The organism is Spongiibacter sp. UBA1325 (assembly GCF_002306875.1).
Taxonomy (GTDB): Bacteria; Pseudomonadota; Gammaproteobacteria; order Pseudomonadales; family Spongiibacteraceae; genus Spongiibacter; species Spongiibacter marinus.
This window is the reverse complement of sequence record NZ_DBTD01000006.1, coordinates 81,944-195,849: the sequence shown is the minus strand read 5'-3', so window position 1 is coordinate 195,849 and position 113,906 is coordinate 81,944. Positions and strand designations below refer to the sequence as shown.

The 113,906-nt window shown below is 56.0% G+C and carries 118 protein-coding genes (1 of these 118 cut by a window edge); 32 read left to right on the top strand and 86 right to left on the bottom strand.

The window, feature by feature from the left end:
- From flhA to flgB, 35 genes are all read right to left on the bottom strand, one after another.
- Positions 1-1,105, bottom strand: partial view of a flagellar biosynthesis protein FlhA gene (flhA, locus tag B3K78_RS06725; RefSeq protein ID WP_204996982.1) — the 5' portion only. Its footprint begins 998 nt before the window's first position; only the first 1,105 of its 2,103 coding nucleotides appear in the window; it begins with the start codon at positions 1,103-1,105; the stop codon falls past the left edge of the window.
- A 32-nt stretch (positions 1,106-1,137) separates the two neighbouring features.
- Positions 1,138-2,262 carry a flagellar biosynthesis protein FlhB gene (flhB, locus tag B3K78_RS06720; protein ID WP_286694827.1) on the bottom strand — a complete coding sequence of 375 codons (1,125 nt, stop codon included), beginning with the start codon at positions 2,260-2,262 and terminating at the stop codon, positions 1,138-1,140.
- A 1-nt stretch (position 2,263) separates the two neighbouring features.
- Positions 2,264-3,040, bottom strand: a complete 777-nt coding sequence (fliR, locus tag B3K78_RS06715; protein WP_286694826.1) for a flagellar biosynthetic protein FliR — start codon at positions 3,038-3,040, stop codon at positions 2,264-2,266.
- Positions 3,041-3,047: 7 nt separating this feature from the next.
- Positions 3,048-3,317 (bottom strand): flagellar biosynthesis protein FliQ, encoded by a 270-nt coding sequence (gene fliQ, locus B3K78_RS06710; protein WP_286694825.1) that lies wholly within the window; start codon positions 3,315-3,317, stop codon positions 3,048-3,050.
- Between the two features lie 7 nt (positions 3,318-3,324).
- Positions 3,325-4,071, bottom strand: coding sequence for a flagellar type III secretion system pore protein FliP (fliP, locus tag B3K78_RS06705; RefSeq protein ID WP_286694824.1), 747 nt, complete (start codon positions 4,069-4,071; stop codon positions 3,325-3,327).
- A complete protein-coding gene (gene fliO / locus B3K78_RS06700) occupies positions 4,061-4,492 on the bottom strand; it encodes a flagellar biosynthetic protein FliO (RefSeq protein WP_286694823.1) in 432 nt (143 codons plus the stop codon). Before fliO ends, fliP begins: the two co-directional genes overlap by 11 nt.
- Positions 4,489-4,758 (bottom strand): flagellar motor switch protein FliN, encoded by a 270-nt coding sequence (gene fliN, locus B3K78_RS06695; protein WP_051170889.1) that lies wholly within the window; start codon positions 4,756-4,758, stop codon positions 4,489-4,491. Before fliN ends, fliO begins: the two co-directional genes overlap by 4 nt.
- A 9-nt stretch (positions 4,759-4,767) precedes the next feature.
- Positions 4,768-5,721 carry a flagellar motor switch protein FliM gene (locus tag B3K78_RS06690; RefSeq protein ID WP_286694822.1) on the bottom strand — a complete coding sequence of 318 codons (954 nt, stop codon included), beginning with the start codon at positions 5,719-5,721 and terminating at the stop codon, positions 4,768-4,770.
- A gap of 10 nt (positions 5,722-5,731) precedes the next feature.
- Positions 5,732-6,184: a flagellar basal body-associated FliL family protein gene (locus B3K78_RS06685; RefSeq protein WP_204996976.1), complete on the bottom strand. Its 453-nt coding sequence runs from the start codon at positions 6,182-6,184 to the stop codon at positions 5,732-5,734.
- A gap of 314 nt (positions 6,185-6,498) precedes the next feature.
- The gene (locus tag B3K78_RS06680) at positions 6,499-7,689 is read right to left on the bottom strand and encodes a flagellar hook-length control protein FliK (RefSeq protein WP_286694821.1); all 1,191 of its coding nucleotides are present in this window, start codon (positions 7,687-7,689) and stop codon (positions 6,499-6,501) included.
- Between the two features lie 241 nt (positions 7,690-7,930).
- Complete coding sequence (gene fliJ / locus B3K78_RS06675) at positions 7,931-8,380, bottom strand: flagellar export protein FliJ (protein ID WP_204996974.1); 450 nt, start codon at positions 8,378-8,380, stop codon at positions 7,931-7,933.
- A 31-nt stretch (positions 8,381-8,411) separates the two neighbouring features.
- Entirely contained in the window at positions 8,412-9,809 is a 1,398-nt protein-coding gene (gene fliI, locus B3K78_RS06670) for a flagellar protein export ATPase FliI (RefSeq protein WP_286694820.1), read from the bottom strand.
- Complete coding sequence (locus B3K78_RS06665; protein WP_286694819.1) at positions 9,790-10,479, bottom strand: FliH/SctL family protein; 690 nt, start codon at positions 10,477-10,479, stop codon at positions 9,790-9,792. Before B3K78_RS06665 ends, fliI begins: the two co-directional genes overlap by 20 nt.
- A 24-nt stretch (positions 10,480-10,503) precedes the next feature.
- Entirely contained in the window at positions 10,504-11,532 is a 1,029-nt protein-coding gene (gene fliG / locus B3K78_RS06660; RefSeq protein ID WP_204996971.1) for a flagellar motor switch protein FliG, read from the bottom strand.
- Positions 11,525-13,150, bottom strand: coding sequence for a flagellar basal-body MS-ring/collar protein FliF (fliF, locus tag B3K78_RS06655; protein ID WP_204996970.1), 1,626 nt, complete (start codon positions 13,148-13,150; stop codon positions 11,525-11,527). The genes fliG and fliF overlap by 8 nt, the downstream gene beginning before the upstream one ends.
- Before the next feature lie 36 nt (positions 13,151-13,186).
- Positions 13,187-13,528 (bottom strand): flagellar hook-basal body complex protein FliE, encoded by a 342-nt coding sequence (gene fliE / locus B3K78_RS06650; RefSeq protein WP_027872879.1) that lies wholly within the window; start codon positions 13,526-13,528, stop codon positions 13,187-13,189.
- Between the two features lie 12 nt (positions 13,529-13,540).
- Positions 13,541-14,491, bottom strand: a complete 951-nt coding sequence (locus tag B3K78_RS06645; RefSeq protein WP_286694818.1) for a sigma-54 interaction domain-containing protein — start codon at positions 14,489-14,491, stop codon at positions 13,541-13,543.
- Positions 14,488-14,664: a hypothetical protein gene (locus tag B3K78_RS06640; protein ID WP_204996968.1), complete on the bottom strand. Its 177-nt coding sequence runs from the start codon at positions 14,662-14,664 to the stop codon at positions 14,488-14,490. The genes B3K78_RS06645 and B3K78_RS06640 overlap by 4 nt, the downstream gene beginning before the upstream one ends.
- Positions 14,665-14,995: 331 nt before the next feature.
- On the bottom strand, positions 14,996-16,054 hold the full coding sequence (locus tag B3K78_RS06635; RefSeq protein ID WP_286694817.1) for a sigma-54 interaction domain-containing protein: 1,059 nt from the start codon (positions 16,052-16,054) through the stop codon (positions 14,996-14,998).
- Between the two features lie 269 nt (positions 16,055-16,323).
- The gene (gene fliT / locus B3K78_RS06630) at positions 16,324-16,680 is read right to left on the bottom strand and encodes a flagellar protein FliT (RefSeq protein WP_286694816.1); all 357 of its coding nucleotides are present in this window, start codon (positions 16,678-16,680) and stop codon (positions 16,324-16,326) included.
- On the bottom strand, positions 16,681-17,112 hold the full coding sequence (gene fliS, locus B3K78_RS06625; RefSeq protein ID WP_286694815.1) for a flagellar export chaperone FliS: 432 nt from the start codon (positions 17,110-17,112) through the stop codon (positions 16,681-16,683).
- A 106-nt stretch (positions 17,113-17,218) separates the two neighbouring features.
- Entirely contained in the window at positions 17,219-18,613 is a 1,395-nt protein-coding gene (gene fliD, locus B3K78_RS06620; protein ID WP_286694814.1) for a flagellar filament capping protein FliD, read from the bottom strand.
- Between the two features lie 134 nt (positions 18,614-18,747).
- Positions 18,748-19,197 carry a flagellar protein FlaG gene (locus tag B3K78_RS06615; RefSeq protein WP_286694813.1) on the bottom strand — a complete coding sequence of 150 codons (450 nt, stop codon included), beginning with the start codon at positions 19,195-19,197 and terminating at the stop codon, positions 18,748-18,750.
- A gap of 127 nt (positions 19,198-19,324) precedes the next feature.
- Positions 19,325-20,830, bottom strand: coding sequence for a flagellin N-terminal helical domain-containing protein (locus B3K78_RS06610; RefSeq protein WP_286694812.1), 1,506 nt, complete (start codon positions 20,828-20,830; stop codon positions 19,325-19,327).
- Between the two features lie 243 nt (positions 20,831-21,073).
- Complete coding sequence (gene flgL, locus B3K78_RS06605; protein WP_286694811.1) at positions 21,074-22,267, bottom strand: flagellar hook-associated protein FlgL; 1,194 nt, start codon at positions 22,265-22,267, stop codon at positions 21,074-21,076.
- A 12-nt stretch (positions 22,268-22,279) separates the two neighbouring features.
- Positions 22,280-24,166: a flagellar hook-associated protein FlgK gene (gene flgK, locus B3K78_RS06600; protein ID WP_286694810.1), complete on the bottom strand. Its 1,887-nt coding sequence runs from the start codon at positions 24,164-24,166 to the stop codon at positions 22,280-22,282.
- 1 nt (position 24,167) lies between these two features.
- Positions 24,168-24,584, bottom strand: coding sequence for a rod-binding protein (locus B3K78_RS06595; RefSeq protein WP_286694809.1), 417 nt, complete (start codon positions 24,582-24,584; stop codon positions 24,168-24,170).
- Entirely contained in the window at positions 24,585-25,703 is a 1,119-nt protein-coding gene (locus tag B3K78_RS06590; protein WP_286694808.1) for a flagellar basal body P-ring protein FlgI, read from the bottom strand. It abuts the gene before it with no gap.
- An 11-nt stretch (positions 25,704-25,714) separates the two neighbouring features.
- A complete protein-coding gene (flgH, locus tag B3K78_RS06585; RefSeq protein WP_286694807.1) occupies positions 25,715-26,398 on the bottom strand; it encodes a flagellar basal body L-ring protein FlgH in 684 nt (227 codons plus the stop codon).
- 12 nt (positions 26,399-26,410) lie between these two features.
- Positions 26,411-27,196, bottom strand: coding sequence for a flagellar basal-body rod protein FlgG (gene flgG, locus B3K78_RS06580; protein ID WP_027872889.1), 786 nt, complete (start codon positions 27,194-27,196; stop codon positions 26,411-26,413).
- 12 nt (positions 27,197-27,208) lie between these two features.
- A complete protein-coding gene (locus tag B3K78_RS06575; protein WP_027872890.1) occupies positions 27,209-27,949 on the bottom strand; it encodes a flagellar basal-body rod protein FlgF in 741 nt (246 codons plus the stop codon).
- Between the two features lie 30 nt (positions 27,950-27,979).
- Positions 27,980-29,197, bottom strand: a complete 1,218-nt coding sequence (gene flgE / locus B3K78_RS06570) for a flagellar hook protein FlgE (protein WP_286694806.1) — start codon at positions 29,195-29,197, stop codon at positions 27,980-27,982.
- Between the two features lie 55 nt (positions 29,198-29,252).
- On the bottom strand, positions 29,253-29,921 hold the full coding sequence (locus B3K78_RS06565; protein WP_286694805.1) for a flagellar hook assembly protein FlgD: 669 nt from the start codon (positions 29,919-29,921) through the stop codon (positions 29,253-29,255).
- Between the two features lie 7 nt (positions 29,922-29,928).
- Entirely contained in the window at positions 29,929-30,330 is a 402-nt protein-coding gene (flgC, locus tag B3K78_RS06560) for a flagellar basal body rod protein FlgC (RefSeq protein WP_286694804.1), read from the bottom strand.
- A gap of 3 nt (positions 30,331-30,333) precedes the next feature.
- A complete protein-coding gene (gene flgB / locus B3K78_RS06555) occupies positions 30,334-30,738 on the bottom strand; it encodes a flagellar basal body rod protein FlgB (protein WP_286694803.1) in 405 nt (134 codons plus the stop codon).
- Positions 30,739-31,066: 328 nt separating this feature from the next.
- Between flgB and flgA the strand changes: the two genes are divergently transcribed.
- The 3 genes from flgA (at position 31,067) to B3K78_RS06540 (ending at position 32,538) form a co-directional block, all read left to right on the top strand.
- Positions 31,067-31,762 carry a flagellar basal body P-ring formation chaperone FlgA gene (flgA, locus tag B3K78_RS06550; RefSeq protein WP_286694802.1) on the top strand — a complete coding sequence of 232 codons (696 nt, stop codon included), beginning with the start codon at positions 31,067-31,069 and terminating at the stop codon, positions 31,760-31,762.
- An 81-nt stretch (positions 31,763-31,843) separates the two neighbouring features.
- Positions 31,844-32,149 carry a flagellar biosynthesis anti-sigma factor FlgM gene (flgM, locus tag B3K78_RS06545; protein ID WP_286694801.1) on the top strand — a complete coding sequence of 102 codons (306 nt, stop codon included), beginning with the start codon at positions 31,844-31,846 and terminating at the stop codon, positions 32,147-32,149.
- Positions 32,146-32,538 (top strand): flagellar protein FlgN, encoded by a 393-nt coding sequence (locus B3K78_RS06540; RefSeq protein WP_286694800.1) that lies wholly within the window; start codon positions 32,146-32,148, stop codon positions 32,536-32,538. Before flgM ends, B3K78_RS06540 begins: the two co-directional genes overlap by 4 nt.
- 47 nt (positions 32,539-32,585) lie before the next feature.
- Here B3K78_RS06540 and dinB read toward each other — a convergent pair whose 3' ends face one another.
- The gene (gene dinB, locus B3K78_RS06535) at positions 32,586-33,650 is read right to left on the bottom strand and encodes a DNA polymerase IV (RefSeq protein ID WP_286695035.1); all 1,065 of its coding nucleotides are present in this window, start codon (positions 33,648-33,650) and stop codon (positions 32,586-32,588) included.
- 138 nt (positions 33,651-33,788) lie between these two features.
- On the opposite strand from dinB, the gene B3K78_RS06530 reads away from it, so the two are divergent.
- Entirely contained in the window at positions 33,789-34,190 is a 402-nt protein-coding gene (locus B3K78_RS06530; RefSeq protein ID WP_286694799.1) for a hypothetical protein, read from the top strand.
- A gap of 7 nt (positions 34,191-34,197) precedes the next feature.
- Here B3K78_RS06530 and B3K78_RS06525 read toward each other — a convergent pair whose 3' ends face one another.
- Positions 34,198-34,503, bottom strand: coding sequence for a DUF1244 domain-containing protein (locus tag B3K78_RS06525; protein WP_445655109.1), 306 nt, complete (start codon positions 34,501-34,503; stop codon positions 34,198-34,200).
- A gap of 105 nt (positions 34,504-34,608) precedes the next feature.
- Here B3K78_RS06525 and B3K78_RS06520 point away from each other — a divergent pair, with 105 nt between their 5' ends.
- On the top strand, positions 34,609-35,187 hold the full coding sequence (locus B3K78_RS06520; RefSeq protein WP_286694798.1) for a hypothetical protein: 579 nt from the start codon (positions 34,609-34,611) through the stop codon (positions 35,185-35,187).
- On the opposite strand, the gene B3K78_RS06515 is transcribed toward B3K78_RS06520, so the two are convergent.
- Both B3K78_RS06515 and B3K78_RS06510 read right to left on the bottom strand, forming a co-directional pair.
- Positions 35,184-36,338 carry a helix-turn-helix transcriptional regulator gene (locus B3K78_RS06515; RefSeq protein WP_204996949.1) on the bottom strand — a complete coding sequence of 385 codons (1,155 nt, stop codon included), beginning with the start codon at positions 36,336-36,338 and terminating at the stop codon, positions 35,184-35,186. The genes B3K78_RS06520 and B3K78_RS06515 overlap by 4 nt on opposite strands.
- A gap of 91 nt (positions 36,339-36,429) precedes the next feature.
- On the bottom strand, positions 36,430-37,218 hold the full coding sequence (locus tag B3K78_RS06510; RefSeq protein ID WP_027872900.1) for an SDR family oxidoreductase: 789 nt from the start codon (positions 37,216-37,218) through the stop codon (positions 36,430-36,432).
- 117 nt (positions 37,219-37,335) lie between these two features.
- Here B3K78_RS06510 and B3K78_RS06505 point away from each other — a divergent pair, with 117 nt between their 5' ends.
- Positions 37,336-38,034, top strand: coding sequence for a hypothetical protein (locus tag B3K78_RS06505; RefSeq protein WP_286694797.1), 699 nt, complete (start codon positions 37,336-37,338; stop codon positions 38,032-38,034).
- Between the two features lie 15 nt (positions 38,035-38,049).
- Here the strand turns inward: B3K78_RS06505 and B3K78_RS06500 are convergent, their stop codons facing one another.
- The 4 genes from B3K78_RS06500 to B3K78_RS06485 form a co-directional block, all read right to left on the bottom strand.
- Positions 38,050-39,603 (bottom strand): ATP-binding protein, encoded by a 1,554-nt coding sequence (locus B3K78_RS06500; protein WP_286694796.1) that lies wholly within the window; start codon positions 39,601-39,603, stop codon positions 38,050-38,052.
- The gene (locus B3K78_RS06495; RefSeq protein WP_286694795.1) at positions 39,603-40,154 is read right to left on the bottom strand and encodes a YfiR family protein; all 552 of its coding nucleotides are present in this window, start codon (positions 40,152-40,154) and stop codon (positions 39,603-39,605) included. The genes B3K78_RS06500 and B3K78_RS06495 overlap by 1 nt, the downstream gene beginning before the upstream one ends.
- On the bottom strand, positions 40,154-42,067 hold the full coding sequence (locus B3K78_RS06490) for a TonB-dependent receptor plug domain-containing protein (protein WP_286694794.1): 1,914 nt from the start codon (positions 42,065-42,067) through the stop codon (positions 40,154-40,156). The genes B3K78_RS06495 and B3K78_RS06490 overlap by 1 nt, the downstream gene beginning before the upstream one ends.
- Positions 42,068-42,173: 106 nt before the next feature.
- Positions 42,174-43,718 carry an acyl-CoA synthetase gene (locus B3K78_RS06485; protein WP_286694793.1) on the bottom strand — a complete coding sequence of 515 codons (1,545 nt, stop codon included), beginning with the start codon at positions 43,716-43,718 and terminating at the stop codon, positions 42,174-42,176.
- Positions 43,719-43,925: 207 nt separating this feature from the next.
- Here B3K78_RS06485 and B3K78_RS06480 point away from each other — a divergent pair, with 207 nt between their 5' ends.
- Complete coding sequence (locus tag B3K78_RS06480; protein ID WP_204996943.1) at positions 43,926-44,729, top strand: acyl-CoA thioesterase; 804 nt, start codon at positions 43,926-43,928, stop codon at positions 44,727-44,729.
- 79 nt (positions 44,730-44,808) lie between these two features.
- Here the strand turns inward: B3K78_RS06480 and B3K78_RS06475 are convergent, their stop codons facing one another.
- The 3 genes from B3K78_RS06475 to B3K78_RS06465 all read right to left on the bottom strand — a co-directional run bounded on the left by B3K78_RS06475 (position 44,809) and on the right by B3K78_RS06465 (position 47,714).
- Positions 44,809-45,249, bottom strand: coding sequence for a hypothetical protein (locus B3K78_RS06475; protein ID WP_204996942.1), 441 nt, complete (start codon positions 45,247-45,249; stop codon positions 44,809-44,811).
- Between the two features lie 89 nt (positions 45,250-45,338).
- On the bottom strand, positions 45,339-46,475 hold the full coding sequence (locus B3K78_RS06470) for an acyl-CoA dehydrogenase family protein (RefSeq protein ID WP_286694792.1): 1,137 nt from the start codon (positions 46,473-46,475) through the stop codon (positions 45,339-45,341).
- A gap of 51 nt (positions 46,476-46,526) precedes the next feature.
- On the bottom strand, positions 46,527-47,714 hold the full coding sequence (locus tag B3K78_RS06465; RefSeq protein WP_204996940.1) for an acyl-CoA dehydrogenase family protein: 1,188 nt from the start codon (positions 47,712-47,714) through the stop codon (positions 46,527-46,529).
- A gap of 248 nt (positions 47,715-47,962) precedes the next feature.
- On the opposite strand from B3K78_RS06465, the gene B3K78_RS06460 reads away from it, so the two are divergent.
- Both B3K78_RS06460 and B3K78_RS06455 read left to right on the top strand, forming a co-directional pair.
- Positions 47,963-48,397 carry a Zn-ribbon domain-containing OB-fold protein gene (locus B3K78_RS06460; RefSeq protein ID WP_286694791.1) on the top strand — a complete coding sequence of 145 codons (435 nt, stop codon included), beginning with the start codon at positions 47,963-47,965 and terminating at the stop codon, positions 48,395-48,397.
- Between the two features lie 28 nt (positions 48,398-48,425).
- A complete protein-coding gene (locus tag B3K78_RS06455) occupies positions 48,426-49,613 on the top strand; it encodes a lipid-transfer protein (RefSeq protein ID WP_204996939.1) in 1,188 nt (395 codons plus the stop codon).
- A gap of 75 nt (positions 49,614-49,688) precedes the next feature.
- On the opposite strand, the gene msrA is transcribed toward B3K78_RS06455, so the two are convergent.
- Positions 49,689-50,330: a peptide-methionine (S)-S-oxide reductase MsrA gene (msrA, locus tag B3K78_RS06450; protein ID WP_286694790.1), complete on the bottom strand. Its 642-nt coding sequence runs from the start codon at positions 50,328-50,330 to the stop codon at positions 49,689-49,691.
- Positions 50,331-50,544: 214 nt separating this feature from the next.
- On the opposite strand from msrA, the gene speD reads away from it, so the two are divergent.
- The 6 genes from speD (at position 50,545) to B3K78_RS06420 (ending at position 58,479) form a co-directional block, all read left to right on the top strand.
- Positions 50,545-51,000, top strand: coding sequence for an adenosylmethionine decarboxylase (gene speD / locus B3K78_RS06445; protein WP_027872911.1), 456 nt, complete (start codon positions 50,545-50,547; stop codon positions 50,998-51,000).
- On the top strand, positions 50,993-51,847 hold the full coding sequence (speE, locus tag B3K78_RS06440; protein WP_286694789.1) for a polyamine aminopropyltransferase: 855 nt from the start codon (positions 50,993-50,995) through the stop codon (positions 51,845-51,847). Before speD ends, speE begins: the two co-directional genes overlap by 8 nt.
- A 155-nt stretch (positions 51,848-52,002) precedes the next feature.
- Entirely contained in the window at positions 52,003-54,267 is a 2,265-nt protein-coding gene (locus B3K78_RS06435) for an Orn/Lys/Arg family decarboxylase (protein WP_286694788.1), read from the top strand.
- A 175-nt stretch (positions 54,268-54,442) separates the two neighbouring features.
- Entirely contained in the window at positions 54,443-54,658 is a 216-nt protein-coding gene (locus tag B3K78_RS06430) for a hypothetical protein (RefSeq protein ID WP_286694787.1), read from the top strand.
- A 96-nt stretch (positions 54,659-54,754) separates the two neighbouring features.
- Positions 54,755-56,737 (top strand): OmpA family protein, encoded by a 1,983-nt coding sequence (locus B3K78_RS06425; protein ID WP_286694786.1) that lies wholly within the window; start codon positions 54,755-54,757, stop codon positions 56,735-56,737.
- A gap of 56 nt (positions 56,738-56,793) precedes the next feature.
- On the top strand, positions 56,794-58,479 hold the full coding sequence (locus tag B3K78_RS06420; protein ID WP_286694785.1) for a ShlB/FhaC/HecB family hemolysin secretion/activation protein: 1,686 nt from the start codon (positions 56,794-56,796) through the stop codon (positions 58,477-58,479).
- A gap of 71 nt (positions 58,480-58,550) precedes the next feature.
- Here the strand turns inward: B3K78_RS06420 and B3K78_RS06415 are convergent, their stop codons facing one another.
- Positions 58,551-59,714 carry a type III PLP-dependent enzyme gene (locus B3K78_RS06415; protein ID WP_286694784.1) on the bottom strand — a complete coding sequence of 388 codons (1,164 nt, stop codon included), beginning with the start codon at positions 59,712-59,714 and terminating at the stop codon, positions 58,551-58,553.
- Between the two features lie 179 nt (positions 59,715-59,893).
- Here B3K78_RS06415 and B3K78_RS06410 point away from each other — a divergent pair, with 179 nt between their 5' ends.
- Positions 59,894-60,076, top strand: a complete 183-nt coding sequence (locus B3K78_RS06410) for a hypothetical protein (RefSeq protein ID WP_204996932.1) — start codon at positions 59,894-59,896, stop codon at positions 60,074-60,076.
- On the opposite strand, the gene B3K78_RS06405 is transcribed toward B3K78_RS06410, so the two are convergent.
- Entirely contained in the window at positions 60,051-60,986 is a 936-nt protein-coding gene (locus tag B3K78_RS06405) for a type II secretion system F family protein (RefSeq protein ID WP_286694783.1), read from the bottom strand. The two genes, B3K78_RS06410 and B3K78_RS06405, sit on opposite strands and share 26 nt — an antisense overlap.
- A gap of 124 nt (positions 60,987-61,110) precedes the next feature.
- On the opposite strand from B3K78_RS06405, the gene B3K78_RS06400 reads away from it, so the two are divergent.
- From B3K78_RS06400 to B3K78_RS06380, 5 genes are all read left to right on the top strand, one after another.
- Positions 61,111-61,596 (top strand): DnaJ domain-containing protein, encoded by a 486-nt coding sequence (locus tag B3K78_RS06400; RefSeq protein ID WP_286694782.1) that lies wholly within the window; start codon positions 61,111-61,113, stop codon positions 61,594-61,596.
- A gap of 168 nt (positions 61,597-61,764) precedes the next feature.
- Positions 61,765-62,049, top strand: coding sequence for a hypothetical protein (locus tag B3K78_RS06395; RefSeq protein WP_204996929.1), 285 nt, complete (start codon positions 61,765-61,767; stop codon positions 62,047-62,049).
- An 84-nt stretch (positions 62,050-62,133) separates the two neighbouring features.
- The gene (gene htpX / locus B3K78_RS06390; protein ID WP_349676115.1) at positions 62,134-63,021 is read left to right on the top strand and encodes a protease HtpX; all 888 of its coding nucleotides are present in this window, start codon (positions 62,134-62,136) and stop codon (positions 63,019-63,021) included.
- A 2-nt stretch (positions 63,022-63,023) separates the two neighbouring features.
- Positions 63,024-63,674 (top strand): class II aldolase/adducin family protein, encoded by a 651-nt coding sequence (locus B3K78_RS06385; protein ID WP_286694781.1) that lies wholly within the window; start codon positions 63,024-63,026, stop codon positions 63,672-63,674.
- A gap of 206 nt (positions 63,675-63,880) precedes the next feature.
- Entirely contained in the window at positions 63,881-64,660 is a 780-nt protein-coding gene (locus tag B3K78_RS06380) for a putative porin (RefSeq protein ID WP_286694780.1), read from the top strand.
- 59 nt (positions 64,661-64,719) lie between these two features.
- Here B3K78_RS06380 and B3K78_RS06375 read toward each other — a convergent pair whose 3' ends face one another.
- Genes B3K78_RS06375 through B3K78_RS06340 form a run of 8 tightly spaced genes read right to left on the bottom strand, consistent with a single transcriptional unit; the run spans position 64,720 to position 73,427 of the window.
- Positions 64,720-65,784, bottom strand: coding sequence for an alkene reductase (locus tag B3K78_RS06375; RefSeq protein ID WP_286694779.1), 1,065 nt, complete (start codon positions 65,782-65,784; stop codon positions 64,720-64,722).
- Entirely contained in the window at positions 65,784-66,404 is a 621-nt protein-coding gene (locus tag B3K78_RS06370) for a nuclear transport factor 2 family protein (RefSeq protein WP_204996924.1), read from the bottom strand. Before B3K78_RS06370 ends, B3K78_RS06375 begins: the two co-directional genes overlap by 1 nt.
- The gene (locus tag B3K78_RS06365; protein ID WP_286694778.1) at positions 66,401-67,186 is read right to left on the bottom strand and encodes an SDR family NAD(P)-dependent oxidoreductase; all 786 of its coding nucleotides are present in this window, start codon (positions 67,184-67,186) and stop codon (positions 66,401-66,403) included. Before B3K78_RS06365 ends, B3K78_RS06370 begins: the two co-directional genes overlap by 4 nt.
- Before the next feature lie 27 nt (positions 67,187-67,213).
- Positions 67,214-68,941 (bottom strand): amidohydrolase, encoded by a 1,728-nt coding sequence (locus B3K78_RS06360; protein WP_286694777.1) that lies wholly within the window; start codon positions 68,939-68,941, stop codon positions 67,214-67,216.
- Between the two features lie 51 nt (positions 68,942-68,992).
- Complete coding sequence (locus tag B3K78_RS06355) at positions 68,993-71,131, bottom strand: oxidoreductase (RefSeq protein WP_286694776.1); 2,139 nt, start codon at positions 71,129-71,131, stop codon at positions 68,993-68,995.
- Positions 71,124-72,140 (bottom strand): Rieske 2Fe-2S domain-containing protein, encoded by a 1,017-nt coding sequence (locus B3K78_RS06350; protein WP_286694775.1) that lies wholly within the window; start codon positions 72,138-72,140, stop codon positions 71,124-71,126. The genes B3K78_RS06355 and B3K78_RS06350 overlap by 8 nt, the downstream gene beginning before the upstream one ends.
- 4 nt (positions 72,141-72,144) lie before the next feature.
- Positions 72,145-72,909, bottom strand: a complete 765-nt coding sequence (locus tag B3K78_RS06345) for an SDR family NAD(P)-dependent oxidoreductase (protein ID WP_286694774.1) — start codon at positions 72,907-72,909, stop codon at positions 72,145-72,147.
- An 11-nt stretch (positions 72,910-72,920) separates the two neighbouring features.
- Complete coding sequence (locus B3K78_RS06340) at positions 72,921-73,427, bottom strand: hypothetical protein (protein WP_286694773.1); 507 nt, start codon at positions 73,425-73,427, stop codon at positions 72,921-72,923.
- A 132-nt stretch (positions 73,428-73,559) separates the two neighbouring features.
- Here B3K78_RS06340 and B3K78_RS06335 point away from each other — a divergent pair, with 132 nt between their 5' ends.
- A complete protein-coding gene (locus B3K78_RS06335; RefSeq protein WP_286694772.1) occupies positions 73,560-74,648 on the top strand; it encodes an AraC family transcriptional regulator in 1,089 nt (362 codons plus the stop codon).
- A 61-nt stretch (positions 74,649-74,709) separates the two neighbouring features.
- Here the strand turns inward: B3K78_RS06335 and B3K78_RS06330 are convergent, their stop codons facing one another.
- The 4 genes from B3K78_RS06330 to B3K78_RS06315 form a co-directional block, all read right to left on the bottom strand.
- The gene (locus B3K78_RS06330; protein ID WP_286694771.1) at positions 74,710-77,238 is read right to left on the bottom strand and encodes a TonB-dependent receptor; all 2,529 of its coding nucleotides are present in this window, start codon (positions 77,236-77,238) and stop codon (positions 74,710-74,712) included.
- A gap of 214 nt (positions 77,239-77,452) precedes the next feature.
- Positions 77,453-78,550: an aromatic ring-hydroxylating dioxygenase subunit alpha gene (locus tag B3K78_RS06325; RefSeq protein WP_286694770.1), complete on the bottom strand. Its 1,098-nt coding sequence runs from the start codon at positions 78,548-78,550 to the stop codon at positions 77,453-77,455.
- A 12-nt stretch (positions 78,551-78,562) separates the two neighbouring features.
- Positions 78,563-79,324 (bottom strand): SDR family oxidoreductase, encoded by a 762-nt coding sequence (locus B3K78_RS06320; protein ID WP_204996916.1) that lies wholly within the window; start codon positions 79,322-79,324, stop codon positions 78,563-78,565.
- Between the two features lie 43 nt (positions 79,325-79,367).
- Entirely contained in the window at positions 79,368-80,129 is a 762-nt protein-coding gene (locus B3K78_RS06315) for an SDR family NAD(P)-dependent oxidoreductase (protein ID WP_286694769.1), read from the bottom strand.
- Positions 80,130-80,373: 244 nt separating this feature from the next.
- Here B3K78_RS06315 and B3K78_RS06310 point away from each other — a divergent pair, with 244 nt between their 5' ends.
- From B3K78_RS06310 to B3K78_RS06300, 3 genes are all read left to right on the top strand, one after another.
- Positions 80,374-81,240 carry a TIGR03619 family F420-dependent LLM class oxidoreductase gene (locus B3K78_RS06310; protein ID WP_286694768.1) on the top strand — a complete coding sequence of 289 codons (867 nt, stop codon included), beginning with the start codon at positions 80,374-80,376 and terminating at the stop codon, positions 81,238-81,240.
- A 178-nt stretch (positions 81,241-81,418) separates the two neighbouring features.
- Positions 81,419-82,084, top strand: a complete 666-nt coding sequence (locus B3K78_RS06305) for a TetR/AcrR family transcriptional regulator (RefSeq protein ID WP_286694767.1) — start codon at positions 81,419-81,421, stop codon at positions 82,082-82,084.
- A gap of 2 nt (positions 82,085-82,086) precedes the next feature.
- Positions 82,087-82,923, top strand: coding sequence for a sterol desaturase family protein (locus tag B3K78_RS06300; protein WP_286694766.1), 837 nt, complete (start codon positions 82,087-82,089; stop codon positions 82,921-82,923).
- On the opposite strand, the gene hrpB is transcribed toward B3K78_RS06300, so the two are convergent.
- Complete coding sequence (gene hrpB, locus B3K78_RS06295; protein WP_286694765.1) at positions 82,920-85,439, bottom strand: ATP-dependent helicase HrpB; 2,520 nt, start codon at positions 85,437-85,439, stop codon at positions 82,920-82,922. The two genes, B3K78_RS06300 and hrpB, sit on opposite strands and share 4 nt — an antisense overlap.
- 46 nt (positions 85,440-85,485) lie before the next feature.
- The gene (locus B3K78_RS06290; protein ID WP_204996910.1) at positions 85,486-86,361 is read right to left on the bottom strand and encodes an alpha/beta fold hydrolase; all 876 of its coding nucleotides are present in this window, start codon (positions 86,359-86,361) and stop codon (positions 85,486-85,488) included.
- Positions 86,362-86,523: 162 nt separating this feature from the next.
- Here B3K78_RS06290 and B3K78_RS06285 point away from each other — a divergent pair, with 162 nt between their 5' ends.
- Complete coding sequence (locus tag B3K78_RS06285; protein WP_286694764.1) at positions 86,524-87,546, top strand: SAM-dependent methyltransferase; 1,023 nt, start codon at positions 86,524-86,526, stop codon at positions 87,544-87,546.
- A gap of 4 nt (positions 87,547-87,550) precedes the next feature.
- On the opposite strand, the gene B3K78_RS06280 is transcribed toward B3K78_RS06285, so the two are convergent.
- Entirely contained in the window at positions 87,551-89,206 is a 1,656-nt protein-coding gene (locus B3K78_RS06280) for an AMP-binding protein (RefSeq protein WP_286694763.1), read from the bottom strand.
- A 129-nt stretch (positions 89,207-89,335) separates the two neighbouring features.
- Between B3K78_RS06280 and B3K78_RS06275 the strand changes: the two genes are divergently transcribed.
- Positions 89,336-90,376 (top strand): AraC family transcriptional regulator, encoded by a 1,041-nt coding sequence (locus tag B3K78_RS06275; protein ID WP_286694762.1) that lies wholly within the window; start codon positions 89,336-89,338, stop codon positions 90,374-90,376.
- On the opposite strand, the gene B3K78_RS06270 is transcribed toward B3K78_RS06275, so the two are convergent.
- Positions 90,373-90,738 carry a MerR family transcriptional regulator gene (locus tag B3K78_RS06270; protein WP_204996906.1) on the bottom strand — a complete coding sequence of 122 codons (366 nt, stop codon included), beginning with the start codon at positions 90,736-90,738 and terminating at the stop codon, positions 90,373-90,375. The genes B3K78_RS06275 and B3K78_RS06270 overlap by 4 nt on opposite strands.
- 81 nt (positions 90,739-90,819) lie before the next feature.
- Here B3K78_RS06270 and B3K78_RS06265 point away from each other — a divergent pair, with 81 nt between their 5' ends.
- Entirely contained in the window at positions 90,820-91,884 is a 1,065-nt protein-coding gene (locus B3K78_RS06265; protein ID WP_286694761.1) for an SDR family oxidoreductase, read from the top strand.
- 42 nt (positions 91,885-91,926) lie between these two features.
- Here B3K78_RS06265 and B3K78_RS06260 read toward each other — a convergent pair whose 3' ends face one another.
- Positions 91,927-92,370, bottom strand: coding sequence for an SRPBCC domain-containing protein (locus B3K78_RS06260; RefSeq protein WP_286694760.1), 444 nt, complete (start codon positions 92,368-92,370; stop codon positions 91,927-91,929).
- Between the two features lie 71 nt (positions 92,371-92,441).
- A complete protein-coding gene (locus B3K78_RS06255) occupies positions 92,442-93,299 on the bottom strand; it encodes a LysR family transcriptional regulator (RefSeq protein WP_286694759.1) in 858 nt (285 codons plus the stop codon).
- Positions 93,300-93,407: 108 nt separating this feature from the next.
- On the opposite strand from B3K78_RS06255, the gene B3K78_RS06250 reads away from it, so the two are divergent.
- On the top strand, positions 93,408-93,908 hold the full coding sequence (locus B3K78_RS06250; protein ID WP_286694758.1) for a lactoylglutathione lyase family protein: 501 nt from the start codon (positions 93,408-93,410) through the stop codon (positions 93,906-93,908).
- A 39-nt stretch (positions 93,909-93,947) separates the two neighbouring features.
- Here the strand turns inward: B3K78_RS06250 and B3K78_RS06245 are convergent, their stop codons facing one another.
- The 10 genes from B3K78_RS06245 to B3K78_RS06200 all read right to left on the bottom strand — a co-directional run bounded on the left by B3K78_RS06245 (position 93,948) and on the right by B3K78_RS06200 (position 101,767).
- Positions 93,948-94,286 carry a DUF2834 domain-containing protein gene (locus B3K78_RS06245; protein ID WP_286694757.1) on the bottom strand — a complete coding sequence of 113 codons (339 nt, stop codon included), beginning with the start codon at positions 94,284-94,286 and terminating at the stop codon, positions 93,948-93,950.
- A 40-nt stretch (positions 94,287-94,326) separates the two neighbouring features.
- A complete protein-coding gene (locus B3K78_RS06240) occupies positions 94,327-94,635 on the bottom strand; it encodes a DUF1330 domain-containing protein (protein WP_204996900.1) in 309 nt (102 codons plus the stop codon).
- A gap of 47 nt (positions 94,636-94,682) precedes the next feature.
- On the bottom strand, positions 94,683-95,063 hold the full coding sequence (locus B3K78_RS06235) for a DUF4345 family protein (protein ID WP_204996899.1): 381 nt from the start codon (positions 95,061-95,063) through the stop codon (positions 94,683-94,685).
- A 647-nt stretch (positions 95,064-95,710) separates the two neighbouring features.
- Positions 95,711-96,121 carry a VOC family protein gene (locus B3K78_RS06230; RefSeq protein WP_286694756.1) on the bottom strand — a complete coding sequence of 137 codons (411 nt, stop codon included), beginning with the start codon at positions 96,119-96,121 and terminating at the stop codon, positions 95,711-95,713.
- 159 nt (positions 96,122-96,280) lie between these two features.
- Positions 96,281-96,484: a hypothetical protein gene (locus B3K78_RS06225; RefSeq protein WP_286694755.1), complete on the bottom strand. Its 204-nt coding sequence runs from the start codon at positions 96,482-96,484 to the stop codon at positions 96,281-96,283.
- A gap of 1,040 nt (positions 96,485-97,524) precedes the next feature.
- Positions 97,525-97,884: a hypothetical protein gene (locus tag B3K78_RS06220; RefSeq protein ID WP_286694754.1), complete on the bottom strand. Its 360-nt coding sequence runs from the start codon at positions 97,882-97,884 to the stop codon at positions 97,525-97,527.
- Between the two features lie 82 nt (positions 97,885-97,966).
- Positions 97,967-98,257, bottom strand: a complete 291-nt coding sequence (locus tag B3K78_RS06215; protein WP_286694753.1) for a hypothetical protein — start codon at positions 98,255-98,257, stop codon at positions 97,967-97,969.
- 362 nt (positions 98,258-98,619) lie between these two features.
- The gene (locus tag B3K78_RS06210) at positions 98,620-99,798 is read right to left on the bottom strand and encodes a thiolase family protein (RefSeq protein WP_286694752.1); all 1,179 of its coding nucleotides are present in this window, start codon (positions 99,796-99,798) and stop codon (positions 98,620-98,622) included.
- Positions 99,799-99,839: 41 nt separating this feature from the next.
- The gene (locus tag B3K78_RS06205; RefSeq protein ID WP_286694751.1) at positions 99,840-100,991 is read right to left on the bottom strand and encodes an acyl-CoA dehydrogenase family protein; all 1,152 of its coding nucleotides are present in this window, start codon (positions 100,989-100,991) and stop codon (positions 99,840-99,842) included.
- A gap of 14 nt (positions 100,992-101,005) precedes the next feature.
- On the bottom strand, positions 101,006-101,767 hold the full coding sequence (locus B3K78_RS06200; protein ID WP_286694750.1) for an SDR family NAD(P)-dependent oxidoreductase: 762 nt from the start codon (positions 101,765-101,767) through the stop codon (positions 101,006-101,008).
- A gap of 297 nt (positions 101,768-102,064) precedes the next feature.
- On the opposite strand from B3K78_RS06200, the gene B3K78_RS06195 reads away from it, so the two are divergent.
- The 3 genes from B3K78_RS06195 to B3K78_RS06185 all read left to right on the top strand — a co-directional run bounded on the left by B3K78_RS06195 (position 102,065) and on the right by B3K78_RS06185 (position 104,090).
- Complete coding sequence (locus B3K78_RS06195; RefSeq protein ID WP_286694749.1) at positions 102,065-102,841, top strand: EAL domain-containing protein; 777 nt, start codon at positions 102,065-102,067, stop codon at positions 102,839-102,841.
- Positions 102,842-103,028: 187 nt separating this feature from the next.
- A complete protein-coding gene (locus tag B3K78_RS06190) occupies positions 103,029-103,682 on the top strand; it encodes a peroxiredoxin (RefSeq protein ID WP_204996889.1) in 654 nt (217 codons plus the stop codon).
- 27 nt (positions 103,683-103,709) lie between these two features.
- Positions 103,710-104,090, top strand: coding sequence for a rhodanese-like domain-containing protein (locus B3K78_RS06185; RefSeq protein WP_204996888.1), 381 nt, complete (start codon positions 103,710-103,712; stop codon positions 104,088-104,090).
- Between the two features lie 81 nt (positions 104,091-104,171).
- Here B3K78_RS06185 and B3K78_RS06180 read toward each other — a convergent pair whose 3' ends face one another.
- From B3K78_RS06180 to B3K78_RS06140, 9 genes are all read right to left on the bottom strand, one after another.
- Positions 104,172-105,374 carry an acetyl-CoA C-acyltransferase gene (locus B3K78_RS06180; RefSeq protein ID WP_286694748.1) on the bottom strand — a complete coding sequence of 401 codons (1,203 nt, stop codon included), beginning with the start codon at positions 105,372-105,374 and terminating at the stop codon, positions 104,172-104,174.
- Between the two features lie 92 nt (positions 105,375-105,466).
- Positions 105,467-106,255 carry an SDR family oxidoreductase gene (locus B3K78_RS06175; RefSeq protein WP_286694747.1) on the bottom strand — a complete coding sequence of 263 codons (789 nt, stop codon included), beginning with the start codon at positions 106,253-106,255 and terminating at the stop codon, positions 105,467-105,469.
- Between the two features lie 70 nt (positions 106,256-106,325).
- Positions 106,326-107,516, bottom strand: coding sequence for an acyl-CoA dehydrogenase family protein (locus tag B3K78_RS06170; RefSeq protein ID WP_286694746.1), 1,191 nt, complete (start codon positions 107,514-107,516; stop codon positions 106,326-106,328).
- An 85-nt stretch (positions 107,517-107,601) separates the two neighbouring features.
- A complete protein-coding gene (locus tag B3K78_RS06165; RefSeq protein WP_286694745.1) occupies positions 107,602-108,753 on the bottom strand; it encodes an acyl-CoA dehydrogenase family protein in 1,152 nt (383 codons plus the stop codon).
- Between the two features lie 34 nt (positions 108,754-108,787).
- Complete coding sequence (locus B3K78_RS06160; protein ID WP_286694744.1) at positions 108,788-109,327, bottom strand: YfaZ family outer membrane protein; 540 nt, start codon at positions 109,325-109,327, stop codon at positions 108,788-108,790.
- 35 nt (positions 109,328-109,362) lie between these two features.
- A complete protein-coding gene (locus B3K78_RS06155) occupies positions 109,363-110,247 on the bottom strand; it encodes an SDR family oxidoreductase (RefSeq protein ID WP_286694743.1) in 885 nt (294 codons plus the stop codon).
- A 197-nt stretch (positions 110,248-110,444) separates the two neighbouring features.
- On the bottom strand, positions 110,445-111,593 hold the full coding sequence (locus tag B3K78_RS06150) for an acetyl-CoA C-acetyltransferase (protein ID WP_286694742.1): 1,149 nt from the start codon (positions 111,591-111,593) through the stop codon (positions 110,445-110,447).
- Between the two features lie 44 nt (positions 111,594-111,637).
- On the bottom strand, positions 111,638-112,687 hold the full coding sequence (locus tag B3K78_RS06145) for an acyl-CoA dehydrogenase family protein (RefSeq protein ID WP_286694741.1): 1,050 nt from the start codon (positions 112,685-112,687) through the stop codon (positions 111,638-111,640).
- Positions 112,688-112,697: 10 nt separating this feature from the next.
- On the bottom strand, positions 112,698-113,906 hold a 1,209-nt coding region (locus tag B3K78_RS06140), incomplete at its 5' end, for an acyl-CoA dehydrogenase (RefSeq protein WP_286694740.1).

The following is a 113,906-nucleotide window of genomic DNA, read 5'->3' as shown; positions in this document are numbered from 1 at the left end:
CCACTTCCAGGCTCACCACATCCATCTGCGTCACCTCATCCCAGTTCAGCTCGCTGGGCTCCTGTGCCTCAGGCGCAGGTTCAGTATCGGGAAGCTCCTCCACCACCGCCGGTTTTTTGGCGCGCTGGGCAATTAACCAGCCTGCGCCGCCGCAGGTACCGGCCAGCAGCAAAAACACCACATTAGGCATGCCGGGAATGATGCCAATCATGCCCAGCACCGCTGCAGACAGGTAGAGCACTTCGGGCTTGGCCGCCATTTGCCCGACGACTTGCTCACCCATATTTTGCGGCCGGGAAATACGCGTCACGATGATCGCAACAGCGGTCGACAGCAGCAGCGAGGGCAACTGCGCGACGAGGCCGTCACCGATGGTCAGCAGGGTGTAGTTATGCATCGCTTGGGAGAAGCTCAGGTCGTGCTGGCCAACGCCCACCCCCAAGCCGCCGATCACGTTAATAAATAGAATCAGGATCCCGGCGACCGCATCGCCGCGAACGAACTTACTGGCACCGTCCATGGAACCGTAGAAGTCAGCTTCCGTTCGCACTTCCTCGCGGCGAATGCTGGCCTCTTCTTGGCTGAGAATACCGGCGTTCAAATCGGAATCGATGGCCATTTGTTTTCCCGGCATGGCATCGAGGGTAAAGCGCGCCGTCACTTCAGACACCCGGCCGGCACCCTTGGTCACGACGACAAAGTTGATCACCACCAGAATGATAAATACCACCATCCCGACCACGTAATTGCCGCCAATAACGAACTCGCCAAAGGACTCAATCACTTTGCCAGCGGCCCCAGGCCCAGTGTGCCCCTCGAGCAATACCACACGGGTAGATGCCACATTGAGGGCCAGTCTCAGCAGCGTTGCCAACAGCAACACCGTTGGGAACACCGAGAAATCAATCGGCCGCTCGATGTAAATGACCGCCAGAATAATGACCAGTGACAAGGCGATATTGAAGGTAAACAGCAAGTCCAGCAGGAACGGCGGCATGGGAATAACCAACATGGCCAAGCAGGCCATCATCAGTGCCAACACGCCGATTCCGCTACTTGCGATGCCCTGTGCCCAGTTGGGCATGGTCAGTTGTTGAGTCGCCATCACATACTCTCGATTATCGGTTGATCACTGCCCTAGAGCAGATCCTTTAAATACACATCATCTATTTCAGGCTCGGGCGCCACAGGGTATTCACCACCCATGGTCTGCCAGCTGCGCAGTTGATAGACGTAGGTCAATATTTGCGCGACCGCCAAATACAGCCCGGCAGGAATTTCTGCATCCAGCTCTGTACTGGCGAATACCGCCCGCGCTAATCGCGGTGATTCCACGATGGTTACCGCATTGTCCTTGGCCAGTTCGCGAATTCGCGCGGCGACCTGATCGGCGCCTTTGGCCACCAACACCGGCGCGGAAGAGCGGGCTTCGTCGTAGCGCAGCGCCACAGCAAAGTGGGTTGGGTTGGTAATGACCACGTCGGCGGTTGGCACCTTCTCCATCATGCGCTGACGCGCGGCGGCCTGCTGCATCTCCCGCAGCTTGGCTTTCACTTCCGGGCGGCCATCTGACTCTTTGTGCTCATCGCGAACTTCCTGGCGCGTCATGCGCAGTTCCTTCTTGTAATTCCATAGCTGCCAGGGCACATCGATCGCGGCGATAACCACCAGGGGCAAACTGACAATAAGAAAGAACCAGTCCAGCAAGGCCGCACTGTTAGCAATACTCTGCCGAGGGTCTTGCAAACCCAGGCCGAGAATATCCTCGGCCATGAATTGCAGCACTAAGAAGGCGGCCAGACCGATAAAGGCCATTTTGGCAATAGACTTCACCAACTCGCCCAGGCTGCGCACGGAAAACAGCTTGCCCAGCCCCTTGATCGGGTCGAGGCGATCGAACTTGAAACTCAGGTTGAAGGTCCAGCCGCCCAGCACCACATTAGCGATAATGGCCGCCAACAGGGTCGCCAACATCAGCGGCCAGATCGACAGCAGCCCATGCACCAACAACCCGTACAGTTGGCTGGGAAGGCTTTCCGTGGGGCTGAGCAAAAACGACGGTGAGAAGCTACCGCGCATAATGCCCTGCATGGACTGCGCCAGTTGCCCTCCTGTGGCAATCAGCATGAGCGCGCCGGCCATGGTGACCATCATCGTGGCTAATTCCTTGGAGCGGGCAACCTGGCCTTTTTTGCGGGCATCGGCCAGTTTCTTGGCGGAGGCCTCTTCTGTGCGTTCTTGTCCGTCCTGATTCTCTGCCATGTCAGCCCCCTATAAACAGTGACAGCTGGGCCAGCGCGCGATCGAGCAACTGGCTGAGAACCGGAAGTAAATTCGGGATTAATTGATCGACAATCAGGTAGCCCATAAGCATGGCCAACGGGAAACCCACGGCAAACAAGTTGAGGGTCGGCGCTGCACGGCTGATCACGCCGACGGCAACCTGTACAACCAGCAGGGCAATGACCGCAGGGATAGACACGCGCACCGCCGCCGAAAACAACTCGCTGCCCCACTGGTAGACAACGCTTAGCGACTCCGGCGAAACCAGGCGACCACCTGCGGGCCAGATCTCAAAGCTGCGTGCCAACAAGCTGATCAGGTCCAGGTGACCTTCCAGCGCAACAAACAACAGCATGCAGATGATCAGCAAATACTGGGACAGCACCGGCACCTGAATACCGCGTTGCGGGTCGACCATCATCGCAAAACCCAGGCCCATGCCGTTGGCGATCAATTGCCCAGCCAAAATAATGCCGTCGAAAACCAACTGCACAATAAAGCCAATGCACAGGCCTATCAGCAACTCGTTGCTCAGTATCAGCATGCCCTCAATACTGAGAATATTAATCGCTGGCATCGGCGGTAATACCGGCAGCAGCAACATGCATAGCACCACGCAGAACAGTGCCTTAGCGCGATTGGGAATGTAGGAAGCGCTAAACAGCGGCGCGGTGAGCATAACGCCACTCACCCGCGCAAATGGCAGCCACAGGCTGGCCATCCACGATAGTATTTGCGCCTCGCTGACCGCAATCATCGCGCGTTCATCCCACTAAGACCGGGATCATTTCAAACAGCTGGCGGGTGTAATCGAGCAAGTGCCGCAGCATCCACGGGCTGGTTATCCCCAACACCGCCACCAGCACCACCAGCTTCGGGATAAAACTCAGGGTCATATCCTGAATTTGTGTCGCCGCCTGAAACATACCGATCAACAGGCCGGCCGCCAGGGCTGCCAGCAACAATGGCGCCGCCAACAGCACGGTGATATTCATGCTCTGGCGACCCAATTCAATAACCGTATCGGGATTCATAGGCACCTCACCGGAAGAAACTGGCTGCCAGCGAACCCATAATCAGGCTCCAGCCATCGACCAGGACAAACAACATGATTTTGAAAGGCAGCGAAATCATCATCGGCGACAACATCATCATCCCCATCGACATCAGCACGCTGGCGACAACTAAGTCGATAACAACGAAGGGAATGAACACCAGGAAGCCAATTTGAAACGCCGTTTTTAGCTCGCTGGTTAAAAACGCCGCCATCAACACCGTGAAGGGCACGTCCTCGGGCTGTTGATACGCCTCGTGGCCGGCAATCGCTGCAAAGCGTGCGATGTCATCTTCGCGAGTCTGGCTGAGCATGAATTCGCGAAATGGCGCAAAGCCCTGTGTGACCGCTTCCTGAAACGGCATTTCTTCGGCGATGTAGGGGCCGATCGCCTGGGTATAGGCAACTTCGCCCACCGGATACATGATGAACAAGGTAAGAAACAGTGCGAGACTTAACAGCACTTGATTAGACGGCGTTTGCCCGGTGCCCAGCGCCTGACGCAAAATCGACAACACGATCATGATGCGAGTAAAGGCCGTCATTCCCAGCAATAGCGCCGGCAACATGGTCAGCGCCGTCATTATCGCCAGCAACTGCAGCGACACGCTGTACTCCTGCCCGCCTGCCGCATTGGGCGTGCTATTCACCGCCGACAGAGACAGGGGGTCTGACGCCAAGGCCAGCGAGGGGATTGTCAGAGCAAGGAGGAGTAACAGGGGCTTAAGGCGCATGGCTGAAACCCTCGCGAAGATGGCCCGCTTTTTCTTTGAACAGCGCGGCGAAGTCCTTGCTTTTCTCCGCTTCCGGCAGCTCCGCCGTCGGCCAGCTGTGTAAGGTTTGCATTGACGAGGGCGTACACCCCACCAGCAAACTCTGATCGCCCACCTGCACAACCAACAGCTTTTCCTTTACGCCAAGGGGGATTTGCGACACCACAGCAATACCACTTAACTTGGGCGCCTGTGCGGCGCGCAAACGGCGCAAAAACCACATCCCCGCTATTAGCAGGGCCGCCATCAACATCAGGCTGCCCAGCAACCCAATCACGTCTTCACCGCCGGCGATGGGCAAATTTACCGCGGCTGGCGCCTGAGTCTCCTCAGCCCAAACCGGCGTTGCGAGCGCGACGGGAAGCAGGAGGGCGCGGATCATGACGCAGCCTCCTCCTCATCATCCTGCCCGAGCACCTCAGTCAGCATGATGCCAAATTTCTCTTTGACGACGACGATCTCACCACGCGCCACCAAGGTGCCATTTACCAGCACGTCCAAGGGGGTGCCGGCCGCCCGATCCAGTTCGATAATCGCGCCTTGATTGAGCGCTTTGATATCCCGAATGCTCATGCGCGTCCGGCCGACTTCCACCGATACATCCACATTGACGTCGAGGATTTTGTCCAGATTCAAATCGTTTGCCATAGTCCTTTCCTACCCTTCCTGCATCGGTTTCTTGGCGCAGGCAGAACCTGTAATCTGCACGGCCAGTTGACCTTGGTGACTGCCAAAATGCCCTTTCAATAGCGCCTGCCCGGCCACGCAGAGCAGCACATCCTCGGCACTGACCAGCGGGATCACATCGCCTTTCTTAAGGTTTGCAACACGCTGGAGGCTCAACTGCGTTTTGGGAAGCTGGGCAACCAGCTCAACCGGCGCTTCCTCCACCCGCTGCGAAAGACGGCTGCGCCACTCTTCACTGGCGGGCTTCTTGCCTGTGGATGCGCCGCTGTCTGCCAGGCTGTCGCGTACGGCATCAATGGCGCTCCAGGGCACCACCGACCACAGCCCGCCGGTAAATTCGCCAATGGAAACCTCGAATCGTGTCGCGACCAGTGAGTCCGCTTCGTTAAAGCCTTCGAGTAAGCGCGGGTCGGTACACTGGCTGGACACCGCGGGGGCAGACTTCATCACCGACTTCCACGCCACCGCGATATCCGGTAGCAATGCGCCGACCAGAATTTCCATAAAGCTGATTTCGGATGTGGAAAACTGCTCCCGCGCGGCATCGGCTTCGCCGCCATGACCGCCGAAATAGCGATCCACCAGGTTAAAGACCAGCTCCGACTCAAAGGCAATCAATAAGTCGCTGCTCAGCGGCATACCCGAGATCAATGAAATGCTGCAGGGCGCGGGTAGCGTGTTTTGCAGCTCGTCGAATTTCATCACCGTAATGCGATCGGTGCGAATGCTCTCAACGCTGCTAACAAACTCTCGCACACGCTCAACCGCCGCGTTGCCAAATTGGGATTGAATGAGCGACAAGGTGGGGATCAGGCGCTGAACGGCGTAATCCTGTCGCGCGAGGTTGTATTTGCCGTCGTCGCTCGCCTTTGGCTCTTCGTCCATCAGCGCTTCGAGTTCTTCGGGGTCCAGTACACCGCTCATGGCAGCGCCCTCACTGCATCACAAATTTGGTGAAATACACATCTTCAATGCCGCCCTTGCCGGTTTCCGCTTCGAGCACACTGTTGATGGTCGCCACTGTCTTGGCCTGTATTTCCTTGCGGCCTTCGAGGCTGTTAATCATTTCCTTCGTCAAACTGCTGAACATCATGATGAGTTCGTGGCGAATGCGAACTTCGTAGTCTTCAAGTTTTGAGATTACTTCTTCATCGCGGCTCATAACCTCAACGTCTACCTGCAAGAAGCGCGTAGACCGCTCATTAAAGAGATTGACCACAAATGAAGGTGACAGGCTGTGAATGATCGGCGCCTTCACGGCCGGTGCGGCAGCTTCTGCCTCTGCAGCAGGTTCATTACTGCCGCGCATCACAAACCACGTTCCCCCTGCGGTTGCCGCCAGCAGCACAACGACCAAGCCAATCAATACGAATTTGTTTTTAAACATTGTGTTTTGCCCTTCTCTCTCACCGGTGAGATGCCAAAAAACCAACGAATACACGTCGCGTAGAGAGAAAATTGCAAAGGCTATGCCAGATATTTTTTTGCTTTTATTTCATAAGGTTAAGTCAACTTCAGGCCCTCGCGCCAAGAATTTGGCAGGCCAACGGCCGCCCATTGGCGGCAAGTGAAGAGAAGGCGTTCAGACAGGTCGGCGCCTGTCTACACCGTAGCGGTGGCGACAGGCGCGAGAAAATTCTCCAGCGCTAGCATTCACTACGCTGGGGAGTGCTAAGTCGGAATTAACTATGCCGGGGTTAGCTACGCATAGTCATCTACCGCCGAATCCCCTCTTGGGGCTCCTCTAGGCGCGCTGTCTTCTCGGCTGGCCTCTGGCTCACTAGCGGGCTCCGCATCGCCGGAGAAATGCACCACGCCGCGCTGAGCGCGGTCAGAAAACTGCTGACTTTGCTGCTGTTGCTGTGCGTCGGCCCAAGCGGATTGGTGACTCACCTTGACCTCTTCCAGGCGCATGCCCTGTTGTTCCATTGCCTGAGTTAACCGCGGCATCAAACGTTCGATCAACTCGCTGGTTTCGCTGTGCTGAGCTTGGAACTGCACCGACGCCTTGTCGCCCTGCATACTCAACTGCACGTGAATGCCTCCCAGCTCTTCCGGGTTCAGCTGCAGTTGTGCGGTTTGCGTTCCGGTACTGCCCATCCACTGTATGCGCGATGCCACCGCTTGGCTCCACGCGGGGTCGTCAATGGGGTTTTGACTAATGGTGAACTGAACGGCCGCCCGATCAACTGGCGGCGCTGGTCGGATAGTTAACTGTCGCGTTAGATCTGCAAACTCCAGGCTGTCGGCACCCGCATCGACACTCGCTACCTCAATGGCCGGTGGCGCGCTGGCGATACGCGGCGTCACCGGCGCATTCACTATGGGCGCCGACGCCATTGACGCTGCAGCATGTTGAGCAGCCGGGTCCGCAGCTATGGCAGCACTGGGTATTTGCGGCTTGGCCTGCAATGCACCGGGCGATGGACTAACCGGCGTACTGGGCGAGATACTTGCTGCATCGACCACTGGCGCCTCTATGTTCTGCGCAACAGGACGCTGGCTGCGAATTGCTTCAGCCACCGCGCCAAAAGAGGATAACTGCGGCGGCAGCACACTGCTGCTCTGCGGCAACGATTGGCCGAATAGCGGCAAGGGCTGGCCGCCCTCACCACCATCGGTCTTCAGTAAATCAGACGACTGAACTAATTCATCCTGAGGGCTCGGCAGCTCGGCCTCGTCATCCGCCAATCGCGCCAGCGCCTGAGCGGACAAATGGTCGAAACTAATCCCGTCAATCGGCGCGTCAGGCGTTTGTTGCGCGGCTAGTAAATCGCTGAAAGCCGCTAGCGGCGAGGCGTCGCCGTCGCTCAGAGGCAGGCCCTCCAGGTCCGGCGATGTTCCCGCAGCAGATGGGGTAAGTGATGCAAAAATGGCCTGTACAGTATTCATATTTTCATCCCATTTTGTCCGATAGCCCTGCGCGGAAACGTCCCGCATGGCGTCGACACAGCGATAATGGCGGCTGCCAAGTTATCGTCACTGAGTGGATTACAGCAATTGATGTGCCAATGCGGACTTTCGGCATACCGCGCACAATGGCTCCGCAAAGCGATTGGTCGGCGTGAGTATCAAAGCCCGAGCAAGGGGTAGGATAGAGGGAATAATAGTAAGGCTGACTGGCCCGTTCAGATTAGGCGTGACGCTGGCGCCACACGAAGCGTTGCGATGACAGCTCGTCACTCTCTCGCTGCTCGCGAGCATCCTGTTCTCGACGCTCGACGCGCTTATAACGCTCCAGCAGCTGCTCCATGCTCATACTGTGTTGGCGCGCGGTCATCCATTGTTGGCGTATGTCGTCGAGCTGCGCGGCGCAGCGCGCCACTGTATCGCTCTGCTGACGAATGGCCTGCGCCAGGCGGGAGAGAAACAGGCGGCTTTCCTGGAGATGCTTAAGGTCACAGTGACGACTTTCCGTCGAGCGACGGTAATCGTCGTAATACTGCTGTAGCTCGGTCAATTTATCTCGCTGTTGCTGATGCTGCTGTTGAACCGCGGCATAGCGCTGCGCCACTTCCTGCTCTTCGCGCTCGGCAAATTCCTGCACGGGCTTGAGGCGTTGTGACTTCTTGGCATGACTCATAGCGAACGTCCCCGGTTACCGGCGCAGTGCACTATTGAACGATAGTGTCCTGCATATTGCTGTCATCATTGAAGGTGACAATTTCAGCGAGTTTATCGAGGGATTGGTCAAAGCCCTCCGACTCATCAAAATCCTGCTGCAAAAACGCCTGTATGCGTGGCCACAGCGCTATTGCCTGATCGACTCGACTGTCGGTACCACGCTGGTAGGCACCTATGCTAATCAGGTCGCGATTTTGCTGGTACAGCGAAATCAGCTGCCGCAGCTGACGCACCATCGACTGATGAGCCTTGTCGGTAATGTCGTTCATCGCGCGGCTAACCGAACGCTCTACATCAATCGCGGGAAAATGCCCCGCATCCGCCAAACTTCGGGACAGCACAATGTGTCCATCCAAAATTGCCCGGGCAGAATCGACGATAGGGTCGTTTTGATCATCCCCTTCTGCCAACACGGTATAAAACGCCGTGATGGAGCCCCCCCCCTCTCGACCATTGCCTGCCCGTTCTACCAGGGCAGGCAAGCGAGCAAACACCGATGGCGGGTAGCCCTTTGTAGCTGGCGGCTCTCCGGTCGCCAGGGCAATTTCCCTCTGAGCTTGCGCGAAGCGCGTTAGCGAATCCATCAGTAATAACACCTGCTTACCCTGGTCGCGAAAGTGTTCGGCCACCGCACTGGCGAGCCACGCTGCCCGCAAACGCATCAGCGGCGGGTGGTCGGCAGGTGTTGCGATCACCACGGCTTTGCGCATTTCATCGCCGCCGAGAATATTGTCGATAAAATCCTTCACTTCGCGCCCGCGCTCACCAATCAGGGCAACCACCACCACATCGGCATTGGTGTAACGCGTCATCATTCCCAGCAGCACACTCTTACCCACACCACTGCCGGCAAACAGACCCAGTCGCTGCCCCTGCCCCACGGTAAGCATGGCGTTTATCGCTCGCACACCGACATCCAGGGGCTGGTGTATGGGGCGTCTGACCAGTGGATTGATCGGGGGAGAATTTAGCGGGCGCTGCTGCTTGCAGCGCAGCGGGCCGCGACCGTCCAGCGGTTCGCCGGCGCCGTCGATCACCCTGCCCAACAGGCCATCACCGACGGCGATGTTGGAGCTTTTACGAATCGGCCTCACCCGGGCGTGGGGCATCACCCCGCGGAGTTCGCCGGTGGGCATTAGCAACAGATGATCGCTGGCAAAGCCAACCACTTCGGTTTCCAGCCACTGGCCGTCGAGGGTCTCCACCTCGCAATAGGCACCGATAGCGGCCTTGCAGCCTTCGGCCTCTAGCAAAGTGCCAACAATACGCCGCAACTGACCCTCAGCCGCGGGTTCGGTGTCTTCAATGTGATGTAAGCGCTCGCGCAAGCCACGCAGTTGCGAGACCAGAGCGTGTTGTGTTTCGGCTTTAGTTTTGACCAGATTCATCAACGAGTACCTGTTCAAGCAAGGCCTGCAAGCGCTTGTCGGTGCGCTGATCCACCTGCGAGGTTCGGCTTTTGATCACGCAGCCGCCACGGCGAATATCAGCATCTTCGCTAATGTCCCAAGCAGCTGCGAGTGGCTCGGCAACGGCCGCGTGGTCCCTGAGCAGCTGCGCATCCGCGGGGTGCAGTTGCAGCTGAATATGTCCCTCTGCCGAGGGCAGCATGGCAACAGCACGCTCTACCGCCAGGGTTACAATCTCGGGATCAGCGTCGATCTCTTTCGCAATCAGCGCCTGCGCCAACTCCTGGGCCAGCAATATGAGCTCTTGTTGCACCTCGCCCTCTAGCCAGGCCTGCGCCTCGCGCAGCGCCGCCATTGCCAACTGCAGTTGTTGGCTCTGTTCAGCGAGCAGCGTACGCGCTTCGGCCTCACCCTTGGCAAAGCCTTCCTGTCGCGCTTGCTCACGCAGCGCGGCCAGCTCGTCAACGACCTCATCGGCGAGCGCCGCTGGCGCGTCAGTCGCTGGGGCCGGCCGACTACGATTGCTGGCGCCACCGCGCATTTCAGGTAGCTGCCAACTGTTGGCTGGTCGCGTTGTCTGGTCGACTGGTGGCTCAGCCACCGGCGTCTCGACGTCTCTGGGAATAAATTGCTGGAAGCCCGCTGTCACCGTTCCACCTCAGCCTGTCGCTGCTTAAATGTAGTCATCACCGCCGCGACCCAAATCAATTTGGCCGCTATCGGCCAGGCTACGCGCGATCGTGAGGATCTCTTTTTGCGCCTGTTCAACCTCGCTGATTTTTATTGGCCCACGCGCTTCCATATCGTCGACTAACATCTCTCGTGCGCGCTTGGACATATTGCGCAGAATTTTTTCGCGCACCTCTTCTGAGGCGCCTTTTAAGGCAATTGGCAGCAGGTCAGAAGACACTTCACGAAGTAACTGCTGCATGCCCTTGTCACTGATGTTAATCAGGTTGCTAAAGACAAACATCAGGTCTTGAATCTTGGTCGACAGCTCCTGATTATTTTTTGCAACACTATCGAGAATGCGTGTCTCGGCGTCGCTGTCCAAGCCGTTGATAATGCCCGCCGCTGCCGCTGCACCGTCGATATCCCGGCTCTTTAATTTGGCCGTTACTGACAGTTTTTTCTTCAATACATTTTGCAGCTGGGTCATCGCCGCATCGGGAATCGTTTTCATATTCGCGACGCGATACACCACATCGTTTTGCACCGCCTCGGGAAACTGCGCCAGTACTTTTCCTGCTTGCTCCTGCTCCAGATGAGCGAGGGTAATGGCGATCATTTGCGGGTGTTCGTCTTTGAGCATTTGCATCAGTGCTTCAGGCTCAACCCAGCGCAGTTCATCCATCTCACTGCCAGCCTCGTCGCCGAGTACGCGCTTGGCCAAACTGCCGCCTTTTTGCTCACCCAAGGCATTGGTGAACATCTTGCGAACATAGGACTGAACGCCAACCGCGAGCGAATTTTCAGACGCCGCACTCTCGTGGAAGTCCTTAACAACCTCCACCGCTCGCTGGTTATCAACACGTTTAATATTTGCCATTGCCGAACCGATACGCTCGACATCGTCGGGCGAGATATGTTGCAGCACCTTGGCCGCGTAGCTCTCGCCCATCATTAGCAATAACAACGCAGCCTTTTCACAGCCGGGAATTGCTGGCGCCGCCGTCGCGCCACTGGCGTTTGCATTAGCCATTGTCTTCAGTCACCCATCTGTTAACGACCTGCGCCACGCGGCGCGGATCTTCTTCAACCATTCCACGAACATCGCCTAACTGCTGCTCAAAGCTAATGCCTTGAGGGTAGCCCCCCGCGTTCGGCGCCCCAAGAGCAGCCACCGGCTGCTGTTGCAGCTCGCCGCTTATTCCAGGCTCATCCGTGCTCGCCACCGGCGCGGGCGCCTTGTGTTGCAGTAAGGTTTTCACGCTGGGCCGCAGCACTGCAAACACGATGAATAGCAAGGCAACGCCAACCAACACCTGCCGCACCAAATTCGCAAACCAGGGCTGCTCCCAGATCGCAGGACCCGTCGCCTCTTCGTCGAAGGTTACGGTTTCGCGAAAATCTGCCGCCATCACCGTCACCCGATCGCCGCGCTGTTCTTCGAAGCCCACGGCGTCTTTCACCAATAACGTCATGCGCTCAAGTTCTGGGTTGGTCATGGGCTCCACGACGACTTCCCCTGCCTCGTTGACGCGGCGGTGATTGTCCACCAGCACCGCGACCGAGAGTTTCTTCAAGCTGCCGCTTGGGTTACTGCTATGGGCAAGCACCCGCTCGATTTCGTAGTTGCGAATAACCGAGCGATTACCGGCGTCAGCATTCGCCTGCTCACCGCCCTCGCCGTCTACGCCCGCCGGCGGCGGTTGATTCGACAGAGCACCCGGCACACCGCGCCCCTGGGCGGCGCCGCCATTGAGCTGTTCGTTAATCTGTTCACTGCGCACCACCTGTCGGTCGGGGTTCCAGCTTTCCCGGCTTTCCTGCTCACTGCTGAAATCCACATCCGCGGCAACCGTTACCCTAACGCGGCCGGAGCCGGCGATGGGCCGGATCAAATCGGCGATCCGCTCTTCGTACGCCTGCTCAATGCGACGGCGATAGGTGAACTGCCTATCACTCAGTTCCAGTTGGTCACCATCACTGCGGCTTTCATTGAGCTGCTGCCCCAGCTGATCCACCACGGTGACATCCTCGGCATTCAAGCCACCGATGCTGCTCGCCACCAGATTGATAATGGCCGAGACATTGCGTTTAGAGACTTCGCTGCCGGGGTACACATCCAACATAATCGATGCGCTCGGCGCTTTGCGGTCACGCACAAATACCGATTGCTTGGGGATCGCCAAATGCACCCGAGCTCTGCGCACCTGCTGCAGGCTTTCTATCGTACTGGCGAGCTCCTGCTCCAGCGCGTAGTGGTATTTTTTTGACTGCATAAATTCGCTAACGCCAAAGCCCTGCTCCTTCTCCAGCATGGCCATACCGCTGCCGTCTTTACCCAGGCCTTGTCCGGCAAGACGGATTCTCGCGTCATAAATTTGCTCCGCTGGAACCATTATTGCGCCGGTTGAATCCTGAATACGATAAGGAATTCCCGCCACATTCAGCGCATCGACAACCGACGATGCGCGCTCCGGCGGTAGTGAGGAGTACAACGCACGATAGTCACCACTTTGCGACCACAACACTGCTGCAACACCCAGCGCAACACTAGCGGCGATACCGACCAGAATCAGCAGCTGACGCAGCACGTCGTTTTTGGCGGCGCTTTGCAACACACTGTTAACAGAAATGCTTTGCGAATCAGCCATGACTCAAACCCTTTCTTACACGCAGCACGCTCGTTGTCACATTGACATCCTCATCACTTCTTTATAGGCGTCAACGACCTTATTTCGCACTTCCACCGCGGCCTTAAACGAGACTTGGGCCTTTTGCATATTCACCATCACCTCTGTGATGCTGACATTCGGGTCGCCGCGCTCAAACGCCGTTGCCAACTGGCTGGCGTTCGCCTGAGTTTGGTTAATCCCCTGAAGTGACTGCTGCAACATCTGCGAAAAATCGACCTTCGGTGCCGCATCAATGCGACCCGGATCCCGCACATCGGCGGCACCGGGCATCGCGCTTTGCTCGCGCAGCGCACGTATCTGGTTGAGGATAGAGTCAACTTTCATTCCGTCTGACATGACAACGCTCCATTAACCTTGCAGGCATTGCTGCTCACGCAGCCTGGCTAATTTGTAGCGCAAGGTGCGCGGGCTAATTCCAAGAATTTCGGCCGCTTCTTTCTTTGAGCGGCCCTGGCGCAGGGCGTCGCTAATTCTCTGGCGTTCCTGATCTCGCATAAAACCATCCAACGGCGCGCTGGCGCTGCCAGTCGTCGCCGTGGAAAACAGCTGCATACCCTGCTCAAACTGGATATCTCTGTCGCTAATACGGTGGTCTTGGCGCAAAATCAACGCCCGCTGAATAACGTTGTCGAGCTCGCGAACATTGCCCGGCCACGCGTAGCTAAGTAGTTTTTCGCGGGCATCGTGAGTGAGCACCGACTGCGCACTGTCGATAGACTCATCGCGCTCGAGAAAGTGTTCGGCCAGCGGCAAGATATCTTCCCGGCGCTCACACAGGGCGGGCAGGCAAAGGGGGAAAACATTCAAGCGGTAAAAGAGGTCCTCGCGAAACTCGCCGGCCAGTACGGCCTCACGCAGATCCCTGTTAGTGGTCGCAATGACGCGCACGTCCAGGTTCATACTGCGTCGGCTACCCAGACGCTCAATTTCCTTTTCCTGCAGCACACGTAATAACTTAGCCTGCAAGCCAATATCCATTTCAGAGATTTCATCCAGCAGCAGCGTTCCGCCCTGGGCTTGCTCAAACTTGCCCGCGTGGCTGCTTATCGCCCCGGTGAACGCGCCCTTCTCATAACCAAACAGCATGGCCTCGAGCATGTTTTCCGGAATCGCGGCGCAGTTCACCGCAACAAAGGGGCCCTCAGCACGGCGCGATTGCGCATGTATGTAGCGGGCATAAACTTCCTTGCCGACGCCGCTCTGCCCACAAATCAATACCGTGGCATCCGTCCTGGCAACGCGCGTCGCAAGATCGCGAACAGCAATTGATGCGGGGTCTTTGGCGATTAACTGTTTCATTTCGCTTCCCCCCCATCGATGCGACGATGCAGAGCACCAACAACACCGGGCAAGGTCGCATGGCAATGCTCCAGGAATACACGCGTTGACGCGAACTCGCGCATGCAGGCCTCTATCGCGAGGGACTCTGTCGCAGGAGACGCTGAGGAACCGAATGTGAGTATTTCTGCCATGTTACTGCCCTATCGTTTAACTCAGGGAGGATAATGCAACAGCCATACCAACAAATTTTTAGTATATTTTTCAATAGGTTAGATAATTAAAACATTGAATTGACAATATTTTGGCAGGCGAAAAACAGGCGTAGCGACAAGCTTGTGGCAGGTAAAATAAATGCGCCTATTCCACTGCGTTAGAAGATTTTTCCGATACCGCTATCCGCAGCATTGACGTAAAGAAAGAGTGATAAGAAATTAATGGCGGGAGTTATCAAACAACAAGCGTAGCTGTGGCAAGCGACTACCTGTCATCGAGGAAACATTGGCACTCTGTCGAAAAAATAGCCTACTGGCTAATACCCATTTTCTTCATTTTTTCTGCCAGCGTGGTGCGCTGCAATCCTAACAACTGCGCAGCGCGGGTGATCACGCCTTGCTCACGCTCGAGAGCTTGGTTAATGAAGGCCTGCTCCAATTCCTGAAGATGATGCTTCAGGTCAATACCTTCCTCAGGAAGCGTTGCGCCAGCATTAGCGGTGAGCGGATCGTCGTCTTCGCGCTGAAGCAATAGCTCCATCAGCACGTCTTGATCTTCGCGCTCGTTGACTGGCTGATCGTCGTCGACCAGCTCAAAGCGGTACTTGGCAGGCAGGTCATTAACGCCTAAACGCTTCCCACCATGGGTGATCGCCAAGCGCTCCACCAGGTTCTCTAATTCGCGCACATTGCCGGGCCAGTTATAACGCTGCAAGGCACGCAATGCACTGGCTGAAAAACTGGGCGGTTTCATGCCGCGCTCAGTCAAACGCTCAGCGAAGTTTCTGGTCAGCATTTCAATATCTTCCGGATGCTGACGCAAAGAGGGAACTTCTATGGGAAAAACATCGAGCCGGAAGAACAAGTCTTGACGGAAGGTGCCCTCGTCGACCATCGACTCCAAATTGCGGTGGGTTGCAGCGAGAATGCGTACATTGCACTTGCGCGTTTCATTGCTGCCAACACGTTCGTAACAGCGCTCCTGCAAAACACGAAGCAGCTTCACCTGCATGGGCAAGCTCATATCGCCAATTTCATCGAGGAATAAGGTACCGCCCTCAGCCATTTCAAAACGGCCCTGGCGACTCGCTACCGCGCCGGTAAAGGCCCCCTTTTCATGGCCGAAGAGTTCGCTTTCGAGCAGGTCAGCGGGGATGGCGCCGCAGTTCACAGGAATAAATGCTTTACCGGCGCGATCTGAACACTCGTGGATCTTACGTGCGACCACTTCCTTACCGCTGCCAGATTCACCGCGAATCAACACTAAGGTGTCGAACTCGGCGACCTGTTTAATCAGAATATCCAGCGCCCGCATAATGCGAGACGGTGCTGGCCCGCTACCCCCGAATTGTTCTGCTTGTGATGCCATAAGCGTCTTCACTAGAACTCGTTATTGTGGATGTAGCCGGAGGGTCTCCGAAAACGCTACTTATGGTGGCGGATTGAGCACGAACATAAGCTCGATTTGCCACCCGCGTGGTCACCATAATGCGAGAGGCCAGCGGAGCTGTTAATACGTAATAGCTCTAGGTTAGTAGAAATACGGAGTCGCTGAGCGTGCCACTTGTGAGAGTGGCCGGAGGAGCGCTCTCGGCACTGGCCGCTAACGGCCGCCGAGGCACGCGTAGTGAGAGGGCACTAACAATTGGACAGGTAACGCCCCACGTTCTGGGCCTTCCGCCGGTGCTCGAGCTGCTTGTGGCTCAGCGTATTGCGTTTATTGGCCAGCGCGGTGGAGACGTTGTCATCAATCGTCAAAATATGCTGTATCACCTGCGCAACCAGCCCGGACTCCTCAGCGCTGCAGGCCTGCGCGAAAAAGGCCTCCATCGCCAGCCGCCGGTCGCGCTGGCGAGACAGGGCCTCGTTCCACTCTCCCTGCTCCGCCAGAGAACCAATCTCTTCGGTCATAAGCAGTAGCTCGCGAAGCTGCTGTTGACGAGGGCTTAACAGCTCCGCAGCGCGGAGAGCGCCAATGTCTGCCGGCACTGCCATTTATACGACCGCCTCGCCCGCTGAGTAAGCTGTGCTTTCGCGGCTAGGATCAGGAATCGCATCCCAGGCCTCTTTTAACTCGCGGAGCAAGCCTGAAACTTCGTCTAAAGCCTCTGTATCGTTTTTGACGTTGGCCAGTAGCAGGCGACGATTCATGTAGTCGTACAACCCCTCGAGGTTTTCACTCAATGAACTGTCTACACTGTGGTCGAGACTTAAACGCAAGCCGTCGATAATCGACATGGTTCGGCTAATGCTGTTTGCCTTAAGCGAAATTTCTCCCCGCTGTATTTGCCCCCGTGCCAGCGCAAGTCTGTCTAACGCGCCGTCCATCAGTAACTGAATAAGCCGATGTGGGCTGGCCGCCTCAACCTGGCTGTGTGTGCCAACACTGGCATAAGCTTGACTAACCCGACCTGCTGAATAGCTCATTTTTTATCCTCTTGCCTTGCTTGCCGATGATCTATCCAAGTTATCGGCATATCAGGACGGCGCTTTAGGGTGTTTTGCTAAAAGCCGCCCTCGGAATCTACCTATGCTAGTCCTGTTTGACACTGCCCGGCAGGTTCGCCAATTGCTGTGTCAGGAAATCGCCGGTGCTGGTCAATTGCCCCAGTAGGCTATCCAGCGCCGTAAACTGTTTGAAGTAGCGCTCCTCCACCGAGGCAATACGGCGATCAAGCGCTTCTCGCTGATCGTTAATTCGTTCAATTTGGCCACTCAAACCCTCAGTGCGAACATCCAAGATACCGCCTCCCTGGGTGTAACGCTCGAGAGTGTCATCCAAACGATTTGCATAACCGTCGTCGTTGGCAAAAAGATTTTGAATCGCCGAAAAATTGCTACTGATGACGTCGCCGAGCTCATCACTGTCAATCTCCAACAGCGAGTTGTCACCCGTGGTAATGCCAATTTGCGCCAGAGAGTTGATATCGCCGCTGATACTGCCAACGTTTAAGCCGATTTCACTGCGCAGCCGCGTGGCGATCTCCCGAGTGGTCGAATCACCTTGCAAAAGACCGGCGGTATTCGCCTCCGGGTCGTAGGCGGTAAGGTCGTTCAGTGTGGTGTTTAAATTGTTATATGCCTGAACGAAGCCCTCTACCGCGCGCTTGACCGCGTTGGTGTCGAGGCTGACGTCTAGAGTAATTTTTTCGCCGGGGCGCGCTTCGCTGAGGTTGAAAGTAACCCCTTCAATCATGCCTGCCACGGAGAGGTCTGAACTGGTTTGCGTAAACCCGTCAACCTCGATGATGGAGTCCAGCGCGGCAACCTTTTCAATCATTGGGTTGCTACCGGCATTGGGGTCGTAGCTCAACTGGCTAAGGTCACCGGTATCAGCAAGATCGGTGGTCACGCTTACCGCAATGGCATTTTCCGCGCCACTGTTGTCACTGGTTAAGACCAACTGCGCGCCATTTTCATCATTTACAATACTTGCCGATACGCCAACATTGTCCTCGGCGTCATTAATCGCCGCGCGAATGGCTTCTAGCGAGTCACTGCCGCTTTCAACATCGACGCTGAAGCTTTCGCCGTTAACGGTGATGCTGAGCGTGCCGGTACCGACACTGGTCTGGGCGCCGGCATAAGCGGCGGAGGCAATCTTATTTCTGGTGGCAAGCTGCTCGACACTTACCTCATAGCTGCCGGCCGCAGCGGTATCGTCCACGGAAACGCTAAAGGGGCTATCCGAGGGGAGTGAGGAGGAACGCTGATTATAGGTGTCGACATTCTGTAGCTTAGTCAGGCTGCTTTGAAATGCTTCCAGGGAGGATTTCAGTGTGCCAAAGGCGGACAGTTGCGCCTGAATACGCGCTTCCTTTGACGCCAGGCGATTCGCTTGCGGCGCGCGCTCTGCCTCTACCAATTGCGAGACAATGCTGTTGATATCTAAACCGGAGCCTGCCCCGGATACGGTGAGCGACGCCATGTCACCTCCTGCCTTGCGGCCTCGGTGGTTTGCACCGACGCTGCGCTGTTTGTTATGCCCTTGGCGGCGCCAATACCCCACACCACCGAGACGCGTTACTGAAGCAAAGCAAGCTTCGCGCCATAAGCCAGGTTCTAGGCCTCGTCGTTAATTAAACTGCCAGTACCTTCAATAAACGTACGCGTGATGTTTAACAGCTCTTCCGGCGGAATCTGCCGAATCACCTCACCCGATTCTGCATGAATGACCTTTAAAATGGTTCTACCGGTTACTTCATCGATAGAGAACTCAAGGTCTCGCTCGCGATCACGCATGATCTCATTGAGCTTATCCAGGGCCTGTTCGGTGCGCTCGATACGCTCTGCCGGGTCAAACTCTGCAACGAGTGCTTTCGCTATTCTGCTCAGCTCTTCGCCTTCTTTACTATCCGGATTTGCCGAAGTCACCGCGCGTGGCACCGCCGAAGGCGGCAAACTTTGTCCGTTAGCAGGTAAGCCTCTGCCGCTGTCTGGGCGCTTTGCCACCCCGTCAGCGAGGGGGCTAACAACACTGCGAACACTTGCTAGATTCAGACTGGTATCCATATGCATTCACCTTTTCAGCCCGTCACCGATTTTGCGAAGCACGTAAAGGGCCTTGCGGCCCTTATTCGAAATACATCACCCGGTGCGGGGCCAAATTACCCGCTCATTCGAGCGGGCGGTTTGCGACTTACTGGAGCAGACTCAGGGCTGCCTGGGGCAGTGAGTTTGCCTGAGCAAGGATCGCAGTGCCGGCCTGCTGGAGGATCTGCGCCTTGGTCAAGTTAGCCGTTTCAGCAGCGAAGTCTGCATCCAGAATCCGGCCGCGTGACGCTGACAGGTTCTCAGAGATCGTCTGCAGGTTGGTAATGGTGGATTCAAAGCGGTTCTGTACCGCACCGAAGGTGCTGCGCAGGTCACTTACCGAGGTCAGTGCCGCATCCACACGCTGGATGGTGTCTTCAGAGTTGGAGACTGAGGTCACGCTCACTGAGCTCAGGGTTGTTGAGTCCACCGCGATGTCGAAAGTGGCATCCGCCGCGTTCAAGCCCAAGCGCTCAGTTTCGCCCGTTACCTGAATCGCTTCAGAGGCAGACAAAGTGACGTTGCCGCTGATCACGCTGGTCAGGTCACCCACTGCAGCGTAGGTGTCGTTCACACCGTCGTTGGCAACCACTGTCGCATCGGTAATACCCTGCTGTGTGGTGTTGCCGGTGGTGTTCTGATTGATGGTGATATTACGGCCATCGTCAGCGCTCAGGGTTAACACACCGCCAGTGAAGCTAGCGCGCACGCCCGTGTCATCTGCCTGGAGGTTGATGGCATCGGCAACATTAGTACCGGTGATGTTGCCAGTGGGCACACTACCGTCGTAGATGTTAACGCCATTGATGTTCAACTCGTAACCCGAGTCAGAACCGGCAGCAGTGATGGTAGTGAAGTCCAAATCCACCGATGTAGACGCTGTCGCGGTCAGGCCAGTGATACCAGCAGAGTTGATCGCCTGTACTTTAGAGTAAGCACTGTTGGCTTCACGACCTGCGCCGGTTGAGGAAAGGTCTTCGCTAGCGCCGACGGAGATGGCCGTACCACCGCCAATCGAAATGCTGGTTCCACCCTCGGTCAAGGCCGCAGAAGTATCTACCAACAGTGTTTGCGCATTGCTGGTGTTGGTTGCGATTTGGCCGATCTGGTTAGAGCGTACGCCAGTGTTGAGGCTCACCGAAATGGTTTCGCCGACGTTGGCACCCACTTGGAAGCTGGCGTTGCCGAAGCTACCGTCGAGAATTTTCTGACCGTTAAAGCTGGTTTGACCACCGATGCGGTCGATCTCAGCCAAGCGCTGCTGTACTTCTGCGTCCAGTGCCGCGCGGTCTGAAGACGAGTAAGTTGAGTTGGCAGCCTGAACGGCCAGCTCACGAATTCGCTGCAAGTTATTGGTGATCTCGTCCAACGCGGCCTCACCGGTTTGCGCGAGTGAGATACCGTCGTTAGCGTTACGCACTGCCTGGTTCAGGCCGTTGATCTGTGTAGTGAAGCGCGTGCTGATCGCCAGGCCGGCTGCATCATCTTTTGCGCTGTTGATACGCAGGCCAGTCGAGAGGCGCTGCAATGAGGTGCTGAGTGATTCCTGTGAGCGCGACAGGTTTCTCTGGGCGTTCAACGAGGCAACATTTGTATTGATGCTAAGGGCCATGATGACTCTCCTTCCACTTTATTTCGGTAAAGACGCTAGTCTTTAATCTTGCCCAGCCGCAGTGACTGCGCGTTGCTTTCAGCCTATATAACGGCGCTGGCATGGCGAACTTTATGGTTTTTTTTGCTCTCTACGGGTAATTACGTAGGAAAGGAAGGGGAAGCTAGGTAGGGCTACGTAGTCAGCCAACGACGGGGCTTTACCGCCATTGGCATTTTCCAAAATACTGGGGGGCGCTAGGCCTTAAAGGTAGTTAAACAATGACAATCCCTGAACTTTCGCAAAGGCTTGCTGAGCCGCCTGCAAACCGAGGCGCTGTTGCTCAAACCGCGATACCGCCTCGGCGTAGTCCAGGTCATTAATTACACTCAGGTTTTGCTGAACCTGCAGGTTCACGCTTTCATTCACCTCGCGCTGCCGGTCCAGCGCCTGCATTCTGGCACCGCTGTCCGCCTGCTTGGCGATAAGGTGGTCGAGGGCTTGGTCAATGTTCGCCAGGGCGCCGTTTATCGACGAGGTTTGCAGTGCGCGACTGGCGCTGCCGCTGCGCGGCTCGGCAAGCGTTTGCGCTAAATCGGCAACCATTGAGAACACATCTTCGGCCTCACTGGCACGCAATGAGAAGCTGTCTCCCGCTGCTGGCTCACCCTGAATACTCACCGTCATACCCGCAACATCGATACTATCACCACTGCGATAGCTGGCCGTTGCAATAACCGCAGCAGAGCTATCACGTAACTCATATTGATCTGGCGCGATAAAAACAATATCGATGGCATCGCCGTTATACAGCTGCTGATCGCTGACAGCGCCCGCATCGATCACCGCTTGGCCGGTATTCGAAGCCCCGGCAATAGCCTGAAAACGGCCATTGCCATTGGCAATACCGGTGAATAGCTCCGAGCCCGGGCTGGTATCTGCCAGCTGGCGATTCGCCCCAACCTGGAGTAAACGCTGGCCGTCATCGCCATTGTAACGAAAGCCGTTTACATCTCGGCTAAACGCCTGGGTGTCCTGCTGATAGCCGGAGAAGATATAGCGGCCGTCACTGTCGCGGGTGTTGGCCAGCGCCAACAGGCTGTCGACTTGTTGTTCCAGTTCCCGCGCGATCGCCTGACGCGATTCATTGTCCTGGCTGGCATTGTTCGCCTGCAGGGCCAGGGTGCGCACCCGCTGCATAATTTCAACGCTCTCCGCCAGGGTGGACTCTTCCATGCGCAGCCGGTTGTCCAGGATCACTGCATTACGCTGAAACTGCTCGCTGCGGTCCAGCGAACGACTGAGTTCCAGGCTGCGTACAGCGCCCACTGGGTCGTCGGCGGGCGACAGGCGTTTTTCCCCGGTCGCGAGCTGGGTTTGGGTATCAAGCAGCTTGCTCTGCTGTTCGAGCATCGCACTCAAGCCGCCGGCATAAATTTGCGCTGTGGAAATTCTCACCCTACTCCCCCACTAGCGAAACGAGCTAATCAAGCTCTGGAATAATTGATTGGCGATACTCGTTGCCTGAGCAGCCGCCTGATAAGCCTGCTGATATTTCAACAAATTGGCCGCCTCCTCATCGAGATTGACGCCGGAGATGGCTTCGACATTTTCACGGGTCTGACGAAGCAGGTTTTCCTGTGAGTCTCGGTTCAGCTCCGCGCTGCGCGTGGCCACCGCAATATCGCCAACCAAGCCGCTCACCGCGTTTTGTACACTGCTGGCGCCGCCATCTAACAGTTTGCTGTCTTCCACGGCGGCCATGGCGAGCATATTTCGGTTATCGCCGCTCGCCCCGCTGTTGGCCTCAATGTAAAAACGATCACCCGCAATGGGGCTACCGGTGATCGCCACGGCATTGCCGTTGACGACAATCTCTGCGCCGGGGCTGTAACTAAAACTGCCGCTGCCATTAATTTGGTAAGTACTCGCATCCAAAAACTCAATGGCTACGCTGGCCGACAAGTTTGGATCGCTGGCATCGACAATACGCGTTTCGGTAATTTGCGCTGCGCCGGTATTGGCGCCGTCAGCGCCGCTGCGCGTTGGCGCCGCAGCCGCTAGCTGCGCCGGGTTACTCATTATCACCGATACCTGCGCGGCGGCATCGGCGGTCGGTGTCACCAAAAAGCGATCCCCCGCCGCCGCTGGGGCGTCCAAGGTCAGCGACACGCCATCGATCAGAAATGGGTCGGCCGCCGTGCCGCTGCCACTCCAGGCTGAAATTTGTTGGCCATTGGCCGCATTACGAAACGACCAGGCAGCCCCGTCAAATTGCACCAGCAGATTTCGGCCGTCTAAGGCTGAGATGTCTTCAATCGTTGCCGAGAGCTGGGCGCCACTCGCATTACCGGTGGCCGCGATTGCCGACGGACTCAACGTATTAAAGATATCCGCGCCCAGGTTGCCATCAAGATCCAGCCCCTGACCATTTTGCTGATTGAGTGAGGTTGTTAGCGCCGTTGCAATGCGCCCCAGCTCATTTTTTGTGGTATCGAGTAGGCCGTCCCGAAAGCTCAGCGACGCGCCGAGACTGCCGCCTGAAAGCACCTCACTGATCGGCGACTGTGGGCTCGACGCCATCGCCAGCTCCAGCCGATCTGAACCAAAAGGGCTGCGAGTGGTGGTCATTGACCGGGACTCTTCGCCGAGCACCAGCGATTGGCCGTTGCCAATGAACACATTGGTGGCGCCGTCATCCTGCTCCACTGTCTTGATGGAAACGAGATCATTCAGGCGCTGCAAGGCCAAATCGCGCTGGTCGAGCAGGTCATTGGGCGCGGCGCCAAACTTTCCTTGCGCTTCGACAACCAAACCGTTGATATCGGCCAACTCCTGAGCGAGGTCATTAATATCGTTCACATCGCTCTGAATGCGCGCATTGACCTCCTTGCTCAACCCCTCCAGTTGCGCCGAGAATTCAGCGAATCGACCACCGAGGCTCTCAGCTTCAGACAACAATAATTGCCGCGAGGGAATTGAGGCAGGGTCGTCAGCGAGATTCTGCACGCTGTCATAAAAGCGCGATAGCGCGGCGCTGATCCCCAGCTCCGGGTCGGACAGACTGTTGTCCAGTTGCGTTGCCAATTGGTAGAAGTTATCGAGCTGGCTAAATGAACCGCTGGCATTGCGCATTTGCAAGTTGGCGAACTCATCGTACACGCGGCGCACATCGCTCAACTTCACCCCAGAGCCAATGGACAGGTCGCCCATTTGCTGGGGGATTCGTGTCGCAAAGTCGACCCGCTGGCGGCTATAGCCCTCTGTGTCGGCGTTGGCGATATTGTGGCTAGTGGTCGCCAGCGCCCGCTGATATGACACCAGAGCAGATAGCGCATTACCCAACATATCTGCCATGTTAAATTCCTCGTTTCACTGCCAAGTTATCGGCCGTTAGCGGCGACACTTGAGCGGCTTTTGTTAACAGCTGCTGACGAAGTTGCGCGCCCTGCTCCGTTAACGCCGCTCCAGGGGCGACACCATGGCCACTGAGCTGCTGTGCAATGGCGTCGGCTAAACCAATGCCGCCCTGCTCTGAGAGCGTGACGGAAAGCTGTTTGTCGTGCATTTCCTGGTACAGCTCACCGCCATTACTGTCGAAGAGCCCACCCTCGGGTACGGCGTCGCGCATGCTTTTTAGCATCATTTGCAAAAACAGCGCTTCAAACTGGCGAGCCACCGGCGCAATTGCCTGTTCACTGTCGGCTTGCGCCTCACTGCGCAGCGCAGCCAGGCCAGAGAAGTCGTGGTAATTACCCGCCTTTGAAATATCCATTTAAATCACCAGCAACTCGGCGCGCAGCGCGCCAGCCTGATTCAGTGCTTCGAGAATCGCCACCAAGTCGCCGGGAGCCGCGCCGACCTGATTGATCGCCTTAACAATTTCTTCCAGAGTGACGCCGGCATCGAGTAAAAACATTCGCGAGCCGCTTTCTGCAACATCAATACTGGAGCGCCCGGCCGCAACGGTTTGGCCATCGGCAAAGGCATTGGGCTGACTGATATCGACCCGCTCGGTCACCGACACGGTGAGTGAGCCATGGGTCACCGCCGTGGGCATCACCCGTACATTGCCACCAATCACGATGGTACCGGTGCGGGAATTAACCACCACGCGGGCACGGGCTTCGGCGGGATCGACCTCAAGCTCTTCAAGCATGGAGATAAATGTTACGCGGCGGTCAGCACTGGAGGGGCCGAGTACTTTGACCGTCGCCGAGTCCATTGCACTGGCCGTGCCGGCACCAAAAAACTCATTAATTTTCTCCGACAGGCGACGCGCAGTGGTGAAGTCCGGCGTTTTTAAATTCAGCATGACCTCACCATTGCTGGCCATTTGGCTAGGCGCAGGTCGCTCGACAATCGCGCCGTTAGGGATGCGGCCAGCGCTGGGGATATTCACCGTCACGCGGGAGCCGTCATTACCTTCAACCCCTAGCCCACTGACCAATAAGCTGCCCTGGGCGACGGCATACACCTGGCCGTCGGCGCCCATCATCGGCGCCATCAGCAAACTGCCCCCGCGCAGGCTGGCGGCGTTGCCGATCGATGACACCGTCACATCGATGGTCTGTCCCGGCTTGGCAAAGGCAGGAAGATTAGCGTGAATGGTTACCGCCGCGACATTTTTCAGCTGCGGGTTCACGTTGTCGGGAACGCGAACGCCAAAGCCGGTCAACATATTGCGAATGCTTTGTATGGTAAACGGCGCCTGACTGGTCTGGTCTCCGGTGCCGCTTAATCCCACCACCAAGCCGTAGCCGACGAGTTGGTTTTCACGCACACCGGCCACATTGACCAGGTCTTTCACGCGGTCGGCTGAGGCGGGTATGGCCAGCATAAAAAGTACGACTGCCAGCAGGCGTGGAAATAGAGATGGGCGGTGGTTGTTCATCGTTCTCACCCTCAAAATGGTGACAGTACTGACTGGAACAGACGCCCCAGCCAGCCCATGGAATTGGCATCGGCCAGCGCCCCTTTGCCGCTGTAGGTAATGCGTGCGTCGGCAACTTTAAACGAGGGCACCGAATTGTCGGCGGCGATGTCTTCCGGGCGAACAATGCCCTGAATGCGGATAAACTCGTCGCCCTGATTGATGGTTACCCACTTCTCGCCGCGCACTCGCAAACTGCCATTGCGCAACACCTGTGACACGGTAACGGTGATGCTACCGGTCAGACTGTTGCTCTGGCTGCTGCTGCCCTGCCCGGCAAAATCCTGGTCGCTGGACACACCCGTCGACAGCACTGGCGTGCCATTATGGGTCACCCCTCTGCCGAGTAGCGTCACAGTAGGTACCGAGATATTGCTTTCTTTAGCCGTCGCCGTGTTGGACTGCTTACTGGCGTCTGTCTTCTCGGACAAAATAACGGTGATGACATCGCCTACCTGCCGGGCGCGGCGATCCAAAAACAGGCTCATGCCATAGCCCGCTTGATAGATCGAACCGGGATTTTCGCTATTGCTGTATTGCTGCTCCGGCAACTGTGACTCCCACACCTGTTCGTCGCGCTCTGGTGCTTGGGCGCAGGCTGTGAGTAAAGCCACAGTAGCGAGCAGAAAAAAGCGGAAGTAGCGTGATAGGTTCATGGCGTCGCCCACTTACAGGTTGTTATTCACGTACTGCATCATTTGGTCGCTGGTGGAAATCGCTTTGGAGTTCATCTCATAAGCGCGCTGGGTCTCGATCATATTCACCAGCTCTTCCACCACATTCACATTGGAGCCTTCCAGCGCCCCTTGCGCCAGCGTGCCCAAACCGCTCAGGCCGGGCGTGCCAGTTTGCGGCGCACCGCTGGAGGCCGACTCCAGATACAGGTTTTCACCGCGCGCTTCTAAGCCAGCCGGATTGATAAAGTCTGCCAACTGTATGCTGCCCAATTGCACCGGCGCGGAGTCACCGGCGATCATCGCGCTGACAACCCCATCGGTGCCGACGGTAATGCTGCGCGTATTGGCAGGCACCGTAATACCCGGCTCAACGATGTAGCCGCTGTTGGTAACGATCTGCCCCTGGTCGTCCAATTGGAATGAACCATCGCGGGTGTAAGACAGGCTGCCGTCTGGCATCCGCACCTGGAAAAAGCCGTTGCCATTGACCGCTAAATCCAGGTTGTTATTGGTTTGCGTCATGGTGCCTTGGTTAAAGATTTTTTCAGTCGACACCACCCGAACCCCGGTACCTACCTGCATACCGCTGGGCAGACGAGTTTGCTGGGAAGATTGCCCGCCCACCTGACGGTAGTTTTGATAGAGCAGATCTTCAAAAGACGCGCGGTCGCGCTTGAACCCAGTGGTATTGGCGTTCGCCAGGTTGTTACTGACCACCTGCATGCGCGTGTTCTGCGCATCGAGACCGGTTTTGGCTACCCACAATGATGAATTCATATACCTATCCTCTTATTCCATTCTCATCAGGCGCGCACCGGCTTCGGATACCGTATTTGCGGTATTCATCACCTTCACCTGCATTTCAAAACGCCGGGCCAGTTCGATCATATTGACCATTGCCTCAACGGTATTCACGTTCGAGCCTTCCAAGGTGCCCGGCGAAACGCGAACACTGGCATCGGCGGCTGGCGTGGTGCCATCGAGCGTTCGAATCAAACCGTCTTCGCCCTTGCGCAACTGCTCAGGTTCGGCGCTGACCAAGCGAATGCGATCAACGGTCACCAACGACTCAGGCCCAAGACCCAGTGGTACTATCGACACTGTGCCGTCGCTGCCAATCGTCAAACTGTCGTGTTCAGGCACCGCCAGCGGTCCGCCATCGCCCATCACGGGCTGTCCGGCGCCATTGATCAGCATGCCATCGGCCGTCAGGTGAAGATCGCCACGGCGGCTCAGTGCCTCCTCACCCTGGGCGTCCTGCACGACAAACCAGCCCTGTCCTCGAATCGCGACATCCAGATCGCGACCGGTGGTCATCAGGGTGCCTTCACTGAAGTCGCTCAGGCGCGACTCCACCACCGAATTGACGCGTGTTTGATGGCCCGCTCCCTCTACCGGCTTTGACATCAACGCATGGAAGTCCGCCCGAAAGCCCGCCGTGCTAGCATTTGCCAGGTTATTGGCATTGCTGGCCTGCGCCATTTCCGTGTGTTTGGCCGCGGTCATGCCGAGATAAAGTAGCCGGTCCATACCTGCCTCCTAAAGCGATGAATACCCGCCTTAGCGGATATTAATAATCGCCTGAGTAACGGCGTCAGATGTCTGGATCATCTGGGTGTTCGCCTGGAAGTTACGCTGCGCGGTGATCATTTCCACCAATTGCTCGGTAAGATCGACATTGGAGCTCTCCAATGCACCCGCCTGCAGCAGACCAAAGTTAGAGCTACCCGGCTCACCCACACGCGGACTACCGGAAGAGAAAGTTTCCGCCCAGGCCGTGTCGCCCTGTTGTTGCAAACCATTGGGGTTAGAGAAGCCCGCCAGGGCGACCTTACCCAACTGGGATGACTGACCGTTGGTAAAGCGCGCCGACACGACGCCGTTGCTCGCCACTTCAATACCGGTCAATCGCCCTGTGGTGAAGCCGTCCTGCTGCAAGCTGTTCACACCAAACTCATTGCCGTACTGCGTTGATGAGGTGAAATCCAGCGAGAGGTCGATCGCTGCCGCGCCGTTGTTGGGGTCGTAGGAAGGCACAGTCACAATGCCCGAAGCGGGGCTTTGCAAGGTACCGGTATTATCAAATGACAGCGTATTGCCCAGGCTCACCGGGTTGTCGTCGATATAGACATTTTGCTGCCAGGTGTTTGCCGCGGGGTCTTTCACAAAGTACAGCGTTGCCGTGTGCAGAGTGCCCAACGAGTCGTAGACAGTCATCGACGTGGCGTGGTTATAGCTCGATGCTACTGTTGGATCGAAAGGCGTCGAGGTGGGCACTGGCGCATCGCCGGGCAGGTTTACGCCGATATCAGCGCGTGTCGATGCTCGCGGCGCGTTCTCGGTGACCTGCAGTTGCAAGTCAGACAGCGAACCAGTGGCAAAGTCGCCATTGGTGGTTGCCGGATACACCTGCAAACGGTCGTTATTGTTGTTCACCACAAAGCCTTCCCGGTCGACACTGAAGGCACCAGCGCGCGTATAGGTTACGCCACTTGAGCCCTTCATGGTGAAGAAGCCTTCGCCACTGATGGCCAGGTCCAGGTTGTTGTCGGTGAAGTCGATGTTGCCCTGCGAAAACTGCTGAACAATGGTATTCAAACGAACACCTGCGCCGGGCGTGGTTTTGGTTACATCGTTATTGGATGTTGCATACACATCAGCAAAGGATGTGCGGGAACTTTTAAAGCCTGTGGTGTTAACGTTGGCAATGTTGTGAGCGGTGACGTCCAGATGCGATGACGCTGCGTTCAGTCCACTCAATGCAATACGAAAGCTCATAGTTATACTCCTGCTGCGATCACTCGCGAATTGATCAATGAATGCGCCGAAGCGCCTAGCTAATTTCCTTTATTTGCGACATCGAGACCGTACCGACACCATCAATTTGCACCGTGGGGCTACCGCCGCCACTGGGCAAACTCACGCTGCGTACGGGGCTGCGAATATCCGTTTGCAAGGCCTCTACACTGTTGCCGTTCAGGTATTGCGCGCGAATTACATAATTGCCTGCGGGCAAACGCTCGCCGTCCAGGCCGCTACCATCCCAACGAAACGACACCGGCCCCGCCGCCTGCGGCCCTAACGCCACCTTGCCCAGCACCTCACCCGAGGGCGCCAAAATCTCGACATCGACCGCTTGCGTGCTCACCGGCAGTGTTACCTGACCGCTTACCGCGCCCTCTGATGGCAGGGCGACAACATCACTGCCAACCAGCACCTCTTTGCCGATCAGCGAGGACGCATCCAGCAATTGACCGCCGTACAGCGAACTCGTCAGTGCAGCCAGGTTGTCATTCATTTCGCTGATGCCGCTCACTGACGTTAGCTGCGCCATCTGGCTGATAAATTCCGTGTTGTCGGTGGGTTTAAACGGGTCTTGATTCTTAAGCTGCTGCAGCATCAGTTTCATGAAGTCGTCTTGCCCGAGCGAGGAGGCCTCTTTTTTTGCCGTACTCGCCGCACTCTGCTGCTGCAATTGTTCAAGCGTTCGCAATTCCATCATACAGTTCCTACTGTTTACCGAGCTGCAAGGCCCGCAGGGTCAGGGTCTTCACCGTGGAAAACACCTCGGCGTTGTTCTGGTATGAACGGGAGGCGGACAGCATATTGGCCATTTCATCAACGGTGTTCACATTGGAGCCGTAAACGTAGCCCTGCTCGTCTGCCATCGGGTGGCCCGGCTCATAACGCTTGGGAACGGGAGCATTGCTCTCGCTAATACCCACAACCTCGACACCGGCGACGCCCTGCTGGCGGTCCAGCACGGTGGCAAAAACCGGTTGTTTTGCGCGGTAGGCAGCCTGTTCACTGCTGGCCACCGTATCCGCATTTGCCATATTGCTGGCGGTGGTATTCAAACGCAGCATTTGCGCGTTCATCGCCGCAGCGGCAATATCAAGGGGATTCGCCATCGCTTATTGACCTCCCTGAAGAATCGATTTAATTCCAGAGAACTTACTACTCAGAAAACTCATAGTGGCCTGATAGCGCATGCTGTTATCGGCAAATGCCGCTTGCTCCACATGGCTCTCCACCGTATTGCCGTCCACTGAAGGCTGCTGAGGCACGCGGTACATCACCGGCGCCTGCCCCGCCGCTGGAGCAACCGCTTCGGTAATATGCGCTGCATTGCTGCGACTGAGCGATAACTGCTGGCCCTGCGCTGCCTGGCCCAGTGCTTGTTTAAAGTCGATATCGCGTGCCTTGTAGCCGGGCGTGTCAGCATTGGCTATATTGGCGGCCAGCAGTTCGGTACGCTGCTGGCGAAGCAGCAGTGCCTGCTGGTGTATACCGAGTGCCTTATCAAAATTAATCGCCATAAATCTGTCTCGCTAAAGTTATGGGCTGCGCTGCCGATACACTGGATAAGGGCGCAAAGCCTTTGGCGTTCGACATGTCCGACGCAAAGCGCGTGCCACTTTTTTATTCTTATATTTTTCAATAACTTATAAAACCGACGCCAACAAACCGTCGGTTTTTCGGCAAGCCCTTGCCGCCAGTTTCACCGGCGAGCGGCAAGTCTTTGTCACGCCTTCTAACACTCACTCTATTTCGCAAAACTGGCATAGCAATTGCTGCTTAACTCATAAAGCCGCCGCGCCGACAAAAACTTGGCGCCGCAAACTAGTAGTGAGGGAATAAGGTGTCATGATCTGGCGCGTAGCAATCACCATCGCTCTCCTGAGCAGCGTCTGCCCGAGCACTCTGGCAGACGCTGGCGTGGAGTCAGCGCAGCGTATTAGCGCTACTGCCAGCCAGTTCATTGCTAAACGCCACCCCTGGCAAAATGAGAACACCCGTATCACCGTGGGCGAACTCGACCCGCGCACCCGTCTGGCAAAATGTAGTCAGCGACTACAGGCCTTTTTGCCGCCCGGCGCGAGCATCCGGCGGCGCACGACGGTAGGCGTGCGCTGCGAAGGTGTTAAGGAGTGGAAGGTGTACCTGCCGGTAACGATCGCGGCATTCACTAAGGTCATGGTGAGCAAGCACCCTATCGCTGCCGGCCAGCGAGTGACTGAAGCGGATATCACTTGGACAGAGCGCGATGTATCAAGCCTGTCATACGGATACCAAAAGGGCCTTGGTGGTCAGGGAATGCTCAGCCGACGAAGTATTCCCCAGGGCGCGGTTATCACCGCGAATATGCTGGAGGCCCCAGCGATGATAAAGAAAGGACAAGAGCTCAAGCTCATTAGCCGCAGTACTGCCATTAACGTCAGCATGAAGGGACGTGCCCTGCAGGACGCGGCGAAGGGCGCTCGAATACGGGTGGAAAATATCAGTTCAGGCAAACAGTTAGAAGGTATTGTCATTAGTGGTAATACGGTACGAATCGAATAAAAAAAAGCTAAAGTTTTTATCGATAGCTGCCGTTAACTGTCATAAGGCATACCATCAACGCCAATGTAATGAGGAATTATCATGGTCGATCGAATTAATGGCGGCCCACTCGGCCAGCCAAGAAGGCTCGACAGTAACCCGTCTTCAAACGCGACCAACGCCGCGGATGCCGGTGCCACGTCGCCGCTCGAATCGGCAAGCACACCAGCTGCTGATAGCAGCCTGGTTGATCGCGCTCGAACCGCAATTGCCGGCAGCGACGGTATCGACCGCCAAAAAGTGGAGGCGATTAAAACCGCAATTCGCAACGGTGAGTTCACTGTCGACAGCGAACAGGTGGCAAAGGCCTTTGTCGACCTGGAACGACTGACAGATCCTAGCGCATGATGACCGATACCGAGCAACAGTTACTGGCCCATAGCCAGCGCTTTGAAGCGCTGTTAAACGAAGAGTTGGCAGTGCTGCGCGACCACGGCGACGCCGACCGCCTGCGCGAGCTTGCAGAACAAAAAATGGATTGCTGCCAGCAATTAGAGACGCTCGAGCGCCTGCGCCAACAGCAGCAGCCAGAGCGGGCGATGTCTGCGGAGGTGACTCAGAGCCTGCGCCGCTGTCGCGACCTGAATGAGCGTATCGGCAGCCTGCTTAGTCGACAGCAAGATTACAATGAACAGGCCATGCACATCCTCGGGCTGGGCAGCCCCACCCTGCGTACCTATGGCGCCGATGGCCAAACAGGCGCGTCAGCCTACAGCAGACGCCTTGGCGAAGCCTGAATACAAACAACGCAGTCTTATCAGCACCGCGCCGGCGCCCGCCGGCGCTAGAAAAGGCTGAGCTGCTGTTGCTCTACCGGCGCGGCGAAACGAACACCCACACCAATCAAGCGAACCGGGCAATGCAATCGCGCCCAGGCCTGTATCATCAGCGGTGGCAGGCAGGCGGGGTCAAGCTTGCCTTCCTGGCGCAATTCGATGGTGGTTACCTTAAATTCCCTGCTCTTCAACTTAACGAACGCGCCCGCGATAGCCTGTTCACTATGTGGCTGCAAACGCCGCTGTAGCTCGTCTATGAGTTGAGCAAGCGCTGCATCCGCGGCCTCCCCTGGCGACAGGTCCTCGGCAAACGTGCGCTCAACGCTCAACGATTTGCGCTGCCTTTCGGCCTTTACCGGCCGCGCATCCACACCGCGCGCATAACCATATAACTGTCGCCCAAAGCGACCAAAACGCTCCACTAAGGCCAGCTCGCTCCACCCTTGCAGCTGCTCGCAGGTTTCGATGCCAAGTGCCGCCAACTTCGTCGCCATCACTTTGCCGACGCCGTGAATCTTGGTTACCGGCAGCGCACGAACAAAGTCATCGACCTGATCGGGCCGTATCACCGTAAGCCCGTCAGGTTTTTGCCAGTCGCTGGCAATCTTCGCCAAAAATTTATTCGGTGCAACGCCCGCGGAAATAGTAATTCCCACTTCGCGGGCTACCGCTTGCCGGATCGCTTCGGCAATGCGGCTGGCGCTGCCCTGAAAATGCGGCGACTCGCTGACATCCAGGTAGGCCTCATCCAGGGACAACGGCTCGATCAGCTCGCTGTAGCGACTAAATATTTCACGAATCTGCGCAGCAACATGGCGGTACTTATCCATATTCGGCGGGACCAAAATCAGCTGCGGGCAACGCTGCAATGCGGTTGCAGTCGGCATTGCCGAGTGCACACCATAGGCGCGCGCCTCATAGTTGCAGGTAGCGATCACGCCGCGCCGACTGGCCTTGCCACCAATGGCAATCGGCCTACCGCGCAAACGCGGGTCATCACGCATCTCCACCGAAGCGTAAAAACAATCGCAGTCGCAATGAATGATCTTTCTCGTGTTGAGCACCGACACCATGGCGCAGAAAACCCGCTTAAGACAAATACTGTACAAACATACAGACTTTACGCGAGCAGCTAGCGCTTGTCACTCATGGTAGTGAGGTATACTGTGCGCCACACCACCCACGTTGAATTAAAAAGGAATGCCGTAGCAATGAGTATTGGCAGTTGGACCCCGGACTCTGAAAAAGCCGCTATCACCATTGATCGAGACTTTCTCGAGCGCTGTATAGCACTGAGCGACGACGCGTCCCTGGCAACACTCCCCTCGCCGTTCTCTGAGGAGGAGCAGCAGCGCTATAGCACCGTCATGCGACTACCCGCTGAGCCCTGGCAACTCGCTGTGGCCGATTTCGACAACGCTGAGCTACTGGCACTCATTCGCTTCTTCACTGTTGCCGAAGAGCGGATTAGCGGCTGGGAAGCTGGCGCAGAATCCCCCGCCATTTGGATCAACAAAGTGTTGCGCAAACGCGGTGAAAAACTATCTGTTGAGACACTGCGCTGGATTCGCGCAAATAGCCGCAATCGCTTTATCCCCAATGGGGGCCTCTAGGGCGCTGCTACTTCTGCTCTTTATTAAACGCTGCCAGCGCTTCGGGGCTGGCTTCTTTTTGGTATTTCGATTTCCATTGCGAATACGGCATGCCATAGACTCTTTCGCGCGCCGCGTCGTAATCCACCTCTATGCCCTGCTCTTCGGCTGCAGCCGCATACCACTTCGACAAACAGTTACGGCAAAAACCCGCCAGGTTCATTAAGTCGATATTTTGCACATCTTTGCGGCCGTCCAAATGCTCGAGCAAGCGGCGAAAAACCGCTGCCTCTATCGCATCGCTCTGTGACTTGTTCATAATTTGTTCACTCATTCGCTGCATTACTCTGTTCATTATCAGGAAATTTGCTATGTTAAGCCAACGAACAGACTTCCTGCTCGCGACGTACCCCAACACTTTATGACGGAGTCAGAAAGCATGGCTAAACAAAAACTAGACCCTGTAGCGCTGATCAACCGGGAGATTGAATCTCTGGAAGATAAAGTAGAAAAGCTACGCGACCGCTTAATATCCGACGCGGATAAAGCACTGGAGCGCGCTAAGGCGCAAACTGAAAAAGCGCGAGCGAAAATTCGCCAGGAGCAGGAAAAGCTGCGCGAGCTGCAAAAGAAAGCCAAGGAAAATATGGATGCTCGCATACAGCGTCAGATGGAGCGCGCTCACAAGGCCGTGGACTCTGCGCGCGAGCTTGAGGTGGACGCCAAGGCGCTGGTCATTATGGCCCGCGAACAAATGCAGGATTTAAAGGCTGACTATCAGCGTGCCAAGGCTCTGGCTAAGGCTGCCCGCGATGCTGCGCGCGACTTCGACAAGAAAAACCCACCTAAGAAAGCGGCCGCTAAAAAGGCAGCGGCAAAGAAAGCCCCTGCTAAAAAAGCCGCAGCCAAAAAGGCACCCGCCAAAAAAGCCGCTGCTAAAAAAGCACCAGCAAAAAAAGCTCCCGCTAAAAAGGCCGCAGCCAAAAAGGCAGCCGCTAAAAAAGCCCCCACCAGCTAGTCGTGACGATCGCTGGCCGGCTCGCCGGCCAGCGTAACGACACTATTCAAAATCAACTGAATTAACTGCGTTTGCCGCGCGACGCCGGTTTTCGAAAACACCGAGCTGAGATGCGACTTAGCCGTATTCCGAGAAATATTTAAGCTGAGCGATGCCTCGTCCAGGCTTTGCCCGTTAACCAGTCGCACCGCCAATTTAGACTCTGCAGGTGTTAAACCGAATAGTTCGATTAACACATCACTGGGTGCCTGACGCGGTGCCATGGGGTCACTAATGAACACCGCTACGGCCGGACGCCGCTCACCACCGTGGTCACTGTGCGGCAGGGGTCGTATCAGCAGGCTTAAGCCACTCAATGAGCTGGCATCTGCAAGGCGAAAGGCGCGCACACAGCCTGCCTCGCGCTGGTGATGCGCCTGTATTACCTCGCCAAGTAGCATTTTGAAGTCTTGCTGCTCACGCCGATTTTCAAAACTCAGGCGTCCTCCCTGCAATGCGACACCGCGCCCCTGTGCTAACAGGCGCTCGGCCACTGGGTTGCTATTTAAGCTATCGCCGTTGGCATCCAGGGTAATCACGCCCACCGACAAACTGTCGATGGTATTGGCATACAGCACTCGCTCGCGTTCACTTTCACGTAACCGGGAGTGGATTTGCACCGCCTGTTTAATATGTGGCAGCAGTTGCTTGCACAGGGCCTTTTCCCGCGCGCCAAAATCTTCGCGGCTCTCTGGCCGCGTGACGCGCAGCCGTGCCAGTAGCTCCTCACCGTGCCATAAATCGGCACCCAGGATGTGCCGCACATTGGCTGGCTCTATATAATTTTGATAGTACTCGGACGCCTCAAACTCCTCTGCCGACATGTACTCAGCCACGGTGACGACATCGCCATCGGGAAGATTCACAAAGGGGTCTAAGGCAAAATAGGTCTCGTTGTAGGCGCGATAGATTTCCGGCGAAACCACCAGCGCGTTGAGTATCACGCCGGGGTCGTGCTCATTCGGCGGCCGCAGCAGCAAGGTCGCATAGTTACCGCCCAAGGCGTCCCTGAGCTGATCCAGAAACGCCTGCCAGGGGGGCGTTTCCAAAGTGCCACCGTAGAGCGCGCGCAGCAGAGCGTCCATACGCGGCGAGATAGAAATCTCAGACATAGAAGATCGAGGCCATTGTGATGCAATAGCCTCGATTCTAAGCGCTGACCGCATGGAATTCATCTATAGCGCACTAAATCCTCGCAGCGGTTTAATGTGGCAAGAAATCGCCACCATTTACATCGAGCGCGGCACCGGTCAGCGCTCGAGAGTACTCCGACCCCAAAAACACAGCGGCTTTGGCGCAGTCGCCGTCATCGGGTATACGGCGCAGCGGGATATTGGCAGCTACAGCAGCTTTTTGCTCTTCGACACTGGGGCCGCCAGCCTCTGCATTCATTTGGAAATAGCCCTCGACCGACGGCCCCCACATCCAGCCCATATAGGCCGAATTCACACGAATATTGTCAGGCCCCAGTTCTAGCGCCAGGTGAGCGGTTGCACTGGCAAGCGCCGCCTTGGAGGCGCCGTAGCCGCCCTGAGTCGGCATGGGTTTGCGGGTTACCATGGTGTTGATCATCACGATCGCGCCGCCACCCTGCTTCTTCATTTGCGGCACGACTTCAAGCGTCAGCCCCATGGTGCCGAAGAAGTTCACATCCATGGCGTCTCGCCAGCTGTCCAAATCTGCCTCAGCGATAGGCCCAAAGTTTCCGGGGTTGTAGGCACTGTTAAACAACACGTCGATACGGCCAAATTCGGCAATTGTCTTGGCAACCAGCTCTGCACATTGCTTGCGGTCACTAATATCGGTAGCCACCTTCAATACCGCATTGTCTAGGCCCTCACTGCGAATCAGGGCTTCAGCATCATCGAGTTTACTGGCGGTGCGGGCACACATCGCCACTTTTGCTCCCTGGCGCGCGGCTTCAAGGGCCAGCTCCTGCCCCAAGCCCGGGCCGATACCCGACACAATGACGACTTTGTCTCTAAGCAACATTTTGACTATCCTGTTTAATTATTCGAATTACTTGTCCCTGAAGCCTACCTAGGCTCGACCCGAGCAGCACCACCCGAATGGGTGGAAGCGCCAAGCCAGAATATACAGCGAGGAAACATGCACCTACGTCGATATACCACCTCAGCACTACTCTGCCTGGCCGTGAGCACGCCTGCGCTCGCCGACACATCGCTGCGCCTACAGGCTTCAACGATAGGCGGTGGCGCGGAGCTTGGATACAGCTTTTCCCCGCAATTTGGCATTCGCGGTGGCGCCTTGTACGGCAGTTTTAAACTGGACTTTGAAGGGGATGACAACAACGGTATTGAGGGCGATGAGCTCAGCTACAAAAGCGACGTCGATCTGCGCAATGCCTATCTGCTGACCGACTGGCACCCCAGTGGCAAATGGTTTCGGGTAAGTGCAGGCATATTAATTAACAACAGCTCTGCCAAGGTTATTACCCGCTGCGAAGAAAACTCTCCCGTACCTGGCACAACAAACTGTGAGTTCGGCAACAGCCGCTTTTCGCCCGCGATACTCGGAGATGTTATTACCAACATCGACTTCGAACCGGTGAGCCCCTACCTCGGTATTGGTTGGTCCAGAGCTACCGGGCAAGGTTTTCACTTCAGCGCCGACGTGGGCGTTGCCTACCTCGGGGACGCCAACGTTAAGATCCGCTCGACGGGGAGCTGCAACACCAACCAGCAATGTCGAGAGGAAGTCGCCGCCGAACAGCGCGAAGTTGAAAATGAATTGGATGACTTGAACCTGTTGCCTATCGCGATGCTCGCGCTGAGTTATCGGTTCTAAGGCCAAATTAGATATTTAAAGACCCGACGGGAAGCGAATACGCACCTCAGTTCCTTCCCCTAAGGCAGACAAGACCTCAACCTGCCCTTTCAGCTGTTGGCTGACAAGATTAAAGACAATATGCATGCCCAGGCCACTCCCGCCTGCGCCGCGCTTGGTGGTGAAAAACGGTTCAAAAATCTTTTCTCGCGCCTCTTCATCCATACCGCAGCCATCATCGCTATAGCAGATTTCAATATCGCCGTCGCATTCGGTTACCACCACGCGTATGCGGCCGGCTTCACCGCCTGGAAAGGCATGCATAAGGGAATTCATCAGCAAGTTGGTAAATATCTGCGAGATCGCGCCCGGCACGGAGTTGGCTTCCAGTGACGCCTCACAGTCTATTTCTACAGCGATCTGCGTATTCTTCAAGTTTGGTCGCAGACTCAGCAGGGTTTCATCAAAATAGCTTTTAAGATTAAATTTCCTGCGTTCAAAGCTGGTTTGATCCACCGCCACCTGTTTAAAGCTGTGCACTAAATCTGCCGCTCTGCGCAGATTATTGAGAATAATCTCGGTGGACTGCATGCAGTGTTCGAAGTAATGCTTCAGACCACTGCCGGTCAATTTCCCTTCGTTGTAGGCCTGCTCCGCTTCTATACTCTCGGCGCGCAGCGTCGACGCGGCCGTGACACTCACGCCAACGGGGGTATTCACCTCATGCGCCACACCGGCCACCAGGCCACCCAGTGAGGCCATTTTTTCAGTGGCGACCAACTGTTTCTGTGTTCGGTTCAAGTCCTCTACGGCCTTGCGAAGTTCAGTATTCGCCGCATCGGCCTGATGTATACGGAGCGTCAGCTCTTCCTTCGCGCTCGCCAAGTCAGTATCACGGGTGGCAATGTGGGAGAGCATGACATTAAAGCCATCGATTAATTCTCCGACTTCATCGTCGCCATGCTTGTCGGCGCGCAAACTATAGTCACCCGACAGCGACACTTTTCGCGTGGTATCGAGCAACGCAAGAATCGGCCCGGCAATGAGTTTCTGTAAAGTATTGGATATAACAAAAGCAATACCCACACTGAGCAGAAGCATAAGCAGCAGCAACATAATATCGAGGCGGGTACTTGCCCACAGGTCGGATAGCTGACGTTCAATCACCAGGCGCCCAAGGCGCTCGCTGCCGAGCCAGACATCGCGATTCACTGTAAGCACCTGCAGCTTGGAGGCCTTCACGTCTAACAGGCTTAGCGGGCAGTCCTTGGCATCACTGCCGCGCACATAACTGGCAAATAGCTGCGCTTGTTTGGTTTCCCCTTGATACAAACACGCGCGATGGATTTCCGGCATGCCACGCAGCGATGACAATATTTCCTCAGCGGCCTGGGAGTCTGAAAAACTCATTGCCGCCGTTGTATTGAGCGAAAAAACCTCTGCAACGGCCAGCAAATTCTTCTGGACGGTTTCCCGTACGCTAATCCAGTTATACAGCACGAAAACCGTTTCGATCATCACCAACACGATCGTGACCGTGCCGACAATCGACACCAGTATTTTTCGCTGTATCGGCAAATCCCTTAGCATCAGGAACTACCCTTCGCAGCAGAGCGGCGCACCGTTCTCGCCAAGCTCAAAAGCCGCGAACTCACCGACATACCGGAGCGGTGGATATTGGCCTGATTGATATCAAAGCGCAGCTTACCCGACACGATAACAAAACTGATCATGCCGCCCGCATCGATAAAGTCGCCGTTATCGGCGATGGTTAAGATGTGGTCCTGGGGTAATTTTTGCAGCCAGTAGCGCTGTAGCTCTCCGCTATTATCAGCGAGGTATAGCACCTCGCACCCCTCGCTCTCTTCGGGGAGGAGTATCAATCGGCTGCGTATGCCGAGGTCATTGCTCGATTTCGACTTGATTAATGCGGAAAGCGCGATGGCAATGTCGCGGTCACCGACCACGCATATATCAATTGCCTCCTCGCCACCCCGTATCGCCGCTGGGGGCCAACTGATAAAGCGCGTGAAGTTAACCAGATACGCCGCCTTAACGCGCTGCTCCAGGCCTTGCCCAAACGCATTGCCGGCCAGGCCCAACACCAAAGCTATTGCACAGAACCGCCTGCCCCAAATCATTAGAACATCCAGCTCAATTGCGCTTGCACACTGCGCCGTATCTCTACGCCGCCACCAAACTCCGCATGGGCATCGTCATTGAGGTTACTCACGCGCACAGACGCTTCGAGCTGGTCGTTGATACGCCACATCACATTCATATCAATTGCCGCGTAGGCATCAACATTTTGATCATCCAGAGAGCCAATCCACCGTGCCGCAACGAACAGCGACCAGCGATCATTGATATCCCAATCCAGGCGCGTTTTCAGCTGATGACTGGGATCGTTGGCATCGGCATCAGCAATAGACTGATCCAAACTGCCCGGCGGAGTGGAGGCATCCAGGTCGAAATAGCGATAGCTGGTCAGTAACTCGATGTTTGCTCTTGCTCGCCATCGCGCGGTCAGCTCAACACCATGGCTGCGCGCGCTGCCAATATTATCGATTAATATCGGTGGCGGCGTCTGAGGGTTAGTCAGGTCATCAGTGAGTCCACGCAGCTCCTCGTACTCGTTATAAAAGCCGGCGATGTCTATGGACAAACTGCCGCTCAACTGCTGACGATACCCCGCCTCCAGCGCGGTCAATTCCTCGGAGTGAAAACTGCGATCACCGCCGAAAAAGCCACCCGAAAAAGAGACATCTTGATCCAGACGATTGGGAATGCGAACCGCCTGAGACCAGGCTGCCCATACGGTGCTGTCGGGATTAATTTTATAGCGAGCCCGAATACTTGGTTGAAACTCATCGCCACTGTAATCGTTGTGCTCGAGTTTAGCGCCCAGAGTGAGGCGCAGGCGCTTGTTTAAAAAATTGATTTGATCCTGGATAAACAAATCATAGGTTTCGTCCTCGCGCTTGCGAGGGCTAAAGTCGGTGAGAAAGGGGTTAACATCGCCGATGTGATCGCGACTAAACCTAAAGCCACCGCCGATCACCAGCTCCTGCCGCTGCCCGATCTGGCGATTATGCTTCACTTCGAAATCCAGCAGGCGTCGCTGCTCAGAGAAATTCAGTCGATTGTTAAAAGCGCTGCGATCATAGACGAGTTGGTATTCTGAATTCGCCGTACCGGCATGCTGCTGACTTAGACGCATGATCAGATTTTCGCCGCGGTGATATTCTTGCTTGCCCCCTGTCGGCACAGCCACGTGGCCGCGGTAGGCATCACCCTGAACGGTTAAGCGCAGCGCATCCGATAATTTATTATCAGTGCGAAATCCCGCTTGGCGGTGTACCCACTCATCACCGCTATCCCCGCCACTGGCAGCTTGCTGTTCGCTGTGCCACTGACTTTTGGCATAGACACGATAGAAACCGTCGCCAGCAAACTCATCGCCGTACCTCGCCTCGGTATAGCCTCGATAGTTTCCACCGCCGCCCGCGGCAACCCACCCTCCGAGCGTGTCCTTGGCTGAGCGCGTAACGATATTCACCACGCCATTGACAGCATTCGCCCCCCATAGCGCAGCGCCGGGGCCACGTATAACCTCAATGCGCTCTATGTCGCGCATCACAGTATCTTGGGTATACCAAAATACGCCGGAAAATAACGGCGTATATAAGCTGCGACCGTCCATTAATACTTCGAGTTTATCGGCAAGTGTGCTGTTGAAACCGCGAGCGGTTACCGCCCAGCTATGTGAATCAACCCTTGCTACCTGCAGCCCTGGCACCAAGCGCAGGGCCTCGGCAAGTGTGCGCACGCCGCTGCGGCGAATATCCTCCGCGTCCAACACAAACACTGCCGCGGCAGTATCTTGCAACGGCTCCGCCCGCCGCGAAGCCGAGACCACCTCGATATCCATTAGGTCTTCGAGACTGAGTTCGCCAAGTGTTTCCAACGACGCTAGCTGGATTGTTGACGAGGCGGCGCTCAACGAGAAAGTGACCAGGCCGAGCGCAATACCCGTTTGCAATAAAAGGCGCATAACCATTGTCCGCGTCATTGTTGTTATTTGCTTAGTGGATGACTATTGCATCCACTTTTCAAACTAGGACAAAAGCGCCAACTGCACCATTGCAGCTTTTACCTACTCAGGCCTCCACTGCTGCGGCTTGACGGTATTTTTCTTGGAGGGGTTTTTTATACATTTTCCCGTTGTCCTTCCTCGGTAACTGCGCCTCAAAGAAAAACGCCTTCGGGCACTTCAATGCCGAGACAGAGTCACGACACCAGCCTCGCAACCGGTCAGCCAGCTCTGCATTACCAGTGCACCCCTGCTCTGACTGAACCACCGCGACCACTCGTTCGCCAAACTCCTCATCTGGAAGCCCAAACACGGCGACATCAGCGACCTCTGGGTGAGCAATCAGGGTATTCTCCACTTCTTGAGGATAGATGTTCACTCCACCTGAAATAATCATAAAGTCGCGGCGATCGGCCAGATAGAGATAACCCTCGTCATCGACATAACCCATATCACCAACCGTAGCCCAGCCCTCGCGGTGATGAGCGCCAGCGGTCTTCTCCGGTTCATTGTGGTATTCAAAGTCGCCAAAGCCAGAGAAGTAAATCATCCCGGTTTCGCCGCAGGGCAATTCATTGCCATCGTCATCGACGATGTGTACCTCGCCCATCAAAGACTGGCCCACTGAGCCAGGGTGTGCGAGCCACTGCGCGCTATCAATGGCGGTCATGCCGATACCTTCACTGGCGGCGTAATACTCGTTGATAATCGGCCCCCACCATTCGATCATCTTGCGCTTCACATCAGCGGGACACGGCGCCGCCGCATGCGTAGCCGCCTTCAAGGAGCTGAGATCGTATTTGCTGCGCACCGCTTCAGGCAGTTTCAGCAGGCGGATAAACATAATGGGTACCCACTGACTGCAATCCACACGGTATTTTTCGATCGCTTGAAGCGACAGCTCTGGGTCAAAACCGTCCATCATTACCACCGTACCGCCCAGAGCCATTGCCGCCATAACGCTGTGCATGGGGGCCGCGTGGTAAAGTGGCGCCGGCGTCAGATACGTCGATTCACTATTAATCCCCAGGAACGCAGCAATACCCTGCATAACGGCTGGCACCTCGTCAAAGGTTTGCTCGGGTAGGCTGGGTTTAATGCCTTTTGGCTGGCCGGTCGTTCCCGAAGAGTACAGCATCGGAACCCCCGCACATTGCTGCGCTAGCGGTACCGACGGACACTCGGCCATCGCCGCTTGCAGGGAGTCAAAATTGGGCGCCTCACCAGCGCTGATAAACCAGTGCTGTACGGCCGGCAGTGCCGACCTATCTAGTTGCTGCGCCGTTTCAAGGTAGCGAGGTGAACAGATAAACAGCTTGGCCCCTGAATTTTCCAGGATGTACGCCACTTCGGCAGGCCGCAAATGACTGTGCAGTGGCGTGAACACCAAGCCGCTGCGCTGGGCTGCCCAGGCAATTTGAAGAAAGCAGTGGCTATTTTCCATTTGATAGGCAATGTGGTCCCCGGCACGTAAACCGCGGCTGTAAAACAGTTGGGCGAGCTGGTTGGACTGGGCATCCAACTCGGCATAAGTCATCACCTCACCCGTGTTGGCAAGGATACAGGCGGCTTTTTGCGGTTGTTTCTGGGCGTGAAATTGCGGGTGCTGCACGATAGTCACTCCATAAAAATTATTATTGTTTTCGCTCACTACTTTTCTAAGTAGCTTGCTGACGATAAGCGCGCAGCGCTCTGGGATCAAGCCTTGCTCATACCAAAAACACGAGCCAAGACAAGCGGGAATGCGCGGCCATTGTTGTCAGTGAACACATTACCTATACTGGCAAGCACAATGTATTCAAACACAGGGAATCGGCAAATGAGCGCTTTTGACCAACTCATGGCAGCGGTGCGAGGCAGCGACGGCCTTTACACGGCAAATGTTGACGAAAGCTGGCTGCAGGGCCGCACCGCATTTGGGGGGCTTAGTAGTGCCCTGATCGCCCAAGCCATGCGCAGTGAGATAGAGCCAGCCCGCCGCTTGCGCTCCCTGGCAGTAAGCTTTGTTGGCCCGGCCCCCGCTGGCAATCACCAAGTGGCACTTCGCCACTTACGCGACGGCGGCTCGGTTACCCACATTCAAGGAGAGCTGCGCTGTGAGGGTGAAGTGGCTACCGCGATCAATGCGACGTATGGCAAGGATCGTCAATCTGCGGTCGTTGTCGAGGGACCGGCGATGCCGACCTCGATTCCGGCGCCGCAGGACTGCATGCTACTGCCTTTCATTGACGGCCTGACGCCCGCGTTTACGCAACACTTTGATATGGCGCTCGCCAGCGGTCACCTGCCATTATCGGGGGGAGACAGCGCTGATTTTTCACTGTGGCTGCGTTTTCGCGATACCACTGCGCTCACCGAAAGTGCGCTGATTGCCCTGGCAGATGCACCGCCAATGCCAGGCCTGAATATGATCAAACCGCCTGGGGTTGGCAGTTCGTTGAGCTGGTATTTGGAGTTTCCCAATGCGGTAAGTGCCGGCGATACAGCCGACAACTGGTGGTTTATGGACTACCGCAGCCAAGCCGGGAGTAATGGTTACTTTTGCAACTACGCAACAATTTGGTCACCGAGCGGCGTGCCCATAATGTTTAGCCGCCAAGTCGCTACAGTGTTCGAGAAGTAATGGCGTAGGCCAGTAGAGTCGTAACCAGAAGAAAAAGAGCGAGCCTGTCACACATGGCAGACTCGCATTGAGTCGTTATTTACGGCTGAGTGTTCTGAATGCTCTGTGCCGAATGGTCTTTAAAGTAAAGACGAAATGGCACGTTGCGCTGCTTGCCCAGATAGATGTAAAAACCGTAGCGGTCGTTGGCATAGTCCTGAACGAACTCATAGCGAGGGCTGATCGCTGGTGCCTCCGGGTCAACCCGAGGGGCAGTAACCAGCACTTCCTCTATCTCGGTTGGCGGTTGATCGCCCGATGCCGGTAGCGACACCAGTACACGATATTCTGTCTTGCCGGGGACATTCTCCACCGCCTCAACGCGCGCACCCGAGACCGTATCAATAAATCCTACCTGGCTTTCAATAATACCGCTTTGTCGTGAAACCGTTTGTGCCGACGGCTGCGGCTGAGCGCAGGCGGTAACTGCCACCCCCAGCAACAGTAAACCGGCGCAAGACAAGCTATGACGCATAGACATGGGCGCATTCCTTTTTATACCGATAATGCGGGAATGCTAACACCTGGCCAAAGGAATAACAGCCAGCTATTTGCGTTCCCACGCTATCGCTAGGCGCAAAAAGCCTCGCCCACGGCTATTTTGCTGCCCAGCGCGGCAAGGCTGCGCGCGGAGCTACCCAGCATCATTTCGTTGTGACGCAACCACGTACAGTAGCGCCACAGCGGGTAGTCGCGGTCAATGCCCGTGCCACCGTGCAAGTGCTGGGCGGCGTAGCTAACCCGATGACCAACATCCCCTGCCCACACTTTCGCAATCGCCACTTCGACACTCGCGTCGACACCATCGTCGAGACGACTGATCGCCTGATAGCAATTCAAACGCAGGCATTCCACGTCGATAAAACAATTAGCCGCGCGGTGGCCCACTGCCTGAAATGTCGCAATCGGCACGCCAAACTGCTGGCGCTCGGCCGTGTAAGACGCGGTCATCCGCATCGCTTTATCACTGGCACCAAGTTGATGCGCGCACAATGCTGCCGTCGTATGCTCGGCGACCGAAGCGAGCAACTGCTGCGCCTGCTCCCCGCGGGCCAGAATATTCTCTGCGCCCACGCGCACATTACTGAGCGTCAGCCGGTATTGTGGCTCGTAAGTCGTCACTTCCATCGCTTCAAGCGCAACACCCTCTGCCTGACGAGGCAGCATTACAACAACGGCCCCGTCACCGTCGGTCGCGGCCAGCAGTACATAGTCAGCTTGCGCCGCAAAGGGAACGCAGAGCTTCTCACCGCTGATCAGCACCGCCTCGCCGTCAGCCCGCGCACTGCATACACGCGGCTGAGTGGGGTCCTCATTGTTCGCTTCCATCAACGCGGCTGTGAGCAACTGTTCACCGCTCACCACTCCGGGCAGTAAGCGCTGCTTTTGCTCGGCACTGCCGAATTGCTGCACCGGCATCGCCGCCGAAATACAGTGAGAAATAAATGGCAGCGGAGCAATATTTCGCCCGACTTCTTCTGCAATCAGGGCCGCTTCAAAAAAACCGAAGCCCATACCGCCATATTGCTCTTCAATGGCAACACCCAGCAGCCCCGCCTGAGCAACCTGCTGCCATAGTTCGCGGTCAAAACGCTCCGCCGCGTAGCTGTCGTACTTGGCGAGCTTTTCCGCTGTTACCTGTTCGCCGAGAATTTCGCGCGCAAGGTTTTGCACATCGCGCTGCTGTTCTGAAAGTCCGAAATCCATAACTGTTTTCTCTCTATTCGTTCACTCTTCGCCGGGGTAAACACGACGCATCTAGCGCGATGCCCGGGGCATCCACAAACCGGCGGCGGAAATGATGTCACGCTGAATTTCGTTGGTGCCGCCACCAAACGTAATAATTGATGCCGTGCGATACAGGCGCTCAATTCGCGATGCGATGGGGTCGGCACCCGGCGTGCGACGATTAATCAGTGACGCTTGGCCAATGACCTCGCCCAACAGGCGATACACCTCGATGAAAAACTCAGACCCGTAGACTTTCGCCGCTGAGGCATCGGCCATATCCAGCTGGCCTTCGGTCATTGCCCACGCCTGCTTGTAGCACACCAGTTTAAGTGCCTCGACACCGGCACGGACTTTCGCCAGGTTGATCTGCACCCAGGGTTGGTCGATGATTTTTCCACCCTCGGGCAGGTCAGTTTGCTGGGCCCACCGCACTACGTTATTAAACATTTCTGCAGTGGGTCCAAAGTTCACCAAACTGAGACGCTCGCGGTTCAGCTGGCTGGTAATCAGCTTCCAGCCCGCGTTTTCCTCGCCCACCAGCGCGTCGTCATTCACGCGAATATTGTCGTAGTAGGTTGCGTTGGTGCGCACGCCACCCAAGGTGACCACCGGACTGCACGACCAGCCTGGATCGTTAGTGGGCACCAAAAACATGGAAATACCTTTGTGCGGTTTCGCTGCGTCGGGATCCGTTCGGCAGGCAAGCCAAACGTAGTCGCAAAAATGCGCGAGGCTGGTCCACATTTTTTGACCGTTGATCAGCCAGCCGTCGCCGTCGCGCACCGCCGATGTTTTCAAACTCGCCAGATCGGTGCCGGCGCCCGGCTCGGAGTAGCCAATCGCAATCAAACATTCACCGGCGAGGATCTTGGGTACGATCTCTCGCTTCTGCCATTCATTACCGTGCTCGGCCAGCTGCGGCCCGACCGACTCGGTTGTCAGGAATGGGAAGGGGTAACCCGCGCGCATGACTTCTTCTACGAAAATAAACTGCTCGATGGGGCTCATACCGCGACCACCGAGCTCTTTTGGCCAGCCAACACCTATCCAGCCATCGCGCCCCATTTGCTTGAGCGCCTCGCGCCATAGCGGGCCACCGCCCTCTCCCATGCTCTCGTCGCACTCGGCCTTGAGCTCCGGCGTCATCAATGCCTCGAAATACGCGCGTAATTCTTTGCGCAGCGCATTCTGCTCTGCGCTAAACTCAACTTTCATTGTTGCCTTCCTCTGTGTCGCCGCCAGTCGTTGGCAGTTTTGGTTGACGCTTGTCACCATAATAAGCGGCCGGGTCACTGCGACAATTGCAAAAGCCGTCACCCACATGACATATGCGTTCATAACGCCTTTACGCTGCCACTCAACCATTCAGACGATAGCTCGCGCCAGCAACACTTGCGATCATTTGCGGCTGTTTACCCCTCACTCAATGGTGCCAAGGTTGCACCCTCAAGCGGAGATTCGGCATGAGTGACAAGCCTGTACAGGCGGCAATCGAAGGTTGGTATACCCTCGATACTGATACGCCCCACCTTATCGGCGCAAAGTGCGACGACTGCGGCACCTACTACTTCCCCAAAAATTTGTCCTTCTGTCGCAACCCCAACTGCGAAGGCGAGACATTTAGCGAGGTACAGCTCAGTCGCACCGGAAAAATTTGGTCCTACACCGATGCGTGCTACAAGCCACCCGAGCCCTTTGTCGCAGAAGAGCCCTTCGTTCCCTACGGCATTGCCGCAGTGGAACTGGAAAAAGAACAGATGATCGTTCTGGGACAAACGGTCAAAGGCGTCGGCCCCAAAGACCTGAAAGTCGGCCAGGAAGTCGAATTGGTATTAGAAACACTGCACGAAGACGACGAGTCGGTAAAAATTACTTGGAAGTGGAAGCCACTGGGCTGAGCCGCAGACTCGATGACGGGAGAATTCAATGAGTAACGATATCGCCATCTTGGGCGTCGGCATGCACCCCTGGGGCAAATGGGGCAAGAACTTCAGCGAGTACGGCGTGCACGCTGCGCGCGCGGCACTGAAAGACGCCGGCATTCCCTGGCAGGATGTGGGCTTTGTTTCGGGCGCAGCAACCATGCGCTGCGGCTATCCCGGTTATGTTGCCGGGGCGACCTTCGCCCAGGCATTGGGCTGGCAGGGTGCGCAAGTAAATACGTCTTACGCCGCCTGTGCCTCCGGCTCTCAGGCGCTCGCCGCCGCACAAGCAAAAATTCTTGCCGGCGAATGCGAAGTTGCCTTAGTTGTCGGCGCCGACACCACCCCTAAGGGCTTCCTCGCGCCGGCCAAAGGCTACCGCCCGGAAGACCCGGATTGGCTGCGTTTTTACCTGGGAATTACCAACCCCACCTACTTTGCACTGTATGCCCGCCGTCGTATGGATTTGTTTGGCGATACAGAAGAAGACTTTGCACGGGTAAAAATTAAAAACAGCGAGCACGGTTTCACCAACCCCAATGCCCGCTACAAGAAAAAATTTACCATGGAAGATGTGATGAACTCGGCCATGGTGGCTGATCCATTGCGTCTGCTGCAAATCTGCGCCACATCAGATGGCGGCGCGGCAATGATTGTATCTAGCATGGACTACGCAAAGCGCCTGGGCAAAGCCGACGCCGTCCGCGTGGCGGCCGTATCAACCGTCACACCCACCTTTGCCAGCGCCGTGGTGGAAATGCCCGATATCGCCACCGACTCAGCGGCTGCAGCGGGCGTAGAAGCTCACCGCTTCCGCGCGGCACTGCCAGCAAAGGCCTATGAGCAGGCGGGAATCGGCCCGGAAGACGTCAACGTTGCCGAAGTCTACGACCTCTCCTCAGCACTGGAAATGGACTGGTATGAAGACTTGCAGCTGTGCCCGCGCGGTGAGGCTGCACAACTGGTGCGCAATGGCGATACCAAACTCGGCGGCCGCCTGCCCGTTAACCCCTCGGGCGGTCTGGCGTGCTTTGGCGAGGCCGTGCCCGCTCAAGCACTGGCACAGGTATGCGAACTGACGTGGCAGCTGCGCGGCGAGGCGGGTGAGCGCCAGGTTGAAGGCGCCCGGGTCGGCATCACCGCCAACCAGGGCCTGTTCGGCCACGGCTCATCGGTAATTGTTAAGAAATAACCACGACGGCAAACCATAAAAAACGGGGCTCAGGCCCCGTTTTTTATGCGTATTATTTCAGTCCGACAGAGCCCACTACGAACACGACACACCTGTGCCACCCAAGCCGCAATACCCCCCGGGATTCTTATCCAGATATTGCTGGTGATAGGCCTCCGCATAATAAAACGGCCCCGCTGGCACAATCTCGGTCGTGATCTCGCCATAGCCCGCTGCGGTCAGCTTTTCCTGATACGTCTCGCGGCTTTGCTCGGCAGCAGCGCGCTGCGCGTCCTGGTAGGTATAAATGCCCGAGCGGTATTGCGTGCCCACATCATTGCCCTGACGCATTCCCTGCGTCGGGTCATGGCTCTCCCAAAAGCAGCGCAGCAGGGCATCAAGGCTTAATACCGCCGGATCAAATACCACCAACACCACCTCGTTGTGGCCAGTCATCCCCGAGCACACCTCTTCGTAGGTGGGATTCGGCGTATGCCCACCGCTGTAGCCCACCGCCGTGGTGTACACGCCGGGTAGTTGCCAAAACTTTCGCTCCGCCCCCCAAAAACAGCCCAATCCCACAACCACTGACTGCAAATGGTCGGGGAACGGCCCCTTAAGAGGTGCCCCCAACACCGTGTGCCGCTCCGGCACAGGCATTTCCTCACTGCGACCGGGCAGTGCTTCGCTCGCCGCTGGAATCGCACTGGGTTTGCGCAAACGGTCGAAAATACTCATCAAAATGCTCCTGTCAGTCACTTGTGGATAGGCCCACTATGCCCTGATTCACATGGGCCTGACTAGCCCTGAAACCCGCTAGGCCCCTAGCGCTGGGCAACATTGGCCGGCATTGAAATAAACGCCTAAAATTCACCCAGTTTTTTTATTGCTATTTGCCAATAAAACGGTTTAAATCGCCGCCTCTTTCAACCCTGCGGAGGATTTATGCTAGATGAAAAGCTTGGATCTTATGCCTTCTCTGGAGGCGGGCGCTGCCACGACTAACCCGATCACTGCATCGGATGAAAATCTCGATCACTTCATCGTGCGCGATGGCGTTGCCTACGCCGGCACACACCTGATCATCGACCTCTGGGGAGCCTCCCATCTCGATGATATCCCCCGTATGGAAAAAGCCTTTCTGGACTGCGTTAAAGAATGCGGTGCAACCCTGCTGCATATTCACATGCATCATTTCACGCCCAACGGCGGCGTGTCCGGTGTTGCGGTCTTGGCGGAGTCTCATATCAGCGTACATACCTGGCCGGAGCGCGACTATGCCGCCTTCGACGTCTTTATGTGTGGTGACGCCAAACCCGAATTAGCTGTCGGCATCCTGCAAAAAGCCTTCTCCCCCTCACGCATTGAGGTCGGGGAAAATCTGCGCGGGAGAATGGACGATGTCTGAATGGTTCGACGAGACCCTTCACAGCGGATACCACCAAGGATTCCGCATTAAAAAGGTGCTGTTCGAAAGCAAGACCGAGCACCAGCATCTCGTCATCTTCGACTCTGTCGATTTTGGCCGGGTGATGGCCTTGGACGGTGTTATTCAGACCACCGAGCGCGACGAGTTCGTCTACCATGAAATGCTCGCCCACGTGCCACTTTTGGCCCACGGTAAGGCGAAAGACGTGCTGATCATCGGCGGCGGTGACGGCGGCCTGCTTCGCGAAGTGCTTCGCCATGCCAGCGTTGAGCGCGCCGTGCAGGTCGAGATTGACCAAGCGGTTATCGATATGTGTGTCGAGTACCTGCCGCGGCACTCCAGCGGTGCCTACGATGACCCGCGCGCTGAAATCGTCATTGGCGATGGCATCGACTACGTGCAAAATTGTGGCCGCCAGTTCGATGTTATTTTGTCAGACAGCACCGACCCCATCGGGCCTGGCGAGGTGCTCTTCACCTCACCCTTCTACGAAGGGATTAAGCGCTGCTTAAAACCCGGTGGTGTATTCGCTGCGCAAAACGGTGTTGCCTTTATGCAACCCGAGGAAGTGCGCACTACCCACCAGCGCCTCTCGCCGTTATTCGCGGACTGTCACTTCTATGCTGCCGCTGTGCCCACCTACGTTGGTGGCATTATGACTTTCGCTTGGGCCAGCGATGACCCCAGCTTACGAGAGCTCGACCTGGAAACGCTGCAACAGCGTTTCGCTGACAGCGGCATCACCAGCCGCTACTACACGCCGGCCCTGCATCACGGCAGCTTTGCCCTTCCGCAATATATTCTCGATATATTGAAAGGCGACTGAAGCCCCGGCCTGTCCAAGGCGTCCAGCTGGCAGGCCCAGCCAAATATAGGCGGCCGCTGAAATATCGCGCCGCCCTCTCATTTTTTTTGCAAATCGACTAGTCTAGTGACAGCATCGCCCGTCGACGAGCACTGATATTTTAAAGAGCACCCGCTATGAAATTTCGTTTTCCCGTTGTTGTCATTGATGAAGACTTCCGCTCGGAGAATATCTCCGGCTCCGGCATTCGCGACCTCGCTGACGCCATCGGCCGCGAGGGAATGGAGGTCGTCGGCTTTACTAGCTATGGCGACCTCACGGCCTTTGCCCAACAGGCGAGCCGCGCATCTTGTTTTATCCTCTCAATCGACGATGAGGAATTCTGCGACGGCAGCGACGAAGCAGCCAGTCACGCGCTGAGTGCAATTCAGGATTTCTTGCAGGCTGTTCGTCATCGCAACACCGATATTCCGGTTTTTTTATACGGCGAAACACGCACCTCGCGCCATTTACCCAATGAGATTCTGCGCGAGCTACATGGCTTCATCCATATGTTTGAAGATACGCCGGAGTTTGTTGCCCGGCATATCATTCGTGAGGCCAACAAGTACCTGGAATCACTGGCACCACCGTTTTTCAATGCGCTGATGAATTACGCCAGCGACAGCTCATACAGCTGGCACTGCCCCGGTCACTCGGGCGGCGTTGCCTTTCTGAAGAACCCTGTTGGGCAAATGTTTCACCAGTTTTTCGGTGAAAATTTATTGCGCGCCGATGTTTGCAACGCGGTAGAAGAGCTCGGCCAGTTACTCGACCACACCGGGCCGGTGAGCGACAGTGAGCACAACGCCGCGCGGATATTCGGCTGCGATCATCTGTTTTTTGTCACCAATGGCACCTCGACGTCGAACAAGGTTGTTTGGCATTCAGTAGTCGCGCCTGGCGATATTGTGGTGGTTGACCGCAACTGCCATAAATCGATTCTACACAGCATTATTATGACGGGTGCGATCCCGGTATTCCTCACGCCAACACGCAACCACTACGGCATTATCGGGCCAATTCCAAAAAGCGAATTTTGCCCGGATGAAATTCGTAAGAAAATTGAAAACCACCCCTTCGCCCGTGATTTTGCCGACCGCAAGCCGCGCATTTTAACCATCACGCAGAGCACCTATGACGGCATTGTCTACAACGTAGAGGAAATTAAAGGCATCCTCGGCGCGACCATCGACACCCTGCATTTCGACGAGGCCTGGCTGCCTCACGCGGCCTTCCATCCGTTCTACAAGAACATGCACGCCATCGCCAATGATCGCCCTCGCGCCGATGACACACTGGTCTTCGCCACGCAATCCACGCACAAGCTATTAGCGGGTTTGTCGCAGGCTTCACAAATTCTGGTGCAAAACGCCGAACACAGAAAGCTGGACACTCACCGCTTTAATGAATCTTATTTGATGCATTCTTCCACCAGCCCGCAGTACGCCATTATCGCCTCCTGTGATGTTGCTGCCGCCATGATGGAGCCGCCCGGCGGCACAGCGCTGGTGGAGGAGTCCATTCTGGAAGCCATCGACTTTCGGCGCGCTATGCGCAAAGTCGATGCCGATCACGGTGACGACTGGTGGTTTAAAGTCTGGGGACCGGAGTATCTGGCTGAAGAAGGGATCGGCGAGCGCGACGACTGGGTGATTCACTCCGGCGATCGCTGGCACGGCTTCGGTGATATCGACTCGGGCTTCAACATGCTCGACCCAATCAAAGCGACAATCATCACCCCGGGATTGGATGTCGACGGCAACTTCGACGATACCGGCATACCAGCGTCGATCGTGAGTAAGTACCTGGCGGAACACGGCATCATCATAGAAAAAACCGGCCTGTACTCGTTCTTCATCATGTTCACCATCGGCATTACCAAAGGCCGCTGGAACTCCATGGTGACAGAGTTACAGCAATTCAAAGATGACTACGACGCCAACCTTCCTCTGTGGCGTGTGATGCCTGCTTTCGCTCGCAAACATCCGCAATACGACAAGGTCGGCTTACGGGACTTATGCAACGATATTCACAGCGTATACAAGGAGTACGACCTAGCTCGCATCACAACGGATATGTATACCTCGAAAATCGAGCCCGCGATGATACCTGCTGATGCGTGGGCAAAAATGGCACACCGCCAAATTGAGCGCGTCGCCATTGACGAACTGGAAGGGCGCACAACCGCCATGCTGGTGACGCCCTATCCCCCTGGCATTCCTCTGCTGATTCCCGGCGAGCGATTCAATCGCACCATTGTCCGCTACCTGCAGTTTGTCAGGGACTTCAACTCGCGCTTCCCCGGCTTTGAAACCGATTGTCACGGGCTTGTGCGAGAAAACATTGACGGTGAAGCTCATTACTTCGTCGACGTCGTCATTAACGAGGACAAAGCGTGACGACGGTCACACTTTGACACCATAGACAGCACTTATTCCTCCAGCGCCCTCACTACGTCACAAAACGCAGCGATAATCGCATTCACGGCGTGTGCGGGGCGCTACCGCTTTTTTTCGCGATTACGCCCTTCCACAAATACCCAAATGCCAAGCTCTGAGTTATCTTGGGTAGCGTATGACACACAATTTGCGACGCAAGTCGGTATTTTTCACAGGCAAGCTGTTAATTCCTGCGGAAAATACTTATAAAATAGAGAGAGCTTTAACGCTTTTGCTAAGCCGCGGCGATACTTCACAAAGCTACCCCGATGCGCCGCTGACCAGAATCACCATGTGCCACCACTGTCAGGAAGACCTGTTGGCAGCAACGATTGCTAAATACAAATTTTGACTGCTCGCTCCTTATTCTCAGCGAGCGGATCGATATCAGTTTCGTTTTACATTAAAGCGCAGCGCATGCTGCAGAATGACCAGAGAGGCAACGGATATGTTCCCCCCATCACGTTTTAAGCTACGCAAATTGCTGATCGCCACCGCGGTTTGCAGCCTTGGCGCCAGCCAGTTAGCGAACGCGCAGCTATTGGGCATCATCGGTATTGGCAAAGACGGTAAAGGAGCCGTGCTTATCGACTTGCCAGCACTGCTCGGGCCCATTACCGAACCCCTCGGAGAGTCCTTAAATCCCTTAGTCGACGCGCTGGATACCACGCTAGACCCGGTCACCGACACGATAGACCAGCAACTCGCACAGCCCTTATTGGGCGCACTGAGCCCGTTGACCAGCCCTCTTCTCACCGGACTCGACCCCATTGTGGCACCCGTAGACGGTATTGTAGAAGACCTCACCGGCGGTTCACTGAGAGACGCTCTCACGAATGACGACATGTTTAACCCCGGCGACGGTGACGGCCTTGTCAATGACTTACTCGGCGCCGACGAGAACCCCAATAGCGGCACTGAGGCGGGAGAACTTTCTCCTCTACCGGCAATCACTGGCCCCCTGGGTAAAGCGCTCACCCCACTGATCGACACACTCGACAGCACTCTCGACCCGCTCACCGACGCGCTGGATGACACCCTTCTAGAGCCCGTTCTGGATGGCCTGAGCCCGGTTACTGAGCCGCTGCTGGATGTACTGGAGCCCGTGACCGACCCCGTTGACGGCCTGGTTTCCGACCTCACCGGTGGTAGCTTGGAAGATGCGTTAACCAATAATGGCGACAACCCGGGCGATGGCAATGGCGTGGTAAACGACCTGCTGGGTGGCCCGCAAGATCCGAACAGCGGCACCGAAGCAGGCGAGGCGTCACCGCTTCCCCTGGTAACCGGTCCACTCGGCAAAGCATTGACACCTCTGGTTGATGCGCTGGACAAAACACTCGACCCAGTGACCGACGCCCTCGACGACACTTTGTTAGAGCCCTTGCTAGACGGCTTGAACCCTGTGACAGAACCGCTGCTTGATACCCTGGCACCGGTGACCGACCCTGTCGATGGCCTGTTAGCAGAAGTCACCGGCGGCAGCCTGGAAGACGCCCTGACCAACAACGATGACAACACCAGCGATGGTAACGGTGTTGTTAACGACCTGTTGGGTGGCCCTGAAGATCCGAACAGCGGCACCGAAGCGGGTGAAGCCTCACCCCTACCCCTCACGGCGGGCCTGGGTGAAGCCCTTGACCCGCTGCTGGAAACTGTCGACACATTGCTTGACCCACTCACCAATGTTATCGACAACCAAATTGGTGAGCCGCTGCTGGGCGCGCTGAGCCCGGTTGTTGACCCGGTTACCGACCTGCTGGAGCCCGTTACCGACCCCGTTGACGGACTGATTGGCGATGTCACCGGCGGTAGCCTGGAAGACGCCCTGACCAACAACGATGACAACACCGCCGATGGCAACGGTTTGCTAAACGACACCCTGGGTGGAGATGTTGACGCTATCGACAATGGCAACGACCTCAACGGCAACAATAATCCCGCGCTAATTGGTTTAGCCGGTGCCGACAGCCTCAATGGCGGCCAGTGTGCTGACGCCGATGCCGACGGCGTCTGCGACAGCCGCGACAAATGTGCCGATACGCCTGCTGGCGCTACCGTCCTGCCAAATGGCTGCCACCTGGACGACCTGCAACCGCTGCGTCTGGAAGGCGTGTTCTTCGAGTTTGATAAGGCAGTACTGACCCCAGAGTCGGTAGCAACACTCGACGCCGCGATCAAGGTCATCCAGGCTTCAGGCGCCGAGCGCCTGGAAGTTGCTGGCCACACTGACAGCAAAGGCAGCGATGACTACAACATGGACTTGTCACACCGCCGCGCCGCCGCAGTGCAGCTGTATTTCATTGAACACGGTATTGAAAGCGAGCGCTTACAGGCTCGTGGCTACGGTGAGAGTCAACCTACCAGCGACAACGACAGCGAAGAAGGTCGTGCACAAAATCGCCGCGTAGAACTCAAGGTTTTGAATTGATAGCGCGTTCATCGCGCTACCCATAATTTGCTGAATACAGTTTAGGAGAAAATCACATGGCAATCGATCTGCCACCCGTAATGCCACCGGTCAATGCCAGCGTTGCACAAGTGCAAGCGGCAAAAAGCGCGTCGGCTACCGTAGTAGAAGCTGACGTCAACGGGACCACTGTGCGTGTTTACGGCAATGAGTACCTGAGTGATAGCGATCTGCGCGAGTTGTTGGCCAGCGCAAAAACCCCAGCAGAAGCCGTTATCGGCCTTGCAAAGCGCTACTATCAAGATGGCCACCTGCTGATGAAAGTGGACTACGCACGCATGCTCGACAGCGTTGCGATCATAGTCAAGCAGCTAAAACTCAATGAAGTGACCGGCGCCGAAGAAATGCAGCCGTATTTCGCAAGCCTAAGTGGCGATGCAGACCTCAGCATTGCCGAGTTCCATCGCGCTAAAGTGCTTGCCGACCTGCGCTCTCGCCGCGCTGGCTACGACTATGACATCAGCTATGTTGAACAGGGCGACGACGCCGTCGACATTCAACTGAGCCGCAAGGCGATCGAAAATCACGATGCCACCGAAATCATCGTCGAAGCCAACAACAAAGGCAGCCGCTTCCTTGGTCGCTACTTCGGCTTGGCTGGTGTTAAGCACAAGTTTGAGTCCGGCACCCAGGCCTCGGTCTCTTACCAAACCGCCTTCACCGATTTGGGTGAATCGCGCGACGGCGAAGAGCTCAACCAAGTCAGCATCAGCGTTGACCACCCTTTTGCTAGCGGCCTCTACGGCATTGATATCAACTATGTTGACTATCTGCGCGAGCCCCAAGCGCGCGTCACAACAGCAGGCTCATGCTTGATCCCACTGCTCAACCTGGGTTGTACACCTGCCCAAAGCTCAATGATGGGTATCGAACTGGACGCAGAAATCCTGCAGGCCAGCCTGCGCGGCGAGCAGGTGCTTTACAGCACGCCTTGGCAGCAGTTCAGCCTGACTGAACGCATTGAGTTCATCGACTCAACCATCAACCAGGAGGGTCGCAGCGAGAAGCTACTCGACGAAAATTACCAAGTCGTCGAGCTGGGTGGTCGCTACACGCTCAACCGCTTCCAGAGCGAAGAGCAAAACGCCGCCAGACTGAACGCGTCGTTGAAACTGCGAGCCGGCTTTGGTGACGGCGGTACCCTTGACCGCTACGACGAATACCGCACGGCTTACCAGCAGCAAAATCCCGGGCAGCCCGTACCCGACATCGTAGCGCCTGCGCGCACGGCAGAGTTCATTGCCCTGCTGCCATCGCTTAGCTACGAGCAGCGCATTAGCGATGGTGTAACCATGAAAACCACCGCTCGTGGCCAGTTCGCTGACGAGCAGCTGCCACAGCAGCAACAGTTTGTGTTGGGTGGCATGGACAGCATGAGCGCGTATCTGCCAGGCGTCCTGATTGGTGATGAGGGTTACCACCTCAAGGTATCGCTGAACAAGGCTATTAAAGCCGCTGAAGGCCTGAAACTTACGCCTTCGCTGTTCGCCGAATACGGTGGCAGCTGGTACAACAATACCAACAGCGACTTTGGTGACGAGCAAGCGCTTGCCGATGCCGGTCTGCGTCTGAAGCTGGAATACGGCGACTTCCTTTACTCTGAGTTGGTTGCCGCCAAATCCATCTACGACGATGTGGTTAACGATGACTTTATCGAAGAACTTGAAGCCGACTTCTACTGGCGCCTTCGCCTAACTTTCTAAGATAGAGATAACGCTCGGTTCGCCGGGCGTCTTATTAAAAACCACCGCCTGCCAAGCAGCCGGTGGTTTTTTTATGGCGCATCCAAAATATAGCTACGCAGCGGCGGAATGCCGTTAAACTCCACCGAACTATAGCTGGTGGTGTAAGCGCCGGTAGACAACCAGTACAAGCGGTCACCTTCCTCAAGGTTTACGGGTAGCTGATAGCGATGATCCTCGTAAAGAATGTCCATACTGTCGCAGGTGGGCCCGGCAAGAATGACTTCATCCTCGCCGTCACTATCCACCTCCCACAACACGGGATACTGTATCGCCTCACCGAGGGCCTCAATAAGGCCACCAAATAAGCCAACATCCAGATACACCCACCGGTCGAGTGAGTCGTGTGATTTATAGGACACCTGCACCACTTCGCTCACCAACACCCCTGCTTCTGCAACCAGAGAGCGACCGGGCTCAATGATCACCTGAGGGGGCGAGTCACCAAAATCTTCCTCCAAGAAACGCGCAATGGCACGACCATAGGTCTGCAAGTCCTGCGAGCGCTGTTTGTAATTGGCGGGCATACCGCCGCCCATATTGACCATTTTTAGCGCAATCCCGGCCTCGCGGAGCTGGTCGAAAATAAAATGCACCTTCGCAATCGCTGCGTCCCAGCTACTAATATCCCGCTGCTGGCTGCCCACATGAAACGAAATGCCGTAAGGCTCCAGGCCCAGCTCCCGCGCAAGTAGGATCAGTTCTATGGCCATATCACGCTGGCAGCCAAATTTTCTCGACAAGGGCCAATCAGCGGTCTCCGAGCCCTCGGTTAGTACCCGCACACACACTCGACTGCCTGGCGCAAATTTTGCTAGCTTACGAATGTCCGATTCACAGTCGCTGGCAAAGAGGCGCACGCCCTGCTCGTAAGCAAAGGCAATATCCGTGGCTTTTTTAATGGTGTTGCCGTAACTGATTCGGGCACTGTCGATATTTAAGCCGCGGAGTTTTTGCAACTCATAGATGGAGGCGATGTCAAAGTTCGCACCCAGCGCGTCCAAGCAGCGAATAATATCGGCATCGGGGTTAGCCTTGACGGCGTAGTAAATATCGGCAAACGGGAAAGCACCCTCCAGTTCGGCGTACTTTTCCCGCAAGGTGGGCAGATCGAAGATCAAACACGGCGTCGGCTTATCGCAGGAAAAACGCTGAATGCGCTGCCAAGTCGCAGCCGCCAGCAATTGTTGAGACATGGCAGGTCGCCTCTCCAGAGTACACAGGGCGAAAAAACGCGCAGTCTAGCGCAAAGTGACGCAAGTTGCTCGGTTGTCATAACACTGCAATGCACAGCCGCCATGATTAGTCACGCTGGAAACAGAAAGACAAAGAAAGGAAAGTAACGCAGCGAATAAGCGCTGCCAGGAGAACAGAAGTGAACAACCAGAATACTGAGATAGACGTTAAAAACCTATGCAGCCGCAAGCTTTGGGAGCTGCTTAAAAATGCCGAGTGGCAGAATTCAAGCGAAAAATTTGCCATCGAGCAGGAGCTGTCCGGCCGTCGTCACTATATTGATGAGCTGGAAACCCTTACCGCAAAAGAAACCAGGCATTAAGTACAACTAAATAGGGGATCAACCCCAATAGCAAGAAGGGCAGACTAGACGCCCAAAAGTTTAACTGCTCTTCACAGCTCTGATGTATCGCCAAACTTAATTGCGCCGGCACTTGCCGAGCATCCCCCGCCCCCGCTGCGGGCAATGCCACCCCCGCCAACGCGCCACTTCTCATGAGAGCGACAGAGAACTTTTCTCCCGCGCCCACCTCACTGGCAATGCGCTCATAGCGCGCTCTCACCGGGCTATCGGGCATACGGCGGGCCGCTTGCTTTAGCGCCTGCGCCAGCGGCATTCCCGCGGCAATACATTCACCCAAGTGATTCACGTAGTGATAACTTTGATAGCCGGCTAGCGCCCGACCGATGCCCGGCAGCCGGTAACAAAAACGCTGCACACACGGCGACTCGCGGCGGTGCCAAAGCCCTGCAGCAATAGCACACAACAGCCCCAACGGCGCCAAGCCAAACACTATTGCCACCAGCGCCTCACTCGGCTGCAGTTGACGCGATACCAACAACAGCAAGGGCACCAGCAAAATAAAGCCACCCACCAACAGAAGCGGTAGGCGTGACGCGCGACGAAAGCGCTGCTGAAACTCGGTAAGCAATCGATAATGCTCGGCCAGGCGTCGATATACATTCGCCAAATTCCCGACAGCCAAGCCCAGCTGCATAAAGCGCAGCTCCCAATCCAGGAACAGCCCGCCACTGCGCAGTTCGTCTAATACCACCTGCTGGCCACTGGCAAACTTTTGCGCCAAGGCATCGAGCTGAGCGCGGTGCGCAGCCTGCTCGCCCTTGCTAAGCAGGGCAATTAGTTGATCCCAGTTGTTATCACCTGACTGGCTGGCTGTGTGCAGCGACTGAAACAGCATAAAACGCTGCGCCGAGGAAGAGGCTGAGCCCATAGCATCCCATAATTATTGTGTTTGCAGCTGCGACGGTAGGGTTGCGGCCGAGAAAGCCCTATACTCTACCACAGCTTGTTTTTAATCGGCCCGCCCGCTGGCCAGCACTGCGAACGGAACCACAATGATCATTCGTTTACTCATCGCCGCCGCCATCCTCTATGCCCTGTACCGCTTTGTGAAGCTAGTGCAGAGCAAACCACCACAGCAACGGCGTTCCTACTACATCACCCTGCTAGTCAGTATGGCCGCCGCCGGCTTGATATTGCTTTCCATAACCGGTCGCGTCCACTGGCTGGCCGGGCTGGTTGGTGGCGCCATGCCCTTCGTGCGACAGTATGTGCTGCAGCATGTCTATCATAAAATCAGCAACAAACCACAGGGTGAGGCAGAGCCAAACACCACCACACCGCCACCACCCCAAATGGATATGGACGAGTCCCAAGCCCTGTCTATTTTGGGGCTGAAGGCAGGCGCTAGTGACGACGACATCATCGCCGCCCACCGCAGCCTAATGCAGAAGTTGCACCCCGACAGAGGCGGAAACGACTACCTCGCCAGCCAACTGAATGCAGCCAAAGACGTCCTGCTTAACAAAAGAACGGGCTGAGGAAAACGCTACCGAATTGTGCGACGCGGGCTCGCTCTTGCCCGTAGCGGCTACACAACCACTCACGCTCGGAAACCCCAGCCGGGCGGATGCAGCTCCCCAGCACTTGAGTCACCCCACCGCCGCGCTAAAATGGGGCCCTCCGACTTTGTATCTGTGGAACAGGCCATGACCAACGTTTTCGTCATTCAAAATCAACACGGCCACTACCTGGGCAAACAGCAACAGTGGCTGGACGGCCGAGACCGAAAACTGCTTTACCGAACCGAGCACCACGACGAGGCGATAAACACCGTCTTTGAATTAAGCAGCAAGGATATCTGGCTGCGCGCCAATGCCCTGGCATGCCCGCTTGATGAGCACCGCCAGCCGGACGTTGAGCCCGGGCCAGCGATTCCCGATGACACCGAGGTGGACTCACCGGAAAGCGCGATAGTAGAGGGTGAAAACTAAACGATAATTCATCCTTATACTTGAAACCCAGAGCACTCCCCCCCATCTAAACCAAGAGTTTTTAATTCGAGGGTCCACGCAACCATGATGCGCATTTTTCTCTTTCTTGCCACCAACATCGCTATTTTGGCCGTGGCGAGTATTTCGCTGAGTTTACTCGGTGTCGACAGCTACATGGCGTCGAACAATGTCGATCTCGACCTTCGCGCACTGCTGATTTTCTGTGCGGTATTCGGCATGAGTGGCTCACTGGTATCACTGCTCATCTCTAAGTGGATGGCCAAACGCTCAACGCGCACGCAGGTAATAACACAGCCGCGCAACAGCGAAGAGCGCTGGCTGCTGGAAACCGTTGCCGAACTCTCCCAGAAAGCCGGCATCAACATGCCAGAGGTAGGCATATTCCCCTCTCCGGCTGCCAATGCGTTCGCCACCGGCTGGAATAAAAATGCCGCGCTGGTGGCGGTTTCTGAAGGTCTGCTGCGACAAATGCGTCCCAATGAGGTTCGCGCTGTGCTTGCCCATGAAATCGGTCACGTTGCCAACGGCGACATGATCACCCTGAGCCTGATACAAGGGGTCGTAAACACTTTTGTGATGTTCTTTGCGCGGATTATTGGTCACACCGTCGACCGATTGGTATTTAAAACCGAGCGCGGTCACGGCATCGGCTTTTACGTGGTCACCTTCATTACAGAAATGGTGTTGGGTATTCTGGCATCAACCATCGTCATGTGGTTCTCTCGCTGGCGCGAGTTCCGCGCCGACGCGGCGGGCGCTCACCTGGCGGGCAGGCAAGATATGATTGCGGCCCTGCAACGCCTACAGGCGCAACAAGGCTTGCCCAACGATATGCCCGACGAACTTACCGCGTTTGGCATCCGCACGGGCGCTAAAAAAGACTTTGCCGCCCTGTTCAGCTCCCACCCGCCGCTTGAGAAGCGTATCGAAGCGCTTCGCAACGGTAGCTAACGGTGATTGCCGGCCACCGCGCCCTGTTAGATGCGCTCCATGAAATGGGTGCGGCGGGCCTGAGCCCAGGAGCATCGGGCAATATCTCTGTGCGGGTCGACGATGGGATGATAATCAGTGCCAGCGGCGCCGTTGCCGGTAAGGCCACTGACAACGACATCGTGTTTGTTGCCGAACAAACCACCAGCCTTGTCGACTGGCCGGACGATCAGCCCCGCCCGTCCAGCGAATGGCAAATGCACCAGGCCCTGTATCTCAGCCACCCGCATATCAACGCTGTCGTGCACTGCCACTCCACCCACGCTACCGCGCTGGCCTGCATGCGCCGCCCGATTCCCGCCTTCCACTACATGGTCAGTGTTGCTGGCGGCGACGATATTCCTTGTTGCGACTACGCCTTGTTTGGCAGCGAGGCATTGTCGACAGCGGTTTGCCAAACTCTGGAGCATCGCCACGCTTGCCTGATGGCCAACCACGGGCAGATCTGTATCGCTGACGATGCCACTCGCGCCCTTGCCCTCGCCAAAGAAGTCGAGGCATTAGCAGCAAGCTATTTACTGTGCCTGCAAAGCGGTGAGCCCGTGCTGTTGAGCGACCAACAAATGGCCGAGGTCATGAACGCTTTTTCTCACTATGGCCAACGCCTGAAATAGTCGCCGGCTATTTTTAATCTGCCCTACTCCCACCCTTACATCGACTGTTGCACTGCTATAAAACAGTGGTAAGCTCAGCCTCGGACGCACTAATAGCGTGCAGGTAATGCACCGTAACAAGGCGTTCATCTTTGATCAGTATAAACACAACAAGAAATGTAACGGGCCAAACTGGTGCCGACAGTAAAACCAAAACGGGGAAAGACATGAAAAAAACGCTACTGGCTATCGCCATTTCAACTGCTGCTGCCGCAGCGAGCGCTGATTACCAAATGGAAGCGGGCGCTTTCTACGGTCAGGGTGAAGTGGGTGATGCCGTTGACTACGATGTAATGGGTGTTGCCGGCCGCTACAACTTCGAATCTGTCGACACTAGCAAAGGTCCTCACGCTGAAGCCGCGTTCCTGGATAAGAGTTCATCTGTTGGTTTTGGCTACAACAGCCTGGAGCCTGATGTCGCAGGTGCCGACGACGTAGACAGCTTCGACTTTGATGTTCGTGTCGTTACAGATACCAACCTGATTATTGAAGCGGCCTACGAAGAGTCTGAAGCCGGTGACGACGAATCTGATACATTCGGCGTGGGTGTGGGTACCTACCTGAATGACAACACCGACATCGTTGTTAGCTACCAAACTACTGACGATGACGGCGAAGATATCGACCAGCTCAATGTCGCCGTTCACGGTGTAAACCCGCTGACTCAGGGCGCAACACTGGCCTATGACGCGGCACTGTCTTACGTCGACACTGACGACGACAGCGGTCACATGATCGAATTGGGTGCAACTTACTACTTCAACAAAGACCTCGGTGTTGGCCTGTCAGCCGACCTGACGGAAGTGGGTGACTACAACACTGACACCGTGTCTCTGGACGTAAGCTACTTCCCCCAGCCAAATGTCGAGCTGATGGCTGCGTACTTTGACCAAGGCGGTGACGTTGACGCCGACGGCATTATGTTCGGCGCTGCAGTGCGTTTCTAAACGCTAGCGCAACGAAAAAGGGCTGCTCTCGGGCAGCCCTTTTTTATGCCTATAAAAACCTATTCCGTTATCCGGTTTGGGTAATCGATATAACCTGCGGGCCCCGGCGTATATAGCGTTTTAGGGTCGATATTGGCCAACGCCCCTCCCATCGCAAAACACCGCGGTAAATCAGGGTTGGCAATAAATGCCCGACCAAAGGATACCGCTGCGATCTGCGAATCGCCACACAAGGCGCCCTCGGCTTCGTCAGCGGTATAGCTGTCGTTAACGATCAATGGACCGGAGAAATTCTCTTTGGCCAACGCAATGTGATCGCCAATCTTGGGCATGCGAATAACATGTAAGTAGGCCAGACCGATCGCGTCCACCGCTTTTAACAGCGCCGCAAACGTCTGCTGGTAATCCTCATCGTGTAAGTCGTTAAAGGGGTTCCCCGGGCAGATTCGCATGCCGACCTTTGATGCCCCGTCGACCTCCGCCATCGCCTCGAGCACTTCCAATACAAACCGCAAACGATTAGCCAAGGTGCCACCGTAGTCATCGCCACGCTGATTGGTGCCTGTGGAGAGAAACTGCGCGGGCAGATAACCGCTGGTGCAATGCAGCTCCACACCGTCAAAACCTGCCGCATAGGCGCGCTGTGTCGCCGACGCATAATCGTTAATCGTACGCCGGATATCCGCGCGACTCATCTCCTCGGGCACGGGGAAATCCTGCATACCTTGCTCGGTATATATCTGCCCTTTTGCGGCAATGGCCGATGGCGCCAAGGTACGCACACCCGGTGCTTTATTGTCCGGGTGAGCCACGCGACCACAGTGCATTAATTGCAGAACAATTTTACCGCCCTCGCCGTGCACTGCCTCGCAAATCTCGGCCCACGCGGCCTGCTGCGCGTCAGTGTATATTCCTGGGGTTCGGCAGTAGCCTTTACCCTCTGCGCTGGGGTGGGTACCCTCGGTGATAATCAAACCCGCTGTGGCGCGTTGGCGGTAGTATTCGCGCATCAGGTCATTGGGCATGTCACCACTCTCATCGGCGCGCGAGCGCGTCATGGGCGCCATCACAACACGGTTGCTGAGCGCTAAACCGCCCAGTTGCACCTCGCTTAATAACTTCATCATCTCACCCGAATTTTCGGTGCAGGCGCGCCGCGCCGCATACGATTTAAAAACTCATTTACCGGCGCAGGCTCGGCCACTTCGGCCAGACCCTCAGGGCGGTTTAGCCAAAATTCCTTCCAGCTGGGAAAGAGCTCATGGAACGCCCCTTCATAGGGTTCGCGGCCGGGCCAACGCATTTTCATATCACCTATAGGCGGCTTATTCAGATCTGTGGCATACCAGTAGCACGGCAAGCGGCGACGGAAAAACCAGCGGCCGTCTTTGCGCTCGTAATCGTCCCAGTAGAGCATTTGCATAATTACCCACTCACCGCCGCATTCGTGCTCGTTCTTGGAATACAGCACGCCGTGGGCATGGTCAGGGTCACTGAACTCGATGATGTGGTTGCCGGTATGGTGAGACGTGCCGGTAAACTGCAAACGCAGGGTATCATCGACCCACGCCTTCAAATGCGCGCGACCGCTGTGCTCGCGGCTCACACGAATATCCTCAGCAAATAGGTTCACATGGGCGTCCAGGTCGCGCATATCCAGCGACAGGGCATACTTCGCCACCAGCTGGCGAATCTCATCCAGCGACTCAAGGCGGTCAATACGTTGTTCCAGAGAGTGTGTCACGCCTTATCCTCCCAGCGCGCGCTACCGGTATTCAGTTCTGCCATGCGCCCGCCGTCGACATTCAACACGGCGCCGGTTACGTAAGACGCTTCGTCACTGGCGAGAAATAAAATCGCGTTGGCACATTCACGCGGGTCGCCAATGCGGCCCAGTGGAATCGTTTTCCCCGTAGCGCGCTGAGTCTCTTCGTCCGGGTTCACCGTTTCCAAGGCCGGTGTGAGAAACGCACCCGGTACCACCGTGTTGACGCGGATCGCAGGCGCCCATTCAATCGAAGCACTCTTACTCAGGGCAATTACACCCGCCTTGGCCGCGCTGTAGCCAGCCGTGGCCACCGAGCCCGCCAAACCGCATACCGACGACACATTGACCACGGCCCCGCGGTGTTTCTTGAGCTCGCTGTAAGCCTCGCGCATGAGGAACATCGCGCCATCCAGGGAAACCTGAAAGTTTTGATGCCAGGCCCTGGTGCTGTGATTCGCCAGCATACCGGGCACCATCAACACCGCATTATTCACCACAATATCGATGCGGCCGAAGGTCGATAGCGTATCTGCCACCAACTGTTTTACTGCCGCCTCATCGCTCACATCCACCGACAGGGGCAGGCACTCACCACCGGCCTCGCGAATTTGCTCGGCAACAACTTCCAGCGGCTCCAGGCGGCGACTACAAATCACCACCTTGGCGCCTTCCTCGGCAAAGCGCAGCGCCGTTGCCGCACCAATGCCCTGCCCGCCGCCAGTGATGATCGCCACCTTGTTGTGCAGTCTATCCGCCATGTCTCTCTCCTTAACTAAATCGATATTTCAACGCAGGCACTGCTGCTGATCGCGCTGGTAATAACAGCGCCCACCGATCCACAGCTGGTCCACCTTGAAATTGAGTAATTGCTCAGGGCCTCGCAGAGGGTCGCGATCAAGCAACACCATGTCGGCCAGTTTGCCGGGCTCCAGTGAACCCAGTTGTTCTTCTTGGAAGCTCTGCCATGCGGCATCGATCGTTACCGAGCGCAGAGCCTGCATAATGGAGACTCGCTGATCGTCACCCAATACCTTGCCGCTGCGGGTTTCCCGTGTAACGGCTGACCACAACAGGCGGCCAATATCCATTGGCACTACGGGGGAGTCTAAGTGGGTGGTGAATCGCAGCTCGCGATCCAAGGCGTTTTTCAGTGGGCTAATCGCGGCGGCGCGCGCTGGCCCAAGAAATTGTTCGCGGTGCCGGTCGCCCCAGAAAAAGGTATGCGCCACAAAGAAACTCGGCGTCATTCCCAATGACTTCATCCGGTCTAACTGGTCGGGCCTCGCTGTTTGCGCGTGAACCACGATGGCTCTGGGGTCGGCGTTTGGGCATTGCTGCTGGGCACGCTCAAAGGCGTCCAACAGCATATCGATAGCCGCATCGCCATTGCCGTGGATGGCCAATTGATAACCGCGGCAGTGATACGCAGCCACATCGTCGTCGAGCTGCTGCTGGGCATAACGCGCGAAGCCAACAAAATCGGCATCGCTATGACGGTGATACGGCATTGCCAGATATGCGGTGTATCCCTGAATGGAGCCGTCCGCCACTAGCTTAACGGCCGGTGTCGCGAATTTTTTTGACTGAAAACGCTGTAGGTTCAAATCACCCGTCAACATCTGTTCACCCACCTGTTGCCCCATCGGCCAGGCAATCACACGCTGGGGAACGCGGTTCAGCATCGACAAACCGTAAAGCCCCTGCAACATTCGGCCATCCACGCCGCCGCTCTGCACCGTGGTGACACCCGCTTGCAGGTATTGCTGAGTCGCCATGTCTGCCATGGCGACAAAATCCAGCAAGGTAAAATCCATCGCCAGCGGCGCAACCAGATCCGTTGCATGCTCTAGCAATAGGCCGGTAGCGCGACCACTCTCATCGCGTTGAATTTCGCCGCCCTCGGGGTCAGGAGTCTCCGGGCCAATCCCCGCCAATGCCAGCCCGGCACTATTGGTCACCGCCAAGTGACCGGAGCTGTGCATCAGATAAATTGGCCGCTGCGTTGACACAGCATCTAATTCGTCGCGGGTGGGGTGGCGCGCTTCGGTCAACAGCGAATCATCGTAGCCGAAGCCAAACAACCACTGCCCCTCTTTCAAGGCTGACTCCGCGGCGCGCAATCGCGACTGAATATCGGCAATCGAATTCACGTTGCCGATTGGCGGGCTGCTTAAGTCGACACCCCGCGCGGACAGTCCGGTGCCGGGAAAGTGCCCGTGGGCGTCAATAAAGCCGGGAAGCAAGGTTCGGCCCTGCAAGTCGTAAACGGTAACATCGTCATCGATCAACGCGCGGATTTCTGCGTTATTCCCCACGGCCTCAATGCGCTCGCCGTTCAGCAGCAGTGCTTCGGCAATGCGATTTTCCGCATCCATCGTGAGAATGTGGCCGTTAACGAACGCTTGCTGGCTCGGTAATGGTGGCTGCGGCCCCCGCCAACTGAACCACAATGCCGCCGCCAGTAAGGCGAGTAAAACCAGCAGCAACGATAAGCTCTTTATCATTAAACGCATCAGCGCTTCTCCTTATGCCGACCTAACCTCGATCAACTAGCAATAGTTCACTCACAGAGAAACCGCCAACTCACGTGCACTGCGCACCGCGCCTTCGATGTAGCCGATCTGCGCGCTGTCGCCAATATTGTGCACATCCAGCCCGCTTGCACGCAGCGCTTCTTCAAGCGCGGTGTTCGCGTCTGCGCCCTGAGCAATAATGACGGTGTCGGCAGCAACGCGCTGGCTCTCGCCTTCTCGCTCGAACACCACCTCACTGGGCATGATGGCACTCACCGTGGCATGAGCCAACAAACGCACACCGTGCTCAGACAGGCCGTGCAATACCCGCCAGCGGCGCACTATGCTGAGCTCAGAGCCAAAGTCCCTGCCGGGCTCAAGCACGGTGACATCCCGCCCACGCTCTACCAGCAGTTCCGCCACTTCCACACCAACCAGACCGCCGCCGATGATCACCACACGGCGACCAATGGGCATATACAAGCGGCTGAGACGGCGCATGCGTTCAATATTGCGGTTCAGGCGAAACGCGTGCATCAACCGCAGCATCAGTCGCTGCACAAGCGTCAGCTTGCCGTGGGCATCGCCAGCAAACAACATATCGCGTAGCGCCTCACCATCCAAAACGTGTGGTAGCTCCTTACCTTGCAGCGGCGGTGCCTGACGACGTGCGCCCACCGCAAGCACAACGGAATCCGGGCGCGCCGCTCGAATATCGTCAGCACTTGCCATTTTATTCAGCACCACCTGGGCAGAAGAGGCTTCAAGCCCGCGCGCAAGATAATCGATCAGTTTGCCATTGGGCTCATAGGCGAGCGCCGCCACGCGCAAGGTGCCGCCGAGCTGGTCGTCTTTCTCCCACAGGGTCACCGTATGACCGCGCTCGGCCAGCACCCGCGCGGCCTCCATTCCTGCGGGGCCACCGCCGACAACCAATATGCTCTTCGGCTGCGCGGCAGGCACGCTGCGCATCAGGCTCGCCTCCTCACCCGTCGCGGGATTTACTGCGCAGCACAGCGCCTTGTTGATAAAAATCTGACTGACGCAAACGTAGCAGTATATACAGGGGCGAATATCCTGCTGACGGCCGTCGCGCAGCTTATTGGGCAGCTCCGGGTCGGCAAGCAATTTGCGTCCCATAGCCAAAAAATCAAAATCGCCTTGGGCAATGTGCCGCTCCGCAACATCGGGCTCTATACGACCCACCGCAATAACGGGAATAGTGACCGCCGAGCGAATCGCCTTGGCAAAATCGATATAGCCACCGGGCTGGTGAACCAGCGGCCCCTCGGTAAAGCCAATGGCGCTGTTGTTTGAATACGCGCTCACATTTATTGCGTGGCACCCGGCTTTGTCCAACCACTGCGACACCTGCACGGCATCGTCGAGCTTTATCCCGCCCTCGGTTCGATACTCACAGGCATCGAGCCGCACCATAATGGGAAAATCACCCCCCACGGCAAGCTTGATCGCGTCCACCACTTGCAGCAGCAAACGCGCTCGGTTGGCTAGCTCACCGCCGTATTCATCCTCCCGGCGGTTGGCATAGGGTGATAAGAAAGACGACAGCAAATAGCCGTGACCGGCGTGAATTTCCACCGCATCAAAACCGGCCTTAGCAACACGCGTAGCGGCAGACGCGAAACATTCGATTACCCAATCGATGTCAGCCTGGTCCATTTCTTTGAAACGCGGGCCCTTGCCATCGGGGCCCGCGGCGCGAACAAAATTGGCCATCTCAGCCATCGTCAGACCATTACCCATATCGTTGGCTGCGGGCTTGGGTATAGACGGCACCAGTATTTGCCGCCCTTCGACCACATCGTAAGCAGAGACTTTTCCGCTGTGATTTAGCTGCGCGGCAATGCGGCAGTCATGACGATGAACCCGCTCAGCGAGGGCGCGCAAGCCCGGTAGAAACTCATCTGAAGACAGGCCCAACATGCGCGGCATCGACATTCCCAACGGCCACGCCACCGAGCTGGTTTCCAGCACGATCATACCCGCGCCGCCTGCAGCCCGCGCTTCGTAGTAGTCCATCGCTCGGTCACCGAGGCTGCCATCTTCCAGAATATACTCGGTGCCCATTGCGGCTAATATGGTGCGGTTGCGCAGCCGCATACCGGCTATATCACCCTCAGACATTAAGTGTGGATGGCGGCACTCGCCCACTTCACGCACATCAATCATCGCGGGTCTCCGCTACCAGAAATTGTCCGTACCAGCGCCGAAATTTGGCAAAGGGGCCGTCGCCATCGCACAGCATTGGTTTTTCCAGATAGCGTTTGCGCGCCCAGATAATGCGGTCTTCTTCCATTTGCTGGCGAATATCATCAATAATCGCCTGCCCCACGCGGCCCACTTTTTGGCCATTGCCATCGCGCTGAATAAAGGCGTACATCGCCTTGGTGTTGTGGGCATCAATCGGCGTTAGATTCGCCATTAGCACCGTTTCACATATGCCGCTGAAGCGCACGGTGGAGATCCCCGGGCCGATACTGCTGTTCTCAATCCGGCCTTCGATACGCCCCTTGGGAGTTTCCATTTCCGTTTCAAGCAAACCAAAACGGCAGTGTTCTTCAAAGCGCATCACCGTCGGCTCAGGCACTTCCGGTGTGCCGTGCACAAAGCGAAAGTGGGCAGCATCCACCGCATTTTCGCCAATCTCTTGCGGGTGAGTCGCAATATCCCATTCATAGATTTTTAGCTCTCCCCAATCATCTGTATCGGGCATCGCTTCATCAATCTGCGGCGGCTCAAACAGTGGCTCGATCCCCTCGGGGTGATACCAAACATAAATACACTGGTTTTGCTCGCGCACCTGCCAACTGGGTATCACCTGCTCACACTTGGCAACGCGCGGCGGCATTCTTTCAGCGTAGGGAATGCCCGTGCACTCACCGTCGCCATTAAACTGCCAACCGTGAAAGGGGCAGACAATACTGTCGCCCACCACACGCGAGCCGCCGCCCGCCTGGTCGCGTATGCCGTAGCCCAAATGCGCCCCCATGTGCGGGCAGTAGGCATCCAGCACTTTGGCTTCACCGGCTTCGGTACGAAAAATCACCAATTCCTGGCCAAAGTATTCCAGCGGCAGCGACTGACCCACTGCCAGTTGCTGGGAGTACAACACCTGAAACCAGCCGTAGGGCATGGGCAGCTCAACGCGAGGGCGTTTTGTAGAAGCAATAATCGTCATAAACCTATCCTCGCACTGCACCGCCGCCGTCGACAGACAGCAGCTGACCGGTAATAAAAGACGCTTTGTCAGAGAGCAAAAACGCCACGGCATTGGCAATTTCTGCGGGCTCACCCAGGCGTTGCATCGGGGCGACCTTCCGCAATTGCTCCGCCATTTTGGGCTGCTCTTCAAAATACTTTTCCAAGCCTGGAGTACGAATAACCCCGGGCGATACGGCATTAATGCGAATACCCTGTGTGGCGTATTCAGTGGCGGCACTTTTCGTCAGAATATTCACACCGCCCTTTGCCGACGCGTAAGCAGTATTAAATGCCTGGCCACGCAGCGAGGCGTTGGACGAAATATTCACAATGCTGCCACCGCCGTTAGCGAGCATGGCGTCGATCTCATACTTCATACACAGCCAGGTATTGGTCAGGCACAGCTCCAGCGTTTGGTCGAACACCTTGCGCTCAAACTGATGAATGGGCCCACTACCGCGACTCACCGCTGCGTTATTGCATGCCAGATCGAGTCTGCCAAAGCGCGCCAGGATGGCGGCGACAACTTGCTTTACCTCGTCCTCGGCACTGACGTCACAGTGCATATATACCGCACGCTCTCCTTCCTGATTTAGCTCAGCAATACAACGCTGACCGGCCTCATCATTCACATCCAAAACCGCAACCCTGGCTCCCTGAGCAATCAATTCTTCGCAAATCGCGCGGCCAATTCCTGTTGCGCCGCCGGTGACTAATGCGACTTTATCCTGCAATGCTATAGACACTTTCTATCTCCTTAGGAAGCATGAACGCGGCGCACAGGGTGCATCGCGAATAAAACAATAAGCGGTACCACCAGCGCGGCAACCACCCCGGTATACACCGACTTCAACAAGGTAAAATCGACTCGGCTGAGTGTCTCCACGCCTGCCACGGAAAATAATGCGGCGAGCACCGGCACGCTCAACAAGGCCGCCAGTAGCGCCAGCGCTAGAGCTTTTAGCGCATCGCGATGGGGCGCTAGCCAGCCCAGGTAGCGAATAAATGCGAATGGCGGTTGCACCGCCGCCAAGCCCAGCTTGGTAACTTTGCGGCGCTGCAGAGGCAGTACGATCAAACTGAGAATAAAAACCAGAATGGCGGCCGTTGCGATAAAGTCGACGATCACGCCCTGACCGCCCCACACCGCAAGGGTGGGTTTCTCCTCGCTGAGGTACCAGGCAAAGGCACCGTTTACACAGCCATTGATCACACCGTTGGTGGAGGCTTCCTTATAAATATGGCGGCGGCTATCTGAAGTCATACCTACTCCAATTGCGTAATTGCTTTTAATTATTAGGCTCTTAGTATTGTTGGACACACGCATTTGCTAAAGCACAAAAACTTTCAGAAACGCCGACATTAAATACCAATAACGCGGCGCAAAGAGTGTCTTATGACCATGCCTCAACCGACAGCCATGCACGAAATGCCCGTGCGCAAATTTCTGCGATTGCTCGACTATTTGGACAAAGTCGGCATCGACCAGCGCGCTATCGCCAAACGCTCTGGCTTGAATATCGACGATTTAATGGCAGCTGAAGACGATAAAATGCTGCCCGGCTACCGTTATTCCAGCCTCTATGAATTGGCCGCCGAAGCCATGCAACAACTCAATATTGCAGTGCCCTGGGGCTCGGGAATAGGCAGCGATGTATTTCGCTTTATGTGCTACAGCATTATCAATTGCCAAACCCTTGAAGATGCCCTGCACCGCGCACAGCGCTATCAGGAAATGCTCTACAGCATGACCGGCTATCGCATAGAGCTGATTGTTGATGCCGGTACTGCGGAGCTGATCTATCACTTTGATGCCGACAAAATCAGCCCGGAGTTTTTGCCTGATAGCTGGGATCGCACGGAGTTTTCAGACACCGTTGCGAAAGCATCGGGTATGCGGGTATGGCACGCCTTTATGGGCTGGCTGGTCGGGCGCGACATTGAGCTAAGCGGCCTGAAAATTGCCGCGCCAGAATTCTCCTACGCCTACTCAGACAGCGTGAACAGCGTGATGGGCGTGCCGCCGCAATATGACTGTGACTACACCGCGATTTGTTTCCCTGCTGAGTGCCTGCGCTACCGCACAGTTCACACCAGCGAATCGCTGGAAGCCTTTTTGCGCAACGCGGTTTACGCCCTCATTTCACAAGACTCGCGGCCGGCAAGTACCGGCGCGGCCATCCGCTCCCTGTTAGCAAAAAGCGGCGCAGGGGCGCTGCCTAGTTTTGAAGATATGGCTGAAAATCTTCACATGTCGCCGTCCAGCCTGCGCCGCCGCTTAAACAGTGAGGGCACCAGTTACCAGGAACTGAAAGACCACTATCGCCGCGACATCGCCATGCGCCACCTGCGCGATGACAAACTAAAAATTCACGAAATCGGCGAGTTACTAGGCTTTCTTGAATCCAGCTCGTTTATTCGCTCATTCCGCAACTGGACTGGCCTAACGCCAAAACAATACCGTTCTGAATTTATCGACGACTGAGCCGTATCCCGGGCACAAAAAAGGCGAGCCGCAGCTCGCCATAGAGGGGATACTCGTAAAACTAAAAGCGGTAACGCAACTCCATACCGTAGGTACGTGGCGCGCCATATTGCTCCGTTTCAAGCCCAAGTCCCTGAAAATTAATACCGTATGCGGGGTAGTCGTCGTCAGTGAGGTTGTTGCCCCACAGAGACACCATCAACTCCCCTTTATCAACTGGGATATTACTGAGGCTGATACGGCCGTTAACGACTGTTCGCTCATCCATCGAGCGTACGGGGAATGAAAAAACACCCTGCCCACCCATACCATCAGAAATGATGGCTGGCGCCAAACTCACCTGTTCCCAAGTGTCCTGCCAATTGGCATCCACGAACACACTGAAATCACCTATAGAAGTTTGCGCAAAAGTGTAATCAACGCTCAGGTTCACCTTATTGCTTGGTGAGTTACCGCGTCTCGACTCTTTTGACCCGTTAATACATTCACCATTCAGGCAAGTATTGGGATACTCAGCAAAATCACCATGAATATAGGAGTAAGCCAGGCTCACCACCATCGCTTCAATGGGTGCAGCAGATATCTCGACCTCACTTCCCCAGCGCTCCGCTACACCAGCATTGATGATGCCCGATGCCGCGGTGCCGCTAGAGGTGTCAATCACACTGGTTTGCAAGTCGTCGTATTTATAGCCATACAGACCTGCATTCACGCGCAAGCGATTGTCCAGCCAATCTGTTTTCACCCCGACTTCAACCTGCTCGATAGTCTCCTCATCGAAACCATTTCCAAAAATTTCACCATTGAAACCACCGGAACGATAGCCTGTCGCATAGCGCAGGAAAGCATTGATATTATCGGCAAAATCGTAGGCAACGGTGGCGTTATAACTGAAGTTGTAAAAGTTGTTATCCAGGCTCGTTGAGCGCGCCGGCGTCGTTCCGAAAGGGCTGACAACTTCGCCAAAATTGTAATCAACGGCTTTTTTCTCTTCGGTATATCGCATGCCAATGGTCAAGGCTAAGCGGTCTTCCAGCTGAGCAAAGCGGTAGGTACCCTGACCATACACTGCCAAAGCATCCGTATTGAGCGTATATTTCTCTGCCTGACGGCCCGCGAGCGGTAAAGCGAAAGCCGCGCGGCGGTCGTAGTTCGACTCGTCTTCAAACCAAAAAAGCCCCAAGGTGTAATCCAGCTGAGGGGTAGAGCCAATCAACTGAAATTCTTGCGAAAACTGCTCATACTCTGAGTTGGTATCTTGCAGAGAGTGCCCCGCTCCTAATTGGTCAACCGCATTCCAAACACCATCAACGAGAGGATAGGAGAAACCTCCACTGCCCCCATAAAGCTGCAGCAAAGCGCCGTGTAAACTGTCGTTATACGCTCCGACACCATTTACATCTAAACTGCTATCAATATCGTCCAGGTCACCAAAAACATATGTTTCGATATCTCTATATGCGGTTATCGACTTAAACGTCACCTCTCCCAGTGTTTCATGCTCACCCAGGAACAATTCCGCTGTTATCGCATGCCCATCCGAATCATTTTCACTGATAGGCGCGTTTTCTGCCCAACCGCCCTTTGGGCGCCCTTCACCGCGCTCAAGCGCTCGTTCGTAGGCTTCGATCGTTTTATTAATAGAGGGAATCCAACGGCTGGAAATCCTAGGATCCGAGCCAGGAACCATGGCCAAACCCTGAGCATTAGGCAATACCGTATTTTTCAAAAAATCTAAACGACTGGTCCCTTGCGTGGTCAGTGCAGTAAACCCCACCACTTTTTGCAGAGCGCCAACTTCGTCTAATTCACTATGGTCGTAGATATAATCGACCGTTAGACCCTCAACCGGCTCCCAGCGCAGTGCCGCACGCCATGCCGTCCGATCCATGTCGTCAAAATCGCCGCCACCCGAGTAGTTTTCATAGAAACCATCGCGATCTTTTTTCAGAAAGTTAAAGGCAGCACTCAATTTTCCAGCACCTTCACCGACAATGCCTACTGAGTCTAAGTCGAGACTACCTTTTAATGTGCGCAGCCCATAGTTCCCAATACCCACTGTAAGATCGGCTGCAAACTCTCCCAACGGTTTTCTCGAAATTACATTGATTGCACCAGCAGTTGAGTTACGCCCGTACAATGTACCTTGCGGGCCACGCAACACTTCGATGCGCTCAATTTGAGCGACATCCATTGCCGCACCAAGCATTTTCCCTACATAGACGCCGTCTACGTACATACCCACCGCGGGGTCTAGAGAGATATTAGAGCCAACACCACCTGAGATACCACGAATACTCAAACTAGTCGCACCACGGGAACCTGGCGCCGAATACCCGCCCATGCTGGGCATGGAGGCAAACATATCATCAGTGCTGGTAATTCCGCGCTTTTCTATACCATCGCTGGTCAACGCGGTAATCGAAATGGGTGTATCCTGCAGCGAGCTCTCTCGGCGCTCCGCGGTGACTAACACTTCCTCTAATGCCTGCGCAGAAGCAGTTGAAACCATTACAGGCGAAGACAGTAACGCAATCGCTACCGGCAACACCTTTAATTTCAAACCACCTGTAGACGGGTATTTTTTCATGCCATGACTCCCTTTTCATTATTAGAGCTGAGAGCGGCTACCTCACAGCTTGTCGTGTTCTATGCGACTTCGACTGTCGCAATGGTTTTAATTTATAAACTTATTTTAGTTCTCGAAATAGTACGCCCAAGCTTTCAAAAAACGACAACAAAATCATTCATAAAAATGCGCCGAAGCGTTCATTTTTTGTACAGCACAAAAATTGCAATTTGAGTCATTGATGTAAGCTCGCGAACCCATCTTCTGCCGCTCGGCTCCCAGCGGGCGGCTCGTCTAAACCGGGAATATGGCAGACGCCGTTCACATCGCTGCTGCTGGCCTTCGCCTGATCCACGGGCTGATAAAACTGTTTGTACCAACGCCGCCCTCGGGCAAACGGCCCATCACTTTTTAGTTGTAATACCCGCGTCGCCGCCCGCTTGTTCTGCCAGATGCCAAAATCGGACGCCAACGAATCCAAGGCCCCCGCCTGAATTTGACGGGCCTGCTCCCGCTCCGCCTCGCCCGGCGAGCTGTTGCCACTGTTCACTAACACGCCGTGCCAGAGTTTGGTCACACCGTCTTCCACCGGTGTATTGGCAATGAATTCAATGCTCTCCACCTCGGCAAATAACTGGTGAGACAGCAACAGGCCGGGGCCGGTGTACCACGTGGTGGTTTGCAGCATCGCCTGGTATTCCTTGTGAAAACCGCCCTGACGCTGAATGTAGATGTGGTCGCGCCACTCATTCTCGAAGTATTCGCAGGGTGCACCGTGGGTCGGCCCTAAGTGCCGGGCATCCGCCATATTATCGATCACCTCCTGAGGCTGAACGGGCAGCTCACCGAGGTGATCCATTTGCCACTGAATCCACTGTGGCTGGTGCCACTGGTCCAGCGCCGGTGCCGGGTATTGCGGCTGGCTACCGTCTTCGTCAAACCACATCCAGATACCTCCAATGCCCTCCTCCACCGGGTAACTGGTAAGCTTAGCCGAGCGCGGCATGGGGCCGTCGTGATAGGGAATGTCATCGCAAACCCCATCCGGCCCAAAGCGCCAGCCGTGGTAGGGGCAGCGAATCGACGAACCTTCGATTTGCGCGCCTTCTTTAGCGATAACAGCGGTATCGCTGGCGGCGATGTGACACTGCATATGCGGACAATAGGCATCGAGCAGCACCGGCTTGCCATCCTCGCCGCGATAGAGTGCAAAATCGCGGGCAAAAAAACGCAAGGCCAGCGGCGACTGTCCAAGCTCGCTCGACTCTGCAATTAAAAACCAACCTCTGGGAAAGGTGTTTGGACCCAGTCCATAGTCTGCGGCCTTCGCCATTGCTTACTCCTTTTAAATGCTATCGGGGCGGAACATGGCGTCATGACCGCCGTCCACATACAACAGAGAGCCGCTGACAAACGCCGCCTCCCCGCTCAGTAAAAATCCGATGGCGTTGGCTATATCCTTTGTCTCACCCGCGCGCCCCAGGGGGATGCTGGCCAGAAACTCTTTGATCGCCGGGCCGTATTCCGGGTGGTTTTCCGTCTCGGCTGTCATCGCGGTGCGGGTGTAACCCGGTGCCACTGCATTCAAACGTACGCCGCGGCGCGCGTAATCGGGCGCCTTATGACGCATCCACCGCGCTAATGCCTGCTTGGAACCGCTGTACGCGGCATGGCCGCTCACCGCCGATAAGCGCGCCGCCATCGCCGCATGATCACCGGCGATAAGCGCCTCGATATACGCGTCGTCGCTGGGCTGGGGCGCAGAGTTAGAGGACACCAGAACCACCGCGCCGTGGCGCTGCGCCAAGGCATCAGCCAAGCCCTCCACTAGCGCGACCGATCCAAAAAAATTCACCTCGGGGATCAGCTCAACACGCGGACTGGTTCCGCCGATGCCTGCACAACAGACCAAGCCATCCAGACCATCGGGGAAGGCGCTCAGTATTTGGCTGACCGCACCGCGACGGCCCGACTCCGTCGATAAGTCTGCGACAATATCGGCATCCTGGCGGTCCAGGCCGACCACTCGCTCACCGTCACTCACCAAGCGCTCACACACCGCCGCACCAATGCCTGATGCGCTGCCTGTTACCACGTATCCGCCCATGATCTTCCCCTTTGTTATTCTGTTTGCTTGGCTGAGGCAAACCTCAGCCGACTCTTGATTGGCCGCCGTCCAGCGCGATGCTCTGGCCGTTCACGTAGCGGCAGGCATCACTGCATAAGCTGGCGACAAACTCACCAATATCCTCTTTGCACTCACCGATGCGGCGCATGGGGATAGAGGCAACAAACTCAGCAGCTTCCTCTGGCCGGTTCTCCGTCCACCATTGCAATGCCGGCGACATCGCGTGGGGCAAAATGACATTCGTGCGAATACCCTCTGCCCCCCACTCGCAGGCGGCGGCCCGGCTGTAGGCGCGAATCGCTTCCTTCACGGCCGCATAAGCTCCGTACCCGGACATATCCCAACGCATCGCCGCCGACGACGCTAAATTCACAATCACGCCATCGCCTTTCAAATGGGGGTAGCACAACTTCATCAGGCGCAGTGTTGCCACCGGCCCGGATTGCCAGCCCGCCTCAATCGCGTCTTCGCTAACGTCGAGCAAATTTCCCAATGGCACTTCCTGTGCATTGTTCACCAGGATCTGAAGGCCACCCAGCTCCGCCACGCAGCGTTCAACCGCGGCAGCTAATTCCTCTGCACTCTTTACATTGGCGCTAATCGCCAAGGCCTCGCCGCCCGCTGCCGCAATGCGCTCTCGTGTTGATTCGAGCTTATCGAGGCTGCGCCCGAGCAGAGCGACCGCCGCGCCGCGTTCGGCTAACGCCAGCGCAATACCCTGGCCAACGCCTTGCCCGGCACCCGTTACCAGTGCCACTTTATTTTTCAAAAACTGTTCTGCCATAACTCCCCCTTGGCATTTTTTAAGGATGGTAGCCCCCTGTCTCGGCGAACCCGACGACAAAAAACACTATTTTTATGCACATTTTCGTTACCTCATCGGCGCTGAATTTTTTGGCCAACGAATCTGATTGGAAATGTGCTCAGCAAGTGTAGTGCGCCTCTCTACTATGGGCGCCACCCATCGCGGTGAGCTCGCCGTGACCCTTCGACGACTATCCTGCAACGAGTAATGAGAAGCGCAAATTATGAAGTTTTGCTACAACCCAAGTATGTGCCCGGTAGACCAATACACAGCGCTTGCACACGGCGCCGAGCAGCTCGGCTTTAACAGCTTGGCACTGCCAGACAGCCTGAGCTTTCCCGAACACTCATCGTCGAAATACCCCTATAACGGCTCCGGCTCGCGAGATTTTCTGAAGGGTCAGCCGTTTGTCGAACCCATGGTTGCTATTCCCTTTCTTGCGGCACATACCAAAACACTGCGTTTTGTCACCTCGGTCTACAAGCTGGCGGTTCGCCAACCATTGGTGGTGGCCAAACAGTTGTCGAGTCTGCTGTCACTGTGCGGTGACCGGCTGGACTTCGGCGTTGGCATCAGCCCCTGGCCAGAAGACTTTGAAGGCTGCCAAATTCCCTGGGAAAAACGCGGTCAGCGCCTGAACGAGCAAATCGATATTCTTCGCGGCCTGCTCAGCGGCGACTTCTTTAGCTACCAAGGGCAACAGCTGTCGATCGACAGCATGCAGCTCTGCCCCACTCCCGAATTCGCCTTGCCGATTTTGATTGGCGGCCACTCCGACGCCGCCTTAAAACGGGCCGCAAGACTTGGCGATGGCTGGATTGGCGCCGGCGCCAGCCTCGACGAATACCGCCAGCTTATCGACACGCTTAAGGAATACCGCAAAGTCTACGAGCGCGAGCACCTGCCCTTTCGTATTCAAGTGGCCTCGGGTGATGTATTTAGCCAACGAGGACTCGACGCGCTAACTGAAATGGGCGTGGATGAGTGCCACGTCGCCTTCCGCAATGCCTATGAAGATGGCGTCGACCAAAGCAGCCTTGCGCAAAAACAAGACCAACTGGCCTGCTTCGCGCAGCGCTTTATGTCATAGGGCCTGTTAACCCTAGCAAACTTCACTCTTGCACCCAGCGATGGGTGCGTCCCGCTTGCCGGCGTATGCCGGCTTTTTTTTGCTCGGCGCACTGCCAAAGCAAAAAATGGTGAAAGCAAAAACCCCAGCCAAAATAAGACACTTGACTTATTAAGACGATCGTCTTATCTTGCCCAGCATGACAACAGACCAGCACGACAATCTCAGCTTAAGCAGCGGCGCCTTGCAGCTCGTACTCAGCGCCGAACAATTGATCGCCGACAAGGGCATAGACGGAGTATCCAGCCGCGAAGTTGCCCGCGCCGCCGGTCACAAAAACCACTCTGCGGTGAACTATAACTTCGGCTCCTTTGACGGCCTGATAGAAGCGATCATCGACTATCGGGTGCGCCCGATTAATCAACAGCGGGAAGTGCTGCTCGCCGCCTTGCTGGAACAGCAGAAACAGCCAACGCTTTACGCGCTGGTCGATTTAATGGCCAGACCACTGGCCAGTGAGTTGCTTCGCGGCAATGGCGAGAGCCGCTACCTTAGCTTGATTGCGCAGCTGCTATCGCGCGGTCACTGGCGCGAGCTGTTCCTGCGCAATCGCGCGCGCTCTTCGGCCTTGATCAAAATCAGTGAGCTTATGGCCGCGCAATTGGCCGATACGCTGCCGAGTGAGATCTACAACGAGCGCGTTCGCTTGCTGGGTAGTCAGATTATTTACAGCATTGCCGAGTGGGACAACTTGCAGCACAAGGGCCAGCTCGCGCTGGACGAGAGCAGCTTGGAGTGGCGCCTGCAAAACCTGATCGAATACGCGATAGGCGGCCTGACCGCCAACCATAATAAGAGGAACTAAGCATGGAACTCATGCCGCACATCGAACTCGTTATTCTCAGTATTTTCCTGATCGCCTTCCTTGTTGAGCTGGCGGGGGGCCGCCTTAAAAAATCGCCACGGCCGCTGCGCGACTTTGTATTTATGTTATTTGGCATGTTTTCCAACCTACTTCTGGCTGGCGCGGTCATCGGTAGTGTGATCGGTTGGCTACTAGCCAAGCAATTTCCAGACAGCGCTGGCAGCCTCGCTGGCACGGCCTTCTGGTTGGCCTTTCCGGTTATTTTCTTTATTGAGGAATTTGCCCATTACTGGCTGCACCGCGCCGCCCACGAATGGCGCTGGCTGTGGAAAATTCACCGCACCCACCACAGTGCCGAGCACCTGAATATTTCCGTGGTCTACCGCTACAATTTCTTTTGGGTATTCATGTTGCCGCAAACCTGGATGGGCGCTTTTGCAGTGTATTTCGGCCTGGGAGAAGCCTTCCTGGCAGCGGTGTTTGTCACCTACCTGGTGAACCTTGGCACCCATAGCAGCTATCGCTGGGACTTGTGGCTGCGCAACAAAGCCCCCGTATTGGAACCCGTATGGAAGGTGATTGAGCGCGTCGTGACCCTGCCCGACACGCATCACGCCCACCATGCCTATGGCAAGTCTGCCCACCCCAATGGCAACTATGCCGTCACCGTGTTCTTGTTTGATATGCTGTTTGGCACCGCCAAAATTCCCAATGGCCGCCAAACCCGCTACGGCTTGCCCATTTCCCCGCGCTTGCACTGGGCTGAGGAATTGCTGTGGCCAGTGGTGCGCAAACCGCTGCTGCCCAAGCCCGAGCAAGCGGCAAAAACCAACGCCTAGCGAGCCGCTCGCGCCTTGGTATAGGCGGTGGCCTGTGCCGACAGCGGATCGTCTGGCCAGGGGTGTTTGGGATAGCGCCCCTTCATTTCTTTTTTTACCGCCTCGTAACTGCTGCGCCAGAAGCCAGCCAGATCACTGGTAACCTGCAACGGTCGCCGGGCCGGTGACAATAAATGCACCAACAATGGCTGCCTGCCCTCGGCAACGCGCGGGGTATCTTCGCAGCCAAACATCTCTTGCAGCTTCACCGCCAACACCGGCGGGGAAGCACAATAATCGACTCGAATTTTCGAGCCTGACGGCACACTAATACGCTCCGGCGCGGCGCGCTGCAGGGCCTGCTGCTGCGGCCAGTCCAGCTGCGCCAACAGCATGGCCTCAACATCCAGGGCCTGAATATCACGTAATTTGCTCACCCCGTTTAGATACGGTGGCAACCATTGCTCCAGCGAGTCCAACAGCGCGCTGTCGCTAAAGTCAGGCCATTGCCCGGGCGCGCAGTCGTGCTCGGCCAGCAAGGCCACCCTCCCCTGAAGCTGACGCGCTGCCTCCGACCAGCGCAGCAAATCCAATCCTCTGCGACGCAACAAGGCCATCAGTGCCTGCTCGCGCAGGGACTCGTCCAACGCGGTTTCTGGCCGGCTGTCGAGCAGTAACTTGCCCAGCCAGCGCTGGCGCTCGGCAACAAAACGCTGCTGAGCATCATCCCAATCTGCCGACACCCGCTCGCTGATTAGCGGCGACAGCGCGTCTTCTAATACCGACTCAGGCAGTGGACAAGCCAGGCGAATGCGGTCATTGCTGTCGCCGACATTGGCACTGAGTTCAATGGCCACTATGTAAGGGCTGCCGCGCAGCGGATCATCACTGGCCAGGAATGCCGAGCGGCCGTTACTTAATTGAAATTCATGGCTGCCTGCAGCGCGCTGACGACCAATGCGGTCGGGAAAGGCCCTGGCGGTCGCGATTGCCAGCGCTCGCTCGGTGTTGCCATCAAAGACGCCGTCGCTATTCGCGCCCGCCAACAAGCGCTGATACTGTGCACTCTGTTGCAGGATACGGCGGTAGCGTTTGGGCTCGCGAGATACCTCGGCCATGCGCAAGGCAATGTCAGCCCCCGCCATGCCCGGCAGATCACGCTCACCCAGCAGCGCTGCCAACAAGCACACCGACTCGGCAACGCCCAGCGCATGGCCGTGCAATAACATGTGCGCCAGTCGCGGTGGCAATGGCAGGCGCGCCATTGCCTTGCCGTGCTCGGTCAAGCTCAGCGCCGCGCCGCCCTCGTCCACCGCGCCGCAGGTTTTCAGTAATGCCAGCGCCTGCTCGCAGTGTGCGGGGGGTGGCGCATCCAACCACAGAAGTGCCTCCGGGGAACTGCCCCACTGCAGGCACTGCAGTACCAGGGCACTCAGGTCACTTTGCAGAATTTCCGGTTCGCTGTGGGCCTGCAAACGCTGTTGCTCGGCTTCGCCCCACAAGCGGTAAGCCACCCCCGGCGCCTGCCGACCGGCGCGGCCAGCGCGCTGCGCTGCCGACGCCGCGGAGATTCGCTGAGTGTGCAAACGGCTGCTGCCGTTGCGCGCATCGAACACCATTGTCCGCTCTAGACCACTGTCGATGACAATGTTTACACCATCGATGGTCAGACTGCTCTCAGCGATGTTGGTGGCCAGTACCAACTTGCGCTGACCCGGCGGCGGTGTGGCGATGGCCCTCCGCTGCTCAGCCAGACTCAGATTGCCATACAGCGGCGCGATCAAGGTGTGGCTGTCGAGCGCTGGCGCTAATCGACTCGCCAGACGATGAATGTCTGCCTGACCTGGCAGAAAGGCTAAGATATTGCCGGCGTGCTGGCTGTGAGCCGCCAGGATACAGCGCTGCATCTGCTCCAGATAATCCGGGGCACGACCGTCGCGCCGCTTTGCCAGTGCCTGGTAGTGAATATCGACCGGATATTGCCGCCCCTCACTGCGCAGCACCGGGGCGTTATTTAAATACTCGCTCAGTGCGTCGCCATTCAGGGTGGCCGACATCAGCAGTAATTTCAGCGGCGCATCGCGCAGCTCGGAAAATAAGCGCCGTCCTTCCAGGGCGAGCGCCAAGCCCAGGTCGGCATCCAGACTGCGCTCATGAAACTCGTCAAAGATCAGCAGGCCCACCTGCTCCAGGCTCGGGTCGTCCTGTAGCATGCGCTGCAGAATCCCCTCGGTGATCACTTCAATGCGAGTCTTGCCGGAGACTCGGCTCTCCAGGCGCACGCGATAACCCACGGTCTCACCCACCGCCTCGCCCAACAGCTGCGCCATGCGCTCGGCGGCGCCCCGCACGGCAATACGGCGCGGTTCCAGCATGAGAATTTTGCGCCCGGCTAGCCAAGGAGCATCGAGCAGCGATAGGGGTACTTGGGTTGTTTTACCCGCGCCTGGCGGCGCTTCCAACACCAGCTCATCGCGCTGCGACAGCGTGTCTTTGAGCTCGTCGAGCAAGGCAAAAATGGGCAGCACGTCGGCCATAGAAAACGGTTCAAGCAAGGCGGCGGCATGCCGCCGCAGCAAGGGTTTAGATAAAGGCTTTCAAATCGCGCAGAAAGTCTTCCAACTTATCGTGGTGTACCCAGTGGCTGGCGCCGGGGTAGCGTTTGATTATCGCATCTTTGAAGTAGGCCAAACGGCCGCTTTCTTCCGGGTCTTCAACAAAGGTTTCTGTTCCCCAAGCCAGGAAAGTCGGGCATTCGATATTGGTGAAAATTTCCTTCAGTTCCTCTTCGCCACTTTCCAGCCGGTTCAGCTTGCGGGTGTAGTTATCAAACTTCCAGCTGTAGGTACCGTCTTCATTCTGGCTGGCGCCGTGGCAGGTCAGGTGCCGAGCCTGCGCCTCGGTGAGGTGGGGGTTTTCCTCGTGCATACGCTCAAAGGCGTCGTGGAGGTTAGCGTAGCGGCGCGGCAGGCGCGATGACATGCCGTGGCGTACTTTCACCCAGTCGCGCATTTTCTGGCGATAACTCATGGTATCGCACACTTCGGTCTCATCTTTGTTCGGCAAAATGCCTTCAATGTTGACCAGCTTCTTTACGTTCTCTGGATAAATAGACGCGTAACGACTGGCGATATTGCCCCCCATCGAATGGCCAACAATGGTCGCCGGGCCTAATTTCTTTTGATTAATCAGCTGCGCGATATCACACACGTAAGCTTCGAAGCTGTAGTGACCATCGGGAGACCAGGCACTGTCGCCGTGGCCACGCAAATCGGGCGCGATAATATGCCAGTCGTGGCGCAGCTCTTCGGCGATCCAATCCCAATTTCGGCAGTGGTCCTGGCCTCCGTGAATCAAGATCAGTGGTGGCGCGTCCGGGTTGCCCCAGTCCACGTAATGCAGCCTCAGGCGCTGGGAAATATAAATATGCGACGTCGGGCCATGTAAATCGGGAATCATCACTCTCTCCTTATCCAATAGCCCCGGGCGGGCTGCCACCCGAGGCCCTGACCATCATAGGACGCAAGACTAAATGAAACTAGTCACTTGGCGCTTTTAACATCCAGCCGGGCGCTTTTACCGTACAACTTCCATAAACCTAAAACCCAATGGAGCGTCGCTATGCTAGATCCCATTTCACTGGCTGAGCGCGGGTTAATCCCTGACCCCCTTATTCGCCGCGGCATCCGCCGCCAACTTCAAGACCGCCTGGCCCAAGAGGGCCGCGATGACATCGATGCCAGCGAGCAGCGTCGTCGAGAATTTCGCGAAGCGCTGCGCCACTCTGAAATTGCCATCAATACCGACGACGCTAACGACCAGCATTACGAGGTGCCTGCTGCACTCTTTGAATTGATGCTTGGCCGTCGCTTGAAATACTCAAGCTGCTGGTGGGGCGATGGTATCGACAATATTGACGACGCTGAAGAAGCCATGCTTGAGCTTTACGCCGAGCGCGCTCAACTGCGCGGTGGCCAGCGTATTTTGGAGCTCGGCTGCGGCTGGGGGAGTTTCTGTTTGTGGGCCGCCGAGCGCTACCCCGGCAGCCATATTACTGCGGTATCCAATTCCCACGGACAGCGCGAATACATCGAGGCTCAGGCGCGACTGCGTGCGCTGGATAACTTGAAGGTAATCACCTGCAATGTCGCCGACTTAACACTCGACCAGCGCTTCGACCGGGTTGTTAGCATTGAAATGCTGGAGCATGTGCGCAACTACCGCGAGCTGCTGAAAAACGTCGCAAGCTGGCTGGAGCCAGAGGGCCTGATGTTTGTGCACATATTCTGTCATGCCCACCTGCACTACCCCTTTGATGGCGGCTGGATGACCGACAACTTTTTCGCCGGTGGTCAGATGCCCGCCTTCGACACGCTTATGCACTTCTCGGAGCATATGCGTGTCGCCGATAGTTGGCGCGTGAACGGCCTGCATTACGCGCAAACGTTGGAGGCCTGGCTAGAGAAGTTAGACCAGCAGCGTCCGCGGGCAATGCAAATTCTCGCCGATGCACCCAACCCTCGCGTTCAATTCCAGCGCTGGCGCATGTTTATGCTGGCCTGCGCGGAGTTGTTCGCCTATCAGGGCGGCAATGAATGGCTGGTAGGCCATTATTTGCTCACCCCTGGGCAGCAAGCCGACTGAGCCATTAGGCGCTGAGTTGGGCCTCCTGCTCAGCGCGTTGACGCAGCACAAAGCGCTGAATTTTGCCGCTGGAGGTTTTCGGCAGGGCGTCGACAAATTCAATTTCACGCGGGTAGGAATGCGTCGACAGGCGGCTGCGCACATGTTGCTGCAAGGCTTCCACCAGAGCGTCGTCGCCAGTGCTACCTTCAGCCAACACCACATAGGCTTTCACAATCGCGCTACGCTTAGCATCGGGCTTACCCACAACACCGCTCTCTACCACCGCCTCGTGCTCCAGCAGACTGCTCTCCACTTCGGCAGGGCCGATGCGGTAACCCGCTGAGGCAATAATGTCATCATCGCGACCGGTGTAAGCGTGCGACCCGTCACCGTTGCTGATGACCACATCACCCGTTAGGTAGTACTTGCCGTGATAGGGGCGTTTTTCATCCCAGGTGTAGCCCTGGAAGAAGTACAGCGGCGAATTTTCCATATCAATCGCCAGCTCGCCCGCCTGCCCCGGCGCCACTTCATTGAAGTTTTCGTCCAGTGCCACGAGTCGATAACCGGGAATTTGGTAGCCCATGCTAGCCTCGTGCTGAGGGTGGGACAACTCGTGGAAATTGGCCGACGTCATGCCCGTTTCCGTCTGGCCGTAGTGGTCACAAACCGTGCAATCAAAGGCGCGTTTTACCCAGCTAATCACCTCTGGATTTAGCGGCTCGCCGGCACTGCTGGCCACCCGCAGATCGATCTCAGGGTAGTCTGCCAACAGCTTGTCGTTCGCCATTAACAGGCGGTAGGCAGTGGGCGCCGCCGCCAAATTACTGATCTTATATTTGCGTAAAAACTCAAAGGTATTGTCGGCCGTAAAGCTGGCCTCGTTAAAGTGTGTGGTGCAGCCCAGCAACAGCGGGCCAACCACCGCGTAATACAAACCGTAAGCCCAGCCGGGGTCGGCCACATTCCAAAAATTGTCGTCCTCACGCAGGCCGACGGCGTAGCGCATATACATCCAAAATGCCGCCAGTGCGCGGGCAGGCACCGCTACGCCCTTCGACTTGCCGGAGGTTCCCGACGTAAACATCTGCAGGAAAGGCTCGTCAGCCGAAATTTTAACCGGCGCGAACTCTTCGCTCTGGCGCTCAATTTCCGGCCAGTAGAGAAAGTCTGCTTCGCTGGCCAGCGCATCACCTTCATCTGCCAATAACAGCGATGTCGGCAAGCCCTTAACCTCGCGCAATTTCAGCCACTGCTCGGTATTGGTAACAATCAGCTTGGTTTTCGCGGTTTGCAGGCGATATTCAATTGCACCGGAGCCGAAAGCGGTAAACAAAGGCTGATAAACCGCACCCGCACGCAGTGCACCCAGCACACATATCAATAGTTCAGGCGTACGCGGCAACAAACAGGCAATACGATCGCCACGGCCAATTCCGCGGGCCTGCAAAAAGCCGGCGAACTGCGCGGATCGGCGCTGCAACTCAGCAAAGGTCATCTCCCCAGGCTGACCGTCAACACGCTCGTAGCGCAGCGCCACGCGACTCTCGTCGGTGGCATAGCGGTCACAGATCTCCTCGCAAACGTTCAGACCGTCGTTAAAATCACCGACAAAATTCTGTACTATTTGCTCCATGGAAAAGTTTTTAGCGAATTCCTGATAATTGCTCGCGTTCATGTTCCTGCCCGTTTGTTAATGCGTGTTTTATAACTATTGTGTGCTAGCGCCAACGCGCTAGACCGCGAAGAAAAAACTCAGCTTAGGCAATGCACCGCCCGAACAGAATGACATGTTCCAGCAGATAATTTGACAAGTTTTGCAGCACAGGACGGCCGCCATTTGATGAAAAATCTCACCTTTTCGTCACACTATGCCCGCGCGATCCTGTGGGGTTTAGAACAACAGGGGCTGGACACCGACGTCCTGCTGCAACAACGCGGCATCGACCCTCAGCTGGTGCGCCAGCCTAAAGCCCGCGTGCCTACCGACCAATTTATCCGCCTGTTTAGACTGTGCTGGAAGGTCCTTGATGACGAGTTTATGGGCCGCAGCACGCTGCCCTGCCGGGTCGGCCACTTTCACTTGATGAGCGCCCTGGTCGTTCACGCCGACAACCTCGAGGAAGTCCTCAGACAGAGCATTCGCGCCTACAGTTTATTTTCCGATGATGTCCGCATCGAGTTGCGACACAGCGGCGACGAAGTGGAACTGAGCCTCAACCACCTGCGCCCCGAACTCGACCCCGATAACTTTCTGGTTGAATGGTTACTACTGGTTTGGCACCGCTTGGTGGGCTGGATGATCGGCCGAAAAATCGTCCTCAGCCACGCCAATTTCAAACACGCCCTGCCCGCCCATTTTGACGAGTACCGTTTTATTTTTCCCTGCGAATGCCACTTTGAGCGTGAGCGAAACAGCCTGTTTTTCAGCAAAAACTACCTGAGCATGCCGGTATGCCGCAGCAAGGAAGAGGTCGATGAATTTGTTCTGAGCTCCCCCCGCGACCTGCTGATCTGGACCGACGAAGACAACAGCCTCAGCACCCGCGTACGCCAGCTTCTCGAAGCTCAGGAAGAGTCGCGCCTACCCAACTTGGAATGGGTGTCAGAGCAGCTGCATATGACCTCCTACACCCTGTGTCGCAAGTTAAAAAGTGAGGGCAGCTCCTACCAAAAAATTAAAGACAACCTGCGCCGCGACCAGGCTATAGTGATGCTCACTCGGCAAAATCTCAGCGTTAGCGATATTTCGACGAAACTGGGCTTTGCCGAACCGGGAGCCTTTTCCCGCGCTTTCAAACACTGGACGGGGCTCAGCCCGCTCAGTTACCGCAAGCAAGACCACTAAGCCCGGGCCGCCGCTGCGCTGGCGAGTAAGCGTTGTTGCTCCCGGTCGAGCATACGACTCACCTGCTTTAGCTCGCGAATCTTGGCATCCACCGCGGCTTTTTTCTCCGCCATCAACAACGCGCCCTGCTCACAGTCGATACGGTCACTGCGCAGCGCGTCCAGCACATCGGAAATCTCGGCGAGTGAGAACCCCAGCTCCTTCAGTTGGCGAACCATTGCCACCCGTGCCACGGCTTTTTCCGGATAGTCGCGGTAGTTGTTGCCGCGCCGTTGCACTTCTTTTAACAGACCCGCCTTCTCGTAATAGCGCAGTGTATGGCGGCTAACACCGGTGCGCTGCTCCAGCTCGGCTATTCGCATCTACCTCTCCACAACAGGGTTTGACATTAGAGTGCACTCTACACCTTAGGGTAGCTTCACCGTCAAGCGAGGAGCAATACCATGACCATACTGATTACCGGCGCCACGGGTTTTATTGGCCGCCACGTCTGCGCTGAATTATCGAAAAACCAAACCCTTATCGCGGTGCTGCGCCAACCCGAGCAACAACTGCCGCTACTTCGCCAGCAGGTCGATGCACTGGGTGGCAACGGCGCCCACATCCAGGCGGTCGCCGGCGATCTGGAGCGGCCGAACCTGGGAATTAAAGACTCGTTGCCCACGCTAGACGCCGTCATCCATCTCGCCGCCCGCTTCGCCTGGAAGTTAGCCCCCAACATCGCCCACAACAGCAATGTAGGCGGCAGCCTGGCGGCGGCCGAACTGGCGCGGCAACATCAGTGCCGATTGGTTTTTATCAGCGGTTTTATGCTGGAAAATCACCAACACCTAAGCCGTCTCGGCATCCACCCAACCGGTCCCGAGCGCACCGACTGGCGCAGGGTATACCGCCGCGCCGGCGCCTACGAGGCCAGCAAGCTGGAAGCGGCGTTCCGCGTTCGCGCTTTTACACAAGCCAACGATATGGATCTTGTCGAAGTGCAACCAGCCACTGTTGCGGGCCACAGCCTAACCGGCATGTTGGATGCTCAGCAGCCGCTATTTAATTTGCTGGATAACCTCGCTCATGGGCGCCTGGCCATGGTGCCGGGCAGCCCCGAACATTGGCTGCCGCTGGTCGCTGTTGATGTATTGGCAACGCTGATTGCCCATGCCACCATCAGCGAAAATGCCCCCGGGCGATTGCTGGCCCTGGACGCCAATACGCCAAACTTACAAGGCACACTGGCAATTGCCGCGCAGGCGCTCGACATGACTGCGCCTAAACGTCACTTACCCCTGCGCCTACTGGCATGGCTGCTGCGCATTCCCGGCATGCCCACGGTAATGAACACCTCACCAGAGGCACTCAATTTTATCCAGACCACCCATTTCGATACCCGTGACACCCGGCAATTCATGCAGCAACAGGGCATTAAAACGCCGGATATCACGCAAGTGATTACTCACTCGGCGCAGTTCTATCACCACCTTCAACAGGCTGCGCTGTCCCCTGCCGCGAGCTGACACGCCCTTCCCGCTACGCCGTGTTGCCGTTGACGATGCCGCTCAAGCAGCGGCTTCAACAAACTGCTTCAAGGCGAGATTCTCGGCCGCCATGCCCTCGCGCACTGCCTTACCGGTAAACATATCGGCCAGTGCGCGCAGTGGCCCTGTTATCGGCAGCTCATTTCTATAACGCACGCCTCCGCCGGGCAACGCTTCTATCGAGCGGCTGCGCTCACCGTAAGCGAACAGGGTGAACCACCCCATATCGCACCAGCGCAAACGTTTTCCGGGAACCACTTCCAGCACCTTGTGTTTCACTTTCATGGTCTTGCCGCCCAAGCGAACAGTCACGTCGGCAATTTCGCCCTCGCGACACTGGCCCTGCGCCTGAATCAACCACGGATTCCAGCGGTGGTAGCCGTCAAAATCGGCAATCACTGCAAACACATCGTCCGCATCAGCATTAATATCAATGTGCGTGGAATAGAAAATCTTCCGAAACATAAGCAACCTCCGTAACGCCATTGCCATCACCTTCAGCACGGCAAGAGCGCAATAAGATAGTTATCGCCGTTTTACAGCCAGCGCTCCGCTTCCGCTATGACCGTTTCCGTTCGGCGGGCCAGTGCACCACGCCGTGGCACGCATAGGTATAGACGTTCGCTGACGGGCTGGGCAAGGCGGTGAATGCGAATCTTCTTCTGGTTATGGAAGGCTTCAACCGCATACGCTGGTAAAACAGTAAACCCCAGGCCCATACTCACCGGCTCTAAAATCAGGCCAATTTGATTAGAAAACCCCCTTCGCTCAAACTGACCACAGTGCTGGAACTCGGGAAAATTAGCGCCGAGCAGTAAGTTCGCGTGATGGCTTCCATCGGGGTGATCAATAAAACCGAGGGCAAGCAGCGACTGCCAATTCGGTTTCTTAAGCGAGGCTGGCGTGACCAGCAATAACGGCTCTTCAGTCACTGGTCTGGCGCTCAGTTCGGCAGTGGTCGGCCTGGCGCTCATAAGGCCGATATCAATCTTCGCCTCGGCAAGTGCTTGCTCTACTTCTGAGTTGGGCGCAAAGCGATACTCAATAATAAGCTTAGGGTGTTGGCGCTGCAGCGCCAAAAGTTTGGGGTAAAGCTTTAAGCCAACACTACCCGGCGACATCACGCGAACCCGCCCCTCGAAGGGCGGGTCTTCACTGACCGCATGCTCCAAGTTCGCCAGCGACAGTAAAATCCCCTGGGCCTCGGCATAAAGGCGCTCCCCTGCCGGCGATAACCGAAACTGCTTGCCCTCTCTCACCAGCAATTCCACTCCCAGCTGCTCTTCCAACTTGCGAATATGCTGGCTAACACCGGACTGCGTCATATGCAGCTGCTGAGCCGTGCGCGTGAAATGGCCCACGTCAACCAGCGTGCAAAAACTGCGTAACCACACTGCATTTATCATTACATTTATTAATCATTCAAATGACTAATGATAATTTTACGTTATTATTTTCACTATGTAATCTGCCCTCGTTGTTCACCACTAGGAGCAGGAAAGATGAAGCAGGTTTACCCACGCAATTTTTCGCATATCGGCATTTCCGTACCCAATCTCGATGAGGCCGTTAGCTTCTACACCGAAGTGATGGGCTGGTATTTGATTATGGCGCCGACCGAGATTGTGGAAGACGAGAGCGCCATTGGAGAAATGTGCACAGACGTATTTGGCGCAGGTTGGGGCAGCTTCCGCATTGCCCATCTGTCAACGGGCGACCGCATTGGCGTGGAGCTGTTTCAATTCAATAACCAAAGCAACCCCGACAATAACTTTGAATACTGGAAAACCGGCGTATTCCATTTTTGCGTCCAAGACCCGAACGTAGAGGAACTCGCGGAACGTATCGTCGCTGCCGGGGGCAAAAAACGTATGGAAAAACCCCGCTATTACTATCCCGGAGAAAAGCCCTACCGGATGATCTACATGGAAGACCCCTTCGGCAATATTCTAGAAATTTACAGCCACAGCTATGAATTGATTTACAGCGAAGGCGCCTATTAACACGTGCTCGCCCCCGCTATCGGGGGCTATCGGTAAGCGTCAAGCTTCATTCGCCTGCTGCCTCACCTGCCTGGCACGCAGCAGTAGATACCCGGCAAATCCCACCGCGACACCTGGCACCACGCCAACAAGCAAACACACCCAACCATGCCGAACGCCGTATTGCCTGGCCTCAAAAACCACCCAGACCGCCAACACCGCCCAACACACCAATACATCGGTTGAGTAGCCCGTTGAAAATGGGTTTACAAAACCCGCCGCGAACGCGCCGATAATATCCGGGTTTTCCAACAACGGCGGCACAACCACCGCAGAGAAGAACACGGTGAAAAACACCGCTGCCAAAACCAGCAGCCCCCTGAAAACAGACTCTGACATCACGCCCCCTGACTATTTCTATTTTTAGCGAGCCAGTGTATTACGACGTTGCTATCGTGTCCTCGCCCGAAAAGCTGAATAGATTTGCCTTCGCCCCGCTTTGTCTCGCCTGTAAATACGGCTTGTATTCGGGGCTGTTGTAAAAGCGTTCGCTGTGTTCCCGGCTAGGGAACTCTACTAACAACACCACGTGCGGCTGCGGAGCGTCACCTTCAACAACCTCTACATTCGTTGTGCGGGCCAATATCCTCCCGTTGTACTGCTCAATGATCTTTGGCACCTCAACCTGGTAACGCTCTGTCCAGGCAAAATCCGTTAATGCTAGCGTGGCAAATGTATAGTGGCTCATAGATTCCTCCACATCGCTAATGGCCTGTAAACAGCGGACAACTGCCGCTATTTTCCTGCATCAATTCTCATTAACAGCAGCGCAATTGCGCATGCTGCCAACTCCAAAATGAGATAGCCGTACATATAAGCGTTTGCACCGCCATCAAGATATATGCCCAAAGAGCGTCCAAACGCCATGCCAAACATCAACAAAAAAACGCTAACCACAGCAACTCGCAGAGTGTTTACGTTGCTGGCCAGCAGCAACAAGATCACCCCCACCGCTGCCGACATGCCGCCGTAGGTCGCTCGCAAATCGATAACCGCAGAACTGGATGTCACCGAGCCATCAACAACAAAGCCAAAAGTCTCTAGTGGCATGGCAAAGAACAGCAGGCCGTATACAAAGAAAATCAAGGCCGTGGCAAGTACAAAGACTTTGCTCATAGTAATCAGTACTCCTGTCGTAGAACCGCTGCTAACAAAAAAAGGCTCTCGCCTGATAGCCGTCATCCGATATGCGTGGTGCAAGCCTTACGAAAAATAGCGTTAGATACCTCTACGCCTCCGGCTACGCTGCCTAAAGCCGGTGCGTCGCGCGGATGGGCTCGAATCCAAAGGCAACCGCGAACCGTAAAGCTCTTACCATAAATCACAATAAGAGCATCCGCCATGAAACAATTACTGCTTCGCATTTACGACGGTTACACCTACATTTTTGACTCAAGCAGAAATCCGCTAAGACACATACCAGACCCTGTTAGCCGGTTTTATATCATGACGATCCTGGCCGCTATGTGGAGCTTCAGTTTCGCTATGTACGTAGGCAGTATCATCTACTTTGGCATCAGTTTACCCGCTCACGTGATACTTCTACTGATGTTTTTCTTCACCATCGCCGTATTCCACGACGCAGAAAAGAACCGGTCCTCATGGTTACTCAAGCTGCGCAGTCAAAAACGCTTCAAAGCTCGATAAAGATAGTTGCACGTTCCGAGGGTTCGATGTCCCGGCCTGTAGACAGTCCGCGAAGATTCGCAAAGCCAAGCGGCCCACCCTTGCCCCAGCGCCCGCTGGGCAGTGGTGACTAATAGTTATTCGTGAAGCCAAGGGGCATAACTGAGCCCTATCAACACGCCCTCGGGACTCATAAAGCGAGCAATTGTCTGCCCCCAAGGCTCCGTGCGCGCCTCATGAATAAAAGCCTGCCCTTTCTCCTTCATTTCACACACGGCCGCCTCGACCGCCGCTGCATCGACCAGCTCAAACTCTATGGTTGAGCTAGGCTCCGCAAACTCCGCCGGCCATTCATCCTGACCAAAGCAGGACTGCGCTGCCATCGCCAGCGGCCATACCCCAAAGTGGCTCGCGCCTGGAAACCGGTCCATAAAACGATAGTCATCCATCGCTTCCAATGGCAAACCCAAAGCATCTTGATACAAAGACGCGCTCGCTGCCGGGTCTTTCGTTATTGCTGCAAAGCCTGCAATACACTTAACGTCCATTTAATCTCCTATCGCCCATAGGCGATGCTATTGAATTACACTTAACGGAGTGGTTTGTCACTTGGAATGGAGCGCCATCGCGGCAATGCATATGACGTCGGGGTTAAATTTGAGCACCCCAGCCCAGCAGCTTTATTGTCGGGCGACTGCTGCTCCTTGTCATGTCAACGAACGATAGACACTATAACCACCAATTACACCGATTGCGGTAACAGAGGATGCAACTGTATCTACCGTCTTTTTGCGAATGCCTTTCTTTCTCAGAGGCACTCCAATAAAAATATAGCCAACCACAAATGGTGCTACCGCTATACCGCAAAGCCAGCAGACGGTGCTACTTATATCCTGAACAACTGAATTCATGAAACCACTTCCTGCTGGACATTTAACGCTCAGCTAGGGGGCGAGGTGCGTAGAACTTTGTCCCCCTTGAGCGCCTTGTTATGTTTTGCTGGCACTGTGTATGTATAGTGGCAGGCATCAGGGTAAACTGGAGTAATTATGTATGACACCCTGAAGCTTGAAACATCAAGCTGGCCTGGCGTAATTAGAACCTGTGTTTGGGATAATGCCCCCTGAGACTCTAGTGACAAATTAGCAGTAAGTAGCCGGCCTTGTTCATTCGCTTGATCGAACATGACAGACGACAAAACAACGTTCTCGATCTTTGTTGGAACAGCGATAGTAAGGAAGCGAAGGTCCTGTCCCTTTACTTCAGCATTTTGGACAGTTACTTCAACACCTTCATTAAACCTAGTACCTATTGCCTCTGACTCGCACTGCCAGCCCACGCCCATTGAAGGGAATGCCAGTAGAAAGATAATAGTAAGGTTATACCTCACGAACTCTCCTTGAAACATAACGCTCGGCTTTGGGGCTGGCGTGAGGCGCAGCGGAACGACAGTCCCAGCCCCGTAGGGGCGACAACAGGCGCTTGCTACGCATCAATGGCACTTAATTACTCCAGAAACCAAAGGATACTGGCTACAGAACCTCTGGGGACGTATGAATTCCTCAAGCCTTGCATTTGCTGGACTAATAATTTCATATGATCCATCGTAGCCATCTGGGCATAGTTCCCTTGCTCTCTGCTCCCAGTAAACTTTATTGGTTTCCAGGCTGTAATTGTAGCCCCCGATTTGAGAATATTCGACGATGTAAGTATTTGCTGCTACTCGCTTATCTAGGTAGCCCGTTCTGCCTCCATAAATGCCAAAATCAGCCTTCTTATATTCGGCCGGAGCACATCCACTAAGCGTTGCCAAAATTGGAAATAAATAAACGACCCTTAACACTCAGATTTTCCTCTTGATGCGTAACGCCTTGGTAAATGCGTTTATTTTAGTTGGCGGCTTTTTTTCAAAAAAAGGTGACAGCTTAAATAAATCCATTTCACCAATTTGTTATGAGCCTTTCTTGGTTGGAGGGTCGTTAGGCGCTAGATCTGCACCAAAGAACTTAAGAAATTCTTTCTCATCACCTGCATACCACCCTTCCATTTGTAATTTTTGGCCATTTTTTGTATCTATTACCCAACGCCGCCACAGTGCAGGATAAACACCTTTTAGTCTAGGTTTAACTAGCCAGTAGGTTCCTTCATTGGGGACAAATACCTTTGAGTAAAACATATCCTCAAATACGTATCTTTCTTTAGACACCTTTTCCCATTTCGCCTCAATTTCCTCCGATTTAACTTCATAATAATCGGCGGCGAGAACAAAATTTGATACTAAAAATAAAAATATGTGTATGAGGTATTTCATTGCCCTGGGCTCATTACGCCGTAAGCAAGCGCGAAAAAACTGGAGCGAAGCGGAGGTTTTTACGTCGCGCTGCCTTACCTTGTTATGTGATTGCACTGCGCGCACCTACGATAGCAAACCAGAAAAAACCGATGCCAACTAGAACAACGGCCAAGGCGGTGTAATTGGCGGCAAAGCTCTGAATATAAATAAAAGGCGCCCCGGCCATAATTAAGGATACGAGCCCGTATGCCACTTTTGACAAAGTATTTTTGCTATCCATTGCACCACGCCACTTATTGAGAAGAAAAGTGCCACAAGGCAAATAGATAAGCATGAATACTTCAAATATCTCCATAACCTTTAAATCACATAACATTTGTATATCGCGCACGCTCGGTTTGCCCACGCGCTACTTTGGCGAAAATTACCATAAGAGTTTGAATTAATTGAAAAACAGCGCTGTATCTGAAAATACGCGACAGGGATAACGCGCATGCGTGTAAATCTTGAAGGCGGGGTCTCATAGATAGTGCCCATATATCCTTATGTGGCTGTTTTGCGGCACGTTTTTGAAAATCGCTCAGGATTAACGCGCATTCCTTGCTGGAAAAACGAGCAAGCTTGCCCGCTAAGTAAAATATACGGGATTATGACTCAACGCGGAAGGCGCGACGTTCCGCTTTTTTGTAGGCAATAAAAAGGCCTCATGATAAGAGGCCTTGTGGGGGTGTACTGCGTTGGTGGGGTTTGCGGTTACAGCAGTTCTATCGCGACTGCCGTGCCCTCACCACCACCGATACACAATGAGGCGATGCCGCGCTTTAGGCCGCGCTGTTTCAGCGCGTTGATAAGGGTAACGATTATCCGTGAGCCGGAGGAGCCGATAGGATGGCCCAGTGCACAGGCGCCGCCGTGTATGTTGACCTTGTCGGCATCTAAACCCAGCTCTTGAATAGCCAGCAGCGTGACCACGGCAAAGGCTTCGTTAATTTCAAACAGGTCAACGTCGTCGAGATTCCAACCGGCTTTTTCCAACACCTTATTGATCGCCCCGATGGGGGCCAGGGTAAATTCTGCCGGTAATTGGGCATGACTGGCGTGGGCGACGATCCGCGCAATGGGTGTTGCCCCGGCTTTTGCCGCCGCGCTTTCCGATGCCAACACCAATGCGGAGGCCCCATCGCTAATGGAGCTGGAGTTTGCCGCCGTTACGGTGCCGTCTTTCGCGAAGGCGGGTTTCAGGCTAGGGATTTTTTCAGGCTTCGCTTTGGGCGGTTGTTCGTCGGCATCGACGACCGTGTCGCCACCACGACCGGAAACGGTGACCGGCACAATTTCATCGTTGAAGGCGCCGCTTTCCATTGCTGCCACGGCTTTGCTTAGCGAAGCGATGGCAAAGTCGTCCATGGTTTCGCGGCTGATGTTGTAGTCGTCAGCGCTACGCTGGGCAAACACCCCCATTAAGCCGCCCTCGTAGGCGTCTTGCAGGCCGTCGAACAACATGGAATCGATCACTTCGCCGTGACCCATGCGCATACCGCCACGCGCTTTGGGTAACAGGTAGGGAGCCTGACTCATGTTTTCCATACCGCCAGCAACCATAATGCCGTTGCTGCCCGCTTTGATGGAGTCGTGTGCGGCGATGACGGCTTGCATGCCGGAGCCGCACATTTTGTTAACAGTGGTACAGGGCGTGGCGTCAGGCAGGCCGGCCGCCCGCGAGGCTTGTCTGGCAGGTGCCTGGCCCAGGCCAGCGGGCAACACGCAGCCCATAATCACCTCTTCCACAGCAGATGCGTCCAGGCCTGCTCGCGACACGGCTTCGGCGATACACGCCGCGCCCAACGTCGGCGAGGCAACACTGCTCAAGCTTCCCATTAGGCCGCCCATAGCGGTGCGCGCGGCACCGAGAATAACAACGTTATCTGTCATAATTGGTTTCCTATTCGTGTGCGTTTAGCATGGGTGGGCTATTAGCCTCGCCCTAGCAGAGAGCGCGCGATCACTTCTTTCATTACCTCTGAAGTACCGCCGTATATTCGTTGTACGCGGGCATCGGTAAAGGCGCGGGATACCGGGTATTCCGTGGTGTAACCGTAGCCACCAAACAACTGCAAGCAACCATCGGCAACCCGGCACTGCATTTCCGTTGCGCTGTATTTGGCCATAGAGGCGGTGGCGGCATCCAGTTCACCGCGCTTGTATTGCTGTATGCACTGCTCGACAAACGCCGCGTTCACCTGGGCATCGCTTTCCATTTCGGCAATGCGAAAACGGGTGTTTTGCAGTTGGCTGAGCGTTTGCCCGAACAGCTCGCGCTCTTTGGCGTATTCGATGGTTAAGTCCAGCACACCGCGCGCCGCCCCGCAGGCGATCACGCCAATCACCAGGCGCTCGCGCGGTAGCTCTTGCATCAGATAGGCAAAACCCTTTCCCTCTTCCCCCAGCAGCGCCGCGGCGGGTACGCGGCAGTCTTCAAAGAACAGCTCTGAGGTATCGCCACAGTGCTGGCCGATCTTACTGAGGTTTCGGCCGCGCTCGAAGCCCGGCAAGGAGGTATCGACCAGGAACAGGCTAATGCCTCGGGCACCGGCCGTGGGGTCAGTTTTCGCGGCCACAATGACCATGCCGGCGTGCTGGCCGTTGGTGATAAAGGTTTTGGAGCCATTGAGAATATAGTCGTCACCGTCTTTTTTAGCGGTGGTGCGCATGGCTTGCAGGTCACTACCCGCCCCCGGCTCGGTCATGGCAATGGCGCCGACCACTTCCCCGCTGACCATTTTCGGCAGCCAGTATTGCTTCTGCTCCTCGTTGGCAAGGTGGCTGATATACGGTGCAACAATATCTGAGTGCACCATCACGTTGGTGGCCAAGGCACCGTAGCCCATGCGCGCAATTTCGCTGGCAACCAGTGTTGAGTATTCAAAGGGAACGCCACAACCGCCGCAGTCTTCCTCTACATCGACGCATAGCAGGCCAGCTTCACCCAGGGTGTTCCAGAGCTCGCGGGGTACAATGCCCGCTTCGTCCCAGCGCTCGTAATGGGGCGCTACTTCGGCTTCCAGTACTTTGCCGAGCATGTCGGCAAACATAGCCAGTTCTTCGCGATTTACCTCGTTTGTCATTGCGCTTCTCCGAATTAACGCGGGGCCATGCGCAGCGCGCAGTCCAGGCGAATGGTTTCACCGTTGAGAATGGGGTTTTTAACGATCTGCTCAACCAACATGCCGTATTCCTTTGGCTGCCCAAGGCGCTGGGGGAACGGCAGTGTGGCGGCGAGGCTGTCTTGCACCTCTTGGGTGAAGCCCGCCATCATCGGCGTCATAAACAAACCCGGTGCGATGGTGTTTACACGAATGCCCTCGCGTGCCAATTCACGGGCGGCTTGCAGAGTCATGGCCACAACACCGCCTTTGGAGGCGCTGTAGGCAACCTGACCGATCTGGCCTTCAAACGCTGCCACTGAGGCGGTATTGACGATTGCGCCGCGCTCACCGTCGGCATTGGGCTCGCGACTGGCCATATCTGCTGCTGCCAAGCGCATAACGTTAAAGCTGCCGACCAAATTTACCTGAATCACCTTGTCAAAATTTTCCAGCGGCATGGGGCCACTCTTACCCAGAATGCGTGAACCCGGCGCAATGCCTGCACAGTTCACGGCAATACCGCAGGGGCCGTGGGCCTCGCGCGCGGCGGCAAAAGCGGCCTCAGCACTTTCTGAAGACGACACATCGCAGCGCACGAAAATACCGCCAAGCTCATCGGCAACCTGGCGACCGCGCTCTTCCTGCAGGTCAAAAATGGCGACCTTGCATCCCTCTGCTGCCAGGGCACGTGCGGCCCCCTCGCCCAAACCCGATGCCCCGCCGGTCACTACTGCTGCAACGCCGTTAAACTCCATGATTTTCCTCTTTGCTCTCTCGTTATGCTGGCCGCATACAGCACCACCGCTGACGGCCAATTTTCAGTGACAGCAGTGTCGCCCAGCCCCCAGCGGCAAGCCATGACATATTGCGGCAGGAAATTTGTTAAAAAATGCAGCTTAGGCCTTTCAACAAACGGGAAGCGTTAGGCAATATACTAATACCCATATATACTTTATGTGTATTAACCCGTTCGGCTTAGCATTGGCATAGCAGTAGTGGCGCCTGTTCAGCCTCGGTTTTGCTCCATTGGCAAACGGAGAGCCCGGCCACCGATGAACACCGACATCAGCATTGATGACATTATTAACGGGGTAGACAAGCACGAGTTCGAATTGCGCTTCTCTCCCCAGGTTGACCTCAGTAAGGGCGTGGTCACCGGCATGGACACCAATCTGGTTTGGGCAAAAGATGGCTACGAGACCTTAACCAAGTCAGCCATATTGGGCATTCTTGATCGCCACAATAAGCGTATTGGCTTTTTCCTCTACTATTTGCTGCGCGCGCTCAAAGCCCATGCCGAGCTGCAGCGTATGGGCCATCACTTTCCCTTGAGCATCACCCTGCGGCCCAGCGAGCTGGCCAGCGAGGGCTTTTTTAATGCTGTGACACAGATATTTCACGACAGCGGTGCCTCAGCACGGGACATCACTCTGCAATTGCCCCCCACCTTGTTCGACGACTTCTACAACCACTTGCCAACACTTGGCCGACTCATCGACTTTGGTTTTAAAATATCGATTCGGGATTTCTATCAAGACCCAAACACCCTGAGCAAAGTAAGCAGGGATGTTATTCACGAAGTGGTGACACCTCCGGGCCTCGGCCAACGGCTGACCACCAGCACCAAAGCCTCCGACAACTTACGCAAACTCGTTGACGCGGCCACAAGCCAGCAATGGCGTTGCGTGGTGGATGGCATTGGCAACCGACACTGCCTGGACGCCGCCGCCGCGCAGGGTGCCCGCGTTGTACAAGGCCGCTACTTTGGCGAAGGCCTGACCCTCGAGGCCGCGCGACAACTCCTGGACTCCCAGCTCAGCAAGCGCTGACCCGGCCAGCTCGCTGGTATTCCCCCTGCACAAATACTGTCCTTAGTGTTGATTTGGCCGCCCCCACCGGCACGACCTCAGTAAATGTAAAATCATATATTCCAAAATAGAATAACCATATTCCTTGAAGTTATTAAGCTGAGACGCTACGTTAGAGACTCACTTTCCACTACCGGAGCCTATTGCGATGGAAGACACCCAACAGCCCGTGGCCGGACTACCACGGATCAACGAACCTGCTCCCGACTTTAATGCCCTGACGACCGACGGCCAAAAGCAGTTGAGCGATTACCGCGGTAAATGGCTGGTGCTGTTTTCCCACCCCGCCGACTTTACCCCGGTGTGCACAACGGAATTTATCGCCTTTGCCAAAGCGGCCCCCGACTTTGCCGCACTCAACTGTGAATTACTCGGTCTATCGATCGACAGTATTCACTCCCACATTGCCTGGATGCGTAATATTCAGCAGAACTTCGGTGTGGAAATTCCCTTCCCGATTATCGAAGACCTGAAGATGGACGTTGCCAAAGCCTACGGCATGATCCATCCGGGTGCGGGCGATACCTCGGCAGTACGCGCGACCTTTATCATCGACCCCAACGGCGTGCTGCGTGCAATGGTGTACTACCCAATGAGTAACGGCCGCTCAATTCCCGAGTTTTTGCGCCTATTGGAAGCACTGCAAACCAGTGAAGAACACGGCGTAGCCACCCCCGAAGGCTGGAAAAAAGGCGACAAGGTGATTGTTCCACCTGCCAAAACCGCCGCTGATGTAAATGCCCGCATGGCGTCCAACGACTATGACTGCACAGACTTCTACTTCTGTACCAAGTCTTTGTAAAACGCGGCCACATGTAAGGGAGAAACCATGAAAACCGTTCACGATATGGTTGAAGAGGCAAAAGGCCACATTCAGGAAGTTAATGTCGACGAGGCCAAGCAGGCGATAGCCGATGCTGACTACTTAATAGACGTGCGTGAGGAAGATGAGTTTCACGCCGGGCATATTGAGGGCGCAATCAATATTCCACGCGGTGTGCTGGAGTTTAAACTCAGCAGCGAGGAGGCCCTGGCTGACCGCATGCAGAAAGTGGTGCTCTATTGTAAAAGTAGTGGCCGCTCAGCGCTGGCAGCCGCAGCAATGAAGGAAATGGGCTATCAGCAGGTGGTCTCGCTTGCTGGCGGTATCGAAGCCTGGCAAGCGGCCGACCAAGCGGTGGTCACGCCAAACCTGCCGGATTTTGAATAAGTCGCTGATATAAAAAAACCGCTATGGCTCTCACCATAGCGGTTTTTACTTCCTGCCAGTTTTGGCTTTTTTTATAATTTCTTAGAACACTTCAAACAGCGCTGCAGCGCCCATACCGCCACCGATACACATGGTCACCACGGCGTATTTTTCACCGCGACGCTTGGCTTCCAGCAAGGCGTGGCCCACCAGACGCGCACCACTCATACCGAAGGGGTGGCCAATAGAGATACCGCCGCCATTCACGTTCAATTTGTTGTTGTCGATACCCAACTGGTCGCGGCAGTAAATTACCTGACAGGCGAAGGCTTCGTTCAGCTCCCAGATGCCGATATCGTCGACTTTCAAACCCTGACGCTTAAGCAGCTTGGGAATCGCAAACACGGGACCAATGCCCATTTCGTCGGCCTTGCAGCCGGCAACAGCCATACCGCGGTAAGCGCCCAGAGGTGCCAGGCCCAATTGCTCGGCGCGCTTGGCTTCCATCAATACGCTGGCTGAGGCGCCGTCTGACAACTGCGAGGCATTCCCGGCAGTAATGAAGCGACCTTCTTTCACCCACTGGCCGTCTTTCCAAACCGGCGCCAGACCTTGCAGGCTTTCCAGTGTGGTGGAGGGGCGATTGCACTCGTCGCGATCCAGCACCACGTCTTTGTAAGTAACTTCTTTGGTTTCTTTGTTAAACACTGACATGCGCGTCGCAAAGGGCACGATCTCGTCGTTAAACAAACCGGCTTCCTGCGCCGCCGCAACACGCATCTGGCTTTGCAGCGCGTATTCATCCTGCGCTTCACGGCTGATGCCATAGCGCTCGGAAACAATCTCTGCGGTTTCGATCATCGGAATATACGCCGTGGGATCGATTTCCGTCACCGTTTTTGAAACGTTGCGGTAGGTGTTCTTGTGCTTGGTTTGCACCAGCGAAATCGACTCCAGGCCACCGGCAACGGCAACGTCCATTTCGTCACACATAATCGACTTCGCGGCCCAGGCGATGGTCATCAAACCAGAGCTGCACTGGCGGTCGATAGTCATGCCCGCCGTGGTGTCAGGCAAACCCGCGGCAACGCTACACAGACGGCCCAGGTTGTAGCCCTGTGTGCCCTGCTGTGCAGCGGTACCCATGATCACATCTTCAACCGATGCGGGGTCGATACCCGCTTTTTCCACCGCGGCTTTTACCGCGTGACCACCCATTGCCGGGGCTTCGGTGTCGTTCAGGGCACCGCGAAAGGATTTACCCATGCCGGTACGGGCGGTAGAGACGATGACGGCTTCTTTCATGTTGAACCTCGTTCGCTTAGGCGCCGCATGTCCGTGCGACGCCGGGATTGAATTCTATTAGCTCTGTGCTGGCTGCGATAGCCTAACGCGCCTTAGGCCCGTTGCGAAGAGCAGCTGATGATTTCTCCGGTCAGGTAGCTGGAATAATCTGACGCCAAAAACATCATGACGTTAGCCACTTCCCACACCTCGGCGCCGCGCCCGAAGGCTTCGCGGCCTTCCAGTTCGGCCAGCAATTCTTCTGGCGCTGATTTCTTCAGCATCGGGTGAACTGCCAGCGACGGCGACACGGCGTTAATACGAACGCCAAAATCGGCTGCTTCCAGCGCCGCGCAACGCGTCAGTGCCATAACACCCGCCTTGGCAGCGGCATAGTGAGACTGCTCTTTTTGCGCGCGCCAGCCCAGTACCGAGGCATTGTTAACGATCACGCCAGCACCGCGACCCTTCATGGTGCGCATCATCTGGCGAGTCATGCGCATAGTGCCATTTAGGGTAACGTCGATGACCTTGTCCCACTCGGCGTCTTCCATGTCGATCAATGACTTGGTGGTGCCAAGACCCGCGTTGTTAATCAATACGTCCACGCCACCGCAGAACTCTTCAGCAAAACCAATCAGCGCCTGTACGTCGTCCTCGACGGCAACATTGCAGACTTTACCAGCAACTTGCTCCAAGCCCGTTTCGCTTTTTAAACGCTCCACGGCGTCGTTCAGGCGGCCTTCGTGAATGTCGCTGATCACGATGCTGCGACAGCCCTCTTCCACGGCGCGCTTAGCCGCCGCAAAGCCAATGCCGGCACCTGCCGCGGCGGTAATCAATACCGACTTGCCCTTGAGCAGGCCGTGGCCTGCCACGTATTCTGGAATCTTCACACTCATTCTATCGCTCCATTGCGCGCCGATCAGCGCGGCGCGTTTTTAACTGTCGTTGTGGTTGTTTGTTACGGCTTTACCACTTGGGTTCTTTGGGCATTCCCAAGCCGCGCTCGGCAATAATATTGCGCTGAATCTGGTTGGTGCCGCCGTAAATGGTATCTGAGCGGGTAAACAGGAATAGCGACTGCAGACGGTTTAGCTCGTAGGGCGCCTCCGGCAAAATCGTCGCCTCCGGCCCCATAATATCCACCGCCAGCTCACCGAGGTCGCGGTGCCAGCTCGCCCAGTATAGTTTGTAGATCAACGCCTCTTTTTGCAGGCTGCCGTCACCCTTGTCGCCAGACAGCATACGCATGCTGTTGTAGCGCATGATTTTCAGGCCAATGTGAGCCTGGGCAATTCGCTGGCGGATCTGAGGGTCGTTAGCCGCGCCGTTTTCACGGGCCAGTTTTACCACCTCGTTAAGCTCATTCTGGAAGGCCATTTGCTGACCGAGTGTGGACACGCCGCGCTCAAAACCGAGCAAGCCCATCGCCACTTTCCAGCCGTCGCCGGGTTCGCCAACAATGTCATCGGCATCGCACTCGGCGTCGTCAAAGAACACTTCGTTAAACTCTGATGTGCCGGTAATTTGCTCGATGGGGCGCACCGTCACACCGGGTTGATCCATTTTTACCAGGAAGAAACCCAGCCCTTTATGCGCTTTTGAATCAGGGTCGGTGCGGGCGATAACAAAGCAGTATTCCGACTCGTGGGCCAGTGAGGTCCAGACCTTCTGGCCATTGATTACCCACTTGCCTTTCGCCTCGTCAAAGCGGGCCTTGGTTTTTACATTGGCCAGGTCTGAGCCTGCTCCCGGCTCGGAATAGCCCTGACACCAGAATTCGGTACCCGCCAGAATACCCGGCAGATACTTGGCTTTTTGTGCCTCGCTGCCAAAGGCAATTAGTGTTGGTCCGGTAAGGCCGTCGCCGATATGGCCCATACGACCGGGCGCACCAGCGCGGGCGTATTCTTCATAAAAAATAACTTGCTGCTCGATCGACAAACCACGGCCGCCGTATTCCGTTGGCCAACCCACACAGGTCCAACCGCCTTCGGCCAGTTTTTGCTCCCAGCGTTTGCGCTCCTCGGGGAACATATGTTCGTCGCCGGGGCCACCGCGAAATTTGAGCTGGGCAAACTCACCGGTAAGATTGTCGGCCAACCAGCCCGCAATCTCTTTGCGGAAGGCTTCGTCTTTTTCGCTGAATTGTAATTTCATACTTGCTCTCGCTTAGCGTATTCGTTGCACACGCAGATCGTCGCGCGATCTATTTGCCTGCCAATGGCTGCTTATTACTTTGTGGCTATTCGCCGTCGAGCAGCAGGGAGGCAATATTTTCGCGGTGTTGATCGCTGTTACCCAGCAGGTGTTCGCTGGCTTTGGCGCGTTTGAAATACAGGTGAACGTCGTATTCCCAGGTGAAGCCCACACCGCCGTGCATCTGCATGGCTTCGCCAGCATTTTTGAAATACGCCTCGGAGCACCAGGCCTTGGCGATACTGGCGGCTTCGGGGAGTTCGGCGCTAAGCTCGCCACCGTTGAGGGCTTCGTCGGCAACACAGGCTGCGTAGTAAATGGATGAGCGCGCTACTTCGTTGCGCATCATCATGTCGGCCGCTTTGTGCTTAATAGACTGGAAGCTAGCAATCGGGCGATTAAATTGCTTGCGCTCTTGGGTGTACTCCACCGCTGAAGACAGCAATTGCTGCATGCCGCCCGCTTGCTCTGCTGCCAGCGCAACAGTGGCCAGTTGCAGAGTTTTATTCAGTGCATCGGCCCCATCGTCTGACTCACACGTCAGCTTGGCACCGGCAGGCACGCGCAGGTCTTTAAGTTGTATGGCTGCCTGGCGACGCGTCTGGTCCATGGTCGGTAGTGCTTGGCGTTCAATACCGGCCGCTGTGGCATCCACAGCGAACAGCTGCACCGCATCGTTACCTTCTTCTTTAGCCGCAAGAATCAGCAATTCGGCACTGGCGCCGTCGATAACATAGCGGTAGTCACCGTTTAGCAGATAATCGTCGCCGTCCTTGCACGCGCTAGCGCTGACCGAGTCGGCTGTCCAGCCGCCAGTATTACTCCACGCCAGCGTGGCAGTTTTGCCTTCGCAAATCGCGCCCAGGTGCTCGGCCTTTTGCTCTTCGGAACCCGCACACAACAGTGCATTGGTGGCCAGGCACACGGTTGAGAAATACGGCGCGCACAGCAGGTAGCGGCCCATTTGTTCAACAATGGCGATCAGCTCAATATAGGAAAGCCCGAGACCACCGTAGGCCTCGGGAATATGAATGGCTTGCCAGTACATCTCACCACACAGGCGCTGCCATAGCTCGGCATCGTAACCCAGCTCAGACACCATTGCGGTGCGCACCGCTTCGCTGGTGGATGTATCTTTAAGAAAGGCCTCCGCCGTATCGCGGATCATTTGCTGTTCGTCGGTAAACGCAAAATCCATACAGACTCCAGTTCACGACGGAGACCCCGTGACCTTACAGCCGCAGCTGCAAGCGCACAAAGGGACCGTCTTCAAAGTCGAATTCACCGCCCTTCTCGGCGTCGAATTCGATGTCACCAAATCCCAGCTGAATTGCTGAGTTTTGAAAGATTGATATTTCAGCACTAAGCGACCATTCGCTGTAGCCGTCCACGTCGCTAAAACCAGTGGCTTCAGGGCCGTAGTAAATACCGCCGCGCAAACGTAGTACGTCGTTCAGTGGCAGACTCAGATCACCGCCAAAGGCCATAACGCCACCATCGAAACCGCTGTCGTCGGCCGTCAGCGTCACTGCTTTGGCACCCACGCGGCCGGTTAAGGCGCCGCGACGGCCGTTGGCATACAGGCCGGCAGACAGCAGGTCTGCATCGTCTTCGTGGTGCAACCAGTCGAACTGCGCACTGGTTTCGGGGCCGATGTCGCCGGCAATCGACGCCCCAAAGCTTTCGTCGCCAAAGCGGAAGGCAACGCCTCCCGCCATAGCGCTATGCGCAGTGGTGGCAAGCAGTACGGCAGCGAGTAGCGGTGATTTCATGGTGTTGATTCTCCGTGGATTGATGTCCTAGAAAATCAGCTACCATACACTTTCTGCGCGGGAACTGCCTCTGCCAATAGCTTCTCGACAGCCTGGCCAACTTCCGCTGGTGCCCAGCGATCGCCTTTATCGACCTCAGGGCCTTTACGCCAGCCATCGGCAATGGAAATTTTGCCGCCCTCGGCTTCAAATACTTTGCCGCTCACTGAGGCTGCTTCCGCGCTCGCCAACCACACCAACAATGACGACACGTTTTCCGGTGCCCAATAGTCAAAGCTGCCATCTTCCGGCTTGGCCATGCGCTGCGCCATGGATTCGACAGCGGTTGTCATGCCCGTGCGGGCCGCTGGTGCAATCGCATTGGCGGTAATGCCGTAGCGCGCCAGCTCGGCGGCCTGGTTAAGCGTAAGCGCCGCAATACCGGCCTTGGCCGCTGCGTAGTTCGACTGACCGACAGAGCCTTGCAGGCCAGCGCCGGAGGTGGTGTTGATAATGCGTGCGTCCACGGCCTTGCCCTCTTTAGACTGACCGCGCCAGTAGTGAACCGCATGGGAGGTGATGCAGAAATGGCCCTTCAGGTGAACCGCCATAATGGCGTCCCAATCGGCTTCGGTCATTGAGGCGAACATGCGGTCGCGGTTAATACCCGCGTTGTTCAGCACCACATGCAGGTCGCCAAAGGTATCAATGGCCTGCTTTACCGCATTGAGGCTATCGTCGTAGTTGGTGATATCTGAGGTGTTAACAATCGCGGTGCCGCCAGCGGCCGTAATCTCGTCAACCACTTTTTGCGCAGCGTCTTGATTAATATCGTTAACGATCACCTTGGCGCCTTCACTGGCAAATACCTTGGCGTGTGCCGCGCCCAAACCACCACCGGCACCGGTGATAATCACTACACGATCCTGACAAATACCCATTGCAGATCCTCTCTTGTTTCTTCTTCTGCGCCGATCACACGGCGCGCTTAAATTGGAATGACCACCGCTACTGAGAGCGTCAGCTGCATGTGGCTGGCTAGGCGCCGAGACGTTTTAAGTCGGGAGTTTACAAAGCCGTAAATGACCGTCTTAAAAAGGCTTGGCAACGCCGCCAGCCGCTTGCAGATGGCGTTCCGCTATAGACGCTCGATGATGGTGACATTCGCCTGGCCACCACCCTCACACATGGTCTGCAAACCATAGCGACCGCCGCTGCGCTCCAGCTCATGCAACAGCGTTGTCATCAAGCGCGTGCCGGTCGCTCCCAGTGGGTGACCCAGAGCGATGCCGCCGCCGTTGATATTGGTTTTAGCGTGGTCGTAGCCGGTTTCCTTAAGCCACGCCATGACGACTGAGGCAAAGGCTTCGTTGATTTCAACAACGTCGATATCCGCCAGGCTCATGCCGGCTTTTTTCAGAGCATACTCCGTGGCGGGAATCGGCGCAGTCAGCATCCAAATTGGATCGTCTGCGCGCACACTCATATGGTGAATACGTGCACGCGGCGTTAAGTTATAACGCTTGAGCGCCGCTTCGCTCACCACCAACAAGGCGCTTGAGCCGTCACAGGTTTGGCTGGACACCGCGGCAGTGACTTTGTCGCAACCGAACAGGTAATCCAGCTCGGCCATTTTTTCCAAGCTCGTCTCGCGGGGTGTTTCATCGTGTTGAACGCCAGCCAGGGGCAGCACTTCACGGTCAAAGCGGCCTTCTTTAATCGCCTGCAATGCGCGGCGGTGCGATTCCAGCGAGTACTCTTCCAGATCGCGACGACTCAGCTCCCACTTGTCGGCAATCATCTGCGCGGAGTTGAATTGCGTTGGCGGCTTAGCGCCGTAACGGGCAACCCAGCCTTCAGAGCCGGAGAACGGGTCTTTAAAGCCCAGCGGCTCAGCGGCTGTCATGGCCGACGAAATGGGGATCTGGGTCATGGTTTGCACGCCGCCGGCAATCACCACATCTTGCGTGCCAGACATTACCGCCTGCGCCGCGAAGTGAACCGCCTGCTGTGAGGAACCACACTGACGGTCAATAGTCGTACCCGGCACCTCTTGCGACAAACCCGCTGCCAGCCAAGCCGTGCGCGCGATGTCACCAGCCAAGGGGCCGATGGTATCGACGCAGCCGAAGATCACATCGTCGTATTCGTTATCGGGAATGCCGTTGCGCTCAACAATGGCTTTGAGCACGTGAGCGCCGAGGTCGGCGCCGTGGATCTGCGCCAAGCCGCCCTTGCGACGCCCGGTGGGGCTTCTCACTGCATCGACAATATAGGCTTCTACCATGATAGTTTCCTCTTATTGCCCGCTTAGCAGGCGATAACCGTCAATTAAAAAGTTGCGCCGGCACCGAGTGCGGCGTTATCGGCCAGCAGTGCGGCGGCCACGCGATTTTTATGGAAGCCCGCCGTGCCATAACTGCTGTTAAATGCCCAGGCGCGCTTCATAAAGATGTGCAGGTCCACTTCCCAGGTGTAGCCCATCGCACCGTGAACCTGGATGCTGTTTTTCGCCGCGAGGTCGGCCACTTCACAGGCGGCCAGTTTCGCGTGGCTCACCGACAATTCTGCGCGCGGCGTGTCGTTGGCAATGTCATAGGCGGCGCGATAAACCGGTGTTTTGGCGTATTCCAGTTTGTAGGCGATATTCGCCATATGGTGCTTAACGGCCTGGAAGCTGCCAATGGCCACGCCGAACTGCTTGCGCTCGCTGGTGTATTGCACCGACAGATCAATCATTCGTTGAGCCAGACCCAGCGACTGCGCGGCCACACCCAGTGCGCCGCGATTCAACGCTTTGTTGATCAACGCCTGAGCAGTATCGCCGTCGGCCAGGCAAACCGCCGCCGCGGGGTCGAAGTCCACAGCAAACAATTTGCGACCGGGGTCGACAGATTCGTTGGCGCGCAGGCTGGCATTGGCGGCTTCTACCGCATAGATCGCGCCGTCTTTTTCCAGCAGCAGCAGGTCGGCGCAGTGGGCGTCTTCCACTAACTTGTTGACCGCTAGGCCCACCACAGCACGCGCCTCACCCGAAGCGATTTTTGGCAACCACTGCTCCGCAATCGCGCTATTACCACATTCACTAAGCAGCGGCGTTGCCACTAGCACGCTATTCACCAGCGGCTCAGACAGGGCGACGTATCCGGCTTCCTGAGCCAGCAGGACGAAGTCCAGTTCGTTCATGCCCAGCCCGCCGAAGTCTTCGGGAACAGTCAGCCCGGTCAGGCCCAACTCCGCCAATTGCTGCCACAGTTCATCGCTGCGACCGCTATCGGTTTCCCACAACTGACGAATTTTGTCGGGGGTAATTTCATTCACCAGAAAGTCGCGCACTGATTCCTGAAACAAGAGCTGATCTTCGCTAAAGGTAAAGTCCATGTCAGTCTCCTTATTTGCGCGGCATGCCGAGCATACGCTCTGCAATGATGTTGCGTTGAATCTCGTTGGTGCCGGCGTAAATCGGCCCGGACTGGGCAAACAGCCAACCGTCTAACCAGCGGCCAACGTCACCGGCATCGGGCGACTCGGGCAGCAGCTCGCCGCGGGTTTCAAGAATTTTCAGCGCGGTGGCGTGCATTTGCTGGTCGAGCTCAGACCAGAAAATTTTATTGGTCGAGGCCTCGGCACCGATTTTTCCACCCTGCATTAGACGGCAGGCGGTTTGGTAGGTCGTCAGGCAGTACGCCTCGGCATCCATATAGGCGCGCAGCACTGCTTCGCGAATGCTGGGATCTTCATCGGCCGTTTCTTGATTAGCTTTGTAGAGCTCTACCAAGCGTTTCGCTGTTTCCTGGAAACGCGCCGGTGAGCGCAGCATCAAACCGCGTTCAAAACCCGCGGTGGCCATCGCCACGCTCCAGCCCTCACCTTCACCGCCCAGACGGCAGTCGACAGGCACTTTGACATTGTCGAAGAAGATTTCAGCAAAGCCCGGCAAGCCGTCCAACTGCGGAATAGGACGAACGGTAATGCCCTCGCTGTCCAGTGGCACCAGAATAAAGGTCAGGCCGCGATGGCGCTCTGACTCGGGGTCGGTGCGGAACATACCAAAACACCAATCGGCCCATACCGCGCGGGTCGACCAGGTTTTTTGACCGTTGATAATGTAGTGGCTACCGTCTTCGCTAAGGTCTGCTCGCGAGCGGATGGCGGCCATATCAGAACCGGCATTCGGCTCAGACCAACCCTGACACCAAATATCTTTGCCGGTGGCCATACCATTGAGGAAGCGCTTTTTCTGCTCTTCGGTGCCGTACTCCATCAGGGTGGGGCCAAGCAGGAAAATGCCGTTTTGGTTTACCCGCAGTGGCGCAGACGCCGCGTAGTACTCTTCTTCAAAGATCAACCACTGTAATAGGTCGGCGCCACGGCCACCCATTTCTTCCGGCCAGGTGATCATTCCCCAGCGGCCTTCGTACAATTTGGCCTCCCACTCGCGGTGCTGCTGGAAGCCTTCTTCGGTGTCGAAGGACTTCAAGGGCTCGGCGGGAACATTGGCCTTTAACCAGCTGCGAACTTCTTCGCGAAAGGCTTGGTGCTCTGCGGTGTATTCGAGTTTCATGGGTGATTCTCGTCTCGGTTCAGCGGCGGGCGGTGC

Coding starts and splice junctions, on each gene's coding strand:
- msrA (WP_286694790.1), bottom strand. CDS start 50,330: ATGAGTATTTTCGACCGTTTGCGCAAACCCAGTGCGATTCCAGCGGCG.
- fliP (WP_286694824.1), bottom strand. CDS start 4,071: ATGCGCCTTAAGCCCCTGTTACTCCTCCTTGCTCTGACAATCCCCTCG.
- dinB (WP_286695035.1), bottom strand. CDS start 33,650: ATGGTGTCGGTGCTCAACACGAGAAAGATCATTCATTGCGACTGCGAT.
- flgB (WP_286694803.1), bottom strand. CDS start 30,738: ATGGCGATTAATTTTGATAAGGCACTCGGTATACACCAGCAGGCACTG.
- B3K78_RS06415 (WP_286694784.1), bottom strand. CDS start 59,714: ATGTCTCAACAATTGCTGGCGGCTGCGACTTGGCAGCGCATTCAGCGT.
- B3K78_RS06270 (WP_204996906.1), bottom strand. CDS start 90,738: ATGCGAATAGCCGAGCTGGAGCAGCGCACCGGTGTTAGCCGCCATACA.
- fliF (WP_204996970.1), bottom strand. CDS start 13,150: ATGGCTGATTCGCAAAGCATTTCTGTTAACAGTGTGTTGCAAAGCGCC.
- B3K78_RS06405 (WP_286694783.1), bottom strand. CDS start 60,986: ATGGGCTCAGCCTCTTCCTCGGCGCAGCGTTTTATGCTGTTTCAGTCG.
- B3K78_RS06290 (WP_204996910.1), bottom strand. CDS start 86,361: ATGATTCCCGATTTACATGGCCCGACGTCGCATATTTATATTTCCCAG.
- B3K78_RS06480 (WP_204996943.1), top strand. CDS start 43,926: ATGAGCGCTTTTGACCAACTCATGGCAGCGGTGCGAGGCAGCGACGGC.
- B3K78_RS06465 (WP_204996940.1), bottom strand. CDS start 47,714: ATGAAAGTTGAGTTTAGCGCAGAGCAGAATGCGCTGCGCAAAGAATTA.
- B3K78_RS06240 (WP_204996900.1), bottom strand. CDS start 94,635: ATGAGCCACTATACATTTGCCACGCTAGCATTAACGGATTTTGCCTGG.
- B3K78_RS06330 (WP_286694771.1), bottom strand. CDS start 77,238: ATGAAAAAATACCCGTCTACAGGTGGTTTGAAATTAAAGGTGTTGCCG.
- B3K78_RS06680 (WP_286694821.1), bottom strand. CDS start 7,689: ATGAATACTGTACAGGCCATTTTTGCATCACTTACCCCATCTGCTGCG.
- fliO (WP_286694823.1), bottom strand. CDS start 4,492: ATGATCCGCGCCCTCCTGCTTCCCGTCGCGCTCGCAACGCCGGTTTGG.
- fliD (WP_286694814.1), bottom strand. CDS start 18,613: ATGGCGTCGCTCACCGTATCCGGGGCAGGCTCCGGTTTAGATATCAAC.
- fliQ (WP_286694825.1), bottom strand. CDS start 3,317: ATGAATCCCGATACGGTTATTGAATTGGGTCGCCAGAGCATGAATATC.
- B3K78_RS06145 (WP_286694741.1), bottom strand. CDS start 112,687: ATGGACTTTACCTTTAGCGAAGATCAGCTCTTGTTTCAGGAATCAGTG.
- flgE (WP_286694806.1), bottom strand. CDS start 29,197: ATGAGCTTTCGTATTGCATTGAGTGGACTGAACGCAGCGTCATCGCAT.
- B3K78_RS06615 (WP_286694813.1), bottom strand. CDS start 19,197: ATGGATACCAGTCTGAATCTAGCAAGTGTTCGCAGTGTTGTTAGCCCC.
- B3K78_RS06315 (WP_286694769.1), bottom strand. CDS start 80,129: ATGGCAGAACAGTTTTTGAAAAATAAAGTGGCACTGGTAACGGGTGCC.
- B3K78_RS06235 (WP_204996899.1), bottom strand. CDS start 95,063: ATGAGCAAAGTCTTTGTACTTGCCACGGCCTTGATTTTCTTTGTATAC.
- B3K78_RS06400 (WP_286694782.1), top strand. CDS start 61,111: ATGATCATTCGTTTACTCATCGCCGCCGCCATCCTCTATGCCCTGTAC.
- B3K78_RS06455 (WP_204996939.1), top strand. CDS start 48,426: ATGAGTAACGATATCGCCATCTTGGGCGTCGGCATGCACCCCTGGGGC.
- B3K78_RS06265 (WP_286694761.1), top strand. CDS start 90,820: ATGACCATACTGATTACCGGCGCCACGGGTTTTATTGGCCGCCACGTC.
- B3K78_RS06340 (WP_286694773.1), bottom strand. CDS start 73,427: ATGACTTCAGATAGCCGCCGCCATATTTATAAGGAAGCCTCCACCAAC.
- B3K78_RS06245 (WP_286694757.1), bottom strand. CDS start 94,286: ATGTCAGAGTCTGTTTTCAGGGGGCTGCTGGTTTTGGCAGCGGTGTTT.
- B3K78_RS06280 (WP_286694763.1), bottom strand. CDS start 89,206: ATGAACGCGAGCAATTATCAGGAATTCGCTAAAAACTTTTCCATGGAG.
- B3K78_RS06495 (WP_286694795.1), bottom strand. CDS start 40,154: ATGATTTGGGGCAGGCGGTTCTGTGCAATAGCTTTGGTGTTGGGCCTG.
- B3K78_RS06360 (WP_286694777.1), bottom strand. CDS start 68,941: ATGCGTTTAATGATAAAGAGCTTATCGTTGCTGCTGGTTTTACTCGCC.
- hrpB (WP_286694765.1), bottom strand. CDS start 85,439: ATGGCCGACGTGCTGCCCATTTTTGCCTTGCTCGACGAGCTCAAAGAC.
- B3K78_RS06435 (WP_286694788.1), top strand. CDS start 52,003: ATGAAATTTCGTTTTCCCGTTGTTGTCATTGATGAAGACTTCCGCTCG.
- fliN (WP_051170889.1), bottom strand. CDS start 4,758: ATGGCAAACGATTTGAATCTGGACAAAATCCTCGACGTCAATGTGGAT.
- B3K78_RS06540 (WP_286694800.1), top strand. CDS start 32,146: ATGATGACCGATACCGAGCAACAGTTACTGGCCCATAGCCAGCGCTTT.
- B3K78_RS06530 (WP_286694799.1), top strand. CDS start 33,789: ATGAGTATTGGCAGTTGGACCCCGGACTCTGAAAAAGCCGCTATCACC.
- B3K78_RS06565 (WP_286694805.1), bottom strand. CDS start 29,921: ATGATGGAATTGCGAACGCTTGAACAATTGCAGCAGCAGAGTGCGGCG.
- fliE (WP_027872879.1), bottom strand. CDS start 13,528: ATGTCAGACGGAATGAAAGTTGACTCTATCCTCAACCAGATACGTGCG.
- B3K78_RS06205 (WP_286694751.1), bottom strand. CDS start 100,991: ATGACAAACGAGGTAAATCGCGAAGAACTGGCTATGTTTGCCGACATG.
- B3K78_RS06250 (WP_286694758.1), top strand. CDS start 93,408: ATGAAGCAGGTTTACCCACGCAATTTTTCGCATATCGGCATTTCCGTA.
- B3K78_RS06460 (WP_286694791.1), top strand. CDS start 47,963: ATGAGTGACAAGCCTGTACAGGCGGCAATCGAAGGTTGGTATACCCTC.
- B3K78_RS06590 (WP_286694808.1), bottom strand. CDS start 25,703: ATGAACAACCACCGCCCATCTCTATTTCCACGCCTGCTGGCAGTCGTA.
- fliR (WP_286694826.1), bottom strand. CDS start 3,040: ATGATTGCGGTCAGCGAGGCGCAAATACTATCGTGGATGGCCAGCCTG.
- B3K78_RS06375 (WP_286694779.1), bottom strand. CDS start 65,784: ATGAAGTTATTAAGCGAGGTGCAACTGGGCGGTTTAGCGCTCAGCAAC.
- B3K78_RS06490 (WP_286694794.1), bottom strand. CDS start 42,067: ATGCGCCTTTTATTGCAAACGGGTATTGCGCTCGGCCTGGTCACTTTC.
- B3K78_RS06365 (WP_286694778.1), bottom strand. CDS start 67,186: ATGGCGGATAGACTGCACAACAAGGTGGCGATCATCACTGGCGGCGGG.
- B3K78_RS06500 (WP_286694796.1), bottom strand. CDS start 39,603: ATGCTAAGGGATTTGCCGATACAGCGAAAAATACTGGTGTCGATTGTC.
- B3K78_RS06395 (WP_204996929.1), top strand. CDS start 61,765: ATGACCAACGTTTTCGTCATTCAAAATCAACACGGCCACTACCTGGGC.
- htpX (WP_349676115.1), top strand. CDS start 62,134: ATGATGCGCATTTTTCTCTTTCTTGCCACCAACATCGCTATTTTGGCC.
- B3K78_RS06355 (WP_286694776.1), bottom strand. CDS start 71,131: ATGATTGATGTGCGTGAAGTGGGCGAGTGCCGCCATCCACACTTAATG.
- B3K78_RS06180 (WP_286694748.1), bottom strand. CDS start 105,374: ATGAAAGAAGCCGTCATCGTCTCTACCGCCCGTACCGGCATGGGTAAA.
- B3K78_RS06505 (WP_286694797.1), top strand. CDS start 37,336: ATGCACCTACGTCGATATACCACCTCAGCACTACTCTGCCTGGCCGTG.
- B3K78_RS06175 (WP_286694747.1), bottom strand. CDS start 106,255: ATGAGTGTGAAGATTCCAGAATACGTGGCAGGCCACGGCCTGCTCAAG.
- B3K78_RS06430 (WP_286694787.1), top strand. CDS start 54,443: ATGACACACAATTTGCGACGCAAGTCGGTATTTTTCACAGGCAAGCTG.
- fliS (WP_286694815.1), bottom strand. CDS start 17,112: ATGAGCTATTCAGCAGGTCGGGTTAGTCAAGCTTATGCCAGTGTTGGC.
- flgM (WP_286694801.1), top strand. CDS start 31,844: ATGGTCGATCGAATTAATGGCGGCCCACTCGGCCAGCCAAGAAGGCTC.
- B3K78_RS06610 (WP_286694812.1), bottom strand. CDS start 20,830: ATGGCCCTTAGCATCAATACAAATGTTGCCTCGTTGAACGCCCAGAGA.
- B3K78_RS06230 (WP_286694756.1), bottom strand. CDS start 96,121: ATGGACGTTAAGTGTATTGCAGGCTTTGCAGCAATAACGAAAGACCCG.
- B3K78_RS06325 (WP_286694770.1), bottom strand. CDS start 78,550: ATGGCGAAGGCCGCAGACTATGGACTGGGTCCAAACACCTTTCCCAGA.
- B3K78_RS06640 (WP_204996968.1), bottom strand. CDS start 14,664: ATGGCAGAAATACTCACATTCGGTTCCTCAGCGTCTCCTGCGACAGAG.
- speE (WP_286694789.1), top strand. CDS start 50,993: ATGTCTGAATGGTTCGACGAGACCCTTCACAGCGGATACCACCAAGGA.
- flgG (WP_027872889.1), bottom strand. CDS start 27,196: ATGAATTCATCATTGTGGGTAGCCAAAACCGGTCTCGATGCGCAGAAC.
- B3K78_RS06305 (WP_286694767.1), top strand. CDS start 81,419: ATGACAACAGACCAGCACGACAATCTCAGCTTAAGCAGCGGCGCCTTG.
- B3K78_RS06515 (WP_204996949.1), bottom strand. CDS start 36,338: ATGTCTGAGATTTCTATCTCGCCGCGTATGGACGCTCTGCTGCGCGCG.
- B3K78_RS06320 (WP_204996916.1), bottom strand. CDS start 79,324: ATGGGCGGATACGTGGTAACAGGCAGCGCATCAGGCATTGGTGCGGCG.
- B3K78_RS06155 (WP_286694743.1), bottom strand. CDS start 110,247: ATGGGTATTTGTCAGGATCGTGTAGTGATTATCACCGGTGCCGGTGGT.
- B3K78_RS06470 (WP_286694792.1), bottom strand. CDS start 46,475: ATGGATTTCGGACTTTCAGAACAGCAGCGCGATGTGCAAAACCTTGCG.
- B3K78_RS06420 (WP_286694785.1), top strand. CDS start 56,794: ATGGCAATCGATCTGCCACCCGTAATGCCACCGGTCAATGCCAGCGTT.
- B3K78_RS06160 (WP_286694744.1), bottom strand. CDS start 109,327: ATGAAATCACCGCTACTCGCTGCCGTACTGCTTGCCACCACTGCGCAT.
- fliT (WP_286694816.1), bottom strand. CDS start 16,680: ATGGCAGTGCCGGCAGACATTGGCGCTCTCCGCGCTGCGGAGCTGTTA.
- flgA (WP_286694802.1), top strand. CDS start 31,067: ATGATCTGGCGCGTAGCAATCACCATCGCTCTCCTGAGCAGCGTCTGC.
- B3K78_RS06335 (WP_286694772.1), top strand. CDS start 73,560: ATGACCATGCCTCAACCGACAGCCATGCACGAAATGCCCGTGCGCAAA.
- B3K78_RS06285 (WP_286694764.1), top strand. CDS start 86,524: ATGCTAGATCCCATTTCACTGGCTGAGCGCGGGTTAATCCCTGACCCC.
- B3K78_RS06510 (WP_027872900.1), bottom strand. CDS start 37,218: ATGTTGCTTAGAGACAAAGTCGTCATTGTGTCGGGTATCGGCCCGGGC.
- B3K78_RS06310 (WP_286694768.1), top strand. CDS start 80,374: ATGAAGTTTTGCTACAACCCAAGTATGTGCCCGGTAGACCAATACACA.
- B3K78_RS06595 (WP_286694809.1), bottom strand. CDS start 24,584: ATGGATATTTCAAAGGCGGGTAATTACCACGACTTCTCTGGCCTGGCT.
- B3K78_RS06350 (WP_286694775.1), bottom strand. CDS start 72,140: ATGACGATTATTGCTTCTACAAAACGCCCTCGCGTTGAGCTGCCCATG.
- B3K78_RS06200 (WP_286694750.1), bottom strand. CDS start 101,767: ATGGAGTTTAACGGCGTTGCAGCAGTAGTGACCGGCGGGGCATCGGGT.
- flgC (WP_286694804.1), bottom strand. CDS start 30,330: ATGGCGAATCCCCTTGATATTGCCGCTGCGGCGATGAACGCGCAAATG.
- B3K78_RS06185 (WP_204996888.1), top strand. CDS start 103,710: ATGAAAACCGTTCACGATATGGTTGAAGAGGCAAAAGGCCACATTCAG.
- fliJ (WP_204996974.1), bottom strand. CDS start 8,380: ATGAGTCATGCCAAGAAGTCACAACGCCTCAAGCCCGTGCAGGAATTT.
- B3K78_RS06225 (WP_286694755.1), bottom strand. CDS start 96,484: ATGAATTCAGTTGTTCAGGATATAAGTAGCACCGTCTGCTGGCTTTGC.
- B3K78_RS06685 (WP_204996976.1), bottom strand. CDS start 6,184: ATGTTTAAAAACAAATTCGTATTGATTGGCTTGGTCGTTGTGCTGCTG.
- B3K78_RS06170 (WP_286694746.1), bottom strand. CDS start 107,516: ATGAAATTACAATTCAGCGAAAAAGACGAAGCCTTCCGCAAAGAGATT.
- B3K78_RS06220 (WP_286694754.1), bottom strand. CDS start 97,884: ATGAAATACCTCATACACATATTTTTATTTTTAGTATCAAATTTTGTT.
- B3K78_RS06195 (WP_286694749.1), top strand. CDS start 102,065: ATGAACACCGACATCAGCATTGATGACATTATTAACGGGGTAGACAAG.
- fliG (WP_204996971.1), bottom strand. CDS start 11,532: ATGGCTAATGCAAACGCCAGTGGCGCGACGGCGGCGCCAGCAATTCCC.
- B3K78_RS06165 (WP_286694745.1), bottom strand. CDS start 108,753: ATGGATTTTGCGTTTACCGACGAACAGCAAATGATCCGCGATACGGCG.
- flhB (WP_286694827.1), bottom strand. CDS start 2,262: ATGGCAGAGAATCAGGACGGACAAGAACGCACAGAAGAGGCCTCCGCC.
- speD (WP_027872911.1), top strand. CDS start 50,545: ATGAAAAGCTTGGATCTTATGCCTTCTCTGGAGGCGGGCGCTGCCACG.
- B3K78_RS06190 (WP_204996889.1), top strand. CDS start 103,029: ATGGAAGACACCCAACAGCCCGTGGCCGGACTACCACGGATCAACGAA.
- B3K78_RS06645 (WP_286694818.1), bottom strand. CDS start 14,491: ATGAAACAGTTAATCGCCAAAGACCCCGCATCAATTGCTGTTCGCGAT.
- B3K78_RS06520 (WP_286694798.1), top strand. CDS start 34,609: ATGGCTAAACAAAAACTAGACCCTGTAGCGCTGATCAACCGGGAGATT.
- flgH (WP_286694807.1), bottom strand. CDS start 26,398: ATGAACCTATCACGCTACTTCCGCTTTTTTCTGCTCGCTACTGTGGCT.
- B3K78_RS06690 (WP_286694822.1), bottom strand. CDS start 5,721: ATGAGCGGTGTACTGGACCCCGAAGAACTCGAAGCGCTGATGGACGAA.
- B3K78_RS06150 (WP_286694742.1), bottom strand. CDS start 111,593: ATGGTAGAAGCCTATATTGTCGATGCAGTGAGAAGCCCCACCGGGCGT.
- B3K78_RS06380 (WP_286694780.1), top strand. CDS start 63,881: ATGAAAAAAACGCTACTGGCTATCGCCATTTCAACTGCTGCTGCCGCA.
- B3K78_RS06575 (WP_027872890.1), bottom strand. CDS start 27,949: ATGGACCGGCTACTTTATCTCGGCATGACCGCGGCCAAACACACGGAA.
- B3K78_RS06260 (WP_286694760.1), bottom strand. CDS start 92,370: ATGTTTCGGAAGATTTTCTATTCCACGCACATTGATATTAATGCTGAT.
- fliI (WP_286694820.1), bottom strand. CDS start 9,809: ATGAATCTGGTCAAAACTAAAGCCGAAACACAACACGCTCTGGTCTCG.
- B3K78_RS06425 (WP_286694786.1), top strand. CDS start 54,755: ATGTTCCCCCCATCACGTTTTAAGCTACGCAAATTGCTGATCGCCACC.
- B3K78_RS06300 (WP_286694766.1), top strand. CDS start 82,087: ATGGAACTCATGCCGCACATCGAACTCGTTATTCTCAGTATTTTCCTG.
- B3K78_RS06475 (WP_204996942.1), bottom strand. CDS start 45,249: ATGTCTATGCGTCATAGCTTGTCTTGCGCCGGTTTACTGTTGCTGGGG.
- B3K78_RS06210 (WP_286694752.1), bottom strand. CDS start 99,798: ATGACAGATAACGTTGTTATTCTCGGTGCCGCGCGCACCGCTATGGGC.
- B3K78_RS06635 (WP_286694817.1), bottom strand. CDS start 16,054: ATGGCATCACAAGCAGAACAATTCGGGGGTAGCGGGCCAGCACCGTCT.
- B3K78_RS06525 (WP_445655109.1), bottom strand. CDS start 34,503: ATGAGTGAACAAATTATGAACAAGTCACAGAGCGATGCGATAGAGGCA.
- flgK (WP_286694810.1), bottom strand. CDS start 24,166: ATGGCAGATATGTTGGGTAATGCGCTATCTGCTCTGGTGTCATATCAG.